Below are 115,343 nucleotides of genomic sequence, written 5' to 3'. Positions count from 1 at the left end.
GAAGTTATCTTATACGAAAATAATGAGACTGTTCTCCCTCTACTACGGGAAAGTATGGAACTTATATCTACTATAATGGAAGAGGATAATAAAAACTTTAGATATCAAATTGTTAGCAAAAATTTTATCCTCGATAATGAAAGTTTCTGGAAAGGAATAAAGGAAAAAGAAGAGGAAGAATTATTTGATATAGTTATATCAAACCCTCCATATAAGAAGATAAGAAAAAATGATAATGAAGCTATTGTCATGAAAGATATAGTACATGGTCAACCAAATATTTATTTCTTATTTATGGCTATGTCTGCAAAGTTATTAAAAGCAAATGGCGAAATGATTTTTATTAACCCAAGGAGTTTTACATCTGGAGCTTATTTTAAGGAGTTCAGGAAATGGTTTTTGGATAATGTTAAAATTACTGATATTCATCTTTTTAATAATAGAGGAAATGTATTTAAATCTGATAAAATATTACAAGAGACTTTAATTTTAAAAGCTAAAAAGACTGATAAGGAAATTAAAACAATAAATATAACAACAAGTCCTGATGATAGTTTTAATAATATTACCAAGTTAACTGTATGCAAAAATATACTAATTGATAAAACTACAGATGATAAATATATTTTAATACCAACCAATCAAGAAGAATTGGAAGTTTTAAATTTATTTAATAGCTGGAACAACAATTTGGAGAGCTTAGGCTTTAAAATTTCTACGGGTAAAGTTGTAGATTTTAGGGCTACAGAATTTTTAACAGAGAAAAAAAACGAATATACAGTTCCATTATTATGGGCTTCTAATTTTAACAATAATAGAATAATACATCCTATTAAAAGAGAAAAAACTCCTCAGTATATACTACTAAATGAAAAAAGTAAGAGCTTATTAATTGAAAATAAGGATTATATCTTAATTAAGAGATTTACTTCTAAGGAAGAAGCTAAAAGAGTTCAATGTGCTTTATATTTTACAAAGCAATTTAATTACAATTATATAGGAGTGGAAAATCATTTAAACTATATCTATAAAGTAAATGGAGATTTTAGTAAAGAGGAATTGTATGGACTATTTACTGTTTTAAACAGTTCTTTTGTAGATAAGTATTATAGAATCCTTAATGGTTCTACACAAGTAAATGCAGGAGAAATGAATGCTGTTCCTCTTCCATCATTAGAAAAAATAATAAATATTGGTCAAATTGCACTAAATCAGAGCAATATTACTGTGGAATTTTGCGATAAAATTATAGAAGATTTTTTTATAAATCAGAATAAGTATTTTAAAAGCGTAATATAGGGGGGATAAAAATGATAAAAATAGAAGAGGCTAAGGAAGTCTTAAGACTTCTCGGGTTGCCTAAAAGGCAACAGAATGACCGAAGTGCTTACACTCTATTAGCATTATTAAATTTAAAGCAAAATGATAATTGGACAGATGCAACAATAAATTTAATTGGAATTCATGAAATTATTGTATTTATCGCAAAGGAATATAATTTTGAATACGCAGAAAATAGTAGAGAATCAATAAGGAGACAAACAATCCACCAACTTGAACAAGCTGGAATTATAGAAAGAAATGCTGATGACCCTACAAGACCAACGAACAGTGGTAAAACTGTATATTCAATCACTCCAGAAGCATTAGATGTAATCAAATCATATGGGACTGATAAATGGGAAACTAAATTGGAAAAATTCTTACAAAATAAAGAAAAATTAGCCGAAAAATATCTAATGAAAAGGCAAATACACCAAATCCCTGTAAAAATAGACACAGATGAGGAATTAATTTTCTCTCCTGGTGAACATAACGAATTACAAAAACTAATCATTGAGGAGTTCGGTTCACGATTTGCTAAAGGCTCTAAATTATTATATGTGGGAGATACAGCAGATAAGAATTTATATAGATTAGATAAAGAACTTGAAGCTATTGGAATTCCTTTTGTAGAACAAGATAAACTTCCTGATGTTGTGTTATATAATAAGGATAAGAATTGGATTTTTCTTTGTGAAGCTGTTACAAGTCATGGTCCCATTTCTCCAAAACGATTTATAGAATTGGAAGAAATGTTAAAGGATTGTACTGCTGGAAAGATTTATGTTACTTGTTTCTTAGATATGTCCACTTTTAAGCGATACGCTGATGAAATTGCTTGGGAGACAGAAGTATGGATTGCAGAAATGCCAGACCATTTACTCCATTATAACGGAGATAGATTTATGGGTCCTCGAGATTAAAAAGAATAAGAGAGCTTTGATAGCTCTCTATTATTATGACTATGTAGCCCCTTAGAAGGAGGCTTTGCAAGTAATTAGCATCTTTTAATACTGTTATGTCTCTAAATTTATTGTAATCTATTTTAATTTCCCATGCTGGTTTATCTTTGTAGCTCTTGTGCTTTTCTATATATTTAGCTTCTGTTTTGTTATTTATTTTTATAAAACCAAATTTCTTATTTTTTAAATCTAAAGCCAAAACACAAACGGTGTTATTTTCTGCGTGTTTTTTTAAGTTATCTAACTTTGTAGTTCTAAAGTGAAGTTTTTTGTTTTGCTCCCAAAAGCCATTGAAATCCGTTACTATTTCAACCATAAAATTTTTCTCTCTCACACATTTCCCATTGTTTGCCTGTATTCTTTCCCTTTCTACTAATAAGTCTGGGATACTTTTTACTTGGTTAGCTTTAAGGAATTTCCTTTCTGCATCTACAGAATTTAAGTTACAAGTAAATCCGTTTAAGTTATTTATTATATTTACAACTAAATCCTCTGTAACCCAACCGAGCAGGACATCCTTAGCGTAGTCAACTGCCCCTGTCCATTTTTCTTTATTTTTACAAGTGTTTAGAATTTCTATAAGTTCTTTATTTTCTATTTTTCCATGTAGGATATTACAATAATCTTGTCCATATTTTTCTTCTACATATTTATAAACATCTATATCGAAACACTCTTCTATTATTTGTATTTTATTTTTAATTTTTTCTAATGTGTTCACTTTTCTCTATTCCTCCTTATTGTGTATTTTTTTAATTTTTATATTATAGATATGTAAAGGAGAAATATAACTAAAATTGTAAATTATTTTATACAATTTTGTTTTATTTTGTAGTCTATAAGGGTTTTACTTTTTGGTAGGGTTGTATTCTATAAGGGTTTTACTTTAGTAAATTTGTTAATTTATATGTCTCCCCTAATGGAGAGGAAATGTGTATTGTAATGCTTGTGGTGTTATTGCCTCTTTACTATTTTTATAATCAACATCTTTAAAGTTTTTAAAAAATAAAGAATGATTTTCATTAAATTTAAAAAATGTAGAGGCAAATTTATTTACAGTTATGGGATTATTGCGAAGCCTTAGGGCAATTAAGCCCGTAATATCTATATTTATAACAACACTAAAGAAAAGAAAAATACTATCACTGAAATAAATATACTAATTTAAATTACTGCTTTAAATAGTAATACTGCTCTACCAAGTTTTATGAAATCAATTCTATTTTTTTTCGTTATACATGGTGTATTGTTCATTATTTCGGTCAATTATTTTTTACATTTTTAAAAATCTATTATATAGCCATAAAAATAGGCAAAAAAAAAAGAAGAGGCTAATCCTGCCCCTTCTCCTCTTCTTTATCTTCTTCATTTTCTGGCTGATATATAATCCCTGCCAACACCAAAATCCCTAAAAATGCTTTTGTAATTTCTGCATAGTTTTGAGGCAATACATCTACCCCAAAAGCTTCAAGTAAAAGTGGTATAAATGCAAATACAGAAGCCCAAAGTGCATATTGCTTTAATTTTTCTTTATTCATTTTTTCTTTTTCTCCTTTCTTTTATTTATTTTTTTTAATCTATATAAAAAGACAATAAAGTTAACTGCATAACTCCATTGCCTTGAATTAGTTTAATATTTTTGTTATTATCTCGGGATTTGCTCCAATAAGAATAAGTAAAGCTGAACATATTGTAATAATGACATAAAGATAAGCCTTATTGTAAAAAGCTCGTTGCTCTTTTAGTTGTGTATTTGTTATATTTTTTATATCTTCCATTTGAATGTTACTGTATCTAATATCTTGTTTTATTTCTGCGATTAATAACTCTAATTTAAAGTATTTATCTTCCACTTCTTTCATCCTGCTCTTTAACTCCTTATTATCTTCCTTATATTCTTCCTTTAATTTTGTTAATTCCTTTCCTAATTTTTGAAGTTCTTTTTCCAATTCTTGAAGCTTTGTTTCTTGGTTTTGTCGTTCTCTCTGTGTTTCCATTTTGATTGTTTCCTCCTCTGTCTATTTTTTTAAATAATTTATAATGTTTAGTGCTACTACTGCCATTTCTGCTCTTGTAAGTGGTGCATTTGGGTAAAAATTTCCGTCTGTGTATCCATTCATGATTCCTTTTTCTATTATTTCTCTAATTTGTTTTTCTGCCCAATGCCCTTCATAGTCTTTTTTCATATTCATTTTAATAATTTCCTCCTTTTTTTTCTGTACTTGTTGAATAAACCAATTCCAACGCCCTGTGTCCCTAAGAATACGAGGACAATTTTTTCCACTCCAATCGTAATGCTGTTTAATTCTGTCCGTATCCCATTTCTTTTCCATTAGAATTCTGGCTACAAGTTCTATTGCATTTTGAAGGGTTTTTTCTCTATCTCCACTTTCGCAAATTTCGATGGCAATAGAAGCCATATTCCCCTTTCCTCTTCCATCTCCTGCATTCCAAGAGTTTTCGGCTGTTTGTGTGTTAGGGAAGATATTTTTTAACCCTGTAGGGATTACTTCTATAGCTTCTTTTTCGTCTACTACAATGTGATAGGATGCTTGTCTGGTATTAGTTGGGTTCGTTAACCAAGCTCTTTCGTTTTTAGCTGTAGAACTTGGGTTTCCTGTGCTGTGTATTGTTATATATTCGCTTATTAGTGGTATAGCTGGTCTTCTGTTATTTGGTGTAGATTTTGGAATTAAATCTGTTATATATTGCATTTTCATTCTCCTTTCTTTTTGTTTTGGGTATTAAAAAGACCCCTTAAAGGGGTCTAATTGTGTTATGAAAATAAATTTATTAAATTTGCACTTCTGTTCCAAAAATCGGGATACTAATTAACTCCGTTCGCAATAACGCATAAGTTGCTTGGTCTGTTTCTTTTGTACCGAAATTTTTGAAAGCGTATTGAAGTTGCATAGTATTATTGATTATAGAATAACCCATTAACATAGGGCTTTCTTTGTCGAAAGTTCTTCCCGTAGTAATTAAAATATAAGTGTAGTCCACAGAATTAATGGTGTGTAGTCCTCTTTGTTCTACATTATGATTAAACCATAAATCAAAATTCTCTATATCGGGAGCATCTGAGACTTCTATCCAATTTATATTATCGAAATTTTCTCCCGTACTTCCCCCACTATTGTTTATTATTGTTTTTCCTTTTTCTTTTGCTTTTCTCGTTAATTTTGCCATATAATCGAAGAAGTTTTCTTTTGGTAAGTTATTGTTTTTTCTACTACTTGCCCTTACTCTATAATTTAAATAAGTTCCATTATCGCTTATTTCTACACTGTCCACCACAAACTTGTCCATATTTAGTCCAAACATAGGAATATCTGCATAAATATAATCCCCAGGCACATAGATTTCCTTAAATGTTTCGTATTCTAACTCTATTGGTGGTGTTCCAAATTGGTCTAATAAATTGTCTGCCAAATACTCTGCATATTCCAAAGTTTTTATATTTGCATCTTCTATTACTCTTCCCCAAACCCCCGAATCTCCATTAATAGCACTCATTCTTACTATTTCATCTGAAAGTTCCTTAACAAAATAAATATAATCATCTTCGGTTAGATTTTCTGGTGGAAGCTCTTCTTCTCCTTGATATTCGCCTCCAATAATGAAAAGCTTGTTGGCATAATTGCTTAAATCCTGATTAACTCTTATATTTCTAAAATCTGCATTCGCTTTTATTATTCTATCTTCTTCTATATGGTCAGTAGCTGTACTGATATAACTATCGAAATAAAGCTTTTTCCTATGGTCTATATACCAAATAAATCCACTTGCTTCTGCCATTACATCCAATATTTCTTTTAAACTTTTCGTATTAAACTCTTCTATTTCTGTTTCGGCAAGTTGAACCCCTGCTTCTATCCATCCTTCGGTAACGCCTTCTTCCTCCAATAAGGGAAGAATATATTGCCTAATCCAAAACCCTGCTCTATTTGTGTCCTCTTCTGGATTTGGGTTTGAGGGTTCTTGATTAATTCTTGCACTTATAGTCCTTCGCTTTGGAATAATGTTATAGTTTGTACATTGGACTTCTACAAAAATATTATCTTCGTCTATATATTCAAAGGAAAGATTTGAAATAAGTCCACCGAATAAAGGCTTATTAAACATTCCCAATATCTCTACATCTTGTGTAATCTGTATTTGGGAAGCCTGTTGAGAGTTAAGGATAAGTGTAAAATCTGCAGAGTAGTCCTTAACTTCCCTACTAATCCTTAGACTTTCACTTTTAAGCTGTGTGGTAAAATCTACATCATTTATTAGTAATTGCATTATGCATACACCCCCATTAATTTAAGTTCTCTATAAATTTCCTTCGCTAATTCTTTAGCATTCTTTTCTTGCCCTGCGATAACAATTTCTACTTTTCCTATTGTCATGTTTGCCATTCTTTCTGCTGTTCTATCTGCATTTGTAGTATATCCAGCCCATTTCATAAGTTGTTCATCTGTCATTTTGTTCAATCCCTTTAAGTTCCCTAATTCAGTTATGTCTGTCTGCATAAGCTGTGCTAATATGTCTTGACTCAATCCTCTTTGGCTAAGACTGTTTAATATTTGCTCCCTTTCTCTGTATGCTTTGTCTCTAAGTTCTGCATTTCTAAGGAGTTTCCAAGTAGATGTCGCCTTATATTTAAATCTCTCGAAAATTCCAATTTGAGACTTCATACTATCTTGAAGACTTACGATTGCTGATGTTATGCTATCTATAGCACTTGCCACTTTTTGGGCTTCTGTGTCTACTTTATCTCCTATTTTTAAGTCACTTTCTAAACTTTTAAAGTTCTCCAGAATATTATTAATCGCACTACTATAATCCTTTTTCGTTTGTGTCTCTAAATCATCTTTAGCTTCTTTTTTTATTTTGTCCATATGCATATTAGTCCACTTACTGCCAAGATTTTCGTATTCCTTTAATTCTGGGTTGTTTATATATTTATTGCTTTCAACCAAGTTATCTACTGCATTTTTTTCCCTCTTATTGCTGTTAATTAGTTCATCAGTAAAATCCCATGCTTTTTTAGATTCATCTTTCCAGAATTGTACTTTATTATAAGCTAATTCCATAACAGCCAAGGGGATTAGCATCGTCTGATAAATTCCTTCCATTCCGATTTTTATTAAACTCTTAAACCAATCGAATGTTGATTTAATTCGAGTGAAGGAGTTTTTCCAAGCGTCTGCAATGCTTTGGGTAGCACTTAGATTTTTTGTTTCTGCCCAAATAAAAGACCCAACTAACAGTGATATAGCTGATATTACTAACCCTATAGGGTTTATAATTGCTCCTATCGCTATACTAATAAGTCCTATTCCTGTTATAATAGGGGGTATTGCAACAGCTAATAATCCAAATTGTGCGATTAATTTCTTTTTAGCTTCGCTTAAATTCTTCCACTTATCTGCCAATCCATGTGCTATATTAATCGCTTTCGATACAACTGGCAAGAATATTGCTCCAAATTCTGTAGCAAGTTCGGCAATTCTGCCTTTTAATATTCTTATCTGACTGGCTGGGTTATCCAATTCTCTTGCAAGATTTCCCTGAGCATCGGCAGAAGCTTCCAATAGTGTAATATAACGAGCAATTACTTTCTGCTGTGCATTCATCTCCTCCCCTACTTTAATAATCCCCCGTCTTACTGCTGTGTCTTTTATGGTATCTTCTTGCATATTTATCCCTAACGCCATTAATGGCATTGATTGTCCTGTCATTCCTGAACGGATTTTCGCCAACATATCTTCTGGGTCCTCATTGTAGAATGAGGACATATCGTAAGATAGTTTAATAAGGCTTGTAGATAGTTCGTAGGCAATATCTTCGCCTACTCGCATAGAATTGAACATCGTGTTAAGCATTCCCACATTCTTCCTTAATTCGTAGGCATTTAGTCCATACGCTTCCTTTAAACTCTCCGACCATTCTCTCGCACTGTCTGACATCCCTTTCATACTTTGCTCGAATAGGGCTTCACTTTCCACAACATCCATAGCCATCTGAATAGCGTTCTTTCCTACCATTGTTAACGGAAGGGAGATTGTAGCTGTTAGCTTTGTGCCTAAGCTTGTCATCCTGTTTCCAAAATCTTTAATTTGTTGACTTGCTTGTTTTAGTCCGTTTGTTAGTCCGTTTATATTTGCCCCTATATTTACATAAAGTTGTCCAACATTAAGTGCCATTTGTTTCCTCCTCTCGTGTTTTTTTTGACAAAAAAATAAACCCCCTAAGGGGTTTTTATTGATTTTTTGCCTTTTGCTTTGCTTCTTCTATTGCTTTTTCCTCAAACTCACTTTTAAGCTTAAAAAATACTTTCCATTCTTCGAATTCATATGCATCCATCTCAGATATTTCTTCTACCGTCTTTCCTAACTCTTTTGCCAATAGAAAAACGAAATATCTATCAGGATGCTCTCTTAGTTTTTTTCTATAGTTTCCTGAACTTCTGTTCCGTATCCACTTACTGCCATTATTTTGTTAAATACTTTCTCTACTGCTCCTGTATCATCGTTCGCTAAAGCTTCAACATCGCTTAGTTCAAAAAGTGGTTCTTCTGTTTCTACATCTAAGACACATTTTACTACGAATTTTGCCATATCTATAGCCACTTTCTTATCTCCGTCTTCAAATTTTTTTGCAATGTTAGGGATTTGCATTTTTTCTCCAAGCGTTAGTCCCTTTATAAGAACTTCTCCATCCCATTCCTCTACAAAATATCTTTCTTTTCTTTTATTTATCTTGTCTAAAACTTGCTTTCTACTTACTTTCGTCATTATTTTATTATTCCTCCTTTATTTTTTTATTAGTGTTATGACCCCTTTAAGGGGTCATATGATTTTTATTATTATAGATTTTAAGCTCTAAAACATTCCAACAGATTGGAATGATACTGTCTTATTTTGTGGGCTATCTATTGCACTTGAAAGTTCTTCGCTGTTTAATATCGCCCACAGTCTTGTACTTTTATTAGATTTTTTAATATCTATAAAAACAGGGTCGCCACTTATTAGCTTATCTGTAAAATAATCATCAATAATGTCCCAAGTTCCTATCGTTCCACTTGCTGTCTTAGCCCCTGTTATTCTTCTCCTATGTGTATCCCCAAATCTCGAAACATCGTATAAGTCTACATTTACATCTAAGGAATAACTATTCGCATAAGCACAAACGGAAGTTGTTACATATTTCCCGTCTATAGTTATTTCTCTTTCTTTAGCCTCTTTAAAAATAATCCTCCCATTTGGGTAGTCAATTAAAAAAGGCTCATTTACCCCATTCACTATAATAGGGGTATTATAGTCAAAAATATTTTTATTAGTATCTTTAATAGTGTAAATTCTATTATCCTCTGTTGTTACTTCCTCATCTATAAATTCTATAGGAGTTCCTCCAATTCTTATTTCTACTTGTACTCCCGTTACTTCACTCATTTTATCACCCTCCTTAAACTATTTTAGTAACAGGAGATGTTCCAGATAAAGAGCTTGAGAAAGTAACTTTCCCACCAACATCGGCACTTTCTTGGAAGTTTTCTACTATCATGTCGATTTGCTTTCCTCCTGGTTGTCCTGCTCCTTGTGGGTAATATTTAACTGTCACGATTTCTCCAGGAATTAAGTCCATTTGTCCAGCATCATCAATTAGATAGTTTCCACTTAAGGAAATATTACTGTCTTTAATTCCTCCTATTCTTCTCCTGTGTGTATCGCCAAACGCTGTTACATCAAGGATTTCTGCTAATCTGTTTAATGTTGCGTTATCTATCCCGTTTATCTTAGTATTTCCGATAAAGATTTCAGTTAAATTTCCAGCTACTTCTTTATTCATTTTTTTATTCCTCCTTTATTTTCTTGGTTTATTTTTTTTATATAAAAAAAACGCCTTAAGGCGTTAATGGTGTTATGTTTCTGAATTTATTATAATTCTTCTATTTCTATTGCGTTCAATAGGCTACTTGCTGGAGTATTTATATATATTTCTCCATTTATATTCGGTTTTAATGTTTTTGCAATTGTCTCCCCTACATTTTGCCAATAATTATAATATATAGACTGGTTCGGGAAGTAACTGTCACTTGGTCCTATATAAAAGTTAGAGCTTCTATAAGCCGAATGAGAACTACTACTAAATAAAGTAATTCTATAGTATTTGTTCGGATTTAAATTATATATTTTTAATTTTCCTAAATAAGTTCCATAGCTTAAAAAGTTATCCTTGAGAACATTGTTATAATAATGTTCTGTTTCTGTATCCATTCCTCTTAGCCCTGCCTCATCAAATCTCGAATGAACTTTTATTCCAAATCCTGTATTTATCCCACTTTCGTTAACTAAATTTGCAATGTCTCCAGCTATTGGGTCAGTTAGATTATTCCAATTCCCTTCTGTTGTCTTATATTGTTCTGTTCCTAAATCTATTAGAATTCTATTTCTTACACAAGTTCCACCACCACCATCTAATTGTTCTTCTAAATCTGCTATGGTTGTTTGAAGTTGAATTATTGTATTATTTTTTTCTACTATATCTGCTTCTAATTGTGCTATAATAGCTATTTTATCTGCTATTTCTATCTGATAATTAGTAATAGCTAAAGCCTGTGTATTTATTGTACTTTCTAACTCTTCAATTTGTATATTCTTAGAAGATATCTCAATAGTTAGTTGTTCAATTTCATTATTCTTATTAGAAATAATTAAATTTAGATTGCTTATTTCGCTATCTTTATTGGAAATAGTCAGATTTAATTGACTAATCGTTTCTCCCAACTCTACTATTTGTGTAGCCTTCACAGAATTATCTTCCTCTAATTCTACTATTCTTAAGGCTTTCGTTTCGTTTTGTAGAGTAAGTTCAGTTATTTCGATGTTCTTATCCTCTATTTCTTGGCTTAATTGAATTATAATAGACTCTTTATTAGTTAACTCTAATTGTAATCGTTCTATCTCTTCCAATAGCCTCGAGCAATCTCCTCCACCATCTTCCAACTGGGCTTCTAATTGTTGTATTCTTAGATTAAGCTCTTCTATTTCTATATTAAGCTGATTTACTATATTGTTTTGATAGTCTACATATTCTTGAACTATTGCAATTCTATCTAAAAGCTCTTGCTTAATATCTATATCTTCTACTTTTTCTATAGCAATTAAAGCTTCATTGATTTCTTTTTGTCTCTTTTCTGTCTCTGCAAGTGCTACAAGTCTCCTCGCTTCTTGTATGTCCATTAGGGTGGTATCTATGTTTCTTTGAACATAAGCCCTAAAATTAATTACAAACCCTATTCGACCATTATTATCACGCCCTAAATCGGTAACATCTCCAATTTGATAGAAGGACAAATATCTAACTTCGCCCACAACTTGCTCTTTCAAGTTATGCACGAAGTCCTTAATATTTGTAATTGTTTCATATCCAGCTTCGTAATCCTCATTTCGAACTCTAATTTGAAATGTTGGCTCTTCTATCTTGTTACCACTGGAACTCCTCTGAAATCCTCCTGTAGCAAAAATAGCGACAAGATTATCTGGTTTATCTGGCATAAATGAAAGGAATATGTCTTCTGCTATTCCCTTACTTTCTAATATGGTTTTTACATCTTTTATAAGGCTCATCTTCTTGTCCCCCTTTGAACAGCATCTTTAAATTTTTGAAGATATAATTGTTGATTTTGTTGGAAAGGGTCTTGGAGATACTTAGCTTTCGTTCCCATAGTTGGGTGATTTAATGTCATATCTTCATGTTGTTTCACACAATATTCTGTATCATAGAAAACTATCCCTTCGAGCTTGTCTTTCTTTTCTATATTTCCTACTCTTTGTATTCCTCCCGTATCCATTCCTTTTATTATTTCCTTATCATTTACTGTTGCCCTCATCGACTCCCTCATAGCTCCAGTATCTTTAGGGGCTTCTATACAAGTCTTTCGTGATAAATCTTCCATAATATTCTCCATTTCTTTAACTACTTCCCTATTTACATTCTGTAATACTCTTTGTAGATTTGCCATTACCCTTGCTGTACCAGTTATATTTACACTCATTATTGTAAAAAAGCCTCCTTTCCTTCTATTTTTCCTCTATAATTTTTTATTGTATTTATGGTTATTATTTTTTTGTTATCAATTAAATCTCCAATATTTATTTGAGTATCTTTATCTAAAAATACCCTTGAAGTGCTTATAACTTCCTCCCCCGATGGGGAAAGGATAACTTTTATCTTCTCTTCAATTCGGCATTTAATTTCTTTCTCCATATGCGATGGTTTTCCATATTCATCTATTCCTGTTTTGGTTTTTAATATTGCTGTTTCTCTAAGGAAATTATTAAACATTTTATAACACCCTCAATCGTCTATATCTGTATAGTCTGGTCTTTATTTCTGTTGGAATACCATCCGTAAAGCTAATACTTGCACTTCCCATTCCTTCACTTTTTAAGCCTTCTCTACCAATAAGATTGTATCTATAACAAACTAAATCCTCTAAAATATCCTGCATTTCTTCTGTTACTTCTGTTATGTTGCAAAAATCCTTTATTGTTCTTTCTGCTTTGTTTATAAGTAAACTTAAAAGGGGTTCATTATCTTCTTGAGTTAATAACTTTACATTATTTAAGACTTCATTTTTATTAATCATTTTTTCTAATCCCCCTTTGCTTCCTTAATTTGAGGGTATTGTCTTAATTTTTCTGCTACTTCTTCGTTTTCTGTTTCAAATTCCCCTTTTAAAAATTGACAACCCTCTGCGTATAGATATTTGTAATCGGATATGAATTTGAACTTTGTTTTCTTTGTAGTTTTCTTTGTAGCCAATTTGTTACCCTCCTTCCTATTCTATAAAAAAATAAAAAGGGACTATAAAGTCCCTAATTATATAAAGTTTATAATTTTTGCTAAGCTCTTTGGAGCTGTTATAATTGTAGCTTCTGCCACAACTTGTCCTTTTTCTGCGTCTCCTGTTTTTGCAAGAGGCTCATACTGGGCTTCTCTTAATTGTGGTAATTCCATATAATCTAACGCACCAATTAGGATTGTACCAGTTGGAACATTTGTAGACATTACCATTTTAGCCTTTCCGAATGGTGTTAGAATTTCAGTTACATCTATACCAACTGTAGAATCTGCTGAACTAAAGTTTATTCTTGCATTTGTTGCAGTCGTATAAAGCTCGATAACTTTCTCTACATCTGCAGGATTTACAAACATATATTTATCGCCCGTAACTTTCAGTTGGTATAATTTCATCATTGCATTTGAAATATATGCTTTTGTTAGTGTAGCTCCTTCTACATCTATTACATTATCTTCATCTACTAAGTTCAGTAATCCGTTCATCTTTCTTCCAGATGTTCCATCTTCATCTTTCTTTGTGCCTGTTAAGATGGATTTTTCCATATCAAATTTCAATTCCGTTAATCTGTCATTTATTTCTTTCGCTAATGCTTCGGCAGTAGAACCATAAATTGCCCCAGCTGTGCCACTTATTACAGTCGCTTTAGAAAAGATTTCTAAGTTATTAGATACCCAAGTATAAGTTGAGTTCTCTGAATCTGGAGCATCTGCCCCCTCTTTTCTTGCACCACTTGCTGTTGTACTAAGCTCCTTAATTTTTCTTCTTACTACTACATCTTTAGCAACGGTATTTTTTCCGTTAGCAAGTAATAGAGTTAATAATGGCGTATATTCTGCGTTTAATACCATTATTTCGTTTGATAAGTCTACTATATTTTGTCTTGGTAAATTTGTGTTTTTTAACATTGTTTTTTATTCCTCCTTGTATTTTTTTTATTATTATTTTTTTTGTATTAAAAAAACGCCTTTAATGGCGTTAGTTTCCTAAATTTATTAAATTACTTTAATTTCGCTAATATCATGTCCAACGGATTTCCACTCTTTTTAGCTTTTTCATATTCGTTATAATCTTGTCTTTGTTGTTTTTCTGCTGTTGGAGTTTCTCCCCTTAGATATTCTCCCTTAAATGCCTCTACTTGCTTTTCTACTATCTTATTGATAGTTTCTTTAATTTTCAATACATCTTGTTTTAAAACTTCTTCTTTATTTTCTTTGCCTACATATTTATTAACATCTACAACTTCTAACAAATCCAAATCCATCTCCTCAGATTTGAATAAGTCTATTAAATTTAATTTAAGTTCTTTTTCTTCTATTGCTCTTTCTCTTTTTAGGATTTCCTCTTCTTTTTGCCTTTCTATTTCCTTTATTCTTTCCTCTTCAGACATCTTCGCAAGTCTTTCTTTCTCTTCCTGCTCTGCCTTCAATTTCTCTTCTCTTTTTCTTATTGCTTCGGATATCCTTCTATCTGTTTCCTTTTGCCATTCTGCTTCCTTTTCTGCAAGAATTTCCTCTATTGTTTTCTCTTTTGTTTCTTCCTTCATTTCTTCCTGTTTTTCTTCTATTTCCATTTTATCCTTCATTTCTTCATTCATTTTTCTTATTCCTCCTTTTGTTTTTTTTGAGTTGTATATAATTCCCCCTTCGAAAAGTTGAAATATATGCCCCTCAATAGTAACCCTCACGAGGGGCTATTTTGTTCGTCTTTTTATAGATTTTTTTGCTTTATATTAGTTTGGTAAAAAATAATTTACAAAAATAATGAACAATACACCATTAATAACAAAAATAATTGTATTACTTTTATAAAAAATAATTTTAAGTAATATATTTCTATTTAATTTAGTATTTTTATTTTCTTTAGTATTGCTATTAATATAGATATTACGGGCTTAATTGCCCTAAGGCTTCGCATATCGCTACATCAATTAATATTTTTACTTTCAATTTTTTTTTAATTTAATCAAAATCATTCTTTATTTTTAAAAAACTTTAATAATTTTGATTATAAAAATAGTAAGGAGGCAATAACACTATAAGTATTACAATACTATTCCTCCCCGTTAGGGGAGATTATCAATAATAATTATATTTATAAATAATACTACAAAGCTAAAACCATATAGACTATGGAAGTACAGGAGTATAGAAACAAGCACAGTTTGCATGTCTCGGTAGTGCTGGTTCTGTTTCTATCCTAAATACTTTACCATGCATAGAACTACACTCACTACAAGAATTATCGAGCGTAGCATTGTACATCACTTCGGTTACACCCTCTTCTTTAAATAGCTCTATTTCTGCTATATAGTTTACTCTCGTATATTCTGTATTTATTAGCCTTTTAGCATTGTTATAGCTTACATTTAGTTCTTTTTCTATATCTTTTATTACTTTATTTACATTATCTTTATCTACTGCTCTTTTAATTAAATTTGACTTTAATTTTCTTTTTAACTTATGTTGATTATCCCAAATTCTCTCAGAGAAGCTTAGTCCACTCCAAGGGTCTGCAATATTCTTTTTTATTTTTTCTAATGTGGGGACTTCCTTATTCGACTTTATTAGTTCTTTACTATCCTCCCAACTTCTTTTATATCCTAAGATTAATAAACCAGTTATTAAAGCTATTTCTTTGTTTCTATTTTTATCAATCTTTTTATTTACTTCATCTATGGTTTTATTGAGCCTATTATATTTGTTCAGCTCTTCATAGTTCCATTCTCCTGCTTTTTCTTCCGTTTCTCTTATTATTTCTTTTATTTCTTTAAAAAGAAGAGCGTAAGCGATAATTAGCTCCTTTTCTATTTTCTTTATTTCTTTTCTTTGTTTCTCTTTCAGTTTCTCATGTTTTTTTATTATTTCTTTATTCATTTTTTTATTTTCCTCCTTTTTATGGAATTAAAAAAAGCCCCTATTAAGGGGCTATAAAGTTATCTACATAACATTATTGTCTATTTCTTCTGCAACTTTGTGGAAGTCTATATATTTCTCTTGTTCTGCTTCTACTTTTTCAAGTATTGCAAGAGGGTCACTTATAAAAGGAAGTCTCGATAATAATGTTTCTTTGTCTATCAATCCAGTTCCTTGAAGTTTTACTATTTCATCAATATATTCAGTATCATTAGTTGGGATATTTCGAATAAACTGAATATCTATGTCTCTTAAGTTGAATTTTTCTCCTGTTTTTAATTCAATTACAGGCTTTAATATTTTTAATAAATCCCTTATTGCCTTTGTAAACTTTCTCTCTTTTATAATGCACTTATGCTCAAGACCAGCGAACTTTAGCTTTAGTGAAACGCCACTTAAATTTCCACCGAAATTTTCATCCGACATATCTGGAACTCCAGATAATTTGTGAAGTAATTTTTCTAATCTATCTAAGTGTTTTTCTACTCCATCGGTATTAACATTTTTTGTCTCAAATCGGAAATTACCACCCTCATCAAGTGAGATAATTCCTTGGTCTTTTAGTTTCAAAACATCCTCTTCGTTTACATTTTCTCCACTGTTTATAACAATGTAAGCATTTCTAAAAGCCTCAAATTCATCGGCTGTGTAGCTTAGTATTTTGCTAAAAGTGTCTCGAATTGTATATATAACATCTATTTCACTTGTTTCCTGTTCATTATTCACTATTTCTACAAATGGAATCCTTCCAAATATGTGAGTTGTTGGGTTTTGTCTGCTGTAATCCAGTATAAGCTCCCCAGTTCTTTCATTTTCTACATAGTAATAGACTTTATTTCCTTTGTAAGCTTCTACATAAAGAAGTAGTTTATTATTTTCTATATCTTCTAAATAATAATATCTATAAACTCTTTCTATTTCATCTGTAGTCGCATTTTTAATTACTATTACTTCATCTGGTTTTACTTTTTTTATTTTTGTATTCCCAAATTCGTCTTGATATATAAACCAGTAAGCTTTTCCTTTTTTCAAAACTTCGATGCCAGTTTCCACAAATAAGTCATCTTTATCGTTCTCCGTAAAAATATCCTCTAATATATATTGAATATTATCCGATTTATTATGTTGAATAATAACTGGTTTTCCTAAAAAATACCCTACAGTAGCATCTATTACATATTTATCAAAGTTTGCTACCACTTTATTATTTGCATTGTCAATTCCGTTAATGGTTTTGTTTAGTATTGGGTGTTTTCCTATATAAATATCATCGTAGTATTTGTAAAGCTCCCTTTTTTCTCTATGTTTATCTATTTCTTGTTTTATAAATTTTCCATCTAAATTATCCATTCTTTTATTCCTCCTCTGTTTTATTTTTACATTAAAAAAAAGCCACTAAATGGCTTTAATTATCTTCTAAACATATCTCTTGTAAAGTCTAATTTTTTTCTGTTCTTTTGTGCTGTCTGAAATGCTATTTCGAACGCATCTATTGTATCATCATGCTCTGCTTCTGGGAAATTCAGTGTTTCTTCCTCCAATATATGCAAATCTTTAATGTGACTATATAAAAACACTTTAAAGTTCTCCCATTGCCCAGAAAACTTGTTCATTCTGGTAACTTTGTCCGTTATTGTTTGGATTTTAATGACTGGGAGCATTGTAGTCCTTATAAGTTCTCCAGGAAGAGCTTGTTGGTATGCTACGCTCTCTATTCCTATCCTCTCTACTGTATCCCATTTGTTTGCCATTTCTTTTATTTTTTCTATTTGCTCATTGAAGCTCAATTTTCCTCTATACATATCTAATAAATATATATATCCCGTATTTATTCCTATTCCAATAGTGCAAATAACGAAGCTGTCTGCCGATTGTTTTTGACTAATAGCTAAGTCTACTCCCATATATACTCTTACTTTTTCCTTTTTTTCTTCCTCTTCTTCTCTCCTGTATACATATATCCCATCTTTTTCTTTGGAGTATTTGTTGTAATACTGAATCCATTCGGGTTTAAATATATTCCCCTTCGCCTTTGGGACTTTTTGCTGATATTGCATATTAAAAATAATAGAGCCAACTAATTCCCTAATCTTCTTCAGTTCTTCGACTCCCTTTTTCCATTCCCATATGCTTCGCTCTTTTCCTGTTTTAGGGTCTATAAATAAGCTTTCTTTTTTTAATACTGAATATTGATTACTTTCGATAATAGTTGTCCAAAAATCACTGGGGTGATAGTGAGTTCCTATGCAGTGAACCCAACCATAACCATTTTGCATCTCTAAAGTTGGTAATACTGTATTGAAAATAAAAGTTTTTAATTTGTCTCTTTGCGTCTTAGAGGCACTATTTTCCTCTCCTACGATATCATCTAAAATAAGTATATCGAAGTGAGAGGAAATAAAGTTTGCAGATGCTCCCATACTTCCAGCAGATACAGAAGCCTCTTTTATTACTCTATCTCTTTTTAGACTAAACTGCGTTTCTGTCCAAATATCTCCCTTTAAGTCTCCGAAAATATTATGAATTACTGTGCCCTTTTCGAAGTATCGTTTCATTTCTCCTACGAATTTTTTACTTTGAGCAAGTGACTGAGTTGCAACTGCAATCCTTATATGTGGGTCTCTAAGGATTAGGGTAAGGGTGTATGCTGTGTTAAGTAGATAAGACTTCCCAAATCCTCTCCCTGCCATTACTAAACTATTCTTATTATTGTACTGGAAGAGCATTAATTCCTTGTGAAAATCCTGTAAATCCATCTGCATAATATAAACACACACAGTCCACCACGCAACAAGAAAGTCCTCCCCGAGGATTAATTCTTTTAAAACAATATCAGATAAAGGATTTTTACCGTTTCTATCTGTATATTGCATTATTCTCCTCCTGCCTTCTCAATCTGCATTCTTATAGCGTTAGATAAGTTATTTATAGCTTCCCTATCTTCTTCGCTTATTTTATTCGTGTTTATATTGGTATTCTCTGTCCTCTCTGTTGCTTCCCCTGTAAGCAATAAGAAATTCTTAAGAATTTCTGTATAATCCTTTGCATAATAATTATCTTTGTTCTCCAACATCATCTGGACTTCCATTTTTTGCATATATTCCATAAGAAAGACTAAGCTCTTTTCTTTTCTCTTTGCTATTTCCTTTATCATTTTTTTGTGGGCTTCTTCCGATGTTTTTCTCTCTATTTCTTCCATTTTTTCCTTCCAAGAAAAATCTGAGCTCCACTGATTTACTGTTCTAACTGTTATACCGAATTCTTTTGCCACTTTTTCGGGAACATCTTTTTCCCCTTCCATCTTTAATTTCGAATATAATTCAAAGGCATCTCTGTGCTTCTGCTTTTCTACTCTCTTTTTTTCTTTCATTTTTTTCTCCTCCTCCTTTAATTTTTTTACATTAAAAAAAAAGCCCTTAAGGGCTTAATGATATTATAAAATTATAAAACTGGTTTTAATTTCTCTTTAAGTTCATATAGCTTTTTAATAAAATTATCAATATCTTCTTCTTTTTTAAAAGAAAAGATTATATCTGGTGCAAATATAATATCTAAATCAATGTCACTTAAATCGCACATAGCTTTCTCAACAAGAATAGGCTCTCTTTCTTTTGTTATAGATAATAACCCATAATCACCAGCTTTTACTCTATCTATTGTATCTTCATTTATTTTTATTATAGTTGTTTCTCTACTTATGTTTTCTATTACTTTGTATTCATCTATTTTTATCATTCTTTTTCTCTCTCCTTTATTATTTATTTTTATTATTGTAGACTCTTGTGATTAAAATATAACTCTATATCTATTAAAAATTGAACATATTTCTGTTAATGTTTTGTATTTCTGTATTACTCTTCTGTGCTATCTGGAATGCTATTTCAAAAATATTTATTATACACGATAATAGTCTTCACATATAACCCCTTATTGAGGGGTTTTGTTCGTCTTTTTACATCAAATTTACACTTTCAAGTGCAGAAAGTGAAACAGATTCGAGTTCTCTTCTCCTTTTTATTTGCCTCGCAGTCAAATAATAGGAGTCGGATTTTTTTCTTTTTTTAGTGTTGTAGTAATCTTTGTCGTGTTCTCTAAGCCATTGCTCTGCTTCATCTAATTTGATTTTATATATCATTATCCTCTTCCTCCTCTCCTAATATCTTCCTGCTGTTTATTAGCCCTTTTTTAACTAACTTATGCCCTTTTTCGAGATAAGTCTCAAATTCTTCTGCATATTCTCGATAAGTATGCCCGTAGATTAAAGCGAAGATAATTGCCTCTCGCTCTTCTTTATTTAACTTTTTTAAACAACTTTCTAAATCTAAATAAATGGAAATAGCTACATCATCTCCAGTTTTAGCAAGTTCCTTTAAATTTAAATAATTTATATAAAGTTTTTTTAAAACTTCTATATCTGTATAATTAGCGTAATTTAATAGACTACTGTTGTAGTTTTGTTTTTGCTGTTTTCCCATCTTGTCCCCCCTTTGCTTGTTTTTATATAATAAGCAAAGTAAGGATAAATATAACAAAATAAGTGTTCTATATTGTTTTATATTTTATTTTTGTAAAAAATAATTTACAAGAAAATGAACAATACACCATGTATAACAAAAATAATTGTATTACTTTTATAAAAAATAATTTTAAGTAATATATTTCTATTTAATTTAGTATTTTTATTTATTTGTAGTGTTATTTTAATTAGGATAATACGGGCTAATGCCCTAAGGCTTCGCATATTGCCACATAAATTAATATTTTTTGCTTTTTTTTATTTTTTATAACAACGAAAATCTTTTTTTATTTTTTATTTTTTTATTTTTTATTTTTTATTTTTTATTTTTTATTTTTTATTTTTGATTTTTTATTTTTGATTATATTTAGAGTAAAGAGGCAAATAACACCACAAGTATTACAATACTATTCCTTCCCCATTAGGGGAGATTATCGAAAAATAATCTATGTAAAAACAAATATAAAAAGCTGAGAACCCTATAGAATATAGAAGTATATCCCAATAAATATACATATAAAAAAAAGAGACTTAAATAGTCTCTTTTAACTTAGGATACTAATTCCAATTCCTAAACAGAAAAAGAATAAGTTTATTTTTGCCCCTATTTTTGTTTTTTTCTCTTCATTTTCTATACATCCTACTGCAATCCTTCCAGCTAAATATGCGATTAATAACGCCCCTATTATCATTATTTTCATCATTTTTTTATTCCTCCTATTATTTGTTATTTTTTATAACTCCTTTTTTCTTGTCTGTTTGTTATATTATAGATACGCCCCTATAATATATTCCATTTTTATAAAATATTTTTTTATTATTTTTTGAAATAAAAAAAGCCATTTAGGGGGCTTTGAGATTGCTATATGACTTAATCTCCTTATATATATAAAGCCCCATATGGGGCTTGTGATTAGTATTCTTTATAAAATTCATCAATATTATCTGTATGAAACATCGCTACAATCGCTTCTATTCTCATTTCTTCTTGTTCTTTTTTTTCTTCTTCTGTAAGTTCCCTATAATTATCTTCTATTTCTAAGTCTGGAAGTTCCGTAGTACAATTCAGATGACATATGGGAATATAATACATATCTACATCTGTTATATATTCATCTTTATCTACAATAATTTTCCCAGTTCTTACATCTATTTCTGCTACTGCTCCAATAGAAGCATAAACATAAGTATTATACATTTCTTCTGCTATTTCATATAAATTAGCTTCATTTAGCTTATTTAATAAATCCTCTTTTGTTAATACTTTTTCATCTAAATTTTTCATTTTTATTTTTCTCATTTTTTTATTTCCTCCTTTGATTTTCTTATTTTTTTGACTTTTTATATTATAGATTAGTAGCCCTATAATATAACTAAAAATTAATGTTTTTTTTATTTATTTTTATCTTTAACAATTAGATATTTAGCGTAATTTAGGACTTCCTTAATTGTATCTTCATCCATATTTTTTATTATTTTTTTTAGTTTTTCTATTAATTCTTCTCTCATTTTTTTATACCCTCCTTTTATTTTAATGTTATTAACTTCCTAACTTTATTAGCCTTATAAAAGCACAAAAGAAGCCACTGTCTCGGCTTCTAATGTTTTGGGAAATCTGTATAAAATTTTTAAATAAAAACATAAAAAAATAAGATATATAGCGTAAAAATATATTATCAAACTTTTTTAATTGTTGCAATACTAAAACGGTTCTACCCCCTATTAATTTAGTAAAAAACTATCTACATTATATCTATATCTACTTTTTTTCTTCTCTTGCTCTATAAGTATCCCGTTTTCTCTACACCATTTAATAGGAATACTTTTTCTATCTGTATTTTCTATAAAGTCCTTAATCTTTTCTGCTTCTATGGCATAAGTTTCCTCTACTTCTCTAAAATTTATTATAAAATAAGCTTTTACTCCTTCGTATGTGGAGGCATTACATAGCCCTACTAATTGGTTATTCTTTATATTACTTAGGGGTAAACTCTTCTGTTTTGTAGATTTTAACTCCATCAGTATAGTTTCTTTACTATAAGGATTATGGCACATAAAATCGCAAATATTGTTTGCCGTAAATCTTGTTTTATTACTATCTTTATCGCCTCCCCACGCTCCTGCACTATTTCGGAAGCGATAAGTAAATACATTTAATGGGAAGCTCTTTATAAAATCTTCTTCGAATTTCTTTCCTTCGTTCTTCAGTTCTCTCCTCCTCCTTTGCTCTTTATTTAAATCTTTATATTATAGATAATAGAGTTATATTTATAACTCTAATGATGTTTAATAAAGTAAAAAAAAAAAGCCCTTAAGGGCTTATGTCGTTTGAAGTGTTTTTTGATTTAAGTAATTAAAGAAATTATTCCATTTATCTTTAATTGCTCCAACTTCTTTTATTTGTTTAGTTATATTATTTTCTATTTCTTGTGGAATTAGGGCAAATGAGAAAGAATGCTTATCTATTTCTTCAATAATCTTATTATTATTTGCTCCAATACTATCTAATTCAGCTAAACATTTTTTTATTAGTTTAGCTATTTTAATCTGTTCTTCTTCTGTGTATAGTACGGGACAAATATGGTCTTTTATAACAAAATATAACTTATTTTCTTCTATAAAATAATCTATTATTTCGCTGTATTCTTCTATAAATTCTTCTATATTTTTATCTATTTTGAAAAAGTTTTTACTTTTTATATATTTTTTATATTGTTCCTCTTTATATTCCTCCGTTTCTTGTTCTTCAAATTCACTTTCTGCGAGATATAATTTCTTACTGTATTGTTTATATTTTCTTTCAAACTGTCCGTTTATATCGAATGCATCTACTTGGTAGTACACTGTATTTCCTATAGCAAATATAAAAGTATATCCATATTTTTTTATGTCTGTTATTACTTCCATTACTTCCTCGGCACTTCCCATCTGAATGGAGTGGCAATCAAATATTAACATGGTTTCTTCTCGAGAAAATTTAAGGAGTTGGTCGGTGTTATAGATATATCCTCCACTATTATAGTCAAAAGAAAGTTTTACAACTGGTTTTGTCTTTTTCTTTCCATAGCTTTCATATTCTACTTTTTTTATTACTTTCCCTAATTTGTTAAGCCTGTCCACTTTATTTGCGAGTTCTCTATATCTATTAATAGCGTGGAACACTTGCTCTCCTGTTTCTTCTGCTATATCTTCTATTGCCTTCCTGCTTACTCTACTTAGTTTGTTTTGTTTAAAGTATATATTATTTACAAAGTATTTCAAGCTTCTATCCTCTTTAAAATCAATTTTTTCATCTGTGTATTTTCTTACAAAAATATCTAATTCCTTTCTTAAATTTTTTCCTTCGAAGATTGCTCTATCTCGTATTTTTAAAAATATATTTTCATTTATTTCTACATCTTTCTTATTTAGAATATTTATAATTAATTGTTTATTCATTTTTCTTATTCCTCCTTATTTCTTTTTTTATTTTTGTTATATTATAGATTGGTGGTCTAATTTTATAACCAAAATATAAAAAAATATATAAAATATTTGTTCTATATTGTTTTATACTTTTTAATAAAGTTATGTAGACAACATTATTAAAATCCTCCCTAATGGGAGGGCGTTTATCTATGTAATATAATTCCCTTTAATTTTTTAAATGGTAATCAAAATCTTTCTTTTTATTTTTCTGCAAAAAAAGAAGGCTATATTAAGCCCTCTTTTAACATTTTAAATCTATTTTCTTGCCTCCATTTATCTACATCCTTTATCTTATTCTTTTCTGCCATCCTCTTTTTTATTTCTTTTCCTCTTTTTCCCCATTTCTCCCTATTAAATCTTGCTAAGTCTCCTCTTTTTATGTTGTTTGAGAACTCCTTTATCTCCTCTACTTGCTCTGCTGTGTAGTATCTACTATTATTATGCCATAGAGGAACGGGTATTAGTCTGGGTTCGTTACGGGCTTCAAGCTCGTTAGAATACTTGTCCCAAAGCCAAATGGTTTGTTGGCTCTTTCCTACTTCTTTTGCTACATCGGTTGTTGTATAGTATTGTATATTATCAATTATTCTCATTTTTTTCTTCCTCCTTTCATCTTTTTAGTTTTTTTTCTTTTTTATATTTCGTTCAAATAAATTCCATCTTTTTTACACATAATCATCAGTTTTAATGTTTCTGTTGCTATATCTCTAAGCTCTTGTGGTGTATCTACTCCTAAATTTTTTCCGTAACACATATATATATCAGAGCAACTATTTCCGTATACTACTATATAAAGAAAAATAAATGCTTCTTTTATATCTCTTTCTATAAGATGCTTTAGATTGGTTGTTAACTCTTTGTATATTTCATTTAGTTCTTGGTCTGTTTCCCCTTCTTTCATTAGTCGTTCTATAGTGGGAAGAGCTTTATAAGTTTTCTTTAAGTTGGTCTGGTTCTTCCAAATGTTAGATACTTTTATTCCTGTTAGTTCTTCAAATTTACTCATTTTTTATTCCTCCTTAGTTGTTTAATTGATTTTTTTATATTATAGATAGTTCAGGCTATAATATAACTATTTAAAAAAAATAATTTATATTTATATGAAAAATATATAAATAAAGTATATATATAAATAAGTTAGATTACTGTTTTTTAGTTTTTTTTTATTAAAAATGTATGAACAATGTATACATAATGTATATATATTTTATATTTTTTAAGGGTTACAGCTCTTTTGTTTGGTCTTTACTTATATATATTATTTATACTTTATATATACATATCTACAGTCTATAAGGATTTAGATGCTATTTTATTAAATATTGTTGCTTATATCTCCCTAAGGGGAGAGGGATATATTGTTATTGGCTTGTAGTTGTGTTGTTATATTTATTTTAAAATAATCAAAGATTATTAAAGTTTTTAAAATTAAAGAATGATTTTCATTAAAATTAAAAAAAATAAAAAAGTAAAAATATATATTCAAAAAGCAAATATGCGAAGCCTTAGGGCAATTAAGCCCGTATTATCTATATTAATAGCAATACTAAAGAAAATAAAAATACTAAATTAAATGGTAATATATTTACTTAAAATTATTCTTTATAAAATCAATACACATTTTTTTTCGTTATACATGGTGTATTGTTCATTATTTTGGTAAAATATAATTTACATTTTTAACAATCCTTTATATATTCTACAAAAACAGAAAAGAAGCTAAATCCCTTTAGCTCCTTGTTCTTAATATAATCTATCAAATTCGCAAAACTCATTAAAACTTTTTAGCATTTGTTCTTCTCCATTTTTCTTATAATTCTTTATCTCTATTATCTTTTCTGTATTCTTTTTAGTATTTCCATATACTCTTTCTGCTATTTCTTCTCCAAAGGCATCCTCTACTCTTTTTATAGATATATTACTTATTGTTATTTTGTTTTCTATTATTCTCCCTGCCATAGCCTCAGCATCTCTTAGTATTCTTTCCGTATATAGTGGAATAGTAAAAAATGTAATCAAATTCTTCCATCCTCTTGCCTTTGCCTCTTTCTTTGCTCTATCCATCATTTCACTTGGTATATTGCTGTTTTCCACTTTTGTAATAAGTCCCAATAAAGCAAACATATTTATAGCGTTAGCTACTGTGGTCTTGCTTTTTATATTTAAAAAATCAGCGATATATTGGTAACTACTAAAAAAAACTGCATCATTCCCTAAACTTTCTACTTTTGTTCTTATATTTCCTATTCCAATAGTGTTCATTTTTTCTAAAATATAGAAGTGTTTGCCTATAAGCTTGTATAAATTTGGATACTGTAGCATAAATCTAAAATCTATACCCTCTATTATTTCTATATTGTTTACATATTTTCTTACATTCATGTTTCTATGCTCCTCCTCTTCTGTTTTTATATTAAGGGCTTCCATTGCTTCCCTAAGTGCATACAAGAAATTACAACCAAGTTCTATCTGTATTAAGTCTATTAAATCAAAATAAGCAAATTCTCCAGTTTCTTTATTTTTTGTAAAGTATCTTATTACTTCGCTTGTTTCATCTTGGCTAATCCAAGCGATGTTATTCTCTATTAGTTCACATTCAAATTCTTTACCGATTTCGTATTTAAAGTAATTATTTCTTCTTATGTGATTTATAGCCATTTTATTGGAAAAAAGTCTTATATTGTTTGTATTTTGTGTTATAATATTAATATAAGAGAATGTTCTTTTTACTTCAAATCTTTCCTTTAAAAGCCCATTTTCTCCCCAAGAAAGGGCTTTTTCTTTTATTATTTGGGTTATATCTCTTTTTTCTCTATCTTCTTTTATTTCCTTTATCTTTTGTAAGTATTCTGCTTGTTCTTTCTCTCTTTTTTTCTTATTTTCCATTCTTTCAATTTTTAGTTTCTTTGTTTTTATTTCCTTATTTATTTCCTCTCTTAGCTCTGCTATTCTGTGCTTGTCCATATATTTGTATACATCTTCAAGGGTTTGGTTTTCTCTTGTACTTTTATTTCTTTCTTTTCTTATCATATAGAATACTGCTTCATATTCGAGGATTGTTTCGCAATCTTCTATTATATCTAAATCTTTTAGTGTTTCAAATCTCATTTATTTCCCTCCTTTGTTTTTATTTTTTATATGAGTTCTATTATTTGTGGTGCATTTGTTACTATAGTTGTCCTACTTATTAGATTTTGTTCTTCAAGTTCGCCTAAGTAACGAATAACTGATTGATAGCTTGTTCCGATTTCTTGGGCGATTTGTCTTACTCCTTTTTCCTTTATCTTATTATCATTGTCTTTATTTTTTTGTAAGTATAGATATAAAAGTCTTGCCCCTATACTTATTTCTTTATTTGTTATTATTTTGTTCATTTTTTTACTCCTCCTTTATTTTTTATTATTTGTTATATTATAGATAGTTGGTTGAAAAATATAACCAATATTAAGAAAAAAAATAATATTTTTTTTAAATAATATGTAATGGAGGGAACTAATCCCCTCCCCCGTTCTCTCTATATTATTTAAGGAGGCTAATATCGAGAAAGATGCTTTATTTTTAGTATTGGTTTGTATCTATTATAATTATATAAGGATGTCAATTTTTTATAACTAAAAAAGTGTTTTATATTGTCTTATATTAAATTTTTTTTTGAATAAAATAAAGAAAAATATAAAGAAGGGGGCTAATATAGCTATGTATACAAAGGAGGATAAGCAGGAGCTTGTATATTCGATTTTAGAAGGATTGGATATGGTTGGAGATGTATATGCTAAGGAAATTATAGAGGAGGCTCTGGAAGTCTATACAATTATTAAGCAGACTACTATTCAATATTGTCAATCTTGTGGGAAGGCGTTTACTAAGGAGGAGCTTGTATATTACGCATTGATAGATAATAATATAGTTTGTCAGAATTGTAGTACAGTTCACTATCAAAAATATTTACGGATAGTTAAATAATTAAGCCCTTAGGGGCTTTTTTATTATTTATTTTCAATGGAGTTAGTTTCCTAAATCCATTGGAATTACTGATGTTGACGCAATATTCAACTTGACTATAGCAAAAATACTCTATATAATAACATAGTAGTCAATAATCAATTATTTATTGCTTATAGTCTACAAATTGAAAAAAAATATGAGGAGCGTGATATTTATGGCTGGACATTCATAAAAAAAAATAAAAAAATAAATAAGAATGAAATCCGATGTCCAGGAAAGGGTATCGTAATATGATAAATGTAACAATAAAACAGGCAGAAAGTAACTTTAAAATGTATCTTTATAGGGAGGGAAAAGCTAACTCTACAGCAGAGGCTTATTTAAGGGATTTAGAGTTCTTTAGAAATTTTCTAAAAGATAATCTAAATAATAAAATAAGATATATAAATCAGATTACTTTAGTGGAAATTAGACAGTATAAGGATTATATGCTTTCCCTTGTAGAAAGTGGAGAAACAAAAAGGACTACAGTAAGTAGAAGATTTAACAGTTTAAAGACTTTTTATAATTTCTTAGAAGAAGAATTTAATATTAAGAATATTATCAAGGGAGATAAATTTGGAAACAGAAAGCAAAGCATAGATTGTAGAAATGCTTTACCCGAAGTATTAAGTAGGAGAGAAATAAAAGTAATATTAGACACAATAAGAAATAGCAATAATAAAAACAAATATAGAGATTACGCATTATTTCAGATTCTTGTAAATCTCGGTTGTAGACGCTCAGAAGTTCTTGAGTTAAAGTGGGAAGATGTAGACTTTTATAAAAATACCATTAGAATAACCAGAGAAAAAACAAGTAATGCCGATATTCTGCCATTACCATCCCCTGTAAAAGAAGCATTAGAGGGTTACATGGACACATTACCACAAATGGGAGAATACATATTTCAAACTCGAGAAAGTGGAAAGATGTCCGTATCTGCTTTTACAAGTACAGTTAATAAGTGGATAAAAGAGTCTAAAATGGAAGAAATTAAGGGATTTAAAATCACAGCCCATACTTTTAGACATAGTTTTATTACGGAGTTGATAAATAAAAACATAGAAGAGAGTAAAATAATACGCTATACAGGACATAAAGATATAAGAACATTAAAAATTTACACACACTTAAACCACTCGAATTTAAGTGATGTAAATAGTATTATAGAAGATTTATTTCAAGAAGCTATGTAGAAATATATTGATTTATTTTCCCCCTTAGGGTATCATGAATATAAATTAATACCATCGATGGGCTTAAAAAGTTGTAACTAATACAGAACATAGTTTATAGATTATATATTCACACTTGGCTTTATTAATTAGCTTTTTCAAAAAGTAAACCAATAAGCCAAAAAAAACACCAGCAAAAGCTGATGTTTTCTTGAAGTGTAATGAGTAAGTCTATAAGCCGAGTTCTGTCTTGGATGATCATCTATCTAGGCCTACTGTTGCCAGTAGGCTCAAGCGACCTACCAACGGAGCGGGAACGGGCAGCCCCCTTTGTATGCTCCTACTTGGTCTTGCTCCGGGTGGGGTTTACATAGCCAACTAGTCGCCTAGTTGCTGGTGAGCTCTTACCTCACCTTTCCATCCTTACCACATATGTGGCGGTTTATTTCTGTTGCACTTTCCTTGGAGTCGCCTCCACTGGGTATTACCCAGCACCCTTGCCCTATGGAGCTCGGACTTTCCTCATTTACCTAAAAGGTAAACGCGATCATCTAGCTTACTCAAATATAAAGTTTTCATATAGTTATTATATCACATACAATTTGTATGTCAAAAGGTAATTATTACATTCTCATGAATGCTCCTGGTCCTATTGGTAATCCAAGAACTGACCAGATTATTAATAGGACTGTCCATCCTAATAGGAACGCTATTGAATATGGAACCATTGAAGAAATTAGTGTACCAATTCCTGTTTTTTTGTCATATTTTTGAGCAAATGCTACTATAACTGCAAAGTATGACATAAGAGGAGAAATTATATTAGTTGTTGAGTCTCCTATTCTATATGCAACTTGCGTAAATTCTGGTGTATAACCAAGTCTCATAAACATAGGTACAAACACTGGAGCCATTATAGCCCATTTAGCAGATGCTGAACCTATGAATAAGTTTATAAATGCTGAAACTAATATAAATGCTATTATTAAAGGAAGTCCTGTAAATCCTATATTTTCTAATAACTCTGCTCCTTTAACAGCAAGAATTGTTCCTAAATTTGAATAGTTAAAGTATGCTATAAACTGAGCTGCAACGAAAGATAATACTAGGTATCCTCCCATTGTTCCCATAGCTTTACCCATAGCATTAGCTACATCTTTGTCATCTTTTATAGTTTTAGAAGCTATACCATAAGCAACACCTGGTATTAAGAAGAATCCCATTATAATAGGAACTATACCATCCATAAATGCTGAATGTTCTAATATTTCTCCAGTTTCTGGATTTCTAAGAATTCCATTTGATGGAACTACTAATGCTGCTATTACTGCAACATAAACTAATAAAGATATTAATGATGCATTAAGACCTTTCTTTTCTTCAGCAGTTAAATCTTTTAATTCAACTTTCTCTTCACCTTTGTATTCTCCAAGTCTTGGCTCAACTACTTTTTCTGTTATCCAAGTACCTATTATTGTTATTACAAAAGTAGACACTATCATGAAGTACCAGTTAGCTGTAGCAGCAACTGAATAGTTTGGATCTAATATTTTAGCAGCTTCTGTACTTAATCCTCCAAGTAACGGGTCTACTGTACCTATAAGAAGGTTTGCACTAAATCCTCCTGAAACTCCAGCAAACGCTGCAGCAAGACCTGCTAATGGATGACGACCAAAGCTTAAGAATATAATTGCACCAAGTGGAACTAACACAACGTATCCAGCATCTGATGCTATATTAGACATTATACCTAAGAATACAACAACAGCAGTTATTGCTCTCTTTGGAGTATTTAAAACAACTTTTCTTAATAACGCAGATATAAGTCCTGTTCCTTCAGCTACACCAACCCCTAGCATAGCTACTAAAACTGTTCCTAAAGGAGCAAATCCTGTAAAGTTTGAAACAGCTTTTGAGAATATGAATCTAATACCATCTGGGTTTAATAAGCTTACAGCACCTACTGTAGCTTCTTTTATTTCTCCTGTTGATCTATCGATCATATCAAATTGAACAGAAAGACCTGCACGAGCAGCAATGTCAGATATGATCACAACAGCAAGAGCAAAAATAAAGAATAATGTTACCGGATGTGGTAATGCATTTCCTACTTTTTCTATCATGTCTAGGAATTTCCCAAACAGACTCTTTTTAGTAGGCTGTTCTAATTGCTTTGTAGACATCTTTTTTCCTCCTTTTTAGTTTATGAATGTTTCGCTTGTTATCATTATAAATAATTCGACTTTATTTGTCAAATTACAGAATACGTTTTCCTGATTGTGAAAATAATTTTAAGAAACTGGCTTTTTTCCAGTACTTTTTCGGATATTTTTAGAAAATACTTAATTTTATGAATATTTTACTGGTAATTTCAGCTCATTGAAACAGTTTTATTTTTATGATATATTTAAGAAAAATGTAGAATATCAAATTTTTAACTAACTTTTAAAAATCTAAAAATCTTAGATGGAACGGGGAATGAAATTATGAAAACTGGAAAAACTTCAACTATGAATATCGAAAGCTACGCTGAAAACAATATCAAAATATCCTTTATGGTATCGTTTTCCTTATCACTTATAATATTTAGTTTCTTAGTGGATACGCCTTATGAAATATTTAAAGGTGTATACAGGATATTAGTAGAACCTGCTGCTTTAATTACTGACTATATCGGAGTTGGAGGAATAGGGGCTGCTTTCTTCAATTCTGGTCTTTTGACTTTACTATTTACCTTTCTTTTACGAGCTCTTAAGATTACATTCAATGGAGCAACTTTTGCTTCTTTATTCTTGATAGCAGGATTTGCTCTGTTTGGTAAGAACTTACTTAATGTATGGTTTATAGTTATAGGTGTGTATTTATACTCTAAAGTACAAAGAGATAAATTCTCAAAATATATCTATATGGCTTTATTTGGAACTGCAATATCACCTATAGTTAGTGAAATTATGTTTAATTCATCTTTACCTATACAATACAGAATTCCTCTTTCTATGTTAATTGGTATTTGCATAGGATTTGTACTTCCACCTTTGTCAGTTTATTTATTAAAAGTTCATCAGGGTTTTAACCTATATAATATAGGATTTACTGCTGGTATAATTGGAACTGTAGTTGTGTCTATATTTAAATCATATGGTTACACACCTAGCCCTAGATTTATATGGAGCAGTGGTAATAATCTGATATTAGGATCATATTTATTTACAATTTTCTTCTTAATGATAGTTTCAGGCTTTATGTTAAATAATAAATCATTCAACGGAATTAAAAATATTTCTAAACGTTCTGGAAGACTTATTACTGATTTTATTATCTCTGATGGATTTGCCCCTACATTAATTAATATGGGAATCAGTGGATTTATTTCAACCCTTTATGTTATAATTGTGGGTGGAGACTTAAATGGTCCTACTATAGGTGGAATCTTTACTGTTGTAGGCTTTAGTGCGTTTGGTAAACATTATAAAAATATAAGCCCTATATTTTTAGGTGTGATCTTAGGTTCAATAACTAAAACTTGGAGTTTAACAGATCCTGCAATTTTACTAGCTGCACTGTTTGGAACTGCCCTAGCACCTATTGCAGGAGAGTTTGGATGGAAATATGGTGTTTTAGCAGGATTTATCCACTCTTCTGTTGTATTAAATGTAGGTGTTCTTCATGGTGGACTTAACCTTTATAATAATGGTTTCGCAGCTGGAATTGTTGCAGCAGTTTTAATTCCTATAATAGAAGGTTTCAGAAAGGAAGAAATTTAATGAAACATTTTAAAAAGCGAATTACTAAAATAGTTGATGAATTAGTCATATATATGTTTTATCTAGGTGGTACTGATATTAGTGTAAATATAAAAGAAGAAGATGACTTTTTCAAAATATCATTAAAAAGTAATTACTCTTTTTCAAAGAAAAACAAGATAGAAAAATTAAATACTGCACTTAAATGTTCTAAACAAGAAGAAATAGAAGAGTATTATTGGGAGCTTGCTGGTGATTGTGACATTGACAATGAACTTGCTTTAATAGGAATGATGACAAATGAGGTTGAAATAGACTATGACGATCACTATATAGAGTTAACATTATATAGATATAAAAAATAAAACGAGCACATGCTCGTTTTATTTTTTATATGACAAAACACTTTGTTTTATTATGGTTTTAGAGTATAAACATTGCAACTATTGTAGTTACTATCATACCTATTACAACAGGGATAAAGTTTCTTTTTGCAAGTTCCATAGGAGATACTTTACATATAGCTGCTGCTGGTATTAGTCCCCAAGGAACTATAGTTCCTCCTCCAACCCATATAGCTGTGATTTGCCCTAACGCTGCTAAAGCAGCTACATTTACTTTTACTGCTTCCCCAAATACTTTAGCTAGCGATCCTGCAAGTGATATTCCTGAAAATCCTGAACCATCTAATCCTGTTATAGCTCCTACCGTACTTTCTATAGAGCAAACCATAAATTTGTTCATAGGTATAGCATTAGATAGTGCTAAACCTATATCGGATAATATACCTTGAGATGTTTCTGGTAGATACCCTGCTCCTAAACTATCTACAAAAGGTCCTAACTGACCTAGATAGAAAAATGCAGCTATAGGAATTATAGGAGAAAATACATCAATACCAAACCCAAATCCACCTTGAATAAATGATGTTATTTTTTCTAAACAGTCTTTCTTGTAATTTATAAAACAAATTGCCATAAGTAAAATTATAGCTGTTCCTCCAATTAGTGCTGTTGCCTCTCCCCCTTTTAGATCAAGCATAAACATTAGTACTATATCAATTAAAAAGCCTAGCGGAACTATAAAAGCTGATATTTTTGCTTCTTTTGTGTATGTTTGACTTTCTACATCTTGTATATCTGTCTGTACTCTTATTTTCCCTTTCCTTATATCTCTCTCAAGCATATAATAAGCTATTCCTATAGATGTTATTGCCATAGTCCAATATAAAATCATTCCTTCTTTTATTATGTCTATAACCCCTACACCTGCAGCAGATGCTGTTATAGTTGGGGCTCCTTGGATTACAAAATCTGTTGAAAGCGCTAACCCATGACCAAATAAATTTATTGCCATAGCTACACCGATTGCCGGAAGACCTGCCTTAACTGCTATAGGTAAAAATATTGCTCCAACTAATGCTGTTGCTGGAGATGGCCAGAAAAACCATGCAAGTATCAACATAACAATTCCTACAGAAAAAAATGCACTAGTTCTGTTTTTTATAACTTTTATAAATGGTGTTACTATAAGCTGTGTAGCTTTTATCTCTTCTAATGCTTTTGATAAAGAAACTATTATAGATATAATAAGAATTATACCTATTAATTCTTTAGTTGCTACAATAAACGAATTAAATATCGTTCCTACTGAAAATGCTATATCTTTACTAGCATAAAGTGAAATACAAAATATTCCTAATATACAAGGAATTATGGTATCTCTTTTCAGTGCCATTGTAACTAAAACAATAAGAATAAAAAGGATATAAATATAATGAACACCTGTTAACAAATTCTATTCCCCCTTTCTTTTAATTATCATATTATGAATATAAGAAAGGAGTTGTGCATGTAAAACTAAAAAACAGATGGCTACTTAGCCATCTGTTTTTTAGTTTTATTGTTTGCTTTTAACATGAATAATGTAAATATTACAACCGATATTCCTACCCCTAATATATTCGATATATTAGCATTTAATTTAAACCCTTCTGGAGCTTGTAGTATATATGATGTAGTAACTACTGTCATAAACATAGCTGGTAATGTGCATACCCAATGTAATTTATTATTTTTATATAGATAACTTGCTCCTGCCCAAAGCATTATCATAGCTAATGTTTGATTAGCCCAAGAAAAATATCTCCAGATTATATTAAAATCTATAAACGTAAGTCCTATTCCTATAGCAAATAAAGGAATTGCTATATAAAACCTTTTTAGCAGTGAATCTTGCTTAAAGTTTATAGAGTCTGCTATTGTAAGTCTTGCACTTCTAAAAGCTGTATCTCCTGATGTTATAGGACAAGCAACAACACCTAAAAGAGCAAGTGCTCCTCCAACTTTTCCTAATAGTGAATTTGATATTTCATTTACAACTACTGCTGGTCCTCCATTTGCAAGAGTAGCTGCTAATCCTTCTGTTCCACCAAAAAAGGCTATCGAAGCTGCTGCCCAAATTAATGCTATTATACCTTCTGCTATCATCGAACCATAAAACACTCTTCTAGCTTCACTTTCTTTTCTAACACATCTTGCCATAAGAGGTGATTGAGTTGCATGAAATCCTGATATGGCTCCACAAGCAATTGTTAAGAATAAAAATGGAAATATCGAAGTTTTTGATGGGTGCAAATTCGAAATTGTAACTTCTGGAATTTGATACCCTTTAATTAATATTCCTCCAGCTATACCTACTGCCATTATAAGTAAAGATGCTCCAAATATTGGGTATATTTTTCCTATAACTTTATCTACAGGAAGTACAGTTGCTAATATATAATATGCTATTATTGCTACAACCCAGAAAGTTCTATCCCACTTAGTTAAATTGCTTAAAAGACCAGCTGGACCTGTAACAAATACTGTTCCAACCAATATTAATAAAACTACTGTAAATACCCTCATTATTTTTCTTACTGTATCACCTAAGTATATCCCTACAACTTCAGACATACTAGTTCCCTTGTGTCTGATAGATAAAATTCCTGAAAAATAATCATGAACTGCACCTGCAAATATACATCCAAACACTATCCATAAAAATGCAGCAGGGCCCCAAAGTGCTCCTGATATAGCTCCAAATATAGGTCCTAATCCAGCTATATTAAGAAATTGAATCAAAAATATCCTAGGCCAGCTCATCGGTATATAATCTACACCGTCTTCCATTTGAATAGCTGGTGTAGGTCTTGTATCATCAATACCTACAATATTTTCAACTATTTTTCCATAAATAAAATACCCTAGAATAAGGATTATAATAGATAAGAAAAACGTTATCATGATTCCTCCTCCTTAATACTTTTCTAAATGTAATTAAATTATATTGGATCCTTTAAATTTATGTACTATTTACAGCATGAATAATCAAAAAAGGCACATAAAGTGCATTTAAATGCCCATTATGTGCCTAAATTCTTTTATATTTTTTCTACTTACAGGAATTTCTACATCTAACTCTTTTAATTTGACAATGTATGTATTATTAAACCAAGGTATTATTTCATTTATTTTATCTATATTAACTATAAATGATCTGTGTGTTCTAAAAAATTTATTTTTAGGAAGCTTCTTTGCAAATTCTGATATACTATAAGTTGCCTTATATATATCTTCCTTTGTGTAAATAATAGTTTCTCTTTCATCAGCTTCACAATAACATATATCACTTGAGTTTAGCACTACCATTTTTTCTCCCTTCCAGAGAGTAATTTTTTCTGAATTGTATCCCATGCTTTCTTTAAGTTGAAGCTTGTTTAATACATTTATTATTCTGTCTTGGGAATAAGGTTTTAAAATATAGTCAAATGCTTCTATTTCAAATGCTTCTGCAGCATATTCTTTATGAGCAGTTATAAACACTATCTTAGGTTTTTCTCTAAAATTATTTATTATCTTTGCAAAGGACATTCCATCTAACCCTGGCATGCTTATGTCTAAAAATATTATTTGTGGCTTATTTTTTTCAAGATAACTAAGTGCAGAGATTGAATCTTGAAATTCCCTTACTATTTTTATACAACTGTAATTTTGTATAAAATGCTTAAGCTCCTGTCTAGCGGGATATTCATCATCTATTATTATGCAGTCCATATTATTCCTCCTGTATTATAGAAAAACTTATTTTTGTACCTTTTGATAACCTTTGTATATTAAGCCCTTGTCCATATATAAGCCTTAGTCTATTATGAACATTAGCAAGACCTATTTTGTTTTCGTTTATAGTTCCTTTATATATCTTGTCTATTACATTACTATCTATTCCACATCCATCATCTTCTATCGAAATATATATATGGTTTTTATTTCTTTTCTTTATCTGTACTTTTACAGTTCCCTTTCCTTCTCCTTTCAAAATTCCATGTTTTATAGAATTTTCAACTAATGGCTGTATTATTAAGTTAGGTATCTTTATATTTATATCTTCATCTATATCATATATTACGTTTAATTTATCTGCAAATCTTGCCTTTTCTATTTCTACATATGCTTTTATCTGCTCTATTTCCTTATTTATGCTAATAAATTCATCTCCTATTTCTAAGTTGTGTCTAAGATAGGTAGATAAATCTATTATAAGTTCTCTAGCCTTAGTTGGATCTATCCTGATAAATGATACTATAGTATTTAGAGCGTTAAACAAAAAATGTGGGTTAATCTGAGCTTGAAGAGCTCTTATTTCTGCTTCATTTGCCATTTTTTCAAGTTCTTGCATCTTACTTATCTTCAGTTGGGTTGATATCAGTTGAGAAAGACCTACTGCAAGGTGCTCGTCTCTGAAAGTTATTGCATTTTCATTCTTATAATAAATTTTTAAAGTTCCTATAACTTCATGTTCATCTGTTAAAGGAACTATTATAGCTGATTTTAATGGACAGTTTTTATAGGCACACTCTATTTGTGATTGATCTTTTAATACTAGTATTTCTTTGTTTTCTATTACATATTTTGTAGATCCTGTTAGAATTTTTTCTTTTTCTATATGATGATCTTCTCCTAATCCATAGTGAGCTAATATAGTTGTTCTATTAGTTATTGAAACAGCATCTGCTCCTATAGAATCTTTTATAATTTTGCATATTTCTCTAAATGAAGTTTGATTTATATTCTTAAAATATGGCATTGTCTTATTCGCTATTTCAAGTGCTAATTTTGCTTGTCTTGCAGCTATTTCTTCTTTTTCTTCAAATATACTTTCTGTTATTGATATTACTATTCCTACCCCAATTCCATTTATTAAAGTCATAGGAAGATATATTTGTCTTACTATATCCAAAGCTAAATCAAATGGCCTTGATAAAATAATTATAAAAAGCATGGTTAAGTGCTCTATTATAATGCCACTAAAAAGTCCATGTATCCATCTATTTTTTCGAGTTGATTTTCTATTTACAATCCCTCCTGCAATTCCAGCTAAAATGGTTGTTATAAAACATGGAACTGATGTTATTCCTCCTATATCAATTAGCAATCTATGAAGTCCTGCTATTACTCCAGATAATACACCAACAAGTGGCCCAAAGAGTATACCTCCTGTTATAACTCCTATTATTCTTGTATTTGCAATCGCACCATTTACAGGAGTTCCTATATAAGTTCCTAATATACCAAATGTTCCAAATACAAGTGAAAGTAAAACTAAATCCTTTAGAGTAAATTTTTCCTTTTGTATTATATTTCTGTACACTCTAAACCTTGATATTAAAAAAGCTATCAACACTACATATCCTAAGTTGTTCAGCAATCTTTTAAATAACAATATCATTCTAATCATCTCCAAACTTTATACTTTTTATATTATATCAAAAAAAGGTTAGACATTATAATATCTAACCTTTAAATACTTTATACACATATTCACTTGTAGCTGCACTCATAAGAGCTCCATATTCTAAATTAAATTCCACTTTATCTCCTACTTTGTAGTTTATATCACTTTCTGTTACATCTAATATAAGATGATCCGAACTTGCTCCTAATATATCTATTTTAGTATCTATTGGAGTTATTGCCGATATATTTATATCTTGCTTTCCTATTCCTATTATAGCTCTTTTTCTTATTCCTCTATCTTCATATACAGGCTTATTCCCAAATGCATCCATACCAATCTCTCCAATAGGAACTGAAGGCTTTTCTTTTAGTTCTACAATCTCACAAATCAATTTGAATGCATCTTGATATGCTCCTTCTATCTTATCTCCATAAGCTGTTTCTCGTCCTAGTGCTATAGCTTCACCTAACCTTAAGTTAGATACCCCTTGTGGCATCTGATTTTTATCTATTAGATGAAGTGAACTTGAGTTTCCTGCAGATATGAAGTCAATATCAATTTTATATCTTTTTTCAATTTTCTTGGCTATATCTACAAGTTTTTGAGTATTTTCTTTAGAAGGAATTATAGCTCCATAACAAGTTAAATTTGTTCCAACTCCCACAAGTTTTATATTTTCTAGTTTCAAAACTTGTTCAATACAGTCAAATAATTCTTCCTCATTGAAATAACCTTCTCTTAAATCTCCTAAGTCAACCATTAAAGCTATCTTTTGTACTTTGTTTATCTTTTTAGCTTCCTGATCTATCTTCCTTATAACATCTATTTCTGAATTAAGACTTATATCTACATATCTTACTAGTTCTTCAACTTCACTCATCATTGGTATTCTTAAAAGTATCTTTGGTAAATTTATATGTTTTAGTTTTTTTAAGTTTTGAATTCTAGAATCAGCTATATATTTTATACCTGTATCCTTGATAGCTTCTACAATTTCAGGAAAAGCACAATAAACTTTAGTTACAGCTGCTATTTGTATATTCTCTTTTTTACACTTATCTACTAACAATTTTGCATTATGTCTAATTTTTTGTATATCTATTTCAAGTCTTGGATACAAATATCTCACCCCTAAATTTTTAGACTTTGTTTTGCTAGCTTTAAAGCAGCTTTTTTATATTTTTTAGATAAGACTCCTAAAGAAGCCATTATGTAATCATTATCTACCAAGATTTTAGCTTCTTTAGTTGGAAAAAGTAATGTTCCTGATTTATTGTGTTTAGCTATTTCTTTCATTATCTCAACTCTATTTGGAAGTCTTGTTAAAGCTCCACCTGTTCCTATTATATATTTTATCTCTGTCAAATCTTTTCCTTCTGCAACTGATGTCTTTGTTCCTGTTCCATAAAGGTTTCTAATTTTTCCTGCATGTCTTTCTACAGCCTTTATAACAGCTTCTTTTGTAAGCCTTTCTACAAATTTAATTTCCTCTTGTGTCTTAGGTATAGGTTTGTGATTTTTCATTAGTCTTTCTACATCTAAATCTAATTCATTTTTTATTTTTTCTATTCCTATAAGGTCAACTACATTTTTCATATTTACATAAACCCCTAAATCTCCTTCAACAGTTCTTTTTGCAAGAGGTTCTGGGCTTATGAGTATTCTATTTATTTGCTCGCTTCCCTCTGTTACTGAATGGATATCTGTTGTTGCTCCTCCAACATCTATTACCATTAGATCTTTTATTTCTTCATATAAAAGTTTGGCACATTCCATAACTGCCCCTGGCGTTGGAATGATAGGTCCATTTACTATATCTCTTACATAATGCATACCCGGAGCATGTGTTATATGTTCTTCAAACGCATCTTGAATTACCTTTCTAGTAGGTTCTATATTTAAAACATCAATTTTAGGATATACATTGTCTACTATATAGAGTTTATAATTAGTCTCTTCAAATATAAGATTTATTTCTTCTCTATTTTCTATATTGCCAGCATATATTACAGGTATATTTAAGTTCATATCAGCTATAACTTCAGCATTATAAATAGCTGTATCTCTTTCTCCGTAATCTACTCCACCAGCTATCAATATTATATTAGGATTTATCTTTTTTATTTTATTTATGTCTGTTCTTTTTAGTCTTCCTGCTGTTACTTTATGTATGATTGCTCCTGCACCAAGTGCTGCTTCTTTTGCAGCTCTAGCTGTCATATCGTATACAAGGCCATGAACTGTCATTTTTAATCCACCAGCAGCACTAGATGTTGCAAGCATTTCTTTGTAATTTATCTTATCTACATTCAAATTCTTTGCAAGATTATCTATAGCATTATTTAATCCAATCCTTACATCACCTTCAAGTACTGTTGTTGGAGCTTGACCTTGACCTATAAACTTAGGATTTTCACTATCAATATCACTAAATGCGTTTATAACAGTAGTTGTGCTGCCTATTTCTGCAACTAGTACATCTATATTCATTCTATCTCCGCCTTTCATAGCAAGCAACTATTCAAAGTAACATACAAAATTTAGCGCTTTGTAATTTTTGCCTATTAGAACATAATTTCCTATGTGTTATAAAAATTTGGTTCATACTAGATACATCTAGTATGAACCGTAACTTCATTATTTACCTTCTAACATCTCTCTTCTTCTTTTTACTAGGAATGTTGCAACATTTATTCCCTTAGTTCCTCTTCCAAATCCTGCATCTACACCTTGTTTAACAGCTATTTCTGGTGTAACTTGTGTTCCTCCACAAACTATTATAATTTTATCTCTTACTCCCTTTTCTATTGCATATTCATGAAGTTTTTTCATTATTTTATAGTGGATATCATCATGGCTTATTATAGTTGATGCAAGTATAGCATCTGCATTAAGCTCTATTGCTGCATCTACAAGTTTTTCAACAGGACAAGAAGTTCCAAGATATTCAACCTGTATACCCCATTTTTCTATACCGCCATGTTTTATATCTATTATCTCTCTAAGACCAACAGAGTGCTCATCTTCTCCTACAGTAGCTGCTACAACTTTCATAGGTCTTTTTTCTATTTCTTCCCAAAGTTCTTCATTGCTCATTACTTCAGGCTCAGGTGGTATTTCTAAAGTACTTATATCAATACTTACATCTAATTTTCCTTTTAACTGTATTCTTGTTCCTTCTGCTGGATGTAAAACTTCAACATGTATAACTTCTGGATCTATTAAATTCATCTTCTTAGCAAATTCTACTGCAGCAAACTCTGCTATTCTCTTGCTTGTAGGAAGAGTCATTTCTATTTGAACTGTTCCATCTGCAAGCCACTCAACTTCTGGTTTTATTAAATTAGAATTTCTATACATTTCTGTTTCTTGTAATCTAGTATTTACATTATCAAATTCGTCTAATTCATCTATGAATACTATCTTTTCTGGCTTTTCAAATGTACACCCATCGATTAAGCTTGATGGATTATCTACTGCATTTTCATCATACTGAGCTACATTGTTATATCCAAAGTGAGCTGTTACAGGTGCCATATAATCTTCATCTCTTTCAAATATATCTCCCGCACCTATACCTGCATCTATTTTTCTTACTATTCCATCTCCATTTCTTTCTGGATACATTCCTGAATCCACAAAGAATCCTTTTTCTACTGCGTTAAAATATCCACCTACTTCTAAAATTTCTTCCATGTAAAGAATTGCTCTTTCTTTAAGTTCTCTAACCTTTTGAGGAAGATATCCATCTTTTTTAATCTCAACCATCTCTAGTAATCCATCTAATCCTACTAGTGTTTGTTTTGCTGTATCACATGCTTCTATGTTGTAAACATGCCAAGGAACATTTCTACCTTCATCTGGAGTTATTGTAGATTGTATATCTGCTCTTGTAAGTTTAGAAATTAACATATTTAAAACATGAGTAACCGTAGCCTCTCTTGATGAAGATGTTATATACTTTGTATTTTGTTGAGCTCTCATTTTATACTCATCAAATAAATCCCTTAATGCTACTGCATACGGTAGATCATATTTTATACATGGAACAGGCGATGCTGAAGGAGGAACTGTAGATAAACATATGTTTTCTTTCTTCATTCCTACCTTATGCGAGAATATCGAGTTTATAGCATGTTGAACCATAAGTTCAGGCATAACCTTCCATGCATCTCTTGCTGTTGCATTTGCATTGTGAGCTCCATCTATTTGAGCTATATCAGCCCAAGCTAATATTTTTTTAGACTCAGCAGCATCAACAAAAGATCTAACCATATTTATATTTCTGTAAAGAACATTGTACTGAGGGTCTTGATGTGCTCCGTTTACTCCTTCTTCTGCAAACATTACAGCTATATCAGGCCCTGCAACTCCAGATACATAAGAATGATAATTTATAGGTCTTCCAACTTCTTCTTCTATAAGATCTAGTGCTTTTCTTTGTGCTCTAACTTGCTTTCTTGTAACAGGTATACCTCCTATTCCTTGAGGTGTTCCCTCTATTAAACCATCATAGTGTGATTGTCCTGCTGTTCTTATAACCATTATGTGGTCTGCTCCATGCCAAGCAGCCATTCTCATTCTTCTTATATCATCTTCAAATCTTCCAGAAGCAATTTCTGTTGTAATAGTTTCTTTTGGTTGTGGGTCTAAATTCTCAAAATATTGAACTGCTGCAGGTATACCTATAGAGTTTTTAAGAGGTGTAGAACAATCTGAATATTTATGTCCACCCATTTCTATTTCTTCATGTTTTCTCCATGTCCATCCTCTTCTTTTTGGTCTATAGTTTTCAAGATCACTCAATATATTTTTTATATCTAACTTTTCGTTTGGATTTAACTTTTCCATCTTTACTCTCCTCCTTTGAAGATTCTAACAGCATCGTCCCAATGTTTTCCTTCTATCATTTCAAGTCCAGCTTGTCTTAAAGGGATATTTTTCTCTTTAGAAATCCTATATACTATATGACCTACCCCTTTACCTATCAATCCTCTGTCTATTGCTCCTTCAACTAAAGGTTTTGCCTCAAGGCTTGAAAATCCCATTCTTAAAAGAACAGAACGTTCTATTGATGGAGTAGTATGTTTTTTAGCAAGTTCTAGTAATGGATCTACTATTTTTTCTGCAAGTTCCCAGAATCTATTGTATAATTCTTCATCAGTTAAATTTTCTAAATGTTTTCTTCTTGTTTGGAAATCATCTTGTCTTTTCACCTTGTTCCACCTCCGAGTGTATTATTGAAACTTTACATCAAATTCTCTAAGAACAGATTCTACAAATTCCCTGTTTGTTTTTGTTTCTTCTATTAAAAACGCTATATCCTCATCACTAACTTGTTTGCAGTTGTTATGTTCTAAGCAATTTTTTATATAGGACCTTCTTATCTGATTCATATCAATATCTCTAGCTTTTATCATTGATGGATGCTCTGGAAGAATTATGTTTTTTCCTGCAACTTCCTCGTCAGGATTTCCAAATCTTATCTGTATTCCATTTTCTCTTGCAAATGTAAGCTGAGGTTGTATGTGTTTTCCTGCACCTGTATACTCTGTTTCTTGAACAACTATTATCTTATCTTCATCCATTTCTCTAGCTATAGCAAACGCAGCTGCTAAAGATGTATTTCCAGCAGGTCCTCTTTCTAACCCTTCTAATTGAGCTAATGCTTCAGTAATATAAAATACTTCTCCTTGATTTACTAACACATATCTATCCATATATCTTAAAGGTCTTGCAGCTGATCTTGGAACATCTGATCTATCTGGCCAAGTTGAAAACGGTATCCCAAAACCTGTATGACCAGTTGTAAATGATTTTTTATTAAACTGTGTATCTGACGCCATATGAAGTCCCTTTAGATTAACACTAGCACCTACTATTTTTGTATTTGATGCTCCTGCTTTTATAAGACCTCTTGCTGTACCTGTTAAGTTTCCTCCTCCTGCATTTGTACATACTACTACATCTGGATCTTTACCTTCTCTTTGTCTAAATTGCATCGCAATCTCATATCCTAATGTTTCTACTCCTGCTATTCCAAATGGTGTATATAAAGATGCATTAAAGTATTCAGTTTCCTCAAGAAGTTTTAGGAATGTATAAAAAAGTTCTGGACCTACTGTAAGCTGAACAACTTCAGCACCATAAGCTTCACATTTTCTAGCTTTTTCTATTATTTCTGGTTGCCCAATCCCTTTGCTATCATAACATTCCTGAACAATTATACATTTTAATCCTTGCATTGCTGCTTGAGATGCAACTGCAGCTCCATAGTTTCCACTCGTTGCTGCTATAACACCCTTATAACCTAATTTTTTAGCATGATATACTGCATTTGCTGCTCTTCTGGCCTTGAAACTTCCAGAAGGATTACAAGCTTCATCTTTTATAAAAATTCTAGCTCCTTTTCCTTTTGGCGAAAGTTTTCTAGCAAGTTTTGTTAAGTTCTTAAGTTCGATAATAGGGGTATTGCCAACAGCTACACTTGTTTGAATTTGTATCATCTCTTCAAGTGTATATCCTGTTTCTCTCATCATTTTTTCATAGTCAAATCCTATACCTGAAGATTCAAATACTTCATAATCTATTCCTATTGCATTTTTCATTATTTCATTTTTTCTAGCCATAACAGAAGCATAACTCATATCTTTATTCATTCTCTTCACCTCCAGATAATATTTCTCTAAGCTGAATACCTATCTGGAGTATTTCAGGAATACATTTACCATAATCATGCTTGTAGTATGGATTTATATCTACAAGTTCTCCTTTTACTGTTCTTCCCGAAATTGTAGTTATACTAACTTGATCTCCTAAGTTTGCATCTTCATTTATAAATCCCTTAACCCACATTTTAAGTGGAACTTGTTTAGTATCTTCAGGAACTTGTGGTGCTCTTTCTTCTTTTTGTAATACTACATTATGTACTAGTACCCAATCTCCTTTTTTACTTTTCATTTGCTCACTTCCTTTAATTAACATTCTATTAAATCTCTCATATCACCCATAATAGCTCTTGGAACTGGTATATCAAGCATTGTTCTAAGTCCTGGCTTAGCATTTATAACATGAGGAATAGAGTTTACACACATAGCTATCGTTCCTATTCCACCTGGTATTTCTGGTTTTATTTGAAGCGATATATCTGGATTTCCTTTTATCCATATATAATCTCCTGTTTCTATACCTTCTAAATGCGGAAGTATTTGTTGAGGATGCTCCATTTCAATTTTTACCTGACCATCTACATACCCATATCCACATTGACGACAACCAGCTACATTTCCTGCTTCAACTTTTGCATATTTACTTTCTCTATATATATTAGAAACTATAGCTTCTCTTGTTTGCTCCACTTTTTCTAGATTCCATCCAATTCCATCTGTAATCATTTTTATAGATTCTGGGAATCCTACATGTCCAGCTATTGTTCCATTTTCAACTCCTCTATTAAACTGTTCTAAAGTTATTCCTACTCCTTGCTCTTCCATAACTGCTTTTCCAAATGGAGATAAATCGTTTATTCTTGCAGCTTTTATATGTTCAACAGTTTCGCAAGTTCCTGTTAAAGCAAGTATTAAAAGATCTAATACAAATCCTGGATTTATTCCTGTACCTAATACTGAAACACCATTTTCTTTTGCCAGTCTATCTATTTCTTTAGCAAGTTCAGGCTCTTGAGCTTGAGGATAAGCCATTTCTTCTGCTGTTGATATTACATTCATTTTTCTTTCAACTATAAATTTAATTTTCTCAAATGCTCCTTTAGTAAAAGAATCTGTTGCAAGTAAAACTACATCTGCACACTTTTCTGTGAAAACTTCATTTGGATCACTTTTTATTATAACTTCTTTTCTTTCATTTCTTTCTATACCTAAAACTTCATACATATCTTTTCCTACTCTATTTTCATTTCTGTCACAAACTGCTACTATTTCAACTCCCTTTTTCTTAAGTAGCATTTCTGCCATTCCACTTCCCATTGCTCCAAATCCCCAAATACCAACTTTAATATTTTCCATCAAAAACACCTCCAAAAAATTATTTATTTCAATTTAATTTATATTAAATTTTTAAAGCAATATTCATACCATTTTGAAATTTATATAAAAATAAATTTTAAAAATATTCCAACTTATTGAAATAGGACAATTTTTTATTTTTGAGTTACTTAGTGTATAATCAAAAAATATACCAAAAGCAAAAAAATTTGCACCATGTGGTGCAAATTTTTTTGCTTTTATCTTATTCCATATTTTTTCATCTTATGCTGAAGTGTCTGTCTTTTTATTCCCAAGTCATTAGCAGCTTTCGTTATGTTGTTATTGTTTTCAAACAATGCTTTTTTTATAAATTTTACTTCTATAGTTTTCATAGTTTCATCTAAATTATTATTTATATCTATGTCTATCTTTTCTTTGTTAATTCTTTTGTTTAAATTTAATATATTTAAACTTTGATGATTTAATACATGATCATCATCTGTCATACTAACAGCTGCATATATAGTATTTTCAAGTTCTCTTACATTTCCTGGCCATGAGTGTTCTAATAATATTTCCTTGCTTTTTTCTGATATTATCCATATATCTTTTTTCAATATGTTGTTGTATTTTTTTATAAAATGGCTTGACAAGGGAATAATATCTTCTTTTCTATCCCTTAGTGCTGGTATATTTATAGATATAACATTTAATCTATAATATAAATCTTTTCTAATTTTATCTTTTTCCACTGCTTCTATAGGATTTTCATTTGTAGTTGCTATAACTCTAACATCTATAGGTATATCTTTAGATCCACCTATTCTTCTTATATAACCTTCTTGAAGTACTCTAAGGAGTTTTGCTTGTAATTGTATTGGCATTGAGTTTATTTCATCTAATAATATAGTTCCTCCATTTGCTTGTTCAAATATCCCAGCTCTGTCAATGGCTCCTGTAAATGCTCCTTTTGATGTTCCAAATAAAATTCCCTCTAGTAAAGTTTCTGGAATTGCTGCACAGTTTTGGGCTATAAACGGGTTATTTGCTCTATTGCTAGCATAGTGTATGCTTTGAGCAAATAGTTCTTTACCTGTTCCTGTTTCTCCATATATTAGTACAGGTGCACTGTTTTTAGCAGCCTTTTTGGCTATGCTTAATGCATCCTTAAATGCTTTGCTTTCTCCTAAAATATTATCAAATGTATATTTCTTTATTTTCAGCTGCTTAGTTGTTTGACCATTAGATATTTCATTTTGAAGGTCTAGTATAATATCTGAAAGCTTTTTTATCTTAGTAATATCTTTTGCTATTTCTAGTGCTCCAAACTTTTCTCCATTCAAACTTAAAGGAACAGTAGTGTTTATTGTTGTTATTTCTTTTCCATTTATATTTAGGTATACCTGTTTTTTATTTTTTATAGGAGTACCGCTTTTTAAAACTTTGAGTAAGGTACTAGTTTCATTATCTAAGCTTTTAAATACATCTAATAATGGTCTGTTTAAAACATCTTCTTTTTTCATTCCTTCAAGCTCTTCCATAGCTCTGTTATATATTATAGTGTTTCCATCTTTATCTATTACATGGACTCCATCTTCTATGTAGTGCAAAATTTTTTGCATCAAAGCTATATAATCTTTTGATGTCATTTTTATTCCTCCAGTATTTATATGAGGATCTTAGTAAAGCGGGAATCTATCTGTAAGCTCTTTTACCATTTGTCTAGCTTTTTGTGTGTTATTATTAGTTATAACTTCATCTATAATTTCTGCTATAACTTTCATTTCTTCTTCTTTCATACCTCTTGTAGTAACAGCAGGCGTTCCAATTCTTATTCCACTAGTTATAAATGGACTTTGTGTATCAAATGGTATTGAGTTTTTATTTACTGTAACATGAGCATCATCTAATCTTTGTTCTGCTTCTTTTCCTGTAATATTTTTATTTCTTAAATCTATAAGCATAAGGTGATTGTCTGTTCCGTTAGTTACAAGGTCAAATCCTCTATTTATCAACTCATCAGCTAATACTTTAGCATTTTTTACTATTTGGTGTTGATATTTCTTAAACTCATCACTTAATGCTTCTTTAAATGCAACAGCTTTTGCAGCTATTATATGTTCTAGTGGACCTCCTTGTATTCCTGGGAATATAGCCTTATCAATTTTTTGAGCATATTCTTTTTTACAAAGAATAACTCCACCTCTTGGCCCCCTTAGTGTCTTATGAGTAGTACTTGTTACAAAATCAGCATAATATACAGGGTTTTGATGAAGTCCTGCAGCAACAAGTCCTGCTATATGTGCCATATCCACCATAAGCATTGCTCCTACTTCATCTGCAATTTCTCTAAATTTCTTAAAGTCTATCTCTCTTGGATATGCACTAGCTCCTGCAACTATAAGTTTTGGTCTTTCTTTCTTAGCAATTTCTCTTACACCTTCATAATCTATTCTTCCATCTTCTTTTGATACTCCATATTCTATAAAATTAAAATATTGTCCTGATATATTTACAGGTGATCCATGCGTTAAATGCCCACCTTGTGAAAGATTCATTCCCAAAACTTTATCACTTGGATTTAAAACTGCAAAATAAACACCTAAATTTGCATTTGCTCCTGAATGTGGCTGAACATTAGCATGCTCTGCATCAAATAATTTTTTTAGTCTCTCTATTGCTAAGTTTTCTATTATGTCTATGTACTCACACCCCCCATAATATCTTTTTGAAGGGTATCCTTCTGCATATTTATTTGTCAAATGGCTTCCTGCAGCTTCCATAACAGCATCTGAAACAAAGTTTTCTGAAGCTATAAGTTCTATATTTCTATTTTGTCTGTTAATTTCTTTCTCTATTGCCTCATATACTTGAGTGTCAACTTTCTTTAAATTTTCAAATCTCACTTTCATCCCTCCCATAGATTTTAAATCTTAATTACTAATTTTAACATATATTCTATTTATATTGACATTAAATTTTTGATATACTAGTAATTGTTAATCTTTAGAAAGGAGTTTTATTATGACTACTCTTCAAAAAAAAGATATACTAAGAATTGCTCTGTACGCAGGAGAAATAATGCTTAAAAACGGTGCTGAAACTTATAGAGTTGAAGATACAATTGATAGAATATGCAAATCTAAGAATCTAAAACACGTAAGCTCATTTGTAACACCTACTGGTATATTTATATCTGATGATAGGTTTGATGGAATAAGCTTTATTAAAAGAATTAAATCTAGAACTATAAACTTAAGTAAAATATCTCAAGTTAATGATTTTTCAAGAGAATTTGTAAACAGTAATCTTTCTATTGAGCAAGCTTTGCTCCTTCTTAAAAAAATAGATAAATCACCTAAATATCCTAAAGTTATAAGGATTTTATCTGCTGGATTCGCTTCAGGTTTTTTTGCTCTTTTGTTTGGATCTAGCTTTTTAGATTTTTTAGCTGCTTTCATTATCTCTATGATTGCTGTTTTTGCAAGTAGCAAAATAGAAAAAGTTAGTCAAACTTCTTTTTTAGCTAATGCCTCTGGAGGAGCTATTATAGCCACTTTGACTATATTTTTTCAACTTTTAGGATTTGGAAATAGTATAGACATGATTATAGTAGGATCTATAATGCCTTTACTTCCAGGAGTTGCTTTAACAAATGGACTTAGAGATTTTATTTCTGGTGATTTGATCTCAGGGGTATCTAGGGTTTTTGAAGCTGTATTTATATCTATATCTATAGCAGTTGGAGTTGGATCTATATTAAATATTTGGATTAATGTTTTTGGGGGGAATATTTAATGTATTTATTTTCTCAATTTATATACTCTTTTTTATCTACTGTAGGATTTTCTATACTGTTTAATGTTCCTAAGTCTTCTATTGTTTATGCTGGAATAACAGGAGGAATAGGATGGACATTATATATATATATAAATAATTTAGTTTTTTCTGTTACATTCTCTAGTTTTATAGCTTCTATAGTAGTTGCCATTTTAGGAGAAGTTTTTGCTAGGATTGATAAAAAGCCTGTAACTGCATTTGTCATACCTGGTATAGTGCCTTTAGTTCCAGGTTATGGAATGTACTTGACTATGATAAATTTAATAAACGATTCTTTTGATACTGCTATAAAAATAGGAGTAAATGCAATATTTACTGGTGGGGCTATTGCTATTGGAATAATTTTAGTTTCTTCTGTTGCTAAAATTATAAAATCTATGAAAAATCCTCTATTCAAATAGAGGATTTTATTATGTTGGTTATTACTGGAATATATTTACCACTTTGCCTTATTTTTTTCTCATTTATCCTTATCATTAAAAATGTTAAACTCATAAGTACTATTCCTATAAATAAACTTATGGTCTCTGTATTATTATATCCTAATTGTCCTAATACTTTAGTTCCTAAAACTACTCCTACTAATAGAGAAATCAAAGGTAGAGTGTATACTATAAATACTGCTTTCATAAAATTTGGAACATGCATATCAACTTCAACAAAATCTCCAATTTCAGCACCTATTTTATTGTATGCTTTAATTTCTATATCACTTTTTTCATCTCCCATTTTACAAGCTCCACAACTTCCACATGCAGAATGTCTTTGCATTTTTAGGTAAGCTATATCTGCCTCTTTATTTATAACAATTCCTAAGCTTTTCAATATACCACCTACTTTATGAATTTAGTTATTGTGCTGATTAACTCATCTATAATCTTTTCATTTTTACTTTCGTCATCTGTTTTTATTGTGTTTCTTACACACCCTTTTATATGATTTTCTAAAATTATTCCACCTACTTTATCTAATGCTGATCTTACTGCTGCTATTTGAATTAATATATCTACACAATATTTATCATTATTGACCATATTTTGTATTCCTTTAACTTGTCCCTCAATTTTCCTAAGTCTTCTTATTATAGCTTCTTTATCATTTTTTGTTTTGCTTGAAAGTTCATTCATGAAAAATCCTCCTACCTTAAAATTAAGTATACTCCTATAAGTAATATAAATATAATTCTTCTAATAAATTCAAAGTTTCTATTATCTAAGTTGTACTTTTCTTTAAGTGAAGTAAAATAATTTCTTATTGCTATGTTTACAAGCGCTAATATAAATATTAACAGTAAATCTTTGTTTGAAACCGTAATAAAATCATTTAAAAATGCTTTTAGCAAAAGTAAAATTATAGGGAATACTATCGCAAATGTCATAAATTCGTCAAATATTTTCCTCAAAACAAACACCTCTTTTCATACCTATAACCCGTATATAGATTATACCCCATTTATTATTTTATTTCTAGAGAAAAAGCTACACTTTAACTAAAGTGTAGCTTTTTGATTTATAGTGTCTTTATATTTAACTCTTGTAACTGCTTTTCATCTGCATCTGATGGAGCATTTGTCATAGGGCAAGAAGCGTTTTGAGTTTTAGGGAACGCTATGACTTGTCTTATATTTTCTTCGCCTGCTAAAAGCATAACTATCCTGTCAAACCCAAAAGCTATTCCACCGTGAGGAGGTGTTCCATATTTAAATGCTTCTATTAAAAATCCAAATTTTTCGTTTATCTGCTCCTCATTAAAGCCTAAAGCTTTGAACATTCTCATTTGAACATCTGAGTTATATATTCTTATACTTCCCCCTCCAAGTTCAAATCCATTTAATACAAGGTCATATGCTTTAGCTCTTACATCTTGCGGGTTTGTTTCTAATTTTTCTAAGTCCTCATCTTTAGGAGATGTAAATGGATGATGTTTTGCAACATATCTTTTTTCTTCTTCATCATATTCAAATAAAGGAAAATCTACAACCCAAACTAACTTATATTCATCTTTTTTAAGAAGATTTAATCTCTTTGCAACCTCTACTCTTAAATGACCAAGACTGTCAAATACAATTTCATCTTTGTCTGCTACAAATAATATTAAATCTCCTTCTTTTCCATCTACTCTATCTAAAATCTGTTTTAGTGTATCTTCATCTAAAAACTTAGCTATAGGAGATACTACTCCTTCTTGGTTTATTTTTATCCAAGCAAGACCTTTTGCTCCATATGTTTTTACAAATTCTTCTAGTGAAGATATATTCTTTCTTGTAAATTCTTTTTCATATCCTTTTACATTTATACATCTTACACTTTTACCATTACTTGTTGCATCAGAAAAAACTTTAAACCCACATCCTTTAACTATATCTGATACATTTATAAGTTCAAATCCAAATCTTAAATCTGGCTTATCTGATCCATACTTTTCCATTGCTTCTTTGTATGAAATTCTTGGAATAGGAAGGTTAATATCTACATTTATAGCTTCTTTAAATATTCTTTGCATCATTTTTTCCATAATAGATATAACATCTTCCATATCAACAAAAGACATTTCACAATCTATTTGAGTAAATTCTGGTTGTCTATCTGCTCTTAAATCCTCATCTCTAAAACATTTTACTATTTGGAAATATCTGTCAAAGCCTGATACCATAAACAGCTGTTTAAATATCTGAGGCGATTGAGGTAATGCATAGAATTTTCCTGGATTTACTCTACTTGGAACTAAATAATCCCTAGCTCCTTCTGGTGTTGGCTTTGTAAGAAAAGGTGTTTCTATCTCTAAAAATCTATTTTCTGATAGATAGTTTCTTACTATATTTGCTACTTTGTGTCTTAATATTAAGTTTTTTTGCATAGATGGTTTTCTTAGGTCTAAATATCTATATTTTAATCTAAGATTTTCTGAAACATCATCATCATCTTTTATGTATATAGGTGGTGTTTCTGATTTATTAAGTATTCTAAGTTCGCTTGCAAAAACTTCTATATCTCCTGTTTTCATATTAGGATTTTTAGACTGTCTTTCATGAACTATACCTTTTACAGCTATAACGTATTCAGATCCAAGTTTCTCTGCCTTTTCAAAAGCTTCTTTAGATATATCTTTATCAAAAACTATTTGGCAAATTCCTTCTATATCTCTTAAATCTGTAAAGACTAGTCCTCCTAAATTTCTACTTTTTTGAACCCAACCCATTAACACTACTTCTTTTCCTATATCTTCAATTCCTACATTTCCGCAATAATGAGTTCTTTTTAATCCATTTAAAGTTTCCATATAATCCTCCTTATAGCCTCTTTTTAAGTTCTTCACATAAATTATTTAGTTTTATTTCATATTGCTGCGATGTTGACATATCTTTTAGCTGTACTACATTTTTCTCTATCTCATCATCACCTATAACAACTGTAAACTTAGCATTAACTTTATCAGAATACTTAAATTGTGCCTTTAGACTTCTTGCTAGATGATCTTTATCGCACGATATATCATTTTGTCTTAATTTAGAAAGTATTTTAAAACTTTCTTGCTCTGCTCTTTCTCCTAATGTAACAACAAATATATCTAAGGTGTTTTCATTAGGTATTTGAATATTGTTGTTTTCTAATGTTAAAAGAAGTCTTTCAACTCCCATTCCAAATCCTACTCCTGTAGTTTCTGGTCCTCCTAGCTCTTGTACTAATTTGTCGTATCTTCCTCCACCACATACTGTACTTTGTGATCCTATATCGTTTGATATTATTTCAAATGCTGTTTTATTATAGTAATCAAGACCTCTTACTATTTTAGGATCTACTTTAAACTGTATTTGCATATCAGTTAAATTCTTTTTTACTTTTTCAAAGTGGTCTTTACATTCATCACATATGTAATCTATTAAAAGTGGTGCATCTTCAATTTCTTTGATACAGCTTTCATTTTTACAATCAAGTATTCTTAAAGGATTTCTATCATATCTATCCTGACATGTTTTACATAATTTATCTACTTTTTTACTTAGATATTCTCTTAAAATGTTATTATACTCTCTTCTACATTCAATACATCCTATTGAATTTATTCTCAGCTCTAAGTTTTTTAAGTTTAGTCTATTTAAAAATTCTATCGCTAAAGCTATTACTTCTGCATCGACAGAAGGATAGCTACTTCCAAACACTTCTATTCCAAATTGGTGAAATTGTCTTAATCTTCCTGCTTGCGGCCTTTCATATCTAAAACAAGGAGTTATGTAAAAAAGTTTTGTTGGTTGAACCTGTGCATACAATTTATTTTCTATGAAAGCTCTAACTGCAGGAGCTGTTCCTTCTGGCTTTAATGTTATATCTCTTCCACCATTATCTTGAAACGAATACATTTCTTTTTGAACTATATCTGTAGTTTCTCCTACCCCTCTTTTAAAAAGCTCTGTATGTTCAAATATAGGAGTTCTTATTTCGCTATATCCAAATAAAGAACATACCTTTCTAAATAAGTTTTCTACATATACCCATTTATAAGATTCTTTTGGCAATATATCATTTGTTCCTCTAGGAGCTTTTGTAAGCATTTTTTAATACCTCACCTTCTTTTCTTTTAATCATTTCATCTACTCTTAATATATAGCTTTGAATATCCTTTACGTTAGGTATTCTTTCTATCCTATTTTCATCTAAATACACTACTTTAGAAACAGCTCCTGCACCTAACGCTAATATAGTTTGCTTTTCTTCCATTATTTGTATATTATATATACACTCAAATCCTTGTTTAGCATAACCTATATTTTCAAGATTACCAACCATATGTTTTTGTCTATACATATAATACGGTTTTAGGTTCATTTTTTCAGCATATATTTGAGAAAGTTGTATCATATTAACAACTTCATTATAATGAGATAAATCATAATTTTGTATATTTTCTTTTAGTTTAGATGCTCTTTTAACTGCCATAGTATGAACTGTCAAACTTTCAGGAGATAATCTTAAAATACTTTGCAGTGTATTTTCAACCATTTGTATAGTTTCATTGGGAAGTCCTAAAATTATATCCATATTTATATTTTCAAACCCTACATCTTTTGCCATGTAAAACGCATTTATTATATCTTGTGTAGTATGATTTCTTCCTATTTCTCGTAATGTTTTATCATTCATTGTCTGAGGATTTATGCTTATTCTAGTCACATCCATATCTTTTAGTACTTTAAGCTTTTGTTTATCTATTGTATCTGGTCTTCCAGCCTCAACCGTAAATTCCTCTAAATTGCTAAGGTCAAAGTTTTTGTATATTTCATCTATAATAATTTTAAGCTGGCTTGAATCTATTGATGTAGGTGTTCCTCCCCCCATGTATATGGTTTGTATTTTTTTATTTGATTTTTCTATAATTTTTGATACTCCCTTTATTTCTTTTATCAAAGCATCTATATAATCTTTTGTATATTTACTACTAGATTTTAAATCATTCGAAACAAACGAACAATATAAACACCTCGTTGGACAAAAAGGTATACTTATATATAAAGAAATCTTTTTACCATCAACAGGATATATAAATTTTCTTTCTGCTATAGCAACAGTTATTAACAAGTCTGCTTTGCTTTCAGAAATATTGTATTTTTTTATAAGTATATCTTTTATCTGATTTTCGTTTAGATCATTATCTATAAGTTCATGTACTATTTTTGTAGGCCTTACTCCTGTCAGTATGCCCCATGGAGCATATGTATTGTACTTTCTTTTTAATACTTCGAATATACTTTTTTTAATAAGCCTTTTTAATTCTTTTATATTTTCGCGATCTGATAATAAAATTTCACTTTTTTCCTCACTATAAAATTTTAAAATATTATTTTCATATATACTCGCTTTTGAGATAATGTATCTATTTTCAGTTAAAACTTCATTTATCAACACATTTGTACGATCACTATCTTCGAATCTAAAGTTTGATGTAAAAATTTTTACAAGCTCTCCTACTTCATACCTGTAGTCATGTCCTTTTAAAAATATATTAAGCATCTTATCACCTATCAATTATAAATCTATTAGTTCGTTTTTCTCTACCTATTGTAGTTGAAGGTCCATGTCCCGGCATTACAACTACTTCATCATCAAGCTGTATAAGCTTTTCTAAAGAGTGAATTATTTTTTCGTAACTACCGCCTTCTAGGTCTGTTCTTCCTATTGATCCAGAAAACAAAGTATCACCACTAAATAATATATTTTCAACTTTTATACAAATAGATCCTGGAGTATGTCCTGGAGTATGTATTATTTGAAGTGATAAACGTCCTAGACATAGATTATCTTGATCTTTTACATATTCATCTGCTTCAATTTCTAATTCCTTACTTCCTATCACCGATGTTAAGTTAAAATCTTTATTATTTAGTATATATTTTTCATCCTTGCAAGCTACAACCTTACAGTCTTTTATATCCTTTAACTCCCCTACAGCCCCTATATGATCTGCATGTCCATGAGTAAGTATTATAAATTCTAAATCAAAACCATTTTCATCTATATAGTTTATAATTTCTTCATGGTTTCCCCCTGGATCTATAACTGCACACTTTTTAGTTTCTTCATCTGCAATTATATAACAATTAACTCCATATATCCCACATACTATATTTTTTATCTTCATTTTATCTACCCCCTAAAAATTCTTACTTGAATCTAATAACATAGTAACAGGACCATCATTTAGTATATCTACTTTCATATCTGCACCAAATTTTCCTTGTTCAACCTTTATATTATATTTTTTACATTCTTTTATAAATTGTTCATATAATTGGTTTGCTAACTCAGGTTTTGCTGCTTCTGTAAAGCTTGGCCTTCTTCCTTTTCTACAATCTCCATATAAAGTAAATTGAGATACAACTAGTAGTTCTCCTTTTATATCTAATAATGATAAATTCATCTTTCCTTCTTCATCTTCAAATATTCTTAAATTTAAAATTTTATCCACTAAGTATTTTATATCAGATTCATTATCACTATGGGTTACACCTAATAGTACCATTAATCCTTTTCCTATTTGTCCTACAACTTCATTATCTACTGTAACTTTTGAATTTGAAACTCGTTGAACTACAGCTCTCATAAAATCTCTCCTTTTAATTTATTACTCTAAAAACGTCTATTACTCCCTGTAAGCTTTTTATTTTATTCATAACACTTTTAAGCTGATCTATACTTTTTACTTCTATTAATAAGTTTACGTAAGCTAATTTTTTTTTTGTTGTTCTAGCATTCATGCCTTTTACCGGAACTTTATCTGCTGAAAAAATCTGTGTTAAGTCTGTAAGTAATCCTGTTCTATCGTTTGCTATTATCTGTATTTCTGCTTCAAATGTAGATATGTCTTTTATATCCCACTTTACCTCTAGCAATCTGTTAGCAATACTCTCATCATATATATTTATATTAGGGCAATCTTTTCTATGAACTGAAACTCCTCTTCCTTTAGTTGTATATCCTATTATTTCATCTCCTGGCAAAGGTGTACAACATTTTGCAAATCTAACAAGTATATTATCAAGATCTTTTACTATTACTCCTTGATTGTTATATCTTTTTTTCTGTTTTTGCTGCTTTGTATTAATGTTTTCTTTAAAATTACTTTCTCCCTTTATTTTTCTATCATTTTCATACTCTTCTTTTAGTTTTGGAATTACTTGATTTAAGGCTATACCACCGTAACCTATAGCTGCATATAAATCTTCTTCTGTAGGTTGATTTGTTCTTTTAAGTATTATATTTAAATATTTAGGTTTTAATATTTCTGCTGGATTATAGCCCTGTCTTTTTATTTCTTTTTCTAGTAACTCTTTACCTCTTTGGATATTTTCTTCTCTTCTTTCTTTCTTAAACCATTGTTTTATTTTATTTTTAGCTTGAGAACTCTTTACTATATTTATCCAGTCTCTGCTAGGTCCATTACTCTGAGAAGATGTTAATATTTCTACTATATTTCCGTTATTTAACTTATAATCTATAGGAACTATTCTGCCGTCTACTTTAGCTCCAATTAGGCTATTTCCTATTCCTGTATGGACTTTATATGCAAAATCTATAGGAGTTGATCCTGCAGGTAGTTCTATTACATCTCCCTTAGGAGTAAATACAAATACTTGATTTGTAAATAAATCTATCTTAAGAGCTTCCATAAACTCTGTTGGATCACTAAGCTCCTTTTGCCATTCCATCATCTGTCTTAACCAAGAGAGCTTTTTTTCCATGTCGCTTTCATTTTGACTTATTTTGCCTTCTTTGTATTTCCAGTGAGCAGCTATACCGTACTCAGCTACTTTATGCATTTCTTCTGTTCTTATTTGTATTTCTAAAGGCTCTCCATCTGGTCCTACAACAGTAGTGTGAAGTGATTGATACATATTAGCTTTAGGCATAGCTATATAATCTTTAAATCTTCCTGGTATAGGCTTCCATATAGTGTGTACTACTCCTAAAACCCCATAGCAATCTTTTACTGAATCCACTATAACTCTTACAGCCATAAGGTCATATATTTCTTCAAATGCTTTATTTTGATACTTCATTTTTTTATATATTGAATAAAAATGCTTTGCTCTTCCGTATATCTCACAATCAGAGTAAATATCTTTCAATTTATCTTTTAGTATCTCTACTACATTTTTTATATATTCTTCGCGTTCTCTTCTCTTTTTAGCTACTTTTTCTACAAGATCATAATATCCTTCTGGGTCTAAGTATCTAAGTCCTATATCTTCAAGTTCCCACTTTATTTTAAATATACCTAATCTATTTGCTATAGGAGCATAAATTTCTAATGTTTCACAAGCTTTCTCTTTAGCTTTCTCAGGAGACATAAACTTTAATGTCCTCATATTATGAAGTCTATCAGCTAATTTTATAAGTATAACTCTTATATCCTTAGCCATTGCCATAAACATTTTTCTCAAGTTTTCTGCCTGAGTTTCTTCTTTTGATTTATAAGCTATTTTTCCTAACTTTGTAACTCCATCTACAAGATCTGCAGTTTCTTGACCAAATGCTTTCTTTAAATCTTCATACGTATATTTAGTATCTTCTATAACATCATGTAGTAACCCTGCTGCTATTGTTGTTGTATCAAGTTCAAGTTCTATTAAAATTTTGGCAACCTCGACAGGATGAATAAAATATTTTTCTCCTGACTTTCTAAACTGCCCTTCATGTGCATTTTCAGCAAAATTATATGCTTTTATTATTATATCAAGGTCACTATCTGGGCTATATTGGCTTATCATTGACAATAAATTTTCTAACATAAAATCACCCTAAATTATAATATAATCCTTTATACTAAAATAGTTGGTATTAACACCAACTATTTTGACTAGTACTTTATTAACGAATTTACATGGTAGTCTTTAAGTCTTTCTCTTCCCTTTAGAAACTCTAATTCTATTAAAAATTCTATAGCAACTACTTGTCCTCCTAGACTCTCTATTAATTTAGCTGTAGCTTCTATAGTTCCTCCAGTAGCTAACAAATCATCCACTATTGCTACTCTTTGTCCCTTAACTATAGCATCTTTATGTATTTCTAAACAGTCTTTTCCGTATTCTAAATCATATTCGTATTTAACAGTTTCCGCAGGCAATTTTCCTGGTTTTCTTACTGGAACAAAACCTGCTCCAAGTGCATAAGCAACAGGAGTTCCCATTAAAAAACCTCTAGCTTCAGGTCCTACAACTATACCTACCTTTTTTTCTTTCAAATCTTCTACAATTTTATCTATACAAAATCTAAAACTTTCTCCATCTTTTAGCAAAGTTGTTATGTCTTTAAAGCTGATACCTTCTTTAGGAAAATCATTTATCTCTCTTATTTTACTTTTTAAATCCATTCTCTTTCCTCCTTAGACCCTTAACCTTCAAATTATTATTTTTAGAATTTCTTAGAGCATATAACAAATCTTATATTTTATCTACAAATTTAGATTTTATATGTATTATAAAACAACAGAATAATAATATTATATCTTTTAGCTTATATTAAATCAATATATCGAAACAATATAATTTTTGTAGTTTGAGAAAATATTATTAGTATTTTCGACTTATTTCCTAGGAAATTTTATTTTTTCTTCACAAGTTGATATTGTTTAACTTTATTCTTGATTATTTTTATTAGAAAAAATAATAGACACTACAAGTATTATCCCCATAAAACTTGCTAGTGTATAACCTATTACTCCTAATAGAGGATATCCTTTAAGTTTTGGTCCTACATTAGTTGTTATAACTAGCGATGAACCTACAAGAAGAGATGATATTATCAAACTTATAGATAGTTTATTTGTCATGTTGTATATAGCTTTTTCTATACTAATAAACTTCTTGTCATCTATTGTAAGTTTTATTTCATTTTTTTCTAAATTTTTGAGTATTAATCTTACTTGTTTTGGTATAAATTTTATATCTCTTGCTAGTTGAGATAAATAAATTTGACATGACGAAAATATATTAGAAGGATTGAACTTATTTATATAAAACTCTTTTAAAAAATCTTTGAATATAACCGGAAGACAAAAATCAGGGTTTAAAACTTTCGCACTTCCTTCTATAGTTATTATAGCTTTAGCTAAAGTAGCAAACTGTGATGGTAACTTTATATTATTCTTTCTTATAAATCTCATAAATTCATTTATAACCTCTGATAAATTTATCTTCTTTATAGGTATATTGTAATAATAATGTATAAGGTATGACATATCTTCTCTTAACTTTATCAAATTAGTATTATCTTGTATTGCATTCAAATCCATAAGAACTGTTATTATACGTTCTATGTCTTTGTTTATACTTGCAAAAAGCATATCAGTTATTAGCCCTAATGTTAAACTATCTATAAAACCAACTATTCCAAAATCTATAAAAGCTATTTTTTCATTTCCAACAATAATTATATTTCCTGGATGAGGATCTGCATGAAAAAAACCATGTATAAATATTTGTTTCATAAAGGATAAAGCCCCTATATTTGCGATTTTTTTGCTATCCCAATGATTATTTTCTATTTTTTTAAAGTCTGTTATTTGTACTCCTTTTATCTTTTCTAAAGTCAATACTCTTTTTGATGTATAGTCCCAGTAGACTTTAGGTATATGTATATTTTTATCATTTTTAAATAGCTCCATGAATTTTTCGCAGTTTCTCGCCTCAAAATTATAGTCTAGTTCTCTTAACATTAACACTGAGAACTCTTCAATTATTTCACAAAAATTTATTAAACTATCTTTATAATGTTCATCTATAGCTTTTCCTATAGAATATAAAATTTCAAGATCTGTTCTAATTAAATTTTCTATATTAGGTCTTTGTATTTTCACAATAACCTCTTGACCTGTTTTTAGTCTACCTTCATAAACTTGTCCAATAGATGCTGACCCTATAACTTTTGGATTAAAATAGCTAAATACATCTTCAAAGTCAAGTCCTATTTCATCTTTAAATATTTCTTTTGCATATTCAAATTCAAATGTAGATACATTGCTTTGAAGTTTACTTAATTCTTCTATGATAGATGGTTCTAATAGATCATGTCTTGTACTTAAGATTTGGCCTAACTTTATAAATGTAGGCCCTAACTCTTCAAGTGCTCTTCTTATTCTTTCACCAGTAGACATATATTTTATATTTTCTCTAGTTACAATAGGTATCTTGTATGCTATTCCGTCTATTTTAAGTTTTTCAACAACAAATGCAAACCCATATTTTATTAAAACTTGTGCAATTTCCTTGTATCTTTTTATATTCTTATAGCTTACTTTTATCAAAACTTTTTCACCTCTACTCCTATTCGAAAAAGAAAAGGACAATATATATTATATATTGCCCCTTTCTTTTAAAAGTACCCATATCGGACTTGCTATAAATATAGATGAATATGTTCCTGCAAGTATTCCTACTAAAAGCGGTAAAGTGAAATCTTTTATAGCTTCAACTCCTAAGATGTATAAAGCTATTATAGATATTAAAGTAGTTAATGATGTATTTATAGATCTTGATATAGTCTGCTTTATACTATCATTTGCTATAGCAACATAATCCTTTTTAGTTACTGTTTTTATATTTTCTCTTATTCTATCAAATACTACTATACTATCATTTATCGAATATCCAACTACTGTAAGTATTGCTGCAACAAAAGGACTATTTATTGGTATTCTAAATATAGAATATACTGAAAGCACTATTAAAACATCGTGTATTAGTGCTATTATAGCTGATATTCCATAAGAAAGTTCAAATCTAATACTTATATATATAAGCATTCCAATAGTAGCCAGTAAAATAGATATTAAAGCCTTATTTCTTATTTCTCTTCCTATAGCTGGTCCAAATTGCTCTGATCTAACTAGGTCTTGCTCATCTAAATTATATTTATCTTTAAATTCATTAAATATCTTTATTCTTGCTTCATTATCAAGATTTTCTGTAGTCCTTATCTGAACTATATGTTTTTCTTCTCCTATATGCATTATAGATGCACTAGGGTCTATTTTATCTGTTATATTCCTTACTTGGCTTGTTTCAACATACTCTTTAAGATCTATCTCCATTAGTGTTCCACCAGTAAAATCTATTCCAAAATTTAGGCCTCTTGTAAATGCTAAAACTATTCCTAATACTATTATTGCACAAGATATACTAGTCCATAACTTTCTTTTTTGTACTATATTCACTTTTTTCCCCCCTTATGCTCCAAACAACTTTTTACTTTTAGTTATATTAGCATCTGCTAGAGACTTTAATAGCATTTTAGTTATAACTATAGCTGTAAACATTGAAGCTATTATACCTATCATTAAAGTAACAGCAAATCCTTTTATAGGACCTGTTCCAAAGTAGTATAAAACAACTCCTGCTATAAAAGTTGTTATATTTGAATCTATGATGGTAGACAATGCCTTTGAAAACCCAGACTCTATAGATGCTCTTATAGATTTTCCATTTCTCATCTCTTCTTTTATTCTTTCAAATATTATAACATTTGCATCTACTGCCATACCAACTGAAAGTATTAACGCTGCTATTCCTGGAAGTGTCAATGTTGCATTCATAGCTACGAAAGTATATAGAATTATAAGCATATAGCCTATCAAAGCTATTCCTGCTACAAGCCCTGGTATTTTGTAATATAATAGCATAAATGCTATAACTAAAGTTATACCTATCTTAGCTCCATCTATACTTCTTTTTAATGCATTTTCTCCAAGCGTTGCTGTAACTGTTGAAGTTTGTACTTCTTTAAAGTCTACTGGAAGAGCACCAGCTCTTATAAGATTTGCTAAACTTGCTGCACTTTCAACTGTAAATTCTCCTGTTATTTGAGCTTTACCATCTGGAATTTCTGTTGTAACTATAGGGCTTGAAATTATTTCATCATCTAACACTATAAGGATAGGTTGTTTATTTTCAGAAAGTCTCTTTGTCGCTTCTCTAAACTTTTTTGCTCCTTCTGAATCGAACTCTAATGAAATAACAGGTTTATTAGTAGACCTATCAAATACAACTTCTGATTTTCTTACTTGTGCCCCTGTAACAACTTCTTTACCATCTTGCTCTATAAATCTAAGCTGAGCAGTTTTACCTATCATTTCTATAGCTTCCTGAGCATTCTTTAGACCTGGAAGTTCTATTCTTATCCTCTTTTCTCCTTCTTTTACTATTACAGGTTCTGTAAGTCCCATACTATCTATACGCTTTCTAAATACTTCTATAGTTTGATCTATAATTTTTTCTAGTTCACTTCCTCTTACAGATGTATCTGCTTCGTAAACTACAAATACTCCACCTTTTAAGTCTAATCCCTGTCTTATACTATGTCTTAATGGGTCTATTTTAAAACTTCCTATCTTAAGTCCGTTTAATGCTACAACACTAGCAAAAGTTACTAACAATACTACTATAATAAAACTAACTAATTTTTTAACTTTCACCTTAATACCTCCTTATTTATGCTTTTGAGCATATTCAACATAATCAATTGCTGACTTTTCTAAAGATTTTTTTTCTTCTTCTGTAAGCTCTCTTATTACTTTTACTGGGTTTCCATAAGCTAAAACTCCTGATGGAATAACCTTTCCTGGAGGTACAAGACTTCCTGCCCCTATTAATGTATAGTCTCCTACTTGAGCGCCATCTAGGACTATAGCTCCCATACCTATAAGGCTATAGTTTCCTATTTTACATGCATGTATTATTGCGTTATGACCAATTGTAACATAACTTCCTATTTCTGTTTTATTTTCATTACTTACATGAACTACTGTCCCATCCTGAATATTAGTGTTTTCTCCAATAGTCACCTCATTTACATCTGCTCTTATTACACAGTTATACCATATATTACTATTTTCACCTATTTTTATATTTCCTATTACATCTGCACTTTCTGCAACAAAACAAGTTTGTGAAATTACAGGACTAACTCCTTGATACGCTTTAATCATTTTTATCCCCCTCTAACATTATTTTTGCTTGTATCATAAGAGCACACTCTATTCGTTTTTTTTGCATCTCACAACCTAACTTGTATGGTTTTTTCAAGTCTTTATTAAAGTTGTATGCATTAGCATGACATCCTCCTGAACAATAAAATTTTGCCCAGCATTTTTTACATTCGTCTTTACTGTATACATGCAAATCTCTAAATTGGTCTACTTTATCTAAATCTATATTATTTGTCAATAAATTTCCTAATTTAAAATCTTCATTTCCTACAAATTGATGACATGGATATATATCTCCTTCAGGAGTTATAGCTAGATACTCTGTTCCAGCTCCACACCCAACTAATCTTTTTATAACACAAGGTCCTTGATTTAAATCTATTACAAAATGGAAAAATGTTAATTTATCTCCGTTTATCTTCCTGTTTGCATATTCTAATGCTAATTTTTCATACTCTTGAAAAACTTTAGGTAAATCTTCTTCTCTTAAAGCATAGGGATTGTCCTCACTATCTACAACAGGTTCAACAGAATTAAGTTCAAATCCTAAGTCAGCAAAATGAAGAACATCTCTTGAAAAATCTATATTTTCTCTAGTGAATGTTCCTCTTACATAATAATATTTATCTTTTCTACCATCTACTAGTTTTTGAAACTTTGGAACTATCAAATCATAACTACCTTTATCATTTAACGTAGGTCTCATTTTGTCATTTATTTCTTTTCTTCCATCTAAACTTAAAACTACGTTGTGCATATACTTGTTTATATAATCTATTTTTTCATCATCTAATAAAACTCCATTTGTTGTGATAGTAAATCTAAACCTTTTACCCTTCTCAGAAGCTATTTTATTTCCATAATCTACAAGTTCTTTTACAACTTCCCAGTTCATTAGAGGTTCTCCACCAAAAAAGTCAACCTCTAAATTTTTTCTATTTCCTGAATTTTGAACTAAGAATTCTAAAGCCTTTTTTCCTATCTCAATATCCATAAGCTTTGCATCACCATTAAAGTTTCCTTGAGATGCAAAACAATACTTACATTTTAAGTTACAATCATGAGCTACATGAAGGCATAGTGCTTTAACAACGTGTTCTCTGTTTGTAAAACTTGGATTATATTGATAATCATCTTTTGAATATAAAAGCCCTTCATTTTCTAAATTTTGAATTTCTGTATAAGCTTCTTTTAACTTTTCCTTATCATATTTACTTGAAAGAATTTCTATTACGTGTTTTTGATTTTTTTCTTTGTAATAGTCTAATATATCAAATGCTTCATTGTCGACTACATGTACAGCTCCGCTATTTACGTCCACTACTATATTGATGCCATGTAGTCTAAATTTATGTATCATAGACATTTCTTATCCTCCCATTTTAAAGATAAATCTATTTTATATTATCAAATTTACAAATAATAGTCAAATGAAAAGCAGTATAGCTTAAGCTATACTGCTACTATCTTTCACACTCTTGATTTGCAACTGTACAAGAAGTCTTGCAAGCAGATTGGCAAGAAGTTTGACACTCTCCACATCCACCTTTTGATGCGCTTTCTTTTAGATTTGCACTTGTTAAAGTTTTTATGTGTTTTTTCATGTAAGCTACCTCCTCTTTTCCAATATTTCTTATAAATTATACCACATCTATAAAAATTATGTCTATTTAATATTTACTCCTATTATGCCCCCTATTCCTCCTGCAATAGTATTTAATAACATTTTATATACATTAACAACCTGTAAACTAAAGCTATTGTCTACAAGATAGTATACTAATATCAATGATATTACATAAAACGCTCCTGCTAAAAGGCCATACAACAATCCTTTAGATGCACTTTTATACGACATGTACATTCCAGCTACTGCAGCGGACATAGTTGTTATTATAGATGTAGCCAAGGGAATAGTAGATGTTTGAATATTTGTGTAAGTTAAAACTAAGTTATAAATTAATATAAGTGCCATTGTAACTAAATAAGCATATCCTAATGATTTAAACAAATTACTAATTTTACTCATTAAAATGCCCCCCATCCTAACAATTAAGAAAGCCTACTAAAATAGGCTTTTCTTAATTTTATTCAAGAAGGCATTTTAAAATTACTTATTTTTAAGCTTAGCTATTCCCCATTTTTCTACAGATATTTTAGTTGATCCCATCTCTAATGTTACATAATCTTCTTCTATCTTTGATATTTTTCCTATAAGTCCTCCTATAGTTACCACTTCATCTCCAACTTTTAAATTTTTTCTCATTTGTAAAAGCTCTTTTTCTCTTTTTTGCTGAGGTCTTATAAGTAAAAAATAAAACACAGCAACGAATATCAAAGACATTATTAAACCATTGTATTGCATACATTATCCCCCTTTTTCCTCTTTGTAAAAGTATATTTAAAGTTGTAAAATAAAATTCATATTAAAGTGTATATCCATATTTTCTAAAAAATTCATTTTTATAGTCTAATAATCTATCTTCTTTTATTGCATTTCTTACATTTTCCATAAGTTTTAATAAGAAATATAAGTTATGATAAGTTATTAGTCTAGCTCCTAATATTTCATTTGCTTTAATTAAATGCCTTATATATGCTCTTGTATAGTTTTTGCATGTGTAGCAATCACATTCTGGATCAAGAGGAGTAAAATCTTCAGCATATTGAGCATTTCTTACTACAACTTTTCCTTGACTTGTCATAGCTGTTCCATTTCTAGCTATTCTTGTAGGTAATACGCAATCAAACATATCAACTCCTCTTATTACACCTTCTAAAAGGTCATCAGGGCTTCCTACTCCCATAAGATATCTAGGCTTATCTTTTGGAAGAAGTGGAGTTGTATAATCTAAAACTTCATACATTAACTCTTTAGGTTCTCCAACACTTAATCCTCCTATAGCATATCCTGGAAAACCTATATCCATTATTTCCTTTGCAGATTGCTCCCTAAGATCTTTATACATTCCACCTTGAACTATTCCAAATAAAGCTTGTCTATCTGAATTTTTGTGAGCATCTTTACATCTTTTTGCCCATCTTGTTGTTCTTTCTAGAGAGTTTTTTACATAATCTCTATCTGCAGGATATGGAGCACATTCATCAAATGCCATTATTATATCTGCTCCTAAACTATTTTGAATTTCTATGGCTTTTTCTGGACTTATAAAATGCTTAGATCCATCAAGATGTGACCTAAACTCAACACCTTCTTCAGTAATTTTTCTTAATGGTCCTAAACTAAATACTTGGAAACCTCCACTATCTGTCAGTATAGGCCTATCCCAGTTCATAAATTTGTGAAGCCCTCCAGCTTTTTCAACAATCTTATGACCAGGTCTCATATAAAGATGATACGTATTACTTAAAATTATCTGAGAATTTATTTCTTTTAACTCTTGAGGAGTCATAGATTTAACTGTTGCCTGAGTACCAACTGGCATAAATATAGGTGTTTGTATTTCTCCATGTGGTGTATAAAGCTTACCCAATCTAGCTCCACTTTGTTTACAAGTTTTTATAAGTTCAAATCTTATTGCTCCCATTTTCCTCTCCTTTTCAATTTATATCTATTTTATAAACATAGCATCTCCAAAACTAAAAAATCTATATCTTTCTTTTACTGCAACATTATAAGCATTTAAGATATTTTCCTTACCACATAACGCCGAAACTAGCATTATAAGTGTAGATTCTGGTAGGTGAAAATTAGTAATAAGTGCATCTACTATTTTAAATTCATATCCTGGATATATAAATATATCCGTCCAACCATTCTTAGCTTTTAATATTCCATTTTCATCTACTGCTGACTCTAAAGTTCTACAAGATGTAGTTCCTACTGCTATAACTTTTTTTCCATTCATTTTTGCTCTATTAATTTTCTCTGCTTCTTCTTGCTGGATCATATAAAATTCTGAATGCATTTTGTGTTGTGTTATATCTTCTACTTTAACTGGTCTGAAAGTACCTAATCCGACATGAAGCGTTATAAATGCTATCTGTACTCCTTTTTCCTTTATTTTTTCTATTAGTTCGTTAGTGAAATGAAGTCCTGCAGTAGGTGCTGCTGCTGACCCTTCATGCTTTGAATATACTGTTTGGTATCTTTCTTTATCTTCTAATGTTTCTGTTATATAAGGAGGTAGTGGCATATTTCCAAGTTCATCTAGTATTTCTTCAAATACTCCTTTATACTCAAATTTTACTATCCTACTTCCTTCACTTCCTATATCTAATACTTTAGCTCTTAATTTTCCATCTCCAAAACTAAACTCTGTCCCAACTTTAGCTCTTTTACCTGGTTTTACTAATACCTCCCAAGTATCTAGTTCAATTCTATTTAAAAGAAGAAACTCTATTTTTCCTTTAGTATCAACCTTTTCACCTATTAGCCTAGCTGGAATAACTCTTGTGTTATTGAGTACTAAACAATCACCTTCTGACAAATAGTCTATAATATCTCTAAAAATTTTATGCTCTATATCTCCTGTTTGTTTATCTAAGATCATAAGTCTTGACTTATCTCTTTCTTTTAAAGGTTTTTGTGCTATAAGCTCCTGTGGTAGATCAAAATAAAATTCTTTTGTTTTCAAGACTCAACTTCCTTTCTACTTTCATAGTTTTATTATTTATATTTTATACCATAATGATCATACGCAAGTTTTGTTGCTATTCTCCCTCTTGGCCCTCTATTGATAAATCCTAATTGTATCAAATATGGCTCATATACATCTTCTATTGTATTTCTATCTTCTCCCGTAGCAGCCGACAGGGTATCAAGTCCCACAGGTCCACCTTGAAACTTTTGTATTATTGTAAGCATTAGCTTTTTGTCTACATGATCAAGGCCTAGACTGTCTATTTCTAAAAGCTCTAGTGCAGACTTTGCAATATCTAATGTTATATGACCATTACCTTTAACTTGAGCATAATCTCTTACCCTCTTTAAAAGTCTATTTGCAATTCTAGGAGTTCCTCTAGACCTTTTTGCTATTTCTAAAGCTCCTTTCTCATCTATATCTACTCCTAGTATTTTTGCAGATCTAATTACTATTTTTGAAAGTTCTTCATTGCTATAAAGATCAAGTTTACAAATAACTCCAAATCTGTCTCTTAATGGAGATGTAAGCATTCCTGCTCTTGTAGTCGCTCCTACTAATGTAAATTTTGGAAGATCTAATCTTATAGATCTTGCTGATGGCCCCTTACCTATTATAATATCTAAGCAAAAATCTTCAAGTGCTGGATATAAAACTTCTTCTACACTCCTGTTTATTCTGTGTATTTCATCTATAAATAAAACATCATTTTCATTTAAATTTGTAAGTATAGCTGCTAAATCTCCAGCCCTTTCAATTGCAGGCCCTGATGTAATTCTTATATTTACCCCCATCTCACTTGCTATTATAGTAGATAATGTAGTCTTTCCTAAACCTGGAGGTCCATATAAAAGTACATGGTCTAGTTGTTCATTTCTTGCTTTAGCAGCCTCAATAAATATATTTAACTTTTCTTTTACCTTTTCTTGTCCTAGATATTCACTTAAAGATTTAGGTCTTAAACTAGTTTCTATATCTATATCTTCTCTTTTCATAGAAGATGTTATTATACGTTCTTCTTCACTAAACATCTATACACCCCCTTTTACTTCATCAGATATGTTAATGCTTTTTTTATTAAATCTTCTGTGTTTTTACTATCTTTTCTAACTATATCAGCAGCATTTTTCGCTTCTTTAGGTGAATATCCTAATGCTATTAATGCTTCAACAGCCTCATCTATTTGAATTGTTTCGTTTGAAAACAAGCTAATCTCATACTCTACATTATTTTTATCTATCTTATCTTTAAGCTCTAAAACTATTCTTTCTGCTGTTTTTTTTCCTACTCCCGGAGCCTTAGAAATCGAATTTATATCTCCTGATAATATAAATCCTCCTAACTGCTTTACAGGTGCAAATGACAATATCCCTAGTGCAAGTTTTGGTCCTATTTTAGATACACTGTTTAAAAGTTCAAACATAGAAAGCTCTTCTTCAGTCAAAAAACCACAAATACTCATATCATCTTCTTTTACTATTAATCGTGTGTATAGTTTTACACTCTGTCCTTTTTTGATATTGTATATGGTATTGCTAGAAGTATTTATCTTATATCCTATTCCAAAACTTTCTATAACTACATAATCTAAACCTATTTCTTCAACAGTTCCTTTTATATATCTATACATCAAGTTCACTCCTAAACTTTAAATAAACTTTCAAATTTTAAACTATGACAATGACATACGGCTACTGCTAATGCATCTGCTACATCATCTGGTTTTGGAACCTGTTTCAAATTTAATATAGACTTTATCATACTTTGAACCTGAATTTTATCAGCTCGTCCATATCCTACAACTCCTTGCTTTACTTGAAGCGGAGTATATTCGTATACACTTTTTTTATTATGTGATGCTGCAAGTATACAGACCCCTCTAGCATGAGCTACTGTTATAGCTGTTTTTACATTCTTATTAAAAAAAAGCTCCTCTATGGCGACAACATCTACATTATACTTATTTATTAGAATATTTACTCCTTTATATATTTGATCTAATCTATCTGAAAAACTTGTATTAGCTTTAGTTATAATAGCCCCATAATCTAATACCTTAAATTTACTTTGGCTATATTCTAAAATTCCATAACCTAACGTTGCAATACCTGGATCTATTCCAAGAACTATCATTACCTCAACTCCCAAACAAATATTCTATATCATTATAACATAATACACCATGTTTATAAATAAAAAGACTTTTTAAAGCTTTGCATAAGAAAAAGGACTATTTCTAGTCCTTAGCTTCCAAAATCCTCAAGAAGTTGATTTACTTCTTCTAAAGAATTTACAACTATACCATTTTTTATTTTTTCTTGATCTATTTCTGGAAGATGTTCTATAGGATACTCTGTTTTTTCTACAACTTGTTTTCTTCCTTCCTCGTCATATTTATATATTACTAACTTTCCTTCTTCTTGCCCTATTTCATAATGATCTTGACAATAGCTATTTATTTCTCTAAATAAAACTATCATATTTTGATCAAATTCAATCAAATTCCACGCTGGATAATTAGATTTTATATATTTTTTTACATTTTCTTCATCTGCTCCAACTAATTGGTCAGGTATATTTTCCGTTTTTTCAACTACATCATTACATTTTGTAAATAATGTTTTAAAAGTTATTATAGATCCTTTTTTTAGTACTATACCTTTATCTTGTATATCTTCACTAACATTATCTGCTACTATCGGTTTTATAACCTGAGTTTCTTCTTTTTTTTCTAAAAATTTACCTATGTAAAGCCCACCTAATAACATAGCAAAAGCCAGTACCAAAATAGGAATCTTGGAAGTTTTCTTTCTCGCAAACATAAAATAACCCTCCTTTGAATGTTATTTTGTCCATAATCGAAATATTTATACAAAATTTACTAAAAATAAAAAATTCCTTAGAAAATTTTCCAAGGAATTTTAAAATTTTTTTAATATAAATAATATTTGAAGTTATTGTTATATAATTTATCATTTGTTTTCTTTATATTGAATAAATTATTATAACTGTGTAGTCTTTCATTTACTATTTTCCAGTTTATATTTTTAAAAAATTCATCTATATATTGTTTTCTATTAACTCCAAAGTCTATCATATATGCATGCTCATATACATCCATAACAAGCAGAGGATAAGCTGACCATATAGCCCCTACGTCATGAGCATCTGATCCAAACATATAAAGATTATTTAATTGTATTGCTAATACAACCCATCCTCTTACTGCTAAACCTATACTCTTAAATTTTTCCTTAAACAATTCATAAGATCCATATTTTCTATTTATTAATTCTAGTATCTGACCATATGGTTTAGTATTTTTTCCTCCTAAGTTTTCAAAATACAACTCGTGAAGTTTTACTCCATTTAAAGCGAAACTTTCTCCTAATTTTAAACTTCTTATTTTACTATAAGTTGCACTTTCATCTTTGTAGTTTTCTTCATTTTCTAACTCATCCCATATCTGATTTATTTTTTGTACATATCCTTCATAAAGAGTATAATGCTGTAATAATTGATTTTTTGATATTCCTTTTACCTGATCAAAATCAAAAACTTTAGCATTTAAATACCTTTTCATAAAATCACCTCTTTCACACTTTATTTTATTCACTTACACAAAAAGTGTGAAAAAGGTAATATTTTTCCTTTTTATGACATTTATTCTCCTATTACTTCAAAAATATAATAAATTTTTCCAAAATGTATAGATTTATATCAAAATTTTTAGTATAATGAAATCCTAACGAACTAGTAATATATCATTTTTAATATATACAAAAGGGGTTAGGTTTTATGAGCATCCAAGAAGTAAGAAACGAAATTGATTCTCTAAAAGAAATATTAAACAAAATGGCTTCAAATGAAAAAAACATATATACTAACTCAGAGTTAGTCAACTTAAGCCAAAAACTAGATATATTAATTAATAAATATATTCACATGACGATGTCTTCATAAGGCCCTTTAGGCCTTGTTTTTTTTAAAATTTACTCTTGGTTATTTTAGAGTTTACAAAATTAAGAATTAAACCTATTAATACAACATTCAGCAAATTTCCTATGAATACTTCTAACTGAACTATAAATTTTAAGTGATATCCTACTGGTACAATATCTCCATATCCAACTGTATAAAATGTCAAACTACTAAAATATATACAATCAGATACTTCTGTAACTTTGCCTTTAGTATAATTTTGAGAAATACTTGTTGTATATTGTAATAACTGACCATCTTCATAAAGCGTTATATATTCATACACTTTTGCGAAACTATAAATAGTTATTATTATAATAATAAGGTACAAAAATAATATTAAAAATATATTTCCCTTATAAAATATTTTCTCTACATTATAAACTAATCTAAAAACTGGACTTGAATAAATAAGTTCTGGCTCTTTCTGTCTATATATTCTATAAGACGTTATTAGTAAGTTAATAAGTATTAAAAAATAGCAAATTAAAATAAATAAATATATATTTATGAAGTTTATTTTACTTTTTATTCCATAAACAAATAGAGTTTCATTGTGCAAGATTAAAACCATTACAAAAGATAATAAACTCAAACTCAATATAGATATACATATAGACTTATGAAAGTTAAAAATGAATATATTTAATATCAAAACTACAACAAATAGTTCAAATATTACATTTTTATATTTATCTAAAATTGGAAGTAATATAATAATTGATAAAAATGCTAAAAAGATAGTATTTTTAAAAACTATATTAAAAATAATCTGTTCTCTACTTTTCATAGTAATCAAACCTATTCTCTAATCATTTGTAATTATGATTTGTAATTTTAGTATTTTTTATTACATAAGCTTAGATATTCCTAAAATCATCAATATAGAGCCCGATATTAATGAAGTCTTTAAATTTTTAGTTGTATTTTTTATTTTTTTACCTACAAATAAACCTAAAGTTACAGCTAATAAATTTAATAAAAAAGCAAAGGTTATTACTTGAACAATATTTATTTGAGCAATAGCACTTCCAAATCCTACCCCAAGTGAATCTAAAGAAAGAGCTGTTCCTAAATAAATAGCTTCTTTAAAATCTATATCTCCTGATACATTCATATCTGCCTTAGCATGATCAGCAGTTATCGCTATTATTATCTCTAATCTTGATAGTTTTATTTTAGTAATTTCCTTATTTTCATCATCTTCTTTTTTATCTATTAAATCTTCAAAATAACCTTTTATTATAAAAAATGCTCCTAAGCCAAACAGCATAAGAAAACTTATAATCGAAGATATACTACTGCTAAATAACCCCCCAACTACATCCCCTAGTAGTATAGATATATATAGTACTAATACTGTAATTACATTTATCACTAATACTGATATTTTGGGAATTTTTATGCCTTTCATTCCATATGACAATCCTATTGTAAATGTATCTATACAAATCGCTAGGGCAACTAAAAATGAAGTAATTATGTCGATCACCACCTCTTCAAAATTCAAATATTCCCATTTTTAATATATTATTTTAAAATATTAGTTATTGTTACTATATCTTTAGACAAAATCTATTATTTATGGTAAATTAGATACTGTGTCAAAATATATTTTAAAAAAAGAGGTGATTTGATGAACTTTCTTCAAGCTATAATACTAGGAATAATACAAGGTATAGGGGAGCCTATTCCAATATCATCTAGTGCTCAAACAATAATAGCGTCTTTTCTTATGAATATAGAAACTCCAGGAATATTATTTGAGGTATTTTTAAATTTTGCTTCTTTCCTTGCAATCCTTTGGCTAACTAGAAATAGAGTATACAAAATTATAACAGGTAGTGTTATGTACATAACAACTAAAGATAAAAAGTTCCTTTCTGATTTTAAAATGGCTCTTTATGTAATAATAGGAACATTGCCTGCAGTCGTTTTTGGTTTTACAATGAAAGGTATAATTGAAAATTATCTTAATAATATAACTACTATAGGTATATTTTTGATAATAACTGGATGTTTATTATTCTTTGTTAGAAAACTTAATGGATATAAAAATGAATTTACTATGACATGGAAAGATGCTCTAATAATAGGATTAGTTCAAGGTACACTTTCTTTAATCCCTGGAATTTCAAGATCTGGATCTACTATAGTGGCAGCTCTTTTGATAGGTCTTACTAGAGAAACTGCTTTTTATTATTCTTTCTTACTTTATTTACCTGTTGGTCTTGGAACTATGATTTTAGGATATAAAGATTTAGTAAACTCTCCTTTATTTAGACAAAATGTTCCTGAATACGCTTTAATGTTTGTTGTTACTTTCTTTGCTACTATAATAGGATTTAATATATTTAAGTCTGTAATGGAAAGAGGAAAATTAATTTATTTTTCTATATATTGCTGGTTAGTTGGATCTACACTTTTAATTTGGTTTTAATTTAGAAAAAAAGTCTCCTACTTTAAATAGGAGACTTTTTTAAAAGTTTATTTTATTACTTCTCATATTAACATTTAACACAAGGCCTAATGCTATCATATTTGAAAGCATAAATGTACCTCCATAACTAACAAAAGGAAGGGGTTTACCCGTAACAGGCATAAGTCCCATAGTCATACCTATATTAGCAAATATATGAAATGCTAGCATACATGTAATTCCTATTACTAGGAACGACCCAAAATCATCTTTGGTTTTTCTTGCTATATTTATACATTTGTATAAGAACAGTCCATAAAGCAATATCAGTATGCTAGAACCTAAAAATCCTAGTTCTTCTACTATCATAGAAAATATAAAATCTGTGTGTTTTTCAGGTAAAAATCCTGCCTTATTGTGCACCCCTTTGAATAGACCTCTTCCAAAAAATTTTCCTGATCCTATAGCAAGTTTTGACTGTAATATATGATATCCTTTACCAGTTGGATCTATCTCTGGATTTAAGAAAACTAGTATTCTATCTTTTTGGTAACTTTTAAGACTTAACCACATAAACGGAAGACTTATTATCCCTGTTACTATAGCCGTAAAAATATATTTAGGTTTTATTCCTGCTATAAACAAAATTCCAAACGTAAATGTTACAAATGCCATACTTGTACCAAGATCTGGTTGTCTTAATATTAGTAGTGTTGGTAAGCCTACAAATGCAATAATCTTGCCTAGTACATACGGATTATTTATAGAGTCTTTATTATCTGCTACTAGCTTAGCTAAAGCTATTATAATTCCTATTTTTACAAAGTCAGAAGGTTGAAAGCCAAAACCTCCTATTCTAATCCACCTATTAGCTCCCCATTGTTCTTTACCTGTACCAAATACTAATGTTGCAGCTGCTAGTATATTACTAATTATATAAATAAGCATATAATGTTTTGCTAATACATTATAGTCTATCATCAAAACAATTAATATAACTCCAACTCCCATCAAAAGAGAACCTGCCTGAACTACAACATGTCTTAATGTTCCTTGTGCTAGTGCTTGTCTTAAATTTCCTTGGAGAATTATTTGCTTCATTACTTCTTTTTCAACAGTTGCACTAACTATCATGACAAGGCCTAATATGCAAATTGCAGCTACAATAAATATTAATCCCATATCTAATTTTTTTAGTAACTTTGAATCCATATTGACTTTCACCCCCTAACTTATTATATTCAAGCTATAATTAAATTCCTAAAAGTAATCTTGCCATTGAAAAGTAAACGATAAGTGCTAATGCATCTACTATTGTAGTAATAAGTGGACCTGCCATAAGCGCTGGATCTAACTTTAGTTTTCTTGCAGCTATTGGTAATAATCCTCCTAATAGTTTTGCTAATACAACTGTAAAGTAAAGCGTAGATGCTACTACTATACCTATTTTCATATCCATTTTTTCAAAATAATATATCCTTACTAAATTTACAACAGATAATGCTATTCCAACTAAAGATCCTATTTTTAGTTCTTTCCATATAACCTTAGTAAAATCTTTTATTTTTATTTGTTCTAAAGCTAATCCCCTTATTATTAAAGTAGATGATTGAGAACCTGCATTTCCTGCTGTATCCATTAGCATAGGTATAAATGCTGCAAGAACTACAACTGACTCTAACACATCTTCAAAACTTCTAATAATTCTACCCGTAAATGTCGCAGATATCATAAGTACTAACAACCAAGTTGTTCTATGTTTTGCTAGTGTAAAAGTATTTGTTTCTAGATAAGCTTCTTCTGAAGGTTCCATAGCAGCCATTTTTTGAAAGTCTTCAGTGTTTTCTTTATCTATTACGTCCATAATATCATCTATTGTAATAATACCTATTAACCTATGCTCTTTATCTACAACTGGTATTGCTATGAGATCGTATTTTTTAAATAAATGAGCAACTTTCTCTTGGTCATCATGAGTAGTTACATAGATTATATCTGTATTCATAACCTCTTCTATTGTTTTGTCTTCTTCTCCTGTAACTAACTTTCTTAGCGAAATTGTTCCTTGTAATTTTCTATTTGCGTCTATTACATAACATGTGTATATAGTTTCTTTGTCAAACCCTGTTCTTTTTATATGTTCTAATGCCTGTTTTAATGTCATTTCTTTTTTAAGTGATAGATACTCTATTGTCATCAAACTACCAGCAGAATTCTCTGGATAATTCAAAAATTGGTTTATCAATGCTCTTTCATCTTCTTTTGCATTTTTAAGTATCTTTTTTACTATGCTAGCTGGCATTTCTTCTAAAAAATCTATCATGTCATCAAAATATAATTCATCCATTATATGCTGGATTTCTTTATCTGTTATTAGATTTATTATTGCTTTTTGTTTTTCGTTATGTAAATAAGAAAAAACTTCAACAGCTAAATCTTTTGGCAAAAGTCTAAATACAATTAAACTATCACTATCATCTATTTCTGATAAAAGTTCTGCTATATCTACAGATTTCATTTTTACTATTTCATCTCTTACAAGAGTAAACTTCTTTTCTCTTATTAGGTTAATAATAAGATCTCTCATGGTGGTTCCTCCTTATTCTATGATTATGGATATTTTTTAGTGTCTTCATATATTTAGTTTTTATACTGACATAAGAGTCCCCTTCCATAACCATCACCACCTTTTAATATTTTTATTGAGAAAAAAAACACTCTTTACTTAACGTAAAGAGATAATCTAAATTCACTACTTTATATTACTCTTAAGATTTTTCATTGTCAAGGTAAAAAAATAATGCAGTAATTATATACTGCACTATTTAAAACTTGTTTTACATATCTTCTGGCATATCCCAGTTATGATATACCTGTTGTATATCATCGTCATCTTCCATCATATCTATCATTTTATTCATTGCTTTTATTTGCTCTTCATCTTCAAGCTTTGTCATAGTCTGAGGAAGCATTTTTATATCTGCTGATAAAAACTTATAACCTCTTTGAGAAAGTGCATCTTTAACTGCGTTAAATTCTTCTGGAGATGTTATTATTTCAAATCCTTCTTCTTCTGTTATAAAATCTTGTGCACCCATTTCAAGAGATAATTCCATTAGTTCATCTTCATTTATCGTTGAGTCATTTTCAATCATTATCTGTCCTTTTCTATCAAACATAAAACTTACACATCCAGCTGTTCCTAAGTTTCCACCGTTTTTATCAAAGTAATATCTTACATTTCCAGCTGTTCTATTTTTGTTGTCAGTTAAAGCCTCTACTATTACAGCAACTCCTCCTGGTCCATATCCTTCATATACAACTGTTTCATAGTTGTCTACATCTGATCCGCCTACACCTTTTTTTATTGCTCTTTCTATATTATCATTTGGCATATTATCAGCCTTTGCCTTTTCTATTGCATTTTTTAAAGCCGAATTATACTCTGGATCAGCTCCACCTTGTCTAGCTGCAACAGTTATAAGTCTTGCATGTTTAGTAAATATTTTTGCTCTTTTTGCATCTTGTTTGCCTTTTCTGTGTTTTATATTAGCCCATTTTGAATGTCCTGCCATAAAACTACACCCCTTGTATTATTATGATTTATAATTCTAGCACAAAATATAATGTAAGTAAAACTAAAATTTAGGAGGTGATGGCGGAAGATTTCTCTTATGTTCTGATCTTTTATGAAGATTTTGTATTATTTGCTTATCTCTTTGTGGTATTTGTTTTCCTTCTAATAAATCATCTATCATATCGTATGTTGTTCCCATTTCTTTTTCATCTGTTTGCCCTTCCCAAAGCCCAGCTGAAGGTGCCTTATTTATAATATCTTGGGGAACTCCTAATATTTTTGCCCACTCATATACTTCCCTTTTTGTTAAGTTAGCTATAGGAAGTATATCCACTCCACCATCTCCATATTTTGTGAAATATCCTGTATATACTTCTGCTGCATTGTCTGTTCCAACTACTAAGTAGTTAAGATTATTAGCAATTGTATAAAGCGTACTCATTCTTATTCTCGCTCTTAAATTTGCATCTGATATTGTATGATTGTTTTCATTATATATATTTTTTTGTTTAAGATTATCTATAACTTTATTAAATATCATATCATGAATGTCTGTTAAATCTAAATCTAAGTAGTCTATTTTACAAGCATCTATTACCTTTAGAGCATCTTCTCTATCTTTTGGATTACTTTTTATAGGCATTATAACTCCCATAGAATTCTGAGGAAAAGCCTTTTTTATTAAAAATGCTACAACTGCTGAATCTATTCCTCCCGAAATTCCTACTATTAATCCATTTGTATTAGAGTTTTTTACTTGATCTTTTAACCACTGTACAGTTTTTTCTATTTTTTCTTCTAAAGTAGTCATCTTAATCTCCTTTCATTTTAATAATTAATAATTTAATTATATCATAAATATAATCTCTGTTTTATGATAAAAATAATACTGGTGATATATTATGAACTTAAAAGTTATATTAATAGGATTTGCAAGCGGATTTATAAATGGTATATTTGGTTCTGGTGGTGGAACACTTCTTATTCCTTGCATGAATAATATTCTCAAGATAGAAGAACATAAATCTCATGCAACTACAATTAGTGTTATATTCTTTTTTTCACTTATAAGCTCTATTATATACATAAAAAATGGTATATTCGATATTGATACTACCTTAAAAGTATCTATCGGAAGCATAATAGGCGGGATTATAGGTGCAAAGCTTTTAAATAAATTCTCATCAGAAAAACTTAGACTGATATTTGGCATATTTATGATAGTAGCATCTATAAGGATGGTGTTTTAATGCTTATTTTTATAGGATTGTTATCTGGAATAATAGGAGGAATGGGTATTGGAGGAGGAACAATACTTATCCCTGCACTTGTATTTTTTTCATCTATTGATCAAAAAATAGCTCAAAGCGTAAATCTTTTATCGTTTATCCCTATGGCAATAGCAGCATTGTTTTTTCATATAAAGAATAAAACCGTTGAATATAAAATAGTATTACCACTTGTAATTTCTGGAATAATAGGAGCAGTACTTGGATCTATGCTTTCAGCTAGTTTAAACTCTGAATTTTTAAAAAAAATATTTGGTATATTCTTATTTTTTATGGGAGTATTCGAGATTAGAAAATCTAGAAAATGTAAGGTTAAATAATAAAAACCGAGGTTTATCCTCGGTTTTTATTCTAAAATTATTTCTCCATTATATTCTGATAAATAAAACTCGTCTTTTTCCTGTATTTCTACTTTTCCATTAGTCAAATCAACTATTTTTTCTTTTAAACTTTCTATTCTATCTAGTTTTGAATAAACTACTATTGTTACCGTATCTTCATATAGCACTTGTTTTATTATGTAATCTAAATTTAATATTTCATTTTGAACTTTTCCTAACAGATTATAATCTACTTTAAATCTTATATCTCTAAACAACACTCTGTTTATTATCTTACCTGCTTCAAGACCTATCTTAGCTCCCTTAGTATAAGCTCTTATTAGCCCTCCTGCACCTAGTTTTATTCCACCAAAATATCTAGTAACAACAACAGCTACATTTGTTAACCCTTCTTTTTTTATGACTTCTAAAGTTGGAATACCTGCTGTACCAGTTGGTTCTCCATCATCACTATATCTTTGTATTTGCATATTCATTCCTACAACATATGCCCATACATTATGAGTTGCATCTTTGTGTTTTTCTTTTATTTCATTTACAAAGTTTATAGCTTCTTCTTCACTTTCCACAGGTTTTGCATAACCTATAAATCTAGATTTTTCTATTATAACTTCATTACACCCAAACTCTTTTATGGTTTTATACATCACAACCTCTCCCTCTTATAAATCATTCTAATAAATTATATTTTACCACAATTTCTACAAATTGAAAAAAGCCCTTGAAAAGGGCTTTATTCAGTCATATTGTCATATATTTGATCTATTAAATCTAAAGTACACTTTCTATCTACATAATGTGAACATGTTTCACAGCTAGTAGAAGCATTACTTAAAGAAGATGTAAATTGACTAGATACAGGCTCATATTGACTACATTGAGAAGCTATAGCTTTTAATTCAGATCTAGTTAAATTCTTCATACTTGTCAACCTCCTTGAATTTTAGTCAATTCTATTTTTGACTAAAACTCAAGTCTATATTCACTAAACTTAAATCTTATCCTTTTTTAGTTCTTTGTATTTTTGAAACGAAAGATTTACTATTGCTTTATCTTGACTGTATGTTATCATATCAAGAGCATCTTTTATTTTATAAAATCCTCCTTCTTTAAATCCTTCTTCTCTATTTATATTACATCTGTCTGTATCACTTTCCATAATATACCATATTATTTCATTACATACAGGTCTTTGTCTGCTTATAGAATAAAATTCATAACTTGTTTGACCTGCAGTAGATAATATATTAGCACTTACTCCACATTCTCTTTTTACTCTATCTAAAGCTACTTCTGTAGAAATTTTTCCATCTTTTATAACTCCTTTTGGTAATATCCATTCATTCTTTTCATTTTTTATAATTAAGACTTTGTTTCCATAAAAAACTATTCCTCCTGCACAGTTTCTAAAAATCATTTTTGATCTCCCCCTAACATTTTAAAGTTTTATTTAAAAACTTTTAATCACAACCTATAAAATTTTTATTTCATATATTTTTATTCCTAAGGTTATACTATTAATATATTAATCTAGGAGGATTCTTATGAATATAATATATCACTGTGTAGGAGGAACGCACTCGTCTGCAATAGCCTCAGCTATTCATCTTAAATTTCTTCCTGAAAATAAAATTCCTAGTAAAGAAGAAATAATGAGTATAGGGTATTTCGATACCTTAGATAAACCTGATCAAGGTAAAATAATTTATAGAGGCAGCGATGAATTTGGAAATAAAGTATATACTTTGTCTAGACAGTTAAATAAAAATCTTGTATTAAACACACTCAAAGACTCTTACAGCTTAGCTGGTGGAAATTTAGGTGACATTATTTTAGTAGATACTATGCAATGCGTGAATATACTTATGAAAATAGGCGGATTTTCATCAAGAAAATTAAAGCTTGTATTTTTTGGAAGACCTATAGTAATAAAAGGTTCTCAACTAGCCTATATGAATATTGTAAATTTAGTAAGAGATATTAAATCAAAGTTTACTTTGAATTAATATCTCTTTTTTATACTTTCTATTGCTTCAAAAAATGCCTTTTTGACATATTCTTTTTCGTTTGGATTTTTAATCAAATTCTCAAGTTTTTTCAAGCTATCTTTATCTCCAATTTTTGACAGTGCCTTTGCTGCATATTGCCTTACCTGAGGCTTTTTATCCATTATTCCTTTATTTAAAAATTGTATACTTTCTTTTGCTCCTATTTTTCCCATAGCTGAATATGCCATTCTTCTAACTCCACCATGTGGATGATTAGAGTTTGAATGTATTAATTTTAATAATCTACAATCCTTAAGTTCTCCACAAATCCATATTAAAACCATTAGATCTTCTGCATTTTCTTCCTTCAATATTCTTTTATATAGTTTTCTTTTCAAAACTTCTATTTGTTCAAAATTTAAACTGCCTATTGTATTTATTCTTTCTTCCTTGTTCATTTCTAAAAGTTTAGTTATAATATCTTTTTCACTTTTGAACATATCTTTTATTTCTTGTTTTGCTGATATTAAGTGCATATTTACTTGTTCTACAGAAATATTTCTTATTTTGCTTATCTGATATATATTTTTCCCCTCTTTATATAATAAGTATGTTATTTGATAGTCTCTCAAACTTTCTATATCATCCCACTTTAACTCCAAGAAACCACCTTCTATTCTAAAATATAATCTCTATATCTTCCATAATCTTTATCATCCAAACTTACCTTCACATATATTCCTTCCTCTATATATTCAAATTTATCTATTACTGTTTTCTCTTTTAGTAGATTAAATATTTCTCCATTTGTATAAGGTATTATCATTTCAACTTTGTAAAGATTTTTCATAAGTTTTGTTTCAATTTTATCTAGTAAAAGATCTATATTATATCCTGTCTTACAAGATATAAATACGACATCTTCATCTTTCATTGCATTAATATCGTAATCTAGTTTATCTACTTTATTAAATACCGTAATTATATCTTTATCTAACACATCAAGTTCTTTTAAAACATTTAATGTTGTATCCATTTGAATATCATAATTTCTATTAGATGCATCTACAACATGTAGTATTAAATCTGCATACTTTACTTCTTCAAGTGTTGCTTTAAAGGCTTCTATTAAATCATGAGGAAGTTTGCTTACAAAACCAACAGTATCTACAACTAAAAACTCCCTATTATTGCTTAAAAGAGCCTTTCTAAGCGTTACATCTAATGTTGCAAATAACATATCCTTTGAAAAAACTTCTTTTTCTTTTGTATATTCTTTATGAGTTTTTATAAGCTCATTTGTAAGTGTAGATTTTCCTGCATTTGTATATCCTACTAATGCCACTATTGGAATATCTGATTTTAATCTTTGCATTCTTTGAACTTGTCTATTTTTCTTTACTTCTTTTAATTCTCTCTTTATATCCGATATTCTATTTAATATATGTCTTTTATCTATCTCTAACTTTTGTTCTCCTGGGCCTCTTGTACCAATTCCAGCTCCAGTTCTTGACAGTGCTTTACCCATTCCATAAAGTCTTGGAAGTCTGTATTTTAGCTGTGCAAGTTCAACCTGAAGTTTTCCTTCTTTAGATAACGCTCTTTGAGCAAATATATCTAATATAAGAGCTGTTCTATCGACTATTTGTCTATCTATTATATCTTCTAAATTCTTCATTTGAGCACCTGAAAGCTCATCATTAAATATAACTAAATCTACATCTAATGCATCACAATGCTCTTTTATTTCTTCAGCTTTTCCTTTTCCTATGTAATATGCAGGATCTTTTGCTTGCCTGCTCTGAACAACTCTTCCTACAACCTCAGCTCCTGCAGCTTTTGCTAGTTCCTCAAGTTCATCCATAGAAGAGTCTATATCTATATTATCTATTCTTTTATTAATAGTAGTTATATCAAGTCCAACAAGTAATGCTCTTTCCAAAATAAACACTCCTTTTCTTAAGTAAGTATAGCTACATTTATTATACCATTTAATAGTAAAATAAGTCGTTCTTAATAAAATTTTATAATGAATTTTAATTTAAATATAGTTTGGTTATACTATCTTAATAAAAACTTTCTTGAGGTGAATAAATTGGATATTTCTAGTTTTCTGCATCTTACTGTGGAACTTACAATAGGTTTTTTCGCCCTTCTTATCATCACAAAAATTATAGGTCAAAGACAGTTAAATCAAATAACTCCATTTGATTTTATATCTGCACTAGTTTTAGGAGAGCTTTTAGGAAATGCTATATACGACCCTGAAGTTAACATACTTTTCATTCTGTATGCTCTATCTTTGTGGGGATTTTTGATATATGTTATAGAAAAAATAACTCAAAAATTTATGAAAACTAGGTCTTTCTTTGAAGGAAATCCTGCCTTAGTAATAAAAAACGGACAAATTGACTTTAATGAACTTAAAAAGCAAAAAATTGATATAAACGAGCTTCAAAGTCTATTAAGAACTAAAGATGTATTCTCAATTAGAGAAGTTGAATATGCAATCTTAGAGCCTAGTGGATCTATCAGTGTTCTTAGAAAATCAAAATATGAAAATCCTAAAAGTGAAGATTTAAATATTCCTCAAAAACAGGTTTATCTTCCTGTATGTTTTATTTTAGACGGTAAATTGCTAATTGATAATTTAAAATCATGCGGATTTGATGAAAATTGGTTACAAAAACAATTAAAATCTAACAATATAAATAATATAGAAGATGTTTTGATCGCTGAATGGAAAAAAGATGAAGGATTATTTATACAAAAAAAGACTCTATCAGTTAACTGATAGAGTCTTTTACTTACTTAGCAGTTTCTTTTTTTAGTTTATACCCTGATATTTTGTTCATAATTATAGCTATAGCACCATCTCCTGTAACATTACATGCTGTTCCAAAGCTATCTTGTGCAAGATATAAAGCTATCATTAATGAAGTCAATGTAGGGGTAAATCCTAGCATAGTTTCAAGTAGTCCTAATGCTGCCATTACAGCCCCTCCAGGCACTCCAGGAGCTGCTACCATTGTTATTCCCAGCATTAGTATAAATGGGAATACAGATATAAATGAAATACTCATTCCATTTAACATCATAACTGCCATAGCACAACTTACAAGTGTTATAGTACTTCCTGATAAATGAATTGTTGCACATAAAGGAACAACAAAATCTGCAACACCATCATTTACTCCATTTTCTTTAGTTCTTTGAAGTGTAACAGGAATTGTAGCTGCTGAAGATTGAGTTCCTATCGCAGTAAAATATGCAGGAAGCATATTTTTTATTAATACAAACGGATTAGCACCTGCTAATGTTCCCGCTATAAAGTATTGAGTAATTATTATTGCAATATGAAGAGCTATTATAAGCATAAATACTTTAAAGAATACAGACATTATAGTAGCTACTTGACCCGCAAAAGACATATTTGCAAATATACCCATAATATGTAGTGGAAGTAATGGTATTATAATATTTGATATTAATTTTTCTATTATACTTTGGAATTCATTCATAAAATTCTTTATCGTATCTCCTTTTATAGTTGCAATTCCCAATCCTAGTGTGAATGCTATTAAAAGAGCTGTCATAACTCCCATAATAGGAGGCATGTTGATAGTAAAGAAAGCTTCAGCCAAAGCCTCTTCTGGATTAGCTGCATCCATAGCTAAACTTCCTGCTTTTAAAAATGTTGGTAAAATAGCTCTGTTTGCTAAAAATGCAACTGTTCCTGAAAATATTGTAGAAACATACGCAATACCTGCAGTTATAGCTAATAATTTCCCTGCTCCCTTTCCTAGTTCTCCTATACCCGGTGTAACAAATCCTACTATAATTAGCGGGATAGAAAATCCTAGGAAATTACCAAATATTCCATTGAATGTAGCAAAAACTCTTATTATCCATTCTGGCGCTATTATACCAATAACAATACCAAGAGCTATTGCTATTAATAGTTTAGGAAGTAATCCTAATTTTTTCATTTTTTCTCCTCCTTATAAATTTAAGTATTATACCCCCACTTAGTTATAATTATAACATTGAGAGAATTTTTTATAAAATATTATTTGAAAATTTATTTATATAAAATTAATTATATGTAGTTATTTCCTTAATTAACTTTATATTGACAAATATAAAACTTAGTAGTATATTTGTCACATATATGAATATATGTTCATATGTTTAGATATAAGGAGGGTAATTATGAAAAATAATTTACAAGTATGCGAGTATGAATTTATACATGAAGATACTGTTAGACTAGCTAAAGAAAATATGCCACAAGATGAAATTTTATATGATCTTGCTGAACTTTTTAAAGTTTTTGGAGATACAACTAGAATTAAGATCCTATATGCTTTATTTTCATCCGAAATGTGCGTTTGTGATATAGCTTCTCTTTTAGGAATGAGTCAATCAGCTATATCGCATCAACTTAGAGTTTTAAAGCAAGCAAGGTTAGTTAAATACAGAAAAGAAGGTAAAGTTGTTTATTATTCTCTTGATGATGATCATATCAAAAGCATATTTGACTGTGGATTAAAGCATATCATTGAAAAATAAGGGGGAGTTAGATTGGTTATAAAAGAGTTTATTTTAGAAGGGTTAGCTTGTGCTAGCTGTGCTTGTTTGATAGAAGATGAAATAAGTAAAATTGATCAAGTTAATTTAGCTTCTTTAAATTTTGCTACTAAAACTCTTAAAGTTCAAATAAAAGATATAAATAGTGTATATATTGTAACTAGACAAATAAAAGATATTATAAAAAATTTAGAACCTGATGTTTTAGTTTTCGAAAAACAACCTGAAAATAAAAAACACATATATAAAAATGATTCTTTCAAAAAAAATATAAATGTCTTAGTAGGAGCTTTTATATTTGTAATTGCTATACTTTTTAACTTTCCTAGTAAAGTTAAAATCTTTCTTTATACTGTTAGTTACATTTTTATAGGATCAGATGTTATTGTAAAGGCAGTAAAAAATTTATTTAGAAAAAAGTTTTTTGATGAAAATTTTCTTATGAGTATAGCAACTGTAGGAGCCTTTGCAATACATGAATATCCTGAAGCAGTTAGCGTAATGCTTTTTTATAAAATAGGGGAATTTTTTCAAAATTTAGCTGTCAATAAATCTAGAAAATCAATCCAATCTCTTATTGATATAGCTCCTAATTTTGCAAATTTAAAAACTAGTGATGGTTCTAAAAAAGTATCTCCTTATGAAGTTAACGTTTCAGATGTAATAATCGTAAAACCCGGAGAGAAAATTCCTCTAGACGGAATTGTGATAGATGGAAATTCTTTTGTTGATACTAGTGTTTTGACAGGAGAATCTACTCCAAAGAGTGTAAATATTAATGATAATGTCTTAAGCGGATATATAAATAAAAATGGACTTTTAACTATCAAAGTAACAAAAGAATTTAAAGATTCAACAGTTTCTAGAATCCTTGATCTTGTTGAGAATGCAAGTAGTAAAAAGTCTCCTACTGAAAAATTTATAACTAAATTTTCTAAATACTACACCCCTATAGTTGTTCTTTTAGCAATATCTATTGCTTTTATACCACCTATATTTGTAGATATTGGAAATTTTGATAAATGGATCTATAGAGCATTGGTATTTTTAGTAGTATCTTGTCCTTGTGCATTAGTGATATCTATACCCCTTGGATTTTTTGGTGGTATAGGAGCAGCATCTGCTAATGGAATTTTAATAAAGGGATCAAATTATCTTGAGGCATTAACGGATATTGATATAGCTGTTTTTGACAAAACAGGTACTTTAACAGAAGGTGTATTTGAGGTTTGTGATGTAAAAATAGATGATTGTTTTGATAAAGACTTTGTACTTGACTATGTAGCTGTTGCAGAAAGTTATTCTAACCATCCTATTGCTACTTCTATACTTAAATATTATGGAAAAAAAACAGATACCTCCTTAATCGATAATTTCGAAGAAATTCCTGGCTATGGAATTAAAGCTTCTATACAAGGAAATAAAATTTTAATAGGTAATGAAAAATTAATGAAAGAAAATAATATCTGTTTTGAAAGCACAACTAAAATAGGAACTGTAGTTTATATAGCTATAAACGATATATATGCCGGATATATTATAATCTCAGATAAACTAAAGGAAGACTCTAAAAAAACTATTGATAATCTTAAATTGCTTGGAATTAAAAATATAATGCTAACAGGTGATAATGAAAATATTGCTAAATATATTTGTGATACTTTAGAATTAGATAAATTCTATGCAAATCTTCTTCCTCACGAGAAGGTTGAAAAATTAGAACAGCTTTATTCTAAAAATCTCAATAAAAAAATATTATTCGTAGGAGATGGAATAAATGATGCTCCTGTAATTGCTAGAGCTGATGTAGGAATTTGTATGGGGGCTTTAGGATCTGACTCTGCAATTGAAGCTAGCGATATAGTTATTATGACTAATTCTTTATATAAACTAGTCGAAGCTATAAAGATTAGTAAATTTACTAAAAAGATAGTTATACAGAATATTACTTTATCTCTTTTAGTGAAAGGTTTAGTTATTATACTTGGCTCGTTTGGAATTGCTACAATGTGGGAGGCTGTATTTGCAGATGTTGGAGTAGCTTTAATAAGTATTTTAAATGCTATTAGAATATTAAAATTTAAAAGCTCCTAAATGGAGCTTTTAAATTTATTCATCACTATTTGGAAGTACATTTATCAAACCTTCTCTTGGAATATTTACGTAGTTATGAGGAACTTTTCCAACAACTATTGTCTCACATACAGGAATTTGAGTTACTACTTCTTTAGTAGATGAGGTAAATGGAACTATAACTTTTATGTTCGCTCTTATAATTAGAAATATTCTATGTCTTGTTTGATTTATACCTGATGATTCAAATTCTGTTCCAAAATCTACATAAACCATTCCAACTGGTACCATATCAACCTTTATTTTTGGACCATATTGTGATAATATTTGGCTCTTTAGTGCATTTCCAAGCGGAATATATGCAGATGCAGTCTTTATTTGCCTAAGCTTTTGCTGTATTTCATTTGCAACATCTGATGCTATTTTATTCATAAGTATTGTGTTCGCTTGAACCATCGTAATATTTCCCTCATTATCTGTTTTTAGGCTTATTAATTCATCATAATTTATTTTTTCTCTTAACGTTTCTTTTACTGCATCATTTATGGATCTTGTAGCCATTTCTTGAGCTCTAGCTTCCGCTATGGCTTGAACCGTTGGCTTTATTTTGTTATCAACATAAAAAAATAAATATATAAATAAAATAACAAATGATATCGTAATAGATGCCAGTACTACTTTTTTATTATTTCTTTTTTTCTTAAACTTTAGCCTTTTCAATAAAATACCCCCCCATTTTTATATTATGGAGGGGAATTTAAAAATGTGATTATTTTACCTTTATTTTTGCAAATTTTCTTTTTCCAACTTGTATTACATCTTCATCAGTTAAACTTACCTTTTCACTTTCTATCTTTTCACCATTTAATTTTATTCCACCCTGTTTTAAAAGTCTTCTTGCCTCACTTGTAGATGGACACAGACCTATATGAGCAACCAATTTAGGTACAAAAAACATTCCATCTTCTATCATATCTTTATCTACTTCAAATACTGGTATATCATCTGGTATGCTCTTTTTCTGGAAAAGTGACTTAAAGTGTTCTTCAGCTTCCATTGCTTTTTGCTCATTGTGATATAATTTAACAATTTCCCTTGCTAATTTCATTTTCAAATCTCTTGGATTTACCTTGTCATTTTCCATATCATATTTCATTTTTTCTATTTCATCAGGATGTATATCTGTAACAAGTTCAAAATATCTTATAATAAGTTCATCTGGTATAGACATTGTCTTTCCATACATTTCTTTAGGATCTTCGTAAATTCCTATGTAATTTCCAAGAGATTTACTCATTTTTTTAACACCATCTGTACCTTCAAGTATAGGCATTAAAAGTGCAACTTGAGATTCTTGTCCATATTCTTTTTGTAAACTTCTTCCCATTAATATATTAAATTTTTGATCTGTTCCACCCATTTCTATATCAGATTGTATAGCAACAGAATCATACCCTTGCATTAAAGGATAAAAAAATTCATGTATAGATATTGATTGATTTGATGAAAATCTCTTCTTAAAATCATCTCTTTCAAGCATTCTAGCAACTGTATACTTTGAAGCTAGCTCTCCAACTTCCATAAAAGACATTTCACTAAACCATTCTCCATTAAATCTTACTTCTGTTTTTTCTTTATCTAATATTTTAAATATTTGATCTTGGTAAGTCTTTGCATTTTCTAAAACTTCATCACGCGATAGTCTCTTTCTAGTTTCCGATTTCCCTGTAGGATCTCCTATCATCCCTGTATAATCCCCTATTATTATAACAACTTTATGTCCTAAGTCTTGAAATGCTTTTAATTTCCTTAATACAACAGTATGTCCTAGGTGAATATCAGGTGCTGATGGGTCAAGACCTAATTTTACTCTTAATGGCTTGTTTTCTTTTATAGATTTTTCTAGTTTTTTAATTAATTCTTCTTCAGATATAAGCTCTGCTATACCTTTTTTTATTATCTTCAATTGTTCATTTATATCCTTCATAAAAACACCTCTTTTTAAATTAATTTAAACTTTCTCCTATGTACAAATAAAAACCTCACTTACTAGAGAGGCTTGACACTTAGCTAATTTTCGTATATTTTACCATATATATTTATTTTCTTCAAGTTATACAATTTATATACGATAATAAAATGTTATCTACAAGTTTTATATGTTATAATATACCTTAGAATAAAGGAGGGATAGGATGAATAATGGAAATAATAAAAATGGTAAGAATAAATCAAATGAAGACAATCAAAAGAAAAAACTTAGCATATTAAGACTTTTAATAATTGTATTTTTTATAATATCTTTATCAACAGTAGCTGCAGGATTAGGTATTGTAGGTGGAGTTATAAAGACTACTAAGCCTATAGATCCTAATAGCCTTCATAGCATGCTAGATACAAGCTCTTTTATATTTGATAAAGATGGTAATTTAGTAGAAACTATCCATGGAAGTGACTATAGAGATATAGTAACCTTAGATAGAATACCCAAACACCTTCAAAATGCTTTTATAGCTATAGAAGACGAAAGATTTTATAAACACAGGGGAATTGATATAAGAAGAATTTTTGGTGCTGCAATTCATAACTTACGAACAGGAAGTAAACACGGTGCTAGTACTATAACTCAGCAGTTAGCCAAAAACGTTTATCTTACTAATGAAAAAACTTACACTAGAAAAATAAGAGATGCATATTACGCAATACAACTTGAAAGGGCTTTAACTAAAGATCAAATATTAGAAGCTTATCTTAATATTGCTGGACTTGGTAGAGGTGCTGTAGGAGTTCAAGCTGCTGCTCACACTTACTTTTCTAAAGACGTAAGTGAACTAAATTTAGCAGAATCTGCCCTTATAGCTGGTATTACACGCTTTCCTTCAAGATACTCAGCTTATATAACTGAAAGATTTGATGGTAGCGAAAATTTTAAAGAAGTTCAATTTGTAATGTATCCTAAAACTCCTAACACAGAACCTGCTACTGATAAAGAAAAAGAAGCATTCAAAAAACTTTTATCTCACGGTAGGATAACTCCTGCCCAATACAATGAACTTGTTAAAGAAAACTGGGTTATAAGAAAAGCAGTTTTTAACCCTGTATCTAAATCTAGACAAGAAGTCGTTTTAAGAAAAATGTTAGAACTTGGTTATATAAATGAGCAAGAGTATAAAGAAGCTAAAGATTATGAAATTAAAATTAAAGTTGGAACTAGAAGAAATGAGACTATTTCATCGTACTTTGCAGATATGGTTAAAGATGAAGTTATTGACACTCTAATAAAAGCTGGATATACAGAAGATGAAGCTAGAGATACTCTACTTAGAGGTGGATTACGCATATACTCTACTATGGATATGAATATACAAAAAATTTTAGAAGAAGAATACGAAAATGATAAAAATTTCCCTGGGTCATTTAGAGATGCAGATGGAATAATTCAACCTCAATCTGCAATGGTTATAATGGATCACTCTACTGGTGAAGTTAGAGGAATAGTTGGTGGTAGAAAAATAACTGGAAGTAGAGTATATAATAGAGCAATTAATCCAAGACAACCTGGATCTGCTATAAAACCAATATCTGTTTATCTACCTGCATTAGATATAGGATATACTCCTGGAACAGTTATTGACGAAGTCCCTATTTTTAATGAAAAAGGAGAAATGTGGCCTAAAAACTACAACAATAGATATAAAGGTCTTACAACTTTAAGGGAACTTTTAAAGGATTCTGCTAACGTTGGAACTGTTAGATTAGCTCAAGTGCTATCAACTAGTGAGTCAAATTCTGTTAACTTAATAATTGACTATCTAGAAAAACTTAGAATATCTACAATTGATAAAAGAAATGATTCTAACTTTGCTGCTTTAACTTTAGGTGGTATGACTAAAGGTATATCTCCACTAGAGTTAACCGCTGCATATGGAGCTATAGCAAATCAAGGAACATATATAAAACCTATATTTTTTACAAGGGTAGAAACTGCTAGCGGAGAAGTTTTACTTGAAAATAAACCTGTAAAACATACTGTAACAACTCCTCAAGTTGCATATCTTTTAACTGATATGCTTACAGATGTTGTAAATAGAGGAACAGGAAGAGGTGCTAGACTATCTAACATGCCTGTTGCTGGTAAAACAGGAACTACTACTAATAATTATGACGCTTGGTTTGTAGGGTATACTCCTTACTATGTTGGTGCTACATGGATTGGTAGTGATAAAAATACAAGACTTTCTCAAGGAAGTCCAATGGCTGCAAGATTGTGGAATAAGGTAATGTCTAGAGTACATTCTAATTTAGAAAGAAAAAGTTTTAATAGACCTTCAGACATTGTAGAAGTAACAATTTGTACAGTATCAGGAAAACTACCTTCTGATATCTGTTCTCATGACGAAAGAGGTACTATACAAAAAGAACTATTCGTAAGAGGAACTGAACCTACTACAATTTGCGATACTCATGTAGCAGTTCAAGTTGACAAAGAAAATAACCTTTTAATAACAGAAAATACTCCAGAGGAAAATATAATAACTAGAGTATTTATAAGAAGACTTGTTCCTGTTACTCGTCCTCCATATCCTGATGATTACAAATATCAGGTGCCTACTAAGTACAGTGATAACAAGAGAAAGTCTCTAATTGATGAAATTATAGATAGATGGCTTCCTGATAATAACCAAGATGAATCTTCAGATGAGGAAGTTACTGATTCTATAGAAACAAAACCGAATGAGAAAGAAAAAAATAAAGATAAAAAAGAAAATGACAAAAAAAATGAAGAAAAACAAGAAAGTAACGTTATAGTAAATTAAATAGAGGGCACTTGCCCTCTATTTATGTTTTTTTATCTCTGGTATTGGTTTTCTAAACAGTACATTTGATAAAGATTTTATATCTAAAGGAATTAGTGGCCATAGGTAGCTTTTATTATTGAATGATTTAGTTTTAAATATTATAATCCCAACTATTGATAAAGCTACTATAAAGCCATATAGTTTGAATAATCCAGTACATATTAATAAAAACAGCCTAAAAATTCTTATCGCCATAGAAAATTCTATACTAGGAGTTGCAAAAGTTCCTAGGGATACTATAGCCATGTACAGTACAGTCTCTGGTACAAACCAACCAACCTTTATTGCAAATTCACTTAATATAAGTCCCCCTACTATACCTAGTGATGTAGACAATGAGTTAGGAGTATGAATTGAAGCTATCCTTAAAAGATCTATACCTAACTCTAATATTATAAACTGAAGGAATAGTGGGATTACACCTGTTTCTTTTGGACCTAAAAATGATAAACTTTCCGGAAGAATACTTTTGTTATAAACTAATAAAAGCCATAACGGAAGCAAAACAAAAGAAAGTAATATACCAAAAAATCTTACCCATCTTAAATATGTTCCTACTAAAGGATTTTGATAATAGTCTTCTGCATGCTGAGTAAAATGAAATAATGTAGCTGGAAGTAACATAACACTTGGAGATGTATCTACTATTATAGCTACATGTCCTTCTAAAAGATGAGCAGAGACTACATCTGGTCTTTCTGTAAACTTGACTTGAGGAAGTGGATTATACCATTTTTTCTTTATTATTAACTCATCTAATGTTTTCTCTGCCATAATAAGTGAATCTACATCTACACTGTCTAATTTTTGCTTTATATCATCTACTAGCTTATTATCTGCTAAATCTTTTATATACCCTACGACAACATCTGTTTTAGATCTTTTTCCCACACTTTTCATTTCAAACACAAGGTTTGTATCTCTTATTCTTCTTCGTATAAGTGCCGTATTAAAAACTATAGTTTCTACAAGGCCATCTCTCGAACCTCTTGTAACTTTTTCTAAATCTGGTTCTTCAGGTCCTCTTACTGGATATTCCCTTGCATCTATTATCAGACCTTCATTTTCTTTATCCAGTATAAGAGCAACTGCTCCTGACAAGACTGAATCTTCAAGAGTTTCAAAGTCATCAAATGTTTCAACCTCTATATATCCTATTTTTCTTGATAAAAGCTTTTTTATAAAATTTATATTACCTACAGTTTCCATACTCTGAAGTGTTTCTAATATCCAAAGCATTATGTCATCTTTTGCAAATCCATCTATAAAGACTAAATAACAATCTTTATTTCCCACTTTTATTTCTCTACCTATAACATCAAAACTTTGATCTATAGGAATTCTAGACTTTAGTATCTTTTTATTTTCATTTATGTCACTAAGTATCTTCATAAGCTCACCTTCTAAGGTTTAGTTTTTGGATTAAATATAATGGACATTAAATATCCAAAGAATACAGCTGCTGTTATACCTCCTGCTGTTGCAGCTGTTCCACCTGTAAAAGCTCCTAACAAACCTTTTTGCGATACTTCTTTCATAACTCCTTTAGCAAGAGAATATCCAAAACCTGGTAGTGGGACAGTTGCTCCTGCTCCGCCTATTTTAACTATAGGCTCATAAATTCCAAGTGCAGTTAAAATAACTCCACTAGTTACGAAAGCAACCATTATATAAGGAACTGGGATTTTAAAAAAATCCATAAGTATCTGTCCTATTAGACATATCAAACCACCGATTACAAAAGCCCATATATATTCCATACTTTACCTCCTAATAGTTTTGTATTACTACAGCATGAGCAACAGACGGTATGCTCTGCTTTTGAAGTGTACTTGTAGGAGATAATAACGCTCCTGTTGAAACAAGCATAATCTTATTAAATTCTTTATTTATTAATTTATTATATATATATCCACAAAATGTAACCGCTGAACATCCGCATCCGCTTCCGCCACAATGAGTATCTTGTTTTTCATGATCAAATATCTCTACTCCACAATCTGTATAAACCTTTGATATATCATATCCTTCTTTTTTAATTAAATCTAAAGCTATATCCATTCCAAGCTTTCCTAAATCTCCTGTTGCTATAATATCAAAACTATCTATATCATCTTTTGTATCATCAAAATAAGTCTTTATAGTATCAACTGCTGCTGGTGCCATTGCAGCTCCCATATTGTTTGGATCCTTTATCCCTTTATCTATAACCTTTCCTGTTGTGATTCTTTTTACTTTAGGGCCTTCTCCTTTAGATGATAAAACTGTACATCCTGCTCCAGTGACAGTCCACTGAGCTGTTAAAGGTCTTTGATATCCCATTTCAAGTGGAAACCTAAATTGTCTTTCAGCACTTGAAAAATGACTAGAAGTTCCAGCTAATACTAAATCAGAGTAACCTCCATCTACAATCATAGAAGCTAAGCTTAAAGATTCACTCATTGTTGAGCAAGCTCCATAAAGTCCAAAGAATGGTCTTTTTAAGTCCCTTACTGCAAATGATGTAGACATAAGCTGATTTAATAGATCTCCTGAAAATATATAATCAACATCGTTCATCATATATGAAGTCTTAGCTATTGCCATTTTCATAGCTTCTTTTATCATTTTGCTTTCTGCAAGTTCCCAACTTTTTTCTCCGAATAGATCATCTTGTAGTATCTTATCAAAATACTCACTCAATGGACCCTTCCCTTCCTTAGGACCTACTATAGAAGCTGTTGATATTATTACAACATCATTTTGAAGTTGGACTGTCTGAGATCCTAATCTTTTGTTTGCCATATGTCTTTCTCCTTTCGATATATATATCATCTACCTATAAAATAGTATATAATTCCAACTATAACTGAACTACTTATACCATAAACAAGTACAGGTCCTGCTATTGTGAACATTTTTCCTCCTACACCTAATACATACCCTTCTCTTTTAAATTCCATTGCAGGGGAAACTACAGAGTTTGAAAATCCTGTTATTGGTATTGATGATCCAGCTCCACCATATTTTCCTATTATATCGTAGACGCCTAATCCTGTTAAAAATGCTCCTAAGAATATAAGAGACATAGATGTTGCTGTTGAGGCTGTTTGTTTATCTAGTCCAAAATTTATAAACATATTTAGTATGAGTTGACCTATAGTGCATATTAGTCCCCCTACTAAAAATGCAAGTGTATAGTTTTTAATGTAATTAGGTTTAGGAGATTTTTTATCTACATATTTTTTATAATCCATTTAAATCACCTCTAGTCCATTTTAAATATTGTCCAATTTAGTATGGACCCAAAAGATTTTCCAAGTATCAAAGATATTATTATATATTTCATGTATTTATCTATATTTAATCTCCTTCCTATTATAGGTATAACGTCAACTGCTTCTGCTAATGCTGATGCCAACATTCCTACAAATATTCCATAAGAAAAACCTGAAAATACTAAAAAATATATACCTAATTTAAGTGAATAATTCATCAATGAAAACATACTTCCTAAAAAAGTTGATACTATAAGGATTATTTGGTATAGCCCTATATAGCTATAACTTCTTGTTATCTGACACAGCCGTGGAATTATATCTAGTAAAGTTAACAAAGCTACAACTCCAGATCCTACTACAATTCCTTCTGAAAAACCCATTAATATAAGTAATCCTTCTTTCAAACTATCACTCCTTGTTGTTAGACTTATTTATTATGTAGCTTTCTATTTCACTTTTATAAGTTTCTACTTCAAGTTCTAATGGACTTGGTTCACTCTTTGAGTAACTAGGAAGTATTTTATTATAAAATGTTGCAACTCCTACAGCTATTCCTATAGAATATGGAATCTGTAAAAAAGCTAAGTTTCCTTCTTCCTTTCCCATGATTAATCTGTATAAAACTCTATGTGATTGACTCATATTTACATCTGAGTGAAAGTTAATAATAGCCATTGATGCTCCTAAAAATAAAATAATACATACAATTAATACTCTTATAAAAATAGTCTTATCTTTTTTGTCGCTTTTAAAATTTATCATTATATCTTTATTGTCCATTAAGTTTATCTTTATGTTTGGATCTTTATCCTTTATCTTATTTATTATTTTTCCCAAAGAAATTATGTAGTATTCACTGTTTATACCTTCAAATTCCTGTATTTTTATATTTTCTATTCCTTGCCTTAAATTTTCTGGAAATATATCAAATATGTCCTTTAAATATATTGCTTTTGTATCTTTTGGAAAATGTAAATTTTTCTTTGAAATTAAGTATATTTCTTTCATTAAATAAACCCCCTCTCTTTAGTATTTATTATTTGCAAAAAAAAAGAAAATAAACCGATACTGGTTTATTTTCAAATACACAAACCTTATATAACTTTCATTTCTTTGCCTACTTGACTTATTATATCAACTGCTTTATCTAACTGATCTTTACTATGTCCTGCTGTAATCATACATCTTACCCTTCCTGTTCCTTTTGGTACAGTAGGAAAGACTATTGGACTTACAAATACACCTTTTTCAAATAACTTTTTAGAAAAATCTTTAGTTTTAGATTCATCTCCAATTATTATAGGTGTTATAGGTGTTTGGCTTTGTCCTATGTCAAATCCACAATCTTTTATATTTTTCTTAAAATATGTTGCATTTTCCCATAGCCTATCTGTATATTCACTACTTTCCATAAGCATTTTTATTGCCTCTATACATGCTCCTACTACTGCAGGAGGAAGTGCTGTTGAAAACAGAAATGGTCTACCCCTATTTATAAGCCACTCTATAGTAACTTTTTTACCTGCTACATATCCTCCTACTACTCCTATAGCTTTAGATAGTGTTCCTATAGTAAAATCTACTCTTCCATGTAAATCGAAATGATCAACTGTTCCTCTCCCGTTTTCTCCTAAAACTCCACTTGCATGAGCATCATCTACATAAGTCATAGCTTTATATTTTTCTGCAAGTTCTACTATTTCTGGAAGTTTTGCAATATCTCCATCCATAGAGAATACTCCATCTGTTATTATAAGCATTTTTTTATACTTATCTTTATTTTCTTTTAATATTCTTTCTAGATCATCCATATCTGAATGCTTAAAAGTAGTTTTTTTAGCTTTACTTAGTCTTGCTCCATCTATTATACTTGCATGATTTAATTCATCTGATATAATTAAATCTCCCTCTTCAGTTACAGCTTGAATAGTTCCGGCGTTACAGTTAAATCCTGACTGAAACACCAATACAGCTTCTTCTCTTTTGAATCTTGCAAGTATTTGTTCTAACTCATCATGAATTTTCATATTTCCTACAATAGGTCTTACGGCTCCTGCTCCTGCTCCATATAGATTTATAGCATCTATTGCTGCTTGTTTTAATCTAGGATGATTTGCAAACCCTAGGTAGTTATTAGACGAAAGATTTATAACCTTTTTTCCATTAATTATACATTCAGACTCATTTGGACCTTCTAAAGTTACTAATTCTTTATAAAGACCTTCTTCTTTGAGGGTATCTATTTTTTCCTTTAGAAAAGTCATATTATGAATATTTGCCATACTTTTTCTCCTTTACTCTATTAGTTTTCTTATTTTTTCTAATACTTTCTTTTCAATTCTTGAAACTTGAACTTGGGATATTCCTAGCATTTTTCCTATTTCACTTTGAGTCCTATCTTCAAAATATCTTAATATAATTATTTGTCTTTCTCTTTTATCTAATTTATTTAAAACTTCCTTTAATAATATATTATCTACTATTTTATTATCACTTTCTTGCTTGTCTTGACTTATTTTATCTATAAGACAAACAGGAGACCCACCTTCATCATGAATTACATCATACAAATAATCTACACAAGAATTAGACTCAAGAGCCATTACTATATCTTCTTTTGAAACTCCTAAAACATCAGATATCTCTTGTATCGTAGGCTCTCTTCCCAACTTTTTAGACAAAATTTCACTTTGTGCTTTTACCTTGGAGTTTATTTGCTTTAAAGACCTTGAAACCTTTATGATTCCGTCATCTCTTAAATGTCTTTTAATTTCACCTAAAATCATTGGAACAGCATATGTTGAAAATTTCACATTATAATCATCATTAAATTTATATATAGCTTTTATAAGTCCTATGCATCCTAACTGAAACAAATCATCTCTTTCATAACCTATATTCAAAAACTTGTTTACTATACTTCTAACAAGTCCTAAATTACTTTCAGTTAATATTTCCTTTGCCATATTATCGCCGTTTTGCGCTCTTTTAATCAACTCGATAGTTTCTTCATGGCTAAGCAAAACATTTTTCTCTTCTTTTTGAGCCGCCATAACCATAATTACTACCTCTAATCCTGTTTTTTATTTGATTTTATTGTTTTTCTCATTACTACTTTAGTACCTTCTCCTTGTTTAGATGAAACTAACACTTCGTCCATAAATGTTTCCATTACGGTAAATCCCATCCCAGATCTTTCAAGTTCAGGCTTTGAAGTATATAAAGGTTGCCTTGCCATTTCAACATCTTCTATACCATTTCCTTTATCTTCTATACATATTTCTATTGTATTATTTTCTATCTTACAAGATAAATACACCTTTTTTTCCTCATCTTCATCATATCCATGAATTATAGAGTTTGTAACAGCTTCAGATACTGCTGTTTTTATATCCGCAATTTCATCTATAGTCGGATTTAGTTGAGAAGCAAACGAAGCTACTACAACTCTTGCAAAGGATTCATTTTCTGATTTAGCTGCAAATTGCATTTGTACAAAATTCTTCATAAAATATACCCCCTTATAAAGAGCTGATAGCTTCTTCACAAGTATCATAAATTTGTATTATCTTATTCATTCCTGACAAGTCTAATATCCTTTTGACTTGAGGATTTAAATTAGTAATAGCTACTTTTCCACCTAATTTAGATACTATCCTATATCTGCCTATTACAACCCCTACTCCTGACGAATCCATGAAGTTTATGTTCTTAAAATTGAATATTACATTTTTTATAGAGTTTTGATTAATAGCCGCATCAATTTCTTCTCTTATTTCTTCTGCTACATGGTGATCTAATTCTCCATGTAACTCTACTATTAAATTTCTACCATCTACTGTATAATTTCTATCCACCATCATCACCCCTGAACTTTATGCTTAATTATAGATTTTCTATAAAAAAACTATATATCCTTTGAAAAAGAATCACTATTTTTGTAGAATATGTATAAATTTTCTTTCAATTTACGACAAAAAACTAACTCCATGAGTTAGTTTTTTGAACCAAAAACTTGGAATACTCTAGTATCCTATTTATAGCTATATTTCTTCTTTTATAAGCTCCTATAGAAGCTAGTAAGTTATCTGGTTTTGAATTCAGTTCTATTATATATACATTTAAGTTTTCATCGATTCCAAAATCTATAGCTACCTCTCCTGCAATAATATTCTCATTATCTATTAAATCTACGACATACTTTGAAATTTTTATCATTTTATCTTTAACTATATCCTCATTTTCTTTGAAACACTCTTTAAGTATCTTTGATGATCTTATATTTTTTTCATCCCAAGAATCCAAAAACTTATCATTATTTATAGCTACTCTACCCACCATACAAGTTCTAAGCCATATACCTTTACTATTTTTTTGCATTACTACACGTATTTCAAAATTTTTATTATCATATTTTGCAAATACTAATCCTTGCTGTATTATATAATCATCTACGCTACATTCAAATTCTTTTATTTTATTTTCTATATATCTAGATAAGTTATCCTTATCTAATGTTATTTTTATATTGTATCCATATAAATTTTTATGAGTTATAAGATATACGTCATCATTTATTTTTTCTATCGAAAAGATTCCTTTACTCCTGCTTCCATCTCTTAATTTTATATATACTTTTTTATATCTATGCACAAAATCATACAAAGTTTTATTATTGTACTGTGATGTTTCTGGTAAAAATTCTTCTAGATAATAATTTTTCTTCAAGAATTCATAGGTTTTTAATTTATCATTAGTTAAATTTATACATTCCATACTGTTTACAAGTTTTATATTATTTTCTTTTATATTGTTTATATAATCTAAGGCTAGTTGCCCATAATTTTTTTCACTTACAAAATCTCCTCTATCGTAGATTACATGTGGTATACAAAAATATCTTTCTATCCATTTTTCTTCATCAAAATCATATACATATCCTTTTATTGTCTTATTTTCCCAATTTATATCCCATATAGTAAACACATACACTATCATTCCTTTATTTTTACCTAGTTTCATTAATTTTCTAAAATAATAACTTTGAAATCCAAATGGGCCAAATTCATGATTTATTATATATGCGAATATACCTAAAATCGGTCCTATTTTGAAACTTCTTTCATTTTCATCAAACCAAATCTGAACTTCATCACTAGTTTTTATTCCAAGCTCATCACATATATCTTTTGAAAAGCTCACATATCCATTTTTTTCTTGTGAAACATCATCTTTAGGTAGTATTTCTATTTTGTATTTTTTATCTTTTATTAAAATCTCTATTTTATCCTTTATTTTTAAGTTAAATTCTTTCCTTTTTTCCTTAGGCATAAAACACTTTAAAGAAAATTTATATTCTTTATCTGATGATCCTAAGTTCCAAGTATCTTTTATATCTACTTGTTCGTTCCAAGATTCACTTAAAAGAGCTTTTTGAAAAAGAGGTTGTATTTGATCTTTATATTTAAGAAAAGTTTTAGTACTTTTTATATCCTCTATTATTGTTTTTATTTTATCTTTGAAATAATCTTTATTTACTAGATAATAAGCTCTTATATCTGAATAAGTTGAAAGAAAGATCTTATTTAAATTTAAATACTCCTGGGATATAACTTTTGCTAAACACAAAACTGCCTTTGCAAGCTCTGGACTTACAAGCCAGCTACTTATGCTACAATACTCAAATCCTCCATGATATTTCAATCTATAATTTCCTAGCATTCCGTACTTTGTTTTTCTTTGTCTTGCTGTATATGGGTTTTCTATCATCATAACTAAAAGTGCTAAGTAATTATCAAGGGCTTTTATCAATTTTGAATTTGGTTTTATTCCAAAATGAATGTGTCCTCCTATCCAATAATTGTATATAGGCATACTTCCTGAATATATTCCTACATTCTTGTAGTGTATATGTTTGTACATACTAATTAATATTTGTTCTATGGATTCAAACACTTTAAGTGGATTTATTGAATAATCAGGTCTTATTTCCATTATAGGAAAATATTTTTTCTGAGCTTCTAAACTTCTATCATCTAGTCCAAAGTATCCACTTTCTTTAAACAATTCTGATGCTACTATAAGTTCTCCTGTAAACTTATCTTTTATTAAACATTCAGGATCAGCTCCTATTGTTACTTCTTTTTTTTCATCAACTAGTTTGTCATACTTTAAAATTGTTTGTATTAGTTTATCTACATATGCATTTTTACATTCTTCATCCATGTACTTGCAAGTAGGATCTACATCTAGAACTAGATATTTTCCATTTATGTCTTTTCCTATATTAACTACCCCATAGTCAAGTCCTAATGCGTGTATTGCCTTTATTGATATATTAAATATTTCTTCTTTTTCTTTATCATCTTTATCTTCTAAGTTTACCTTTCTTAAATTCCATCCAAATGCTTTTGTTCTTATTGTAATTTCTTCACCTTCTATATAATCTTCTTTATATTTTTCTTCTATAAAAAAAACTTCAAGATCCATAACATGAACTCTATATTCTTGAGTAACTTTTATATATTGTATATAATAATCGCTATCACTTTTTTTATACTCATTAAAACTATCTATTATCTTTATATCTGTTCCGTTTTTATGTGTGTATTTTCTGCCTATTATAGGAAAGTCTGTTTTTATAGAAGGTTTTATTCTCCTAGGTGATCGTATTTTATTTCTTCTTAATGTAAGAATTACATTTTCTTTATCCAATGAATTTTTTATAGACTGTTTACTATTAAACTCTATCCCTTCACATTCTTCAGATACAAAATTTCCCCATCTTATAGTAAACTTATTATTTATATTATCTTTTATATCTAAATTATAGATAATATCCATTATCTCTTGTCCTTCTGATGAATTATCTGTTATTATATTTATTTTCACTAATATTTCCCCCCTTTATGCTCATACTAAATATATATGCACAAAGGGCAACTAATTCTACTACAAAGACCCAAGGTTTTACCTTGGGTCTTTGTATCATTTTTTAAGTTTTAATCTCAATTTTTCAAGCATATCTTTTGTCATAGATGACAAATCATACTTAGGATTCCATCCCCACTCATCTCTTGCAGCTGTATCATCTAAAGAATTTGGCCAAGACTGTGCAATTGACTGCCTTACAGGATCTATTTCATACTCTATTTCAAAATCTGGTATATGATTTTTGATTTCATTTGCTATATCTTCTGGAGCAAAGCTCATAGCTGTTATATTAAATGCATTTCTATGTATTAACTTTGATGAATCTGCTTCTAAGAGAGTAGTTATAGCATTTAGTGCATCTGGCATATACATCATATCCATATATGTCCCTTTATCTATATAACATTTATATTTTCCTTTTTCTATAGCATCATAATATATGTGTACTGCATAATCTGTAGTTCCACCACCTGGTAATGCTTCATAAGAAATAAGCCCTGGGAATCGAACTCCTCTAGTATCTACTCCATACTTTTTGAAATAATAATCACAAAGAAGCTCCCCTGCAACTTTTGTTACTCCATACATAGTCGTTGGTCTTTGTATTGTATCCTGCGGAGTATTATCTGCTGGAGTATTAGGTCCAAATGCTGCTATTGAACTTGGAGTAAAAAGTGAAAGGTTTTTTTCTCTTGAGATTTCTAACATATTATAAAGTCCATTCATATTTATATCCCAAGCTAATACAGGATCTTTTTCTCCAACTGCAGATAATATCGCTGCTAAATGAATAATAGTATCTACATTGTACTTTTTTACTATTTCCGATGCTTTTTTTGCATCTAAAACATCTAATAATTCAAAAGGACCTCCTTCAATTATGCTCTCTTTCCCTTTTTTATGAATATCACTAGCAATTACATTACTCTCACCATAAATATTTCTTAAATAACCAATTAATTCTGATCCTACCTGGCCCAATGCTCCCGTTACTAAAATTTTTCTCATAAACTATCCCCCCTTATACATTTTACTCGTTAATATAAATTTTATTATTTAAATTATTTATTGTAAATGTTTTTTGAATTTTCTGATTTATTTTAGTTGATAAAAAACACTCATATGAGTGTTTTTTATTGTTCTTACCTTTTCTTATTCGCAGGTTCTATATTTATTTTATTTCCTTTTATTTTATTGTTTTTCATTATTGTCAAAACGTCTTTTGCATGCTCTCTAGGAACCTCAACAAATGTATATTTATCATAAATATCTATTGCTCCAATTAATTTTCCAGCAATTCCAGTTTCTCCTGCAATAGTTCCTACTATATCCCTTGCTGATATTTTTTGCTTTTTACCTACATTTATAAAAAGTCTTACCATTCCTGGCTCTGCTCCAGTATCCTCAAACTCTTCTTCTATACTTATATCTTCTTTATTTAAACTTTCACCCATTGAAATTTTTAAAAGTGCAGCAGCTACATCTAGTGATGTATATTCTTCTTCTGTAAGCTTTTCTATCCATGATATATATTTTCCTAAATGTCCTTCTTCTAAAACAGATCTAACTTTATCTAGGAATAAATTAGTTTTTATTTCCTCTATATCACTAATTGAAGGTATTTGATGCAATTTAACTTTAGTTTTAGTATATCTTTGTATATCCTTTAATTTGTATATTTCTCTTCCAACTACAAAAGTAAATGCTCTTCCTGTTTTTCCCGCTCTTCCTGTTCTTCCTATTCTATGAACATAATATTCTTCGTCTTGAGGCATATCGTAGTTGAATACAGCTTCAACATCATCTATATCTAACCCTCTTGCAGCAACATCAGTTGCTACTAATATTTCTACTGTTACATTTCTAAATTTAGCCATAACATTATCTCTTTGAGCCTGTTTCATATCTCCGTGGAGCCCATCAGCAAAATATCCTCGAGCTTGTAAATTGCCAACTAGTTCATCAACTCTTTTTTTAGTATTGCAAAATACTACTGATAATTTAGGATTGTACATATCTATCAATCTTGATAAAACTTCTAATTTAGACTTTTCTTTAACCTCTAAATAAAATTGCTCTATGTTAGGTACAGTTAATTCTTTTCTTACCACTTTTACAAGCTGTGGATTATTTTGATATTTTTTAGTAAGATCTAATATTTCTTTAGGCATAGTTGCAGAAAAGAAAATAGTCTGCCTTTCTTTTGAAGTTTTTTCTAGTATAGATTCTATATCTTCTCTAAATCCCATATCCAACATTTCGTCAGCTTCATCTAGTATTACCATCTTAACATTTTCCATTTTTAGCGTTCTTCTATTTATATGGTCTATAACACGTCCTGGAGTTCCTATTACTATTTGAATTCCTTTTTTCAATGCTTTTATTTGTCTTTCTATTGGTTGTCCACCATATATAGGTAAAATCTTAACTGAATGCTTATATTTTGAAAGTTTTCTTAGTTCTTCTGAAACCTGAATTGCAAGCTCTCTAGTAGGACATAATACTAACGCTTGGAGAGAATTTTCATTTGGATTTACCATCTCTAATATAGGTATTCCAAATGATGCTGTTTTACCTGTTCCTGTCTGAGCTTGACCTATAACATCTTCTCCTTTCAATATATATGGAATAGCCTGTGCCTGTATAGGAGATGGTTCCTCAAATCCCATATCTGCAATAGCTCTTAAAATCTCATTAGATAAATTTAAATCTTCAAACCTCATTTTTTCCATAATTGTTTTTCACTTTCCTTTCATAAACTCGTAACTACCATTATATCCTTATACTTTTATTTTTACAATGTTTTTATTTTGTATTTAATATATAACGCATTTAAAATATTAATTTTTTGTAACATTTTGTAATATTGTATACAATATGCGTAAATTTTATGTTAATATATACATATAATATATTGTATACAATATTACAAAAGGAGGTTTAAATATGAAAGCTTGGGAAAATTTTAAACTTGGTAAGTGGACTAAGGAAATAGACGTTAGAGACTTTATATTATCTAACTACACTGAATATACTGGCGATGACTCTTTCCTTTGTGGCCCTACTGACAATACTAAAAAACTTTGGGATAATGTTTCCAATTTAATGAAGAAAGAAGTTTCTAATGGTGGAACTCTTGATGTAGATACAAAAATTATTTCAGGTATAACTTCACATAAACCTGGTTATATAGATAAAGATTTAGAAAAAATAGTTGGTCTTCAAACTGATGCTCCTCTTAAAAGAGCTATCATGCCTTTTGGTGGAATAAGAATGGTTGAAACATCTTGTGAAGCTTATGGGTATGATCTTGATCCTTCTATTAGTGAAATATTTACAAAATATAGAAAAACTCACAACGAAGGTGTTTTTGATGTATATACTCCTGAGATGAGAGCTGCTAGAAAATCTGGAATAATAACTGGTCTTCCTGATGCTTATGGTAGAGGAAGAATAATAGGAGATTATAGAAGAGTTGCTCTTTACGGGGTTGATAGATTAATAGAAGATAAACACGATCAACTTAAATCTTTAGAACTAAATGTAATGGATGAAGATACTATCAGACTAAGAGAAGAGTTAGCTGATCAAATAAAAGCTTTACATGAATTAAAAGAAATGGCTTTATCTTATGGATATGATATATCTAAGCCAGCTACTAATGCTCACGAAGCTATACAATGGACTTATTTTGCTTACCTTGCAGCAGTAAAAGAACAAAACGGAGCTGCTATGAGCTTAGGTAGAGTATCTACTTTCCTTGATATATATATTGAAAGAGATTTAAAAAATGGAACTTTAACTGAAGAGCAAGCTCAAGAACTTATGGATCACTTTGTTATGAAACTTAGAATGGTTAGATTTTTAAGAACTCCTGAATACAACGAGCTTTTCTCTGGAGATCCTACTTGGGTAACTGAATGTATAGGCGGTATGACTTTAGATGGAAGATCTTTAGTTACTAAAAACTCATTTAGAATACTTAATACACTATACAACTTAGGCCCTGCTCCAGAACCAAACTTAACTGTTCTTTGGTCTGTTCATCTACCAGAAAACTTTAAAAAGTTCTGTGCTAAGGTTTCAATAGATACAAGTTCTATTCAATATGAAAATGATGATCTTATGAAACCATACTGGGGAGATGATTACGGAATAGCTTGCTGTGTATCTGCAATGAAAATCGGTAAGCAAATGCAATTCTTTGGTGCTAGATGTAATCTACCTAAAGCACTTCTTTACGCTATAAATGGTGGTAAAGATGAAAAAACTAAGATGCAAGTTGGTCCTAAATTTGCTCCTATTACATCTGAGTATTTAGATTATGATGAAGTAATGGAAAGATTTGATCAATGCCTTGAATGGCTTGCTAGTCTTTACGTAAATACTCTAAACGTTATACACTATATGCATGATAAATATTGCTATGAAAAAATCCAAATGGCTTTACATGATAGAGATGTAGTTAGAACATTAGCTTGTGGTATGGCTGGACTTTCTGTATGTGCAGACTCTTTATCTGCTATAAAATATGCTAAAGTTAAAACTATAAGAGATGAAGATGGAATGGTTGTAGACTTTGAAATAGAGGGAGATTATCCTAAGTTTGGAAATAACGATGAAGCTGTTGATAAAATAGCAACTGACCTAGTTGAATTATTCATGAATAAAATAAGAAAAAATAAAACTTATAGAAACTCTATACCGACTCAATCTGTTCTTACAATAACTTCAAATGTTGTTTATGGTAAGAAAACTGGAAATACTCCTGACGGAAGAAAAGCTGGCGAACCATTTGCTCCTGGTGCTAACCCAATGCACGGAAGAGATACAAAAGGCTGCTTAGCTTCTATGTCTTCAGTTGCTAAACTTCCATACGAACACTCTCAAGACGGTATATCTTATACATTTACAGTTGTACCAAGCTCTTTAGGTAAATCGATGGAAGAAAGAATTAATAACCTTACATCTTTGCTTGATGGATACTTTATTCAAATGGGACATCATATAAATGTAAATGTTTTAGATAAAGAAACTTTAATTGATGCAATGGAGCGTCCTGAACTTTATCCTCAACTTACAATACGTGTTTCTGGATATGCTGTTAACTTTATAAAACTTACTAAAGAACAACAACTAGATGTAATAAATAGAACATTCCATGGTAAAATATAATTGATTTTTAAAATATATTAAGCGAGGTGATTCTATGGAAATATTAGGAAAGGTTCATTCAATTGAAACATTCGGTACAGTAGATGGCCCTGGAATAAGGTATGTAATATTCTTACAAGGATGCCCTTTAAGATGTAAGTATTGTCATAATAGAGATACATGGGATGTAAATGGTGGAAGTGAATATACTGTATCATATCTTATAGATGATATAAAAAAATATCTTCCATTTATTAAGTCTTCCGGTGGCGGAATTACTGTATCTGGTGGAGAACCTATGCTTCAGCCTGATTTTGTAAAAGAACTTCTTAAAAGAGCTAAAGCTAATGATATTCATACAGCCATAGACACCTCAGGATTTGTAAACATAGATGTTATTGACCCTATTTTAGATTATACTGATCTTGTTCTTTTAGATATAAAACATATAGATAACAAGATTTGTAAAGATCTTACTGGAGTATCCAATGACAAAACTTTAAACTTAGCAAAACATTTATCTAATAGAAATATCCCTGTATGGATTAGATATGTTTTAGTGCCTGGAATAACAGATAGTCCAGAGCATCTTGAAGAACTGGCAAAATTTTTATCTTCTCTTAATAATATTGAAAATATTGAAATCCTCCCTTATCATACTGCAGGATCCTTTAAGTGGGAACAGTTAGGAATTGAATACCCACTTAAGGGCATCCGACAAGCTACTGATGAGGATGTGTTAAAAGCAAGAAAAATATTTGAAAAACATGGATTAATAGCAAAAAAGAAAGCATGTTAATGCTTTCTTTTTTGCTATTTTAGATCAAATAAATTCACAAATATCATATTAAATAAACTCAATACAATAGATGCTATCACAGCACCTAAAATTCCATAAACATCAAATCCTTCAACTATTATAGATGCCATGTAAAGCATAAATCCATTTATTATAAAACTGAATAACCCTAAGGTTAGAAAATTTATTGGAATAGTAAGGAAAAATATTATCGGTTTAATAAATGTATTTATAATCCCTAGTATAAATGATGCTACTAAGGTTGTTGAAAAATCAGCTACATACACAAATCCTAATATCTTGCTAGTAAAATATATACTTAAGGCTGATATTATCCACCTTGAAATAAATTTTTTCACTAAGGCTCAATCCTTTCACTTTCCATATTTTCTATAGCCTCATTTATTAAACTTTCAACGTCTAATTTTAATTCTGATCCAACTATTTTTTCTAATTTAGGTCTAATTACTGGATTTTTAGGTAAAAATACTGTACAACAGTCTTCTTCAGGAATTATAGAAATTTCAAATGTTCCTATATCCTTAGCTAAAGATACTATATCTGTTTTATCCATAGCTATACATGGTCTAAATACAGGTATATCTACTACTGCATTAGTAACATTTAAGCTTTCTAAAGTCTGAGATGCTACCTGACCTATACTCTCTCCTGTTATTAAAGCTGTGCAATTTCTCTCTTTTGCTATCTTTTGAGCAATTCTCATCATAAACCTTCTAGATAAAATAGTCATTTCTTCTTGTGGACAATTTTGATTTATATTCTTTTGAATTGGAAGTAAATTTACAGAATGCATAGTTACCTTCCCACAATATCTTGCTAATACTCTTGCTAAATCTTTTACCTTTTCTTTAGATCTTTCACTTGTAAAAGGATAACTATGGAAATGTACAGCTTCTATTTCTACCCCTCTTTTAGCAACAAGCCAAGCAGCTACTGGACTATCTATTCCTCCAGAAAGTAATACCATAGCTTTGCCATTAGTTCCTATTGGTAATCCTCCATAACCTTGAAACTTATCTACATAGCATATAGCATTTTCTTCTCTCATTTCAGCATATACTACAAAATCTGGATTATTTACATCAACCTTTAGTTTATCTCCTAGATTTGATAAAATATATCCTCCTATATCTTGGCTCATCTGAGGAGATGTTAATTTAAATCTTTTGTCTGTTCTCTTTGATTCTACTTTAAAAGTTTTTGCTCCTTCAAATTCTACTTTTTCTGTTGCCATTTCAAGACAAGATTTTTTTAATAAGTCATAATCTGCTTCTAATTTTGTTGCAGGACTTACAGATACTACTCCAAACACTTTCTTTACTTGTTGTATGATTTCTTCATAATCATTATCTTCTATATCTATATATATTCTTGCCTGGTCCTTATATACCCTTAGTTTTGTGAATTCTTTTAGATTATTTTTTATGTTTTTTATTAGTCTATTTTCAAATACATATCTATTTTTACCCTTTACTCCTATTTCCCCATATCTTGCAATAACTATATTATACAAAATATCACCTCTTACTTATTATTTTTCTTATTTCTTCTACTCTTATCTTTAGTTTTTGTACAGCAACTTTTATTTCTTCTTCTGTATTCATACAAGATAAGCTAAATCTTATTGCTCCTTCTATTTCATCTTTACTAAGCCCCATAGCTGTCAAAACATGACTTGCCTTTTTCTTAGATGAACAAGCTGAACCTGTTGATACATATATATTATCTTCTTCTAAATAATGAAGTAATATCTCTCCTTTTGTTCCGATGAACGAAACATTTAATATATGACAAACCCCATCTTCAGGAGAATTTATTTTTATATTGTCTATATTGCTTGTTATTTCATCAAGCAATAATTTTCTTAAGCTCTTCATTTTTTGTATGTTGTTTTCTAAATTCAAAGTAGTTATTCTAACTGCCTCTGAAAGGCCAAATATTCCTGGAACATTCTCTGTTCCGGATCTTAAATCATATTCTTGTCCACCACCTGTTAGAATAGGCTTTATTTTTGTTTTTTCGTTTATATATATAAACCCTATTCCTTTCGGTCCATGTATCTTATGTCCGCTTACTGATAATAAATCTATATTATATTTAGAAACCTTAAAATCTATTTTTCCAAACGACTGAATAGCATCGACATGAAAATAAATCTTATTTTTTAAGTTTTTCAGATATCGCCCTATTTTATCTATAGGCTGAATACTTCCTACCTCATTATTTACATGCATAACACTTATGAGGATAGTATTTTCCTTTATGCTATTTTTTAACTGTTCAAAGTCTATAACCCCTTTTTTATCTGCATCTAGGTATGTAATCTCAAAGCCTTCATTTTCTAAATCCTTAAATGTATTTAGTGATGATGGATGTTCTATTTGAGTAGTTATTATATGGTTTCCTCTTTTTTTATTTGCATATGCAATACCTCTTATAGCCATATTGTTAGCTTCAGTACCACCTGATGTAAATATTATTTCTTTTTCTTTTACACCCAAGGCTTTAGCTATATCTTTTCTTATATTTTTTATTTGTTTTTCTACAATTACTCCCTTTCTGTGTATAGAAGATGGATTTGCATATTCTTTTGTTAAGGCATATACTATCTTTTCTACAACCTCATCATATGGTTTTGTTGTTGCACTATTATCTAAATATATTTCCATAAGTATCACCTACTAAAAATTTATTCAAACCAAATAACATATTATATTATTCGGCTTTATATGTAAAGTTAATACCCTATTTCTTCATTTAGTATATATACTTTAAAATCTATTAAAGGAGGACACATCTGTATTATACTAGTTACCATACACATTCTTTCACTGCTTGTACAATCCATACACTTATCTAATTTTGCGCAAGGTACATTTCTTTGAAGCCTTCTAGCATTTTGTGGACAGGCTATTTCTTTTATCCTTTTTATAGCCTCATCATAATCTTTGCATATTTTATTGATTCCACATACCATTATAACCTTCTTAGGTCCAAAAAACATAGAAGCTACTCTATTTCCAACTCCATCTATATTTACTATTTTTCCATCTTCAGTTAATGCATTAGTACTTGTTAGATATACATCTGAAAATATAGCTTTTCTTAACACATTCATTTTTTCATCATTAGAAACCTTCCAATGCCACAAAACATTATTTCCTCTATCTAATAATTTATCATATATATTCAACTGCTCAATAGTCATAGATCCACCAATAGCTACTAAATCTTGTATATCTATCTCACGTATAATTTCATCTATCAACTCTTGTCTATCTTTGAAAAATTTTGCATTTATTTTTCTTTTTTTTAGATTTTCTATAACTTTATGTACTCTATCCATTGTAAAAGCTCCCTCCTTAAAATTGTATACACGATATATTATATTATATTTTCCTTTATTTAAATAATTATTTTCTACAAAATTTTTCACAAAATTAGTGTTGCAAAAAATGTCGGATTTTGTTATAATTTGTTTAGTGGTTATCCCCCTGGTAACCTCAATTAAATCTCTATTCCCAATACCCCTTTTGAACGGATTTTTAAGCATATTATATGCGAACCTGCCACATATGGCAGTTTTTTTTTCTTTGAAAATAATTAAAAAGTTATATATAATATAAATATATAGCTTTTTAAGGAGGGTTTTTATGAAAAAGAAAGTAGCTATAATATTTACAGGTGGTACTATATCTATGACAGTAGACCCTAGACTAGGAGCTGCTATACCTACACTTTCTGGCGAACAAATAATGTCTATGGTAACAAATATAGATAAATTCGCACATATTGAAATTATAGATTTTGACGAAATACCAGGCCCTCATATGACTCCTGAAAGAATCATGGATCTTAAGAAATTGGTTGATGAAACTGCAAAAAGAGAAGATATAGATGGAATAGTTATAACTCACGGTACTGATAGCCTTGAGGAAACCGCTTTCTTTTTGGATCTATGCGTAGATACTAACAAGCCAGTAGTTGTAACAGGAGCTATGAGAAGTAGTTCTGAACTTGGTTATGATGGTCCTAGTAATTTAGCTGCTGCAATTTGTACTGCTATATCGGATCAGGCTAGATCAAAAGGTGTATTGGTTGTTCTTAACAACGAAGTTAATGCTGCTTCAGAAGTTACCAAAACTGATACTTTAAGATTAAACACTTTTAAATCTGTATCTTACGGTCCTTTAGGTATAGTAGATAACGACGTTTTAATACTCCATAGAGATATAACTTGCAAAAAGCGTATTAAGACAGATAAAGTGGAACCTAATGTAGACTTAATAAAAACCGGTATTGGAATGGATTCTAAATTTATAAAATTCTCTGTTGATTCTGGTGCTAAAGGAATTGTAATCGAAGCAATGGGACGAGGCAATATCCCTCCTAAGATGCTTGATGGAATAAAATATGCTAATGAAAAAAATATT

At 29.8% G+C, this 115,343-nt stretch carries 122 protein-coding genes and 1 other RNA gene (2 of these 123 running past the window's edge); 20 read left to right on the top strand and 103 right to left on the bottom strand.

The annotated features are described in order from the left end of the window. Positions 1 to 1,299: the 3' portion of an Eco57I restriction-modification methylase domain-containing protein gene (locus tag JWYL7_RS03075; protein ID WP_072280158.1), read on the top strand. Its footprint begins 231 nt before the window's first position; the window shows 1,299 of its 1,530 coding nt (coding positions 232–1,530); its start codon lies beyond the left edge, outside the window; its stop codon occupies positions 1,297 to 1,299. A gap of 11 nt (positions 1,300 to 1,310) precedes the next feature. Beyond that, positions 1,311 to 2,246 (top strand): BsuBI/PstI family type II restriction endonuclease, encoded by a 936-nt coding sequence (locus JWYL7_RS03070; protein WP_066068774.1) that lies wholly within the window; start codon positions 1,311 to 1,313, stop codon positions 2,244 to 2,246. Here JWYL7_RS03070 and JWYL7_RS03065 read toward each other — a convergent pair. The 32 genes from JWYL7_RS03065 to JWYL7_RS02925 form a co-directional block, all read right to left on the bottom strand. After that, positions 2,227 to 3,006, bottom strand: coding sequence for a hypothetical protein (locus JWYL7_RS03065; protein ID WP_066068771.1), 780 nt, complete (start codon positions 3,004 to 3,006; stop codon positions 2,227 to 2,229). The two genes, JWYL7_RS03070 and JWYL7_RS03065, sit on opposite strands and share 20 nt — an antisense overlap. A gap of 610 nt (positions 3,007 to 3,616) precedes the next feature. Next, positions 3,617 to 3,823, bottom strand: a complete 207-nt coding sequence (locus tag JWYL7_RS03060; RefSeq protein ID WP_066068768.1) for a hypothetical protein — start codon at positions 3,821 to 3,823, stop codon at positions 3,617 to 3,619. A gap of 87 nt (positions 3,824 to 3,910) precedes the next feature. After that, entirely contained in the window at positions 3,911 to 4,282 is a 372-nt protein-coding gene (locus tag JWYL7_RS03055; RefSeq protein WP_066068764.1) for a hypothetical protein, read from the bottom strand. Positions 4,283 to 4,303: 21 nt separating this feature from the next. Beyond that, positions 4,304 to 4,999, bottom strand: coding sequence for an N-acetylmuramoyl-L-alanine amidase (locus tag JWYL7_RS03050; RefSeq protein WP_066068762.1), 696 nt, complete (start codon positions 4,997 to 4,999; stop codon positions 4,304 to 4,306). A 79-nt stretch (positions 5,000 to 5,078) separates the two neighbouring features. Then, complete coding sequence (locus tag JWYL7_RS03045; protein WP_066068759.1) at positions 5,079 to 6,572, bottom strand: hypothetical protein; 1,494 nt, start codon at positions 6,570 to 6,572, stop codon at positions 5,079 to 5,081. Beyond that, positions 6,572 to 8,479, bottom strand: coding sequence for a phage tail tape measure protein (locus JWYL7_RS03040; protein ID WP_066068756.1), 1,908 nt, complete (start codon positions 8,477 to 8,479; stop codon positions 6,572 to 6,574). The genes JWYL7_RS03045 and JWYL7_RS03040 overlap by 1 nt, the downstream gene beginning before the upstream one ends. Positions 8,480 to 8,534: 55 nt before the next feature. Further along, positions 8,535 to 8,681: a hypothetical protein gene (locus JWYL7_RS10500; RefSeq protein ID WP_161937475.1), complete on the bottom strand. Its 147-nt coding sequence runs from the start codon at positions 8,679 to 8,681 to the stop codon at positions 8,535 to 8,537. Positions 8,682 to 8,713: 32 nt separating this feature from the next. Further along, positions 8,714 to 9,070 carry a hypothetical protein gene (locus JWYL7_RS03035; protein WP_066068752.1) on the bottom strand — a complete coding sequence of 119 codons (357 nt, stop codon included), beginning with the start codon at positions 9,068 to 9,070 and terminating at the stop codon, positions 8,714 to 8,716. Positions 9,071 to 9,157: 87 nt separating this feature from the next. Continuing rightward, positions 9,158 to 9,727: a hypothetical protein gene (locus tag JWYL7_RS03030; protein WP_066068749.1), complete on the bottom strand. Its 570-nt coding sequence runs from the start codon at positions 9,725 to 9,727 to the stop codon at positions 9,158 to 9,160. 13 nt (positions 9,728 to 9,740) lie between these two features. Beyond that, positions 9,741 to 10,124, bottom strand: coding sequence for a hypothetical protein (locus JWYL7_RS03025; protein ID WP_066068746.1), 384 nt, complete (start codon positions 10,122 to 10,124; stop codon positions 9,741 to 9,743). 89 nt (positions 10,125 to 10,213) lie between these two features. Continuing rightward, positions 10,214 to 11,905, bottom strand: coding sequence for a minor capsid protein (locus tag JWYL7_RS03020; protein WP_066068743.1), 1,692 nt, complete (start codon positions 11,903 to 11,905; stop codon positions 10,214 to 10,216). Beyond that, positions 11,902 to 12,333 (bottom strand): hypothetical protein, encoded by a 432-nt coding sequence (locus JWYL7_RS03015; protein WP_066068741.1) that lies wholly within the window; start codon positions 12,331 to 12,333, stop codon positions 11,902 to 11,904. Before JWYL7_RS03015 ends, JWYL7_RS03020 begins: the two co-directional genes overlap by 4 nt. After that, positions 12,333 to 12,623 (bottom strand): hypothetical protein, encoded by a 291-nt coding sequence (locus tag JWYL7_RS03010; protein WP_066068738.1) that lies wholly within the window; start codon positions 12,621 to 12,623, stop codon positions 12,333 to 12,335. Before JWYL7_RS03010 ends, JWYL7_RS03015 begins: the two co-directional genes overlap by 1 nt. Before the next feature lies 1 nt (position 12,624). After that, positions 12,625 to 12,927 carry a phage head-tail connector protein gene (locus JWYL7_RS03005; protein WP_066068735.1) on the bottom strand — a complete coding sequence of 101 codons (303 nt, stop codon included), beginning with the start codon at positions 12,925 to 12,927 and terminating at the stop codon, positions 12,625 to 12,627. A 5-nt stretch (positions 12,928 to 12,932) separates the two neighbouring features. After that, positions 12,933 to 13,103 (bottom strand): hypothetical protein, encoded by a 171-nt coding sequence (locus JWYL7_RS10495; protein ID WP_161937474.1) that lies wholly within the window; start codon positions 13,101 to 13,103, stop codon positions 12,933 to 12,935. 57 nt (positions 13,104 to 13,160) lie between these two features. Further along, the gene (locus tag JWYL7_RS03000; protein ID WP_066068732.1) at positions 13,161 to 14,048 is read right to left on the bottom strand and encodes an SU10 major capsid protein; all 888 of its coding nucleotides are present in this window, start codon (positions 14,046 to 14,048) and stop codon (positions 13,161 to 13,163) included. A gap of 92 nt (positions 14,049 to 14,140) precedes the next feature. Next, positions 14,141 to 14,737 carry a DUF4355 domain-containing protein gene (locus JWYL7_RS02995; RefSeq protein WP_066068729.1) on the bottom strand — a complete coding sequence of 199 codons (597 nt, stop codon included), beginning with the start codon at positions 14,735 to 14,737 and terminating at the stop codon, positions 14,141 to 14,143. Between the two features lie 532 nt (positions 14,738 to 15,269). Beyond that, the gene (locus JWYL7_RS02990; RefSeq protein ID WP_066068726.1) at positions 15,270 to 16,016 is read right to left on the bottom strand and encodes a minor capsid protein; all 747 of its coding nucleotides are present in this window, start codon (positions 16,014 to 16,016) and stop codon (positions 15,270 to 15,272) included. Positions 16,017 to 16,079: 63 nt separating this feature from the next. Then, on the bottom strand, positions 16,080 to 17,405 hold the full coding sequence (locus tag JWYL7_RS02985) for a phage portal protein (protein ID WP_066068724.1): 1,326 nt from the start codon (positions 17,403 to 17,405) through the stop codon (positions 16,080 to 16,082). A gap of 59 nt (positions 17,406 to 17,464) precedes the next feature. Then, positions 17,465 to 18,928 (bottom strand): phage terminase large subunit, encoded by a 1,464-nt coding sequence (terL, locus tag JWYL7_RS02980; protein WP_066068722.1) that lies wholly within the window; start codon positions 18,926 to 18,928, stop codon positions 17,465 to 17,467. Beyond that, a complete protein-coding gene (locus JWYL7_RS02975; RefSeq protein ID WP_066068719.1) occupies positions 18,928 to 19,425 on the bottom strand; it encodes a hypothetical protein in 498 nt (165 codons plus the stop codon). The genes terL and JWYL7_RS02975 overlap by 1 nt, the downstream gene beginning before the upstream one ends. A gap of 71 nt (positions 19,426 to 19,496) precedes the next feature. Next, entirely contained in the window at positions 19,497 to 19,790 is a 294-nt protein-coding gene (locus JWYL7_RS02970) for a hypothetical protein (protein WP_066068716.1), read from the bottom strand. 217 nt (positions 19,791 to 20,007) lie between these two features. Further along, positions 20,008 to 20,190 carry a hypothetical protein gene (locus JWYL7_RS02965; protein ID WP_066068713.1) on the bottom strand — a complete coding sequence of 61 codons (183 nt, stop codon included), beginning with the start codon at positions 20,188 to 20,190 and terminating at the stop codon, positions 20,008 to 20,010. Further along, positions 20,180 to 20,530: a sigma-70 family RNA polymerase sigma factor gene (locus tag JWYL7_RS02960; protein ID WP_066068709.1), complete on the bottom strand. Its 351-nt coding sequence runs from the start codon at positions 20,528 to 20,530 to the stop codon at positions 20,180 to 20,182. Before JWYL7_RS02960 ends, JWYL7_RS02965 begins: the two co-directional genes overlap by 11 nt. 586 nt (positions 20,531 to 21,116) lie before the next feature. Continuing rightward, positions 21,117 to 21,275 (bottom strand): hypothetical protein, encoded by a 159-nt coding sequence (locus tag JWYL7_RS10490; protein ID WP_161937473.1) that lies wholly within the window; start codon positions 21,273 to 21,275, stop codon positions 21,117 to 21,119. A gap of 209 nt (positions 21,276 to 21,484) precedes the next feature. Then, positions 21,485 to 21,871, bottom strand: coding sequence for a hypothetical protein (locus JWYL7_RS02955; RefSeq protein WP_066068706.1), 387 nt, complete (start codon positions 21,869 to 21,871; stop codon positions 21,485 to 21,487). A 422-nt stretch (positions 21,872 to 22,293) separates the two neighbouring features. Beyond that, positions 22,294 to 22,743: a Holliday junction resolvase RecU gene (locus JWYL7_RS10115; RefSeq protein ID WP_331722134.1), complete on the bottom strand. Its 450-nt coding sequence runs from the start codon at positions 22,741 to 22,743 to the stop codon at positions 22,294 to 22,296. 147 nt (positions 22,744 to 22,890) lie between these two features. Continuing rightward, positions 22,891 to 24,009 carry a hypothetical protein gene (locus JWYL7_RS02945; RefSeq protein ID WP_066068701.1) on the bottom strand — a complete coding sequence of 373 codons (1,119 nt, stop codon included), beginning with the start codon at positions 24,007 to 24,009 and terminating at the stop codon, positions 22,891 to 22,893. Between the two features lie 254 nt (positions 24,010 to 24,263). Then, entirely contained in the window at positions 24,264 to 24,632 is a 369-nt protein-coding gene (locus tag JWYL7_RS02940) for a hypothetical protein (RefSeq protein WP_066068700.1), read from the bottom strand. A 41-nt stretch (positions 24,633 to 24,673) separates the two neighbouring features. After that, the gene (locus tag JWYL7_RS02935) at positions 24,674 to 25,045 is read right to left on the bottom strand and encodes a hypothetical protein (protein ID WP_066068697.1); all 372 of its coding nucleotides are present in this window, start codon (positions 25,043 to 25,045) and stop codon (positions 24,674 to 24,676) included. 737 nt (positions 25,046 to 25,782) lie between these two features. Next, a complete protein-coding gene (locus tag JWYL7_RS02930) occupies positions 25,783 to 27,147 on the bottom strand; it encodes a hypothetical protein (protein WP_066068695.1) in 1,365 nt (454 codons plus the stop codon). A 26-nt stretch (positions 27,148 to 27,173) separates the two neighbouring features. Continuing rightward, positions 27,174 to 27,413, bottom strand: a complete 240-nt coding sequence (locus tag JWYL7_RS02925; protein ID WP_066068692.1) for a helix-turn-helix domain-containing protein — start codon at positions 27,411 to 27,413, stop codon at positions 27,174 to 27,176. A 277-nt stretch (positions 27,414 to 27,690) separates the two neighbouring features. Here JWYL7_RS02925 and JWYL7_RS02920 point away from each other — a divergent pair, with 277 nt between their 5' ends. Both JWYL7_RS02920 and JWYL7_RS02915 read left to right on the top strand, forming a co-directional pair. Further along, positions 27,691 to 28,002, top strand: coding sequence for a hypothetical protein (locus JWYL7_RS02920; RefSeq protein WP_153011565.1), 312 nt, complete (start codon positions 27,691 to 27,693; stop codon positions 28,000 to 28,002). A 272-nt stretch (positions 28,003 to 28,274) separates the two neighbouring features. Next, positions 28,275 to 29,222: a tyrosine-type recombinase/integrase gene (locus tag JWYL7_RS02915; protein WP_066068686.1), complete on the top strand. Its 948-nt coding sequence runs from the start codon at positions 28,275 to 28,277 to the stop codon at positions 29,220 to 29,222. Positions 29,223 to 29,419: 197 nt separating this feature from the next. Here JWYL7_RS02915 and rnpB read toward each other — a convergent pair. After that, an RNA gene (rnpB, locus tag JWYL7_RS02910) (RNase P RNA component class A) lies at positions 29,420 to 29,764 on the bottom strand. 60 nt (positions 29,765 to 29,824) lie between these two features. Next, positions 29,825 to 31,384 (bottom strand): AbgT family transporter, encoded by a 1,560-nt coding sequence (locus tag JWYL7_RS02905; protein ID WP_066068683.1) that lies wholly within the window; start codon positions 31,382 to 31,384, stop codon positions 29,825 to 29,827. 303 nt (positions 31,385 to 31,687) lie between these two features. Between JWYL7_RS02905 and JWYL7_RS02900 the strand changes: the two genes are divergently transcribed. Together JWYL7_RS02900 and JWYL7_RS02895 are read left to right on the top strand one after the other, a co-directional pair. Further along, positions 31,688 to 32,965, top strand: a complete 1,278-nt coding sequence (locus tag JWYL7_RS02900; protein ID WP_066068681.1) for a DUF1576 domain-containing protein — start codon at positions 31,688 to 31,690, stop codon at positions 32,963 to 32,965. Further along, positions 32,965 to 33,309 (top strand): hypothetical protein, encoded by a 345-nt coding sequence (locus tag JWYL7_RS02895; RefSeq protein ID WP_066068679.1) that lies wholly within the window; start codon positions 32,965 to 32,967, stop codon positions 33,307 to 33,309. The genes JWYL7_RS02900 and JWYL7_RS02895 overlap by 1 nt, the downstream gene beginning before the upstream one ends. 58 nt (positions 33,310 to 33,367) lie before the next feature. Here the strand turns inward: JWYL7_RS02895 and JWYL7_RS02890 are convergent, their stop codons facing one another. From JWYL7_RS02890 to glyA, 13 genes are all read right to left on the bottom strand, one after another. Further along, positions 33,368 to 34,738 (bottom strand): transporter permease, encoded by a 1,371-nt coding sequence (locus tag JWYL7_RS02890; protein WP_066068676.1) that lies wholly within the window; start codon positions 34,736 to 34,738, stop codon positions 33,368 to 33,370. 80 nt (positions 34,739 to 34,818) lie between these two features. Next, the gene (locus JWYL7_RS02885; RefSeq protein ID WP_066068674.1) at positions 34,819 to 36,231 is read right to left on the bottom strand and encodes a carbon starvation CstA family protein; all 1,413 of its coding nucleotides are present in this window, start codon (positions 36,229 to 36,231) and stop codon (positions 34,819 to 34,821) included. A 108-nt stretch (positions 36,232 to 36,339) separates the two neighbouring features. Beyond that, entirely contained in the window at positions 36,340 to 37,041 is a 702-nt protein-coding gene (locus JWYL7_RS02880) for a LytR/AlgR family response regulator transcription factor (RefSeq protein WP_066068671.1), read from the bottom strand. Between the two features lies 1 nt (position 37,042). Beyond that, a complete protein-coding gene (locus tag JWYL7_RS02875; RefSeq protein WP_066068667.1) occupies positions 37,043 to 38,713 on the bottom strand; it encodes a sensor histidine kinase in 1,671 nt (556 codons plus the stop codon). 64 nt (positions 38,714 to 38,777) lie between these two features. Further along, entirely contained in the window at positions 38,778 to 39,842 is a 1,065-nt protein-coding gene (orr, locus tag JWYL7_RS02870; RefSeq protein WP_066068664.1) for an ornithine racemase Orr, read from the bottom strand. Positions 39,843 to 39,853: 11 nt separating this feature from the next. Next, complete coding sequence (locus JWYL7_RS02865; protein ID WP_149683703.1) at positions 39,854 to 41,212, bottom strand: GlmL-related ornithine degradation protein; 1,359 nt, start codon at positions 41,210 to 41,212, stop codon at positions 39,854 to 39,856. A 147-nt stretch (positions 41,213 to 41,359) separates the two neighbouring features. Beyond that, on the bottom strand, positions 41,360 to 43,573 hold the full coding sequence (gene oraE, locus JWYL7_RS02860; protein ID WP_066068658.1) for a D-ornithine 4,5-aminomutase subunit OraE: 2,214 nt from the start codon (positions 43,571 to 43,573) through the stop codon (positions 41,360 to 41,362). 2 nt (positions 43,574 to 43,575) lie between these two features. After that, positions 43,576 to 43,938: an ornithine aminomutase subunit alpha gene (locus JWYL7_RS02855; RefSeq protein ID WP_066068654.1), complete on the bottom strand. Its 363-nt coding sequence runs from the start codon at positions 43,936 to 43,938 to the stop codon at positions 43,576 to 43,578. Between the two features lie 21 nt (positions 43,939 to 43,959). Further along, positions 43,960 to 45,381, bottom strand: a complete 1,422-nt coding sequence (ortB, locus tag JWYL7_RS02850; RefSeq protein ID WP_066068651.1) for a 2-amino-4-oxopentanoate thiolase subunit OrtB — start codon at positions 45,379 to 45,381, stop codon at positions 43,960 to 43,962. Continuing rightward, positions 45,374 to 45,682 (bottom strand): 2-amino-4-oxopentanoate thiolase subunit OrtA, encoded by a 309-nt coding sequence (gene ortA / locus JWYL7_RS02845; protein WP_066072302.1) that lies wholly within the window; start codon positions 45,680 to 45,682, stop codon positions 45,374 to 45,376. The genes ortB and ortA overlap by 8 nt, the downstream gene beginning before the upstream one ends. Positions 45,683 to 45,699: 17 nt before the next feature. Further along, positions 45,700 to 46,746 carry a 2,4-diaminopentanoate dehydrogenase gene (ord, locus tag JWYL7_RS02840; protein WP_066068647.1) on the bottom strand — a complete coding sequence of 349 codons (1,047 nt, stop codon included), beginning with the start codon at positions 46,744 to 46,746 and terminating at the stop codon, positions 45,700 to 45,702. Positions 46,747 to 46,964: 218 nt separating this feature from the next. Beyond that, positions 46,965 to 48,356: a sigma-54 interaction domain-containing protein gene (locus JWYL7_RS02835; protein ID WP_066068644.1), complete on the bottom strand. Its 1,392-nt coding sequence runs from the start codon at positions 48,354 to 48,356 to the stop codon at positions 46,965 to 46,967. Between the two features lie 30 nt (positions 48,357 to 48,386). Further along, positions 48,387 to 49,613 carry a serine hydroxymethyltransferase gene (gene glyA / locus JWYL7_RS02830; protein WP_331721839.1) on the bottom strand — a complete coding sequence of 409 codons (1,227 nt, stop codon included), beginning with the start codon at positions 49,611 to 49,613 and terminating at the stop codon, positions 48,387 to 48,389. 118 nt (positions 49,614 to 49,731) lie between these two features. On the opposite strand from glyA, the gene JWYL7_RS02825 reads away from it, so the two are divergent. Together JWYL7_RS02825 and JWYL7_RS02820 are read left to right on the top strand one after the other, a co-directional pair. Further along, complete coding sequence (locus JWYL7_RS02825) at positions 49,732 to 50,505, top strand: threonine/serine exporter family protein (RefSeq protein ID WP_066068639.1); 774 nt, start codon at positions 49,732 to 49,734, stop codon at positions 50,503 to 50,505. Continuing rightward, positions 50,505 to 50,948, top strand: a complete 444-nt coding sequence (locus JWYL7_RS02820; RefSeq protein ID WP_066068637.1) for a threonine/serine exporter family protein — start codon at positions 50,505 to 50,507, stop codon at positions 50,946 to 50,948. Before JWYL7_RS02825 ends, JWYL7_RS02820 begins: the two co-directional genes overlap by 1 nt. Here JWYL7_RS02820 and JWYL7_RS02815 read toward each other — a convergent pair. The 25 genes from JWYL7_RS02815 to JWYL7_RS02695 form a co-directional block, all read right to left on the bottom strand. Then, positions 50,941 to 51,372: a SoxR reducing system RseC family protein gene (locus JWYL7_RS02815; RefSeq protein ID WP_066068634.1), complete on the bottom strand. Its 432-nt coding sequence runs from the start codon at positions 51,370 to 51,372 to the stop codon at positions 50,941 to 50,943. The two genes, JWYL7_RS02820 and JWYL7_RS02815, sit on opposite strands and share 8 nt — an antisense overlap. Positions 51,373 to 51,380: 8 nt before the next feature. Further along, the gene (locus JWYL7_RS02810) at positions 51,381 to 51,674 is read right to left on the bottom strand and encodes a metal-sensitive transcriptional regulator (protein ID WP_066068631.1); all 294 of its coding nucleotides are present in this window, start codon (positions 51,672 to 51,674) and stop codon (positions 51,381 to 51,383) included. Positions 51,675 to 51,685: 11 nt separating this feature from the next. Continuing rightward, positions 51,686 to 51,949, bottom strand: coding sequence for a hypothetical protein (locus JWYL7_RS02805; RefSeq protein ID WP_066068628.1), 264 nt, complete (start codon positions 51,947 to 51,949; stop codon positions 51,686 to 51,688). A gap of 107 nt (positions 51,950 to 52,056) precedes the next feature. Continuing rightward, positions 52,057 to 53,826 (bottom strand): aspartate--tRNA ligase, encoded by a 1,770-nt coding sequence (gene aspS, locus JWYL7_RS02800; protein ID WP_066068626.1) that lies wholly within the window; start codon positions 53,824 to 53,826, stop codon positions 52,057 to 52,059. Between the two features lie 10 nt (positions 53,827 to 53,836). Next, positions 53,837 to 55,096, bottom strand: coding sequence for a histidine--tRNA ligase (gene hisS, locus JWYL7_RS02795; protein WP_066068623.1), 1,260 nt, complete (start codon positions 55,094 to 55,096; stop codon positions 53,837 to 53,839). After that, a complete protein-coding gene (gene hemZ / locus JWYL7_RS02790) occupies positions 55,077 to 56,552 on the bottom strand; it encodes a coproporphyrinogen dehydrogenase HemZ (RefSeq protein WP_066068621.1) in 1,476 nt (491 codons plus the stop codon). The genes hisS and hemZ overlap by 20 nt, the downstream gene beginning before the upstream one ends. A 4-nt stretch (positions 56,553 to 56,556) precedes the next feature. Beyond that, complete coding sequence (locus JWYL7_RS02785; protein WP_066068618.1) at positions 56,557 to 57,180, bottom strand: MBL fold metallo-hydrolase; 624 nt, start codon at positions 57,178 to 57,180, stop codon at positions 56,557 to 56,559. A 12-nt stretch (positions 57,181 to 57,192) separates the two neighbouring features. Then, positions 57,193 to 57,642 carry a D-aminoacyl-tRNA deacylase gene (gene dtd, locus JWYL7_RS02780; protein ID WP_066068614.1) on the bottom strand — a complete coding sequence of 150 codons (450 nt, stop codon included), beginning with the start codon at positions 57,640 to 57,642 and terminating at the stop codon, positions 57,193 to 57,195. A 13-nt stretch (positions 57,643 to 57,655) separates the two neighbouring features. Beyond that, on the bottom strand, positions 57,656 to 59,830 hold the full coding sequence (locus JWYL7_RS02775; protein WP_066068611.1) for a RelA/SpoT family protein: 2,175 nt from the start codon (positions 59,828 to 59,830) through the stop codon (positions 57,656 to 57,658). Between the two features lie 68 nt (positions 59,831 to 59,898). Continuing rightward, positions 59,899 to 60,411, bottom strand: coding sequence for an adenine phosphoribosyltransferase (locus tag JWYL7_RS02770; protein WP_066068608.1), 513 nt, complete (start codon positions 60,409 to 60,411; stop codon positions 59,899 to 59,901). A gap of 264 nt (positions 60,412 to 60,675) precedes the next feature. Next, positions 60,676 to 62,343 (bottom strand): ABC1 kinase family protein, encoded by a 1,668-nt coding sequence (locus JWYL7_RS02765; RefSeq protein ID WP_066068605.1) that lies wholly within the window; start codon positions 62,341 to 62,343, stop codon positions 60,676 to 60,678. A gap of 48 nt (positions 62,344 to 62,391) precedes the next feature. After that, positions 62,392 to 63,252 (bottom strand): protein translocase subunit SecF, encoded by an 861-nt coding sequence (gene secF, locus JWYL7_RS10635; protein WP_066068602.1) that lies wholly within the window; start codon positions 63,250 to 63,252, stop codon positions 62,392 to 62,394. Between the two features lie 12 nt (positions 63,253 to 63,264). Then, complete coding sequence (secD, locus tag JWYL7_RS10630) at positions 63,265 to 64,509, bottom strand: protein translocase subunit SecD (RefSeq protein WP_066068599.1); 1,245 nt, start codon at positions 64,507 to 64,509, stop codon at positions 63,265 to 63,267. A gap of 12 nt (positions 64,510 to 64,521) precedes the next feature. Further along, positions 64,522 to 65,022 (bottom strand): gamma carbonic anhydrase family protein, encoded by a 501-nt coding sequence (locus JWYL7_RS02750; protein ID WP_066068596.1) that lies wholly within the window; start codon positions 65,020 to 65,022, stop codon positions 64,522 to 64,524. Continuing rightward, positions 65,015 to 66,388 carry a thioether cross-link-forming SCIFF peptide maturase gene (gene scfB / locus JWYL7_RS02745; RefSeq protein ID WP_083528247.1) on the bottom strand — a complete coding sequence of 458 codons (1,374 nt, stop codon included), beginning with the start codon at positions 66,386 to 66,388 and terminating at the stop codon, positions 65,015 to 65,017. The genes JWYL7_RS02750 and scfB overlap by 8 nt, the downstream gene beginning before the upstream one ends. 97 nt (positions 66,389 to 66,485) lie before the next feature. Further along, positions 66,486 to 66,626 carry a six-cysteine ranthipeptide SCIFF gene (gene scfA / locus JWYL7_RS02740; RefSeq protein ID WP_066068593.1) on the bottom strand — a complete coding sequence of 47 codons (141 nt, stop codon included), beginning with the start codon at positions 66,624 to 66,626 and terminating at the stop codon, positions 66,486 to 66,488. Between the two features lie 62 nt (positions 66,627 to 66,688). Then, positions 66,689 to 67,051 carry a TIGR04086 family membrane protein gene (locus JWYL7_RS02735; protein WP_066068590.1) on the bottom strand — a complete coding sequence of 121 codons (363 nt, stop codon included), beginning with the start codon at positions 67,049 to 67,051 and terminating at the stop codon, positions 66,689 to 66,691. Positions 67,052 to 67,132: 81 nt separating this feature from the next. Beyond that, positions 67,133 to 67,387 (bottom strand): preprotein translocase subunit YajC, encoded by a 255-nt coding sequence (gene yajC, locus JWYL7_RS02730; protein ID WP_066068587.1) that lies wholly within the window; start codon positions 67,385 to 67,387, stop codon positions 67,133 to 67,135. Positions 67,388 to 67,448: 61 nt separating this feature from the next. Next, positions 67,449 to 68,570: a tRNA guanosine(34) transglycosylase Tgt gene (tgt, locus tag JWYL7_RS02725; protein WP_066068584.1), complete on the bottom strand. Its 1,122-nt coding sequence runs from the start codon at positions 68,568 to 68,570 to the stop codon at positions 67,449 to 67,451. Positions 68,571 to 68,594: 24 nt separating this feature from the next. Next, on the bottom strand, positions 68,595 to 69,620 hold the full coding sequence (queA, locus tag JWYL7_RS02720; protein ID WP_066068581.1) for a tRNA preQ1(34) S-adenosylmethionine ribosyltransferase-isomerase QueA: 1,026 nt from the start codon (positions 69,618 to 69,620) through the stop codon (positions 68,595 to 68,597). Positions 69,621 to 69,652: 32 nt separating this feature from the next. Next, entirely contained in the window at positions 69,653 to 70,657 is a 1,005-nt protein-coding gene (ruvB, locus tag JWYL7_RS02715; protein WP_066068578.1) for a Holliday junction branch migration DNA helicase RuvB, read from the bottom strand. A 14-nt stretch (positions 70,658 to 70,671) separates the two neighbouring features. Then, complete coding sequence (gene ruvA, locus JWYL7_RS02710) at positions 70,672 to 71,256, bottom strand: Holliday junction branch migration protein RuvA (protein WP_066068575.1); 585 nt, start codon at positions 71,254 to 71,256, stop codon at positions 70,672 to 70,674. An 11-nt stretch (positions 71,257 to 71,267) separates the two neighbouring features. Further along, positions 71,268 to 71,759, bottom strand: a complete 492-nt coding sequence (ruvC, locus tag JWYL7_RS02705) for a crossover junction endodeoxyribonuclease RuvC (protein WP_066068572.1) — start codon at positions 71,757 to 71,759, stop codon at positions 71,268 to 71,270. 110 nt (positions 71,760 to 71,869) lie between these two features. Next, complete coding sequence (locus JWYL7_RS02700; protein WP_066068570.1) at positions 71,870 to 72,448, bottom strand: BofC C-terminal domain-containing protein; 579 nt, start codon at positions 72,446 to 72,448, stop codon at positions 71,870 to 71,872. Positions 72,449 to 72,558: 110 nt separating this feature from the next. After that, positions 72,559 to 73,209 carry a superoxide dismutase gene (locus tag JWYL7_RS02695; RefSeq protein WP_066068567.1) on the bottom strand — a complete coding sequence of 217 codons (651 nt, stop codon included), beginning with the start codon at positions 73,207 to 73,209 and terminating at the stop codon, positions 72,559 to 72,561. Between the two features lie 215 nt (positions 73,210 to 73,424). Between JWYL7_RS02695 and JWYL7_RS10110 the strand changes: the two genes are divergently transcribed. Beyond that, positions 73,425 to 73,589 (top strand): aspartyl-phosphate phosphatase Spo0E family protein, encoded by a 165-nt coding sequence (locus JWYL7_RS10110; protein ID WP_083528244.1) that lies wholly within the window; start codon positions 73,425 to 73,427, stop codon positions 73,587 to 73,589. Positions 73,590 to 73,611: 22 nt separating this feature from the next. On the opposite strand, the gene JWYL7_RS02690 is transcribed toward JWYL7_RS10110, so the two are convergent. Next, the gene (locus JWYL7_RS02690) at positions 73,612 to 74,397 is read right to left on the bottom strand and encodes an ion channel (protein ID WP_066068564.1); all 786 of its coding nucleotides are present in this window, start codon (positions 74,395 to 74,397) and stop codon (positions 73,612 to 73,614) included. Between the two features lie 60 nt (positions 74,398 to 74,457). Beyond that, positions 74,458 to 75,099, bottom strand: a complete 642-nt coding sequence (ytaF, locus tag JWYL7_RS02685; RefSeq protein ID WP_066068561.1) for a sporulation membrane protein YtaF — start codon at positions 75,097 to 75,099, stop codon at positions 74,458 to 74,460. Between the two features lie 144 nt (positions 75,100 to 75,243). On the opposite strand from ytaF, the gene JWYL7_RS02680 reads away from it, so the two are divergent. Next, positions 75,244 to 76,047, top strand: a complete 804-nt coding sequence (locus JWYL7_RS02680; protein ID WP_066068556.1) for an undecaprenyl-diphosphate phosphatase — start codon at positions 75,244 to 75,246, stop codon at positions 76,045 to 76,047. A gap of 39 nt (positions 76,048 to 76,086) precedes the next feature. On the opposite strand, the gene rodA is transcribed toward JWYL7_RS02680, so the two are convergent. From rodA to nadE, 4 genes are all read right to left on the bottom strand, one after another. Next, positions 76,087 to 77,238, bottom strand: coding sequence for a rod shape-determining protein RodA (gene rodA, locus JWYL7_RS02675; RefSeq protein ID WP_066068552.1), 1,152 nt, complete (start codon positions 77,236 to 77,238; stop codon positions 76,087 to 76,089). A gap of 40 nt (positions 77,239 to 77,278) precedes the next feature. Further along, the gene (gene mgtE, locus JWYL7_RS02670; protein ID WP_066068550.1) at positions 77,279 to 78,613 is read right to left on the bottom strand and encodes a magnesium transporter; all 1,335 of its coding nucleotides are present in this window, start codon (positions 78,611 to 78,613) and stop codon (positions 77,279 to 77,281) included. 250 nt (positions 78,614 to 78,863) lie between these two features. Beyond that, on the bottom strand, positions 78,864 to 79,601 hold the full coding sequence (locus JWYL7_RS02665; RefSeq protein ID WP_066068547.1) for a YebC/PmpR family DNA-binding transcriptional regulator: 738 nt from the start codon (positions 79,599 to 79,601) through the stop codon (positions 78,864 to 78,866). 63 nt (positions 79,602 to 79,664) lie between these two features. Beyond that, positions 79,665 to 80,414, bottom strand: a complete 750-nt coding sequence (gene nadE, locus JWYL7_RS02660) for an NAD(+) synthase (RefSeq protein WP_066068544.1) — start codon at positions 80,412 to 80,414, stop codon at positions 79,665 to 79,667. Between the two features lie 91 nt (positions 80,415 to 80,505). On the opposite strand from nadE, the gene JWYL7_RS02655 reads away from it, so the two are divergent. Beyond that, positions 80,506 to 80,853 carry a sulfite exporter TauE/SafE family protein gene (locus tag JWYL7_RS02655; RefSeq protein ID WP_066068540.1) on the top strand — a complete coding sequence of 116 codons (348 nt, stop codon included), beginning with the start codon at positions 80,506 to 80,508 and terminating at the stop codon, positions 80,851 to 80,853. Further along, a complete protein-coding gene (locus JWYL7_RS02650) occupies positions 80,853 to 81,212 on the top strand; it encodes a sulfite exporter TauE/SafE family protein (RefSeq protein WP_066068536.1) in 360 nt (119 codons plus the stop codon). Before JWYL7_RS02655 ends, JWYL7_RS02650 begins: the two co-directional genes overlap by 1 nt. 26 nt (positions 81,213 to 81,238) lie before the next feature. Here JWYL7_RS02650 and JWYL7_RS02645 read toward each other — a convergent pair whose 3' ends face one another. The 3 genes from JWYL7_RS02645 to JWYL7_RS02635 all read right to left on the bottom strand — a co-directional run bounded on the left by JWYL7_RS02645 (position 81,239) and on the right by JWYL7_RS02635 (position 82,650). Then, the gene (locus tag JWYL7_RS02645; RefSeq protein ID WP_066068533.1) at positions 81,239 to 81,880 is read right to left on the bottom strand and encodes a YigZ family protein; all 642 of its coding nucleotides are present in this window, start codon (positions 81,878 to 81,880) and stop codon (positions 81,239 to 81,241) included. Between the two features lie 86 nt (positions 81,881 to 81,966). Continuing rightward, complete coding sequence (locus JWYL7_RS02640) at positions 81,967 to 82,155, bottom strand: hypothetical protein (protein ID WP_066068530.1); 189 nt, start codon at positions 82,153 to 82,155, stop codon at positions 81,967 to 81,969. A gap of 69 nt (positions 82,156 to 82,224) precedes the next feature. Continuing rightward, complete coding sequence (locus JWYL7_RS02635; protein WP_066068528.1) at positions 82,225 to 82,650, bottom strand: NUDIX domain-containing protein; 426 nt, start codon at positions 82,648 to 82,650, stop codon at positions 82,225 to 82,227. A gap of 127 nt (positions 82,651 to 82,777) precedes the next feature. On the opposite strand from JWYL7_RS02635, the gene JWYL7_RS02630 reads away from it, so the two are divergent. After that, complete coding sequence (locus JWYL7_RS02630; protein ID WP_066068525.1) at positions 82,778 to 83,239, top strand: DUF3189 family protein; 462 nt, start codon at positions 82,778 to 82,780, stop codon at positions 83,237 to 83,239. Here JWYL7_RS02630 and JWYL7_RS02625 read toward each other — a convergent pair. Together JWYL7_RS02625 and hflX are read right to left on the bottom strand one after the other, a co-directional pair. Next, on the bottom strand, positions 83,236 to 83,883 hold the full coding sequence (locus JWYL7_RS02625; protein ID WP_066068522.1) for a HEAT repeat domain-containing protein: 648 nt from the start codon (positions 83,881 to 83,883) through the stop codon (positions 83,236 to 83,238). The genes JWYL7_RS02630 and JWYL7_RS02625 overlap by 4 nt on opposite strands. 11 nt (positions 83,884 to 83,894) lie before the next feature. Further along, on the bottom strand, positions 83,895 to 85,166 hold the full coding sequence (hflX, locus tag JWYL7_RS02620) for a GTPase HflX (protein WP_334292128.1): 1,272 nt from the start codon (positions 85,164 to 85,166) through the stop codon (positions 83,895 to 83,897). A 150-nt stretch (positions 85,167 to 85,316) separates the two neighbouring features. On the opposite strand from hflX, the gene JWYL7_RS02615 reads away from it, so the two are divergent. Next, positions 85,317 to 86,015, top strand: a complete 699-nt coding sequence (locus JWYL7_RS02615; protein WP_331721841.1) for a YetF domain-containing protein — start codon at positions 85,317 to 85,319, stop codon at positions 86,013 to 86,015. A gap of 13 nt (positions 86,016 to 86,028) precedes the next feature. Here the strand turns inward: JWYL7_RS02615 and JWYL7_RS02610 are convergent, their stop codons facing one another. Continuing rightward, positions 86,029 to 87,210 carry a dicarboxylate/amino acid:cation symporter gene (locus JWYL7_RS02610; protein ID WP_066068517.1) on the bottom strand — a complete coding sequence of 394 codons (1,182 nt, stop codon included), beginning with the start codon at positions 87,208 to 87,210 and terminating at the stop codon, positions 86,029 to 86,031. A gap of 223 nt (positions 87,211 to 87,433) precedes the next feature. Between JWYL7_RS02610 and JWYL7_RS02605 the strand changes: the two genes are divergently transcribed. Both JWYL7_RS02605 and JWYL7_RS02600 read left to right on the top strand, forming a co-directional pair. Next, the gene (locus JWYL7_RS02605; RefSeq protein WP_066068515.1) at positions 87,434 to 87,793 is read left to right on the top strand and encodes an ArsR/SmtB family transcription factor; all 360 of its coding nucleotides are present in this window, start codon (positions 87,434 to 87,436) and stop codon (positions 87,791 to 87,793) included. Positions 87,794 to 87,805: 12 nt separating this feature from the next. Further along, complete coding sequence (locus JWYL7_RS02600) at positions 87,806 to 89,905, top strand: heavy metal translocating P-type ATPase (RefSeq protein ID WP_066068512.1); 2,100 nt, start codon at positions 87,806 to 87,808, stop codon at positions 89,903 to 89,905. Positions 89,906 to 89,920: 15 nt separating this feature from the next. Here the strand turns inward: JWYL7_RS02600 and yunB are convergent, their stop codons facing one another. Both yunB and tyrS read right to left on the bottom strand, forming a co-directional pair. Continuing rightward, positions 89,921 to 90,604, bottom strand: a complete 684-nt coding sequence (gene yunB / locus JWYL7_RS02595) for a sporulation protein YunB (RefSeq protein ID WP_066068509.1) — start codon at positions 90,602 to 90,604, stop codon at positions 89,921 to 89,923. 49 nt (positions 90,605 to 90,653) lie between these two features. Further along, complete coding sequence (gene tyrS / locus JWYL7_RS02590; RefSeq protein WP_066068503.1) at positions 90,654 to 91,871, bottom strand: tyrosine--tRNA ligase; 1,218 nt, start codon at positions 91,869 to 91,871, stop codon at positions 90,654 to 90,656. A 208-nt stretch (positions 91,872 to 92,079) separates the two neighbouring features. Between tyrS and JWYL7_RS02585 the strand changes: the two genes are divergently transcribed. Beyond that, positions 92,080 to 94,701: a transglycosylase domain-containing protein gene (locus JWYL7_RS02585; RefSeq protein WP_066068500.1), complete on the top strand. Its 2,622-nt coding sequence runs from the start codon at positions 92,080 to 92,082 to the stop codon at positions 94,699 to 94,701. 18 nt (positions 94,702 to 94,719) lie between these two features. Here the strand turns inward: JWYL7_RS02585 and JWYL7_RS02580 are convergent, their stop codons facing one another. The 13 genes from JWYL7_RS02580 to JWYL7_RS02520 form a co-directional block, all read right to left on the bottom strand. Next, a complete protein-coding gene (locus JWYL7_RS02580) occupies positions 94,720 to 96,135 on the bottom strand; it encodes a spore germination protein (RefSeq protein WP_066068498.1) in 1,416 nt (471 codons plus the stop codon). Between the two features lie 11 nt (positions 96,136 to 96,146). Further along, a complete protein-coding gene (spoVAE, locus tag JWYL7_RS02575; protein ID WP_066068493.1) occupies positions 96,147 to 96,503 on the bottom strand; it encodes a stage V sporulation protein AE in 357 nt (118 codons plus the stop codon). Between the two features lie 10 nt (positions 96,504 to 96,513). Then, positions 96,514 to 97,527, bottom strand: a complete 1,014-nt coding sequence (gene spoVAD / locus JWYL7_RS02570; protein ID WP_066068487.1) for a stage V sporulation protein AD — start codon at positions 97,525 to 97,527, stop codon at positions 96,514 to 96,516. Between the two features lie 26 nt (positions 97,528 to 97,553). Continuing rightward, entirely contained in the window at positions 97,554 to 97,979 is a 426-nt protein-coding gene (gene spoVAC / locus JWYL7_RS02565) for a stage V sporulation protein AC (protein ID WP_066068485.1), read from the bottom strand. 11 nt (positions 97,980 to 97,990) lie between these two features. Beyond that, positions 97,991 to 98,407 (bottom strand): stage V sporulation protein AB, encoded by a 417-nt coding sequence (locus tag JWYL7_RS02560; protein WP_066068483.1) that lies wholly within the window; start codon positions 98,405 to 98,407, stop codon positions 97,991 to 97,993. Positions 98,408 to 98,411: 4 nt separating this feature from the next. Continuing rightward, positions 98,412 to 99,011 carry a stage V sporulation protein AA gene (locus JWYL7_RS02555; RefSeq protein WP_066068480.1) on the bottom strand — a complete coding sequence of 200 codons (600 nt, stop codon included), beginning with the start codon at positions 99,009 to 99,011 and terminating at the stop codon, positions 98,412 to 98,414. An 86-nt stretch (positions 99,012 to 99,097) separates the two neighbouring features. Beyond that, a complete protein-coding gene (locus tag JWYL7_RS02550) occupies positions 99,098 to 100,285 on the bottom strand; it encodes a glycine C-acetyltransferase (protein WP_066068477.1) in 1,188 nt (395 codons plus the stop codon). 12 nt (positions 100,286 to 100,297) lie between these two features. Continuing rightward, positions 100,298 to 101,056 (bottom strand): RNA polymerase sporulation sigma factor SigF, encoded by a 759-nt coding sequence (gene sigF / locus JWYL7_RS02545; RefSeq protein WP_331722104.1) that lies wholly within the window; start codon positions 101,054 to 101,056, stop codon positions 100,298 to 100,300. Between the two features lie 17 nt (positions 101,057 to 101,073). Next, entirely contained in the window at positions 101,074 to 101,511 is a 438-nt protein-coding gene (spoIIAB, locus tag JWYL7_RS02540) for an anti-sigma F factor (RefSeq protein WP_066068471.1), read from the bottom strand. A 13-nt stretch (positions 101,512 to 101,524) separates the two neighbouring features. Next, complete coding sequence (gene spoIIAA / locus JWYL7_RS02535) at positions 101,525 to 101,860, bottom strand: anti-sigma F factor antagonist (protein WP_331721842.1); 336 nt, start codon at positions 101,858 to 101,860, stop codon at positions 101,525 to 101,527. Positions 101,861 to 101,984: 124 nt separating this feature from the next. Further along, positions 101,985 to 104,894 (bottom strand): putative amidoligase domain-containing protein, encoded by a 2,910-nt coding sequence (locus JWYL7_RS02530; RefSeq protein ID WP_066068466.1) that lies wholly within the window; start codon positions 104,892 to 104,894, stop codon positions 101,985 to 101,987. Positions 104,895 to 104,990: 96 nt separating this feature from the next. Continuing rightward, entirely contained in the window at positions 104,991 to 105,944 is a 954-nt protein-coding gene (locus tag JWYL7_RS02525; RefSeq protein ID WP_066068463.1) for an L-threonine 3-dehydrogenase, read from the bottom strand. Between the two features lie 134 nt (positions 105,945 to 106,078). Continuing rightward, on the bottom strand, positions 106,079 to 107,668 hold the full coding sequence (locus tag JWYL7_RS02520; protein WP_066068460.1) for a DEAD/DEAH box helicase: 1,590 nt from the start codon (positions 107,666 to 107,668) through the stop codon (positions 106,079 to 106,081). Between the two features lie 214 nt (positions 107,669 to 107,882). Here JWYL7_RS02520 and pflB point away from each other — a divergent pair, with 214 nt between their 5' ends. Together pflB and pflA are read left to right on the top strand one after the other, a co-directional pair. Continuing rightward, a complete protein-coding gene (gene pflB / locus JWYL7_RS02515) occupies positions 107,883 to 110,111 on the top strand; it encodes a formate C-acetyltransferase (RefSeq protein WP_066068457.1) in 2,229 nt (742 codons plus the stop codon). A 34-nt stretch (positions 110,112 to 110,145) separates the two neighbouring features. Beyond that, positions 110,146 to 110,889 (top strand): pyruvate formate-lyase-activating protein, encoded by a 744-nt coding sequence (pflA, locus tag JWYL7_RS02510; protein WP_066068455.1) that lies wholly within the window; start codon positions 110,146 to 110,148, stop codon positions 110,887 to 110,889. A 14-nt stretch (positions 110,890 to 110,903) separates the two neighbouring features. Here pflA and JWYL7_RS02505 read toward each other — a convergent pair whose 3' ends face one another. The 4 genes from JWYL7_RS02505 to JWYL7_RS02490 all read right to left on the bottom strand — a co-directional run bounded on the left by JWYL7_RS02505 (position 110,904) and on the right by JWYL7_RS02490 (position 114,256). After that, positions 110,904 to 111,248, bottom strand: coding sequence for a phage holin family protein (locus JWYL7_RS02505; protein ID WP_066068453.1), 345 nt, complete (start codon positions 111,246 to 111,248; stop codon positions 110,904 to 110,906). Continuing rightward, positions 111,248 to 112,423, bottom strand: coding sequence for a tRNA uracil 4-sulfurtransferase ThiI (gene thiI, locus JWYL7_RS02500; protein ID WP_066068450.1), 1,176 nt, complete (start codon positions 112,421 to 112,423; stop codon positions 111,248 to 111,250). Before thiI ends, JWYL7_RS02505 begins: the two co-directional genes overlap by 1 nt. Before the next feature lie 4 nt (positions 112,424 to 112,427). After that, a complete protein-coding gene (locus JWYL7_RS02495) occupies positions 112,428 to 113,579 on the bottom strand; it encodes a cysteine desulfurase family protein (protein WP_066068447.1) in 1,152 nt (383 codons plus the stop codon). A 68-nt stretch (positions 113,580 to 113,647) separates the two neighbouring features. Then, a complete protein-coding gene (locus JWYL7_RS02490; protein WP_066068443.1) occupies positions 113,648 to 114,256 on the bottom strand; it encodes a lactate utilization protein in 609 nt (202 codons plus the stop codon). Positions 114,257 to 114,563: 307 nt separating this feature from the next. Here JWYL7_RS02490 and JWYL7_RS02485 point away from each other — a divergent pair, with 307 nt between their 5' ends. Further along, a protein-coding gene (locus JWYL7_RS02485; RefSeq protein WP_066068441.1) for an asparaginase crosses the window boundary here: on the top strand, positions 114,564 to 115,343 show its 5' portion. The gene runs 207 nt beyond the window's last position; the window shows 780 of its 987 coding nt (coding positions 1–780); the start codon lies at positions 114,564 to 114,566; its stop codon lies off the right edge, out of view.

Origin of the sequence: Alkalithermobacter thermoalcaliphilus JW-YL-7 = DSM 7308 (assembly GCA_001584565.1) — a bacterium.
Lineage (GTDB): Bacteria > Bacillota > Clostridia > Peptostreptococcales > Peptostreptococcaceae > Alkalithermobacter > Alkalithermobacter thermoalcaliphilus.
The sequence above is the reverse complement of the archived record's forward strand: the minus strand, read 5'-3'. Positions and strand labels throughout refer to the sequence as shown.

Bases quoted from the DNA above. Each gene is read 5' to 3' on its own strand.
- JWYL7_RS02940 (WP_066068700.1), bottom strand. From the start codon at position 24,632: ATGAGAATAATTGATAATATACAATACTATACAACAACCGATGTAGCA.
- JWYL7_RS02490 (WP_066068443.1), bottom strand. From the start codon at position 114,256: ATGGATAGAGTACATAAAGTTATAGAAAATCTAAAAAAAAGAAAAATA.
- JWYL7_RS02700 (WP_066068570.1), bottom strand. From the start codon at position 72,448: ATGTTTGCGAGAAAGAAAACTTCCAAGATTCCTATTTTGGTACTGGCT.
- hemZ (WP_066068621.1), bottom strand. From the start codon at position 56,552: ATGCTTAATATATTTTTAAAAGGACATGACTACAGGTATGAAGTAGGA.
- JWYL7_RS02605 (WP_066068515.1), top strand. From the start codon at position 87,434: ATGAAAAATAATTTACAAGTATGCGAGTATGAATTTATACATGAAGAT.
- JWYL7_RS02825 (WP_066068639.1), top strand. From the start codon at position 49,732: ATGACTACTCTTCAAAAAAAAGATATACTAAGAATTGCTCTGTACGCA.
- JWYL7_RS02915 (WP_066068686.1), top strand. From the start codon at position 28,275: ATGATAAATGTAACAATAAAACAGGCAGAAAGTAACTTTAAAATGTAT.
- JWYL7_RS02985 (WP_066068724.1), bottom strand. From the start codon at position 17,405: ATGGATAATTTAGATGGAAAATTTATAAAACAAGAAATAGATAAACAT.
- JWYL7_RS02630 (WP_066068525.1), top strand. From the start codon at position 82,778: ATGAATATAATATATCACTGTGTAGGAGGAACGCACTCGTCTGCAATA.
- JWYL7_RS03045 (WP_066068759.1), bottom strand. From the start codon at position 6,572: ATGCAATTACTAATAAATGATGTAGATTTTACCACACAGCTTAAAAGT.
- JWYL7_RS02895 (WP_066068679.1), top strand. From the start codon at position 32,965: ATGAAACATTTTAAAAAGCGAATTACTAAAATAGTTGATGAATTAGTC.
- JWYL7_RS03000 (WP_066068732.1), bottom strand. From the start codon at position 14,048: ATGTTAAAAAACACAAATTTACCAAGACAAAATATAGTAGACTTATCA.
- scfB (WP_083528247.1), bottom strand. From the start codon at position 66,388: ATGTCTATGATACATAAATTTAGACTACATGGCATCAATATAGTAGTG.
- mgtE (WP_066068550.1), bottom strand. From the start codon at position 78,613: ATGAGAGATCTTATTATTAACCTAATAAGAGAAAAGAAGTTTACTCTT.
- JWYL7_RS02935 (WP_066068697.1), bottom strand. From the start codon at position 25,045: ATGAGTAAATTTGAAGAACTAACAGGAATAAAAGTATCTAACATTTGG.
- pflA (WP_066068455.1), top strand. From the start codon at position 110,146: ATGGAAATATTAGGAAAGGTTCATTCAATTGAAACATTCGGTACAGTA.
- JWYL7_RS02655 (WP_066068540.1), top strand. From the start codon at position 80,506: ATGAACTTAAAAGTTATATTAATAGGATTTGCAAGCGGATTTATAAAT.
- JWYL7_RS02640 (WP_066068530.1), bottom strand. From the start codon at position 82,155: ATGAAGAATTTAACTAGATCTGAATTAAAAGCTATAGCTTCTCAATGT.
- JWYL7_RS02635 (WP_066068528.1), bottom strand. From the start codon at position 82,650: ATGATTTTTAGAAACTGTGCAGGAGGAATAGTTTTTTATGGAAACAAA.
- JWYL7_RS02970 (WP_066068716.1), bottom strand. From the start codon at position 19,790: ATGATAAAAATAGATGAATACAAAGTAATAGAAAACATAAGTAGAGAA.
- JWYL7_RS02905 (WP_066068683.1), bottom strand. From the start codon at position 31,384: ATGTCTACAAAGCAATTAGAACAGCCTACTAAAAAGAGTCTGTTTGGG.
- JWYL7_RS02990 (WP_066068726.1), bottom strand. From the start codon at position 16,016: ATGAATAAAGAAATAATAAAAAAACATGAGAAACTGAAAGAGAAACAA.
- JWYL7_RS02735 (WP_066068590.1), bottom strand. From the start codon at position 67,051: ATGAGTAAAATTAGTAATTTGTTTAAATCATTAGGATATGCTTATTTA.
- JWYL7_RS02650 (WP_066068536.1), top strand. From the start codon at position 80,853: ATGCTTATTTTTATAGGATTGTTATCTGGAATAATAGGAGGAATGGGT.
- JWYL7_RS02875 (WP_066068667.1), bottom strand. From the start codon at position 38,713: ATGATATTGTTATTTAAAAGATTGCTGAACAACTTAGGATATGTAGTG.
- JWYL7_RS02955 (WP_066068706.1), bottom strand. From the start codon at position 21,871: ATGAGAAAAATAAAAATGAAAAATTTAGATGAAAAAGTATTAACAAAA.
- JWYL7_RS02900 (WP_066068681.1), top strand. From the start codon at position 31,688: ATGAAAACTGGAAAAACTTCAACTATGAATATCGAAAGCTACGCTGAA.
- JWYL7_RS03050 (WP_066068762.1), bottom strand. From the start codon at position 4,999: ATGCAATATATAACAGATTTAATTCCAAAATCTACACCAAATAACAGA.
- JWYL7_RS03005 (WP_066068735.1), bottom strand. From the start codon at position 12,927: ATGATTAATAAAAATGAAGTCTTAAATAATGTAAAGTTATTAACTCAA.
- JWYL7_RS03040 (WP_066068756.1), bottom strand. From the start codon at position 8,479: ATGGCACTTAATGTTGGACAACTTTATGTAAATATAGGGGCAAATATA.
- JWYL7_RS02750 (WP_066068596.1), bottom strand. From the start codon at position 65,022: ATGATTAAAGCGTATCAAGGAGTTAGTCCTGTAATTTCACAAACTTGT.
- JWYL7_RS02555 (WP_066068480.1), bottom strand. From the start codon at position 99,011: ATGAAAGAAATATACTTAATTTCAAAGAAAAATTTACATTTTCCAAAA.
- ruvB (WP_066068578.1), bottom strand. From the start codon at position 70,657: ATGTTTAGTGAAGAAGAACGTATAATAACATCTTCTATGAAAAGAGAA.
- JWYL7_RS02495 (WP_066068447.1), bottom strand. From the start codon at position 113,579: ATGGAAATATATTTAGATAATAGTGCAACAACAAAACCATATGATGAG.
- JWYL7_RS02690 (WP_066068564.1), bottom strand. From the start codon at position 74,397: ATGAAAAGTAGAGAACAGATTATTTTTAATATAGTTTTTAAAAATACT.
- rodA (WP_066068552.1), bottom strand. From the start codon at position 77,238: ATGGATTCAAAGTTACTAAAAAAATTAGATATGGGATTAATATTTATT.
- JWYL7_RS02610 (WP_066068517.1), bottom strand. From the start codon at position 87,210: ATGAAAAAATTAGGATTACTTCCTAAACTATTAATAGCAATAGCTCTT.
- JWYL7_RS02820 (WP_066068637.1), top strand. From the start codon at position 50,505: ATGTATTTATTTTCTCAATTTATATACTCTTTTTTATCTACTGTAGGA.
- JWYL7_RS03060 (WP_066068768.1), bottom strand. From the start codon at position 3,823: ATGAATAAAGAAAAATTAAAGCAATATGCACTTTGGGCTTCTGTATTT.
- dtd (WP_066068614.1), bottom strand. From the start codon at position 57,642: ATGAGAGCTGTAGTTCAACGAGTTTCAAATTCAAAAGTTACAGTAGAT.
- JWYL7_RS03015 (WP_066068741.1), bottom strand. From the start codon at position 12,333: ATGAGTGTAAATATAACTGGTACAGCAAGGGTAATGGCAAATCTACAA.
- ord (WP_066068647.1), bottom strand. From the start codon at position 46,746: ATGGAAAATATTAAAGTTGGTATTTGGGGATTTGGAGCAATGGGAAGT.
- JWYL7_RS03055 (WP_066068764.1), bottom strand. From the start codon at position 4,282: ATGGAAACACAGAGAGAACGACAAAACCAAGAAACAAAGCTTCAAGAA.
- ruvC (WP_066068572.1), bottom strand. From the start codon at position 71,759: ATGATAGTTCTTGGAATAGATCCAGGTATTGCAACGTTAGGTTATGGA.
- JWYL7_RS02975 (WP_066068719.1), bottom strand. From the start codon at position 19,425: ATGAAAGAAAAAAAGAGAGTAGAAAAGCAGAAGCACAGAGATGCCTTT.
- JWYL7_RS02665 (WP_066068547.1), bottom strand. From the start codon at position 79,601: ATGGCAGGACATTCAAAATGGGCTAATATAAAACACAGAAAAGGCAAA.
- yajC (WP_066068587.1), bottom strand. From the start codon at position 67,387: ATGCAATACAATGGTTTAATAATGTCTTTGATATTCGTTGCTGTGTTT.
- sigF (WP_331722104.1), bottom strand. From the start codon at position 101,056: ATGGCGGCTCAAAAAGAAGAGAAAAATGTTTTGCTTAGCCATGAAGAA.
- scfA (WP_066068593.1), bottom strand. From the start codon at position 66,626: ATGAAAAAACACATAAAAACTTTAACAAGTGCAAATCTAAAAGAAAGC.
- JWYL7_RS03010 (WP_066068738.1), bottom strand. From the start codon at position 12,623: ATGTTTAATAATTTCCTTAGAGAAACAGCAATATTAAAAACCAAAACA.
- ruvA (WP_066068575.1), bottom strand. From the start codon at position 71,256: ATGTATAGATATATAAAAGGAACTGTTGAAGAAATAGGTTTAGATTAT.
- JWYL7_RS02785 (WP_066068618.1), bottom strand. From the start codon at position 57,180: ATGAAGATAAAAAATATAGTATGTGGGATATATGGAGTTAATTGTTAT.
- JWYL7_RS03070 (WP_066068774.1), top strand. From the start codon at position 1,311: ATGATAAAAATAGAAGAGGCTAAGGAAGTCTTAAGACTTCTCGGGTTG.
- spoVAD (WP_066068487.1), bottom strand. From the start codon at position 97,527: ATGGCAAACAAAAGATTAGGATCTCAGACAGTCCAACTTCAAAATGAT.
- terL (WP_066068722.1), bottom strand. From the start codon at position 18,928: ATGCAATATACAGATAGAAACGGTAAAAATCCTTTATCTGATATTGTT.
- JWYL7_RS02580 (WP_066068498.1), bottom strand. From the start codon at position 96,135: ATGAAGATACTTAGTGACATAAATGAAAATAAAAAGATACTAAAGTCT.
- spoVAE (WP_066068493.1), bottom strand. From the start codon at position 96,503: ATGGAATATATATGGGCTTTTGTAATCGGTGGTTTGATATGTCTAATA.
- JWYL7_RS10110 (WP_083528244.1), top strand. From the start codon at position 73,425: ATGAGCATCCAAGAAGTAAGAAACGAAATTGATTCTCTAAAAGAAATA.
- JWYL7_RS03035 (WP_066068752.1), bottom strand. From the start codon at position 9,070: ATGACGAAAGTAAGTAGAAAGCAAGTTTTAGACAAGATAAATAAAAGA.
- JWYL7_RS03025 (WP_066068746.1), bottom strand. From the start codon at position 10,124: ATGAATAAAGAAGTAGCTGGAAATTTAACTGAAATCTTTATCGGAAAT.
- JWYL7_RS03030 (WP_066068749.1), bottom strand. From the start codon at position 9,727: ATGAGTGAAGTAACGGGAGTACAAGTAGAAATAAGAATTGGAGGAACT.
- JWYL7_RS02695 (WP_066068567.1), bottom strand. From the start codon at position 73,209: ATGAAAAGGTATTTAAATGCTAAAGTTTTTGATTTTGATCAGGTAAAA.
- JWYL7_RS02680 (WP_066068556.1), top strand. From the start codon at position 75,244: ATGAACTTTCTTCAAGCTATAATACTAGGAATAATACAAGGTATAGGG.
- ortB (WP_066068651.1), bottom strand. From the start codon at position 45,381: ATGAATAAAGATATGAGTTATGCTTCTGTTATGGCTAGAAAAAATGAA.
- spoVAC (WP_066068485.1), bottom strand. From the start codon at position 97,979: ATGGATTATAAAAAATATGTAGATAAAAAATCTCCTAAACCTAATTAC.
- JWYL7_RS02520 (WP_066068460.1), bottom strand. From the start codon at position 107,668: ATGGAAAAAATGAGGTTTGAAGATTTAAATTTATCTAATGAGATTTTA.
- pflB (WP_066068457.1), top strand. From the start codon at position 107,883: ATGAAAGCTTGGGAAAATTTTAAACTTGGTAAGTGGACTAAGGAAATA.
- JWYL7_RS02945 (WP_066068701.1), bottom strand. From the start codon at position 24,009: ATGAATAAACAATTAATTATAAATATTCTAAATAAGAAAGATGTAGAA.
- JWYL7_RS02775 (WP_066068611.1), bottom strand. From the start codon at position 59,830: ATGTTAGAAAATTTATTGTCAATGATAAGCCAATATAGCCCAGATAGT.
- spoIIAB (WP_066068471.1), bottom strand. From the start codon at position 101,511: ATGAAGAATTTTGTACAAATGCAATTTGCAGCTAAATCAGAAAATGAA.
- JWYL7_RS02880 (WP_066068671.1), bottom strand. From the start codon at position 37,041: ATGGACTGCATAATAATAGATGATGAATATCCCGCTAGACAGGAGCTT.
- hisS (WP_066068623.1), bottom strand. From the start codon at position 55,096: ATGCTTACAAAAGCTCCTAGAGGAACAAATGATATATTGCCAAAAGAA.
- JWYL7_RS03020 (WP_066068743.1), bottom strand. From the start codon at position 11,905: ATGAGCCTTATAAAAGATGTAAAAACCATATTAGAAAGTAAGGGAATA.
- JWYL7_RS02930 (WP_066068695.1), bottom strand. From the start codon at position 27,147: ATGAGATTTGAAACACTAAAAGATTTAGATATAATAGAAGATTGCGAA.
- JWYL7_RS02550 (WP_066068477.1), bottom strand. From the start codon at position 100,285: ATGGCAAATATTCATAATATGACTTTTCTAAAGGAAAAAATAGATACC.
- JWYL7_RS02960 (WP_066068709.1), bottom strand. From the start codon at position 20,530: ATGGGAAAACAGCAAAAACAAAACTACAACAGTAGTCTATTAAATTAC.
- JWYL7_RS02770 (WP_066068608.1), bottom strand. From the start codon at position 60,411: ATGGATTTAAAAAGTAAAATAAGAGAGATAAATGATTTTCCTAAAGAA.
- JWYL7_RS02835 (WP_066068644.1), bottom strand. From the start codon at position 48,356: ATGACATCAAAAGATTATATAGCTTTGATGCAAAAAATTTTGCACTAC.
- JWYL7_RS02585 (WP_066068500.1), top strand. From the start codon at position 92,080: ATGAATAATGGAAATAATAAAAATGGTAAGAATAAATCAAATGAAGAC.
- JWYL7_RS02925 (WP_066068692.1), bottom strand. From the start codon at position 27,413: ATGAACAAAATAATAACAAATAAAGAAATAAGTATAGGGGCAAGACTT.
- JWYL7_RS02995 (WP_066068729.1), bottom strand. From the start codon at position 14,737: ATGAATGAAGAAATGAAGGATAAAATGGAAATAGAAGAAAAACAGGAA.
- JWYL7_RS02965 (WP_066068713.1), bottom strand. From the start codon at position 20,190: ATGATATATAAAATCAAATTAGATGAAGCAGAGCAATGGCTTAGAGAA.
- ortA (WP_066072302.1), bottom strand. From the start codon at position 45,682: ATGAAAAGTAAAAAAGGAGATTGGGTACTAGTACATAATGTAGTATTA.
- oraE (WP_066068658.1), bottom strand. From the start codon at position 43,573: ATGGAAAAGTTAAATCCAAACGAAAAGTTAGATATAAAAAATATATTG.
- nadE (WP_066068544.1), bottom strand. From the start codon at position 80,414: ATGACTACTTTAGAAGAAAAAATAGAAAAAACTGTACAGTGGTTAAAA.
- JWYL7_RS02865 (WP_149683703.1), bottom strand. From the start codon at position 41,212: ATGAATATAGATGTACTAGTTGCAGAAATAGGCAGCACAACTACTGTT.
- JWYL7_RS10490 (WP_161937473.1), bottom strand. From the start codon at position 21,275: ATGATGAAAATAATGATAATAGGGGCGTTATTAATCGCATATTTAGCT.
- tyrS (WP_066068503.1), bottom strand. From the start codon at position 91,871: ATGAAGGATATAAATGAACAATTGAAGATAATAAAAAAAGGTATAGCA.
- tgt (WP_066068584.1), bottom strand. From the start codon at position 68,570: ATGGGAGCAATAAGATTTGAACTTATAAAAACTTGTAAACAAAGTGGA.
- JWYL7_RS02645 (WP_066068533.1), bottom strand. From the start codon at position 81,880: ATGTATAAAACCATAAAAGAGTTTGGGTGTAATGAAGTTATAATAGAA.
- aspS (WP_066068626.1), bottom strand. From the start codon at position 53,826: ATGGAAACTTTAAATGGATTAAAAAGAACTCATTATTGCGGAAATGTA.
- JWYL7_RS02810 (WP_066068631.1), bottom strand. From the start codon at position 51,674: ATGAATGAACTTTCAAGCAAAACAAAAAATGATAAAGAAGCTATAATA.
- JWYL7_RS02525 (WP_066068463.1), bottom strand. From the start codon at position 105,944: ATGAGAAAAATTTTAGTAACGGGAGCATTGGGCCAGGTAGGATCAGAA.
- JWYL7_RS02885 (WP_066068674.1), bottom strand. From the start codon at position 36,231: ATGATAACGTTTTTCTTATCTATTATAATCCTTATTCTAGGGTATTTT.